This is a genomic window from Kribbella sp. CCNWLW201 (assembly GCF_037203805.1).
GTDB lineage: Bacteria > Actinomycetota > Actinomycetes > Propionibacteriales > Kribbellaceae > Kribbella.
Genome location: NZ_JBBCBQ010000003.1, coordinates 1 through 112,613 on the forward strand (window position 1 = coordinate 1; position 112,613 = coordinate 112,613).

General features: G+C 68.7%; 115 protein-coding genes and 2 pseudogenes (1 of these 117 running past the window's edge). 72 read left to right on the forward strand and 45 right to left on the reverse strand.

Features of this window, described 5'->3' with window-relative positions; translation table 11 throughout:
* Positions 1–159: 159 nt before the first annotated feature.
* Positions 160–1,581, reverse strand: coding sequence for an N-acetylglucosamine/diacetylchitobiose ABC transporter substrate-binding protein (gene ngcE / locus V9K99_RS15255; protein WP_337012143.1), 1,422 nt, complete (start codon positions 1,579–1,581; stop codon positions 160–162).
* Positions 1,582–1,662: 81 nt separating this feature from the next.
* Positions 1,663–2,844, reverse strand: coding sequence for an MFS transporter (locus V9K99_RS15260; protein WP_337012145.1), 1,182 nt, complete (start codon positions 2,842–2,844; stop codon positions 1,663–1,665).
* 117 nt (positions 2,845–2,961) lie between these two features.
* On the opposite strand from V9K99_RS15260, the gene lexA reads away from it, so the two are divergent.
* Entirely contained in the window at positions 2,962–3,615 is a 654-nt protein-coding gene (gene lexA / locus V9K99_RS15265; protein ID WP_337012147.1) for a transcriptional repressor LexA, read from the forward strand.
* Positions 3,616–3,636: 21 nt separating this feature from the next.
* A complete protein-coding gene (locus tag V9K99_RS15270; RefSeq protein WP_337012149.1) occupies positions 3,637–4,782 on the forward strand; it encodes an FAD-dependent monooxygenase in 1,146 nt (381 codons plus the stop codon).
* Between the two features lie 33 nt (positions 4,783–4,815).
* On the opposite strand, the pseudogene V9K99_RS15275 reads toward V9K99_RS15270, so the two are convergent.
* Positions 4,816–5,838: pseudogene (locus V9K99_RS15275) on the reverse strand (acyltransferase family protein); the annotation flags it as partial.
* 50 nt (positions 5,839–5,888) lie between these two features.
* Positions 5,889–6,395: a universal stress protein gene (locus tag V9K99_RS15280; RefSeq protein WP_337012151.1), complete on the reverse strand. Its 507-nt coding sequence runs from the start codon at positions 6,393–6,395 to the stop codon at positions 5,889–5,891.
* A gap of 250 nt (positions 6,396–6,645) precedes the next feature.
* Here V9K99_RS15280 and V9K99_RS15285 point away from each other — a divergent pair, with 250 nt between their 5' ends.
* The 8 genes from V9K99_RS15285 (at position 6,646) to V9K99_RS15320 (ending at position 12,755) form a co-directional block, all read left to right on the forward strand.
* On the forward strand, positions 6,646–7,401 hold the full coding sequence (locus V9K99_RS15285; RefSeq protein WP_337012153.1) for a class I SAM-dependent methyltransferase: 756 nt from the start codon (positions 6,646–6,648) through the stop codon (positions 7,399–7,401).
* A gap of 88 nt (positions 7,402–7,489) precedes the next feature.
* Positions 7,490–8,056 carry a pyridoxamine 5'-phosphate oxidase family protein gene (locus V9K99_RS15290; RefSeq protein ID WP_337012155.1) on the forward strand — a complete coding sequence of 189 codons (567 nt, stop codon included), beginning with the start codon at positions 7,490–7,492 and terminating at the stop codon, positions 8,054–8,056.
* A gap of 7 nt (positions 8,057–8,063) precedes the next feature.
* Positions 8,064–8,504, forward strand: a complete 441-nt coding sequence (locus V9K99_RS15295) for a pyridoxamine 5'-phosphate oxidase family protein (protein WP_337012157.1) — start codon at positions 8,064–8,066, stop codon at positions 8,502–8,504.
* 49 nt (positions 8,505–8,553) lie between these two features.
* Complete coding sequence (locus tag V9K99_RS15300; RefSeq protein ID WP_337012159.1) at positions 8,554–10,173, forward strand: GAF domain-containing sensor histidine kinase; 1,620 nt, start codon at positions 8,554–8,556, stop codon at positions 10,171–10,173.
* A gap of 254 nt (positions 10,174–10,427) precedes the next feature.
* A complete protein-coding gene (locus V9K99_RS15305; RefSeq protein ID WP_337012161.1) occupies positions 10,428–10,889 on the forward strand; it encodes a GyrI-like domain-containing protein in 462 nt (153 codons plus the stop codon).
* A gap of 26 nt (positions 10,890–10,915) precedes the next feature.
* Positions 10,916–11,824 (forward strand): carbamate kinase, encoded by a 909-nt coding sequence (locus V9K99_RS15310; protein ID WP_337012163.1) that lies wholly within the window; start codon positions 10,916–10,918, stop codon positions 11,822–11,824.
* A 60-nt stretch (positions 11,825–11,884) separates the two neighbouring features.
* A complete protein-coding gene (locus tag V9K99_RS15315; protein ID WP_337012165.1) occupies positions 11,885–12,097 on the forward strand; it encodes a DUF6458 family protein in 213 nt (70 codons plus the stop codon).
* Positions 12,098–12,131: 34 nt separating this feature from the next.
* Entirely contained in the window at positions 12,132–12,755 is a 624-nt protein-coding gene (locus V9K99_RS15320) for a CG0192-related protein (RefSeq protein WP_337012167.1), read from the forward strand.
* 33 nt (positions 12,756–12,788) lie between these two features.
* Here V9K99_RS15320 and V9K99_RS15325 read toward each other — a convergent pair whose 3' ends face one another.
* Together V9K99_RS15325 and V9K99_RS15330 are read right to left on the reverse strand one after the other, a co-directional pair.
* On the reverse strand, positions 12,789–13,211 hold the full coding sequence (locus V9K99_RS15325) for a rhodanese-like domain-containing protein (protein WP_337012169.1): 423 nt from the start codon (positions 13,209–13,211) through the stop codon (positions 12,789–12,791).
* A gap of 25 nt (positions 13,212–13,236) precedes the next feature.
* Positions 13,237–13,893, reverse strand: a complete 657-nt coding sequence (locus V9K99_RS15330) for an ArsR/SmtB family transcription factor (RefSeq protein WP_337012171.1) — start codon at positions 13,891–13,893, stop codon at positions 13,237–13,239.
* Between the two features lie 36 nt (positions 13,894–13,929).
* Here V9K99_RS15330 and V9K99_RS15335 point away from each other — a divergent pair, with 36 nt between their 5' ends.
* From V9K99_RS15335 to V9K99_RS15355, 5 genes are all read left to right on the forward strand, one after another.
* The gene (locus tag V9K99_RS15335) at positions 13,930–15,279 is read left to right on the forward strand and encodes an MBL fold metallo-hydrolase (RefSeq protein WP_337012173.1); all 1,350 of its coding nucleotides are present in this window, start codon (positions 13,930–13,932) and stop codon (positions 15,277–15,279) included.
* The gene (locus V9K99_RS15340; RefSeq protein WP_337012175.1) at positions 15,276–16,487 is read left to right on the forward strand and encodes an MFS transporter; all 1,212 of its coding nucleotides are present in this window, start codon (positions 15,276–15,278) and stop codon (positions 16,485–16,487) included. The genes V9K99_RS15335 and V9K99_RS15340 overlap by 4 nt, the downstream gene beginning before the upstream one ends.
* 75 nt (positions 16,488–16,562) lie before the next feature.
* The gene (locus V9K99_RS15345) at positions 16,563–16,961 is read left to right on the forward strand and encodes a VOC family protein (protein WP_337012177.1); all 399 of its coding nucleotides are present in this window, start codon (positions 16,563–16,565) and stop codon (positions 16,959–16,961) included.
* 38 nt (positions 16,962–16,999) lie between these two features.
* Positions 17,000–17,344, forward strand: coding sequence for a YciI family protein (locus V9K99_RS15350; protein ID WP_337012179.1), 345 nt, complete (start codon positions 17,000–17,002; stop codon positions 17,342–17,344).
* Positions 17,341–18,543 (forward strand): RNA polymerase sigma factor, encoded by a 1,203-nt coding sequence (locus V9K99_RS15355; RefSeq protein WP_337012181.1) that lies wholly within the window; start codon positions 17,341–17,343, stop codon positions 18,541–18,543. The genes V9K99_RS15350 and V9K99_RS15355 overlap by 4 nt, the downstream gene beginning before the upstream one ends.
* 12 nt (positions 18,544–18,555) lie before the next feature.
* Here V9K99_RS15355 and V9K99_RS15360 read toward each other — a convergent pair whose 3' ends face one another.
* On the reverse strand, positions 18,556–18,993 hold the full coding sequence (locus V9K99_RS15360; RefSeq protein ID WP_337012183.1) for a YybH family protein: 438 nt from the start codon (positions 18,991–18,993) through the stop codon (positions 18,556–18,558).
* A 108-nt stretch (positions 18,994–19,101) separates the two neighbouring features.
* Here V9K99_RS15360 and sigJ point away from each other — a divergent pair, with 108 nt between their 5' ends.
* From sigJ to V9K99_RS15380, 4 genes are all read left to right on the forward strand, one after another.
* Positions 19,102–20,019 (forward strand): RNA polymerase sigma factor SigJ, encoded by a 918-nt coding sequence (sigJ, locus tag V9K99_RS15365; protein WP_337012185.1) that lies wholly within the window; start codon positions 19,102–19,104, stop codon positions 20,017–20,019.
* Positions 20,020–20,072: 53 nt separating this feature from the next.
* Positions 20,073–20,288 (forward strand): hypothetical protein, encoded by a 216-nt coding sequence (locus V9K99_RS15370; protein ID WP_337012187.1) that lies wholly within the window; start codon positions 20,073–20,075, stop codon positions 20,286–20,288.
* A 90-nt stretch (positions 20,289–20,378) separates the two neighbouring features.
* Positions 20,379–20,597, forward strand: a complete 219-nt coding sequence (locus V9K99_RS15375; RefSeq protein ID WP_337012271.1) for a GerMN domain-containing protein — start codon at positions 20,379–20,381, stop codon at positions 20,595–20,597.
* Between the two features lie 163 nt (positions 20,598–20,760).
* Entirely contained in the window at positions 20,761–20,991 is a 231-nt protein-coding gene (locus V9K99_RS15380) for a hypothetical protein (protein WP_337012189.1), read from the forward strand.
* Here V9K99_RS15380 and V9K99_RS15385 read toward each other — a convergent pair.
* Genes V9K99_RS15385 through V9K99_RS15400 form a run of 4 tightly spaced genes read right to left on the reverse strand, consistent with a single transcriptional unit; the run spans position 20,988 to position 26,683 of the window.
* Entirely contained in the window at positions 20,988–22,421 is a 1,434-nt protein-coding gene (locus V9K99_RS15385) for a M81 family metallopeptidase (RefSeq protein WP_337012191.1), read from the reverse strand. The two genes, V9K99_RS15380 and V9K99_RS15385, sit on opposite strands and share 4 nt — an antisense overlap.
* Positions 22,418–23,068 (reverse strand): transglycosylase SLT domain-containing protein, encoded by a 651-nt coding sequence (locus tag V9K99_RS15390; RefSeq protein ID WP_337012193.1) that lies wholly within the window; start codon positions 23,066–23,068, stop codon positions 22,418–22,420. The genes V9K99_RS15385 and V9K99_RS15390 overlap by 4 nt, the downstream gene beginning before the upstream one ends.
* 17 nt (positions 23,069–23,085) lie before the next feature.
* Entirely contained in the window at positions 23,086–24,867 is a 1,782-nt protein-coding gene (locus tag V9K99_RS15395; protein WP_337012195.1) for an ABC transporter ATP-binding protein, read from the reverse strand.
* Positions 24,860–26,683, reverse strand: coding sequence for an ABC transporter ATP-binding protein (locus V9K99_RS15400; protein ID WP_337012197.1), 1,824 nt, complete (start codon positions 26,681–26,683; stop codon positions 24,860–24,862). The genes V9K99_RS15395 and V9K99_RS15400 overlap by 8 nt, the downstream gene beginning before the upstream one ends.
* A 72-nt stretch (positions 26,684–26,755) precedes the next feature.
* Between V9K99_RS15400 and V9K99_RS15405 the strand changes: the two genes are divergently transcribed.
* Entirely contained in the window at positions 26,756–26,914 is a 159-nt protein-coding gene (locus V9K99_RS15405; protein ID WP_337012199.1) for a hypothetical protein, read from the forward strand.
* Positions 26,915–26,938: 24 nt separating this feature from the next.
* On the opposite strand, the gene V9K99_RS15410 is transcribed toward V9K99_RS15405, so the two are convergent.
* The 3 genes from V9K99_RS15410 to V9K99_RS15420 form a co-directional block, all read right to left on the reverse strand.
* On the reverse strand, positions 26,939–27,982 hold the full coding sequence (locus tag V9K99_RS15410) for a hypothetical protein (protein ID WP_337012201.1): 1,044 nt from the start codon (positions 27,980–27,982) through the stop codon (positions 26,939–26,941).
* An 11-nt stretch (positions 27,983–27,993) separates the two neighbouring features.
* Positions 27,994–28,503 (reverse strand): SigE family RNA polymerase sigma factor, encoded by a 510-nt coding sequence (locus V9K99_RS15415; RefSeq protein WP_337012203.1) that lies wholly within the window; start codon positions 28,501–28,503, stop codon positions 27,994–27,996.
* Positions 28,504–28,570: 67 nt separating this feature from the next.
* The gene (locus V9K99_RS15420) at positions 28,571–30,613 is read right to left on the reverse strand and encodes a HelD family protein (protein ID WP_337012205.1); all 2,043 of its coding nucleotides are present in this window, start codon (positions 30,611–30,613) and stop codon (positions 28,571–28,573) included.
* Between the two features lie 247 nt (positions 30,614–30,860).
* On the opposite strand from V9K99_RS15420, the gene V9K99_RS15425 reads away from it, so the two are divergent.
* From V9K99_RS15425 to V9K99_RS15435, 3 genes are read left to right on the forward strand one after another with little or no spacing between them, the layout of a single operon-like run.
* The gene (locus V9K99_RS15425) at positions 30,861–32,060 is read left to right on the forward strand and encodes a macrolide family glycosyltransferase (RefSeq protein ID WP_337012207.1); all 1,200 of its coding nucleotides are present in this window, start codon (positions 30,861–30,863) and stop codon (positions 32,058–32,060) included.
* Positions 32,061–32,062: 2 nt separating this feature from the next.
* Positions 32,063–32,545: a hypothetical protein gene (locus V9K99_RS15430; RefSeq protein ID WP_337012209.1), complete on the forward strand. Its 483-nt coding sequence runs from the start codon at positions 32,063–32,065 to the stop codon at positions 32,543–32,545.
* Positions 32,542–33,471 (forward strand): hypothetical protein, encoded by a 930-nt coding sequence (locus V9K99_RS15435; protein ID WP_337012211.1) that lies wholly within the window; start codon positions 32,542–32,544, stop codon positions 33,469–33,471. The genes V9K99_RS15430 and V9K99_RS15435 overlap by 4 nt, the downstream gene beginning before the upstream one ends.
* A 7-nt stretch (positions 33,472–33,478) precedes the next feature.
* Here V9K99_RS15435 and V9K99_RS15440 read toward each other — a convergent pair whose 3' ends face one another.
* On the reverse strand, positions 33,479–33,907 hold the full coding sequence (locus tag V9K99_RS15440; protein WP_337012213.1) for a cupin domain-containing protein: 429 nt from the start codon (positions 33,905–33,907) through the stop codon (positions 33,479–33,481).
* A 384-nt stretch (positions 33,908–34,291) separates the two neighbouring features.
* Between V9K99_RS15440 and V9K99_RS15445 the strand changes: the two genes are divergently transcribed.
* The 6 genes from V9K99_RS15445 (at position 34,292) to V9K99_RS15470 (ending at position 40,444) form a co-directional block, all read left to right on the forward strand.
* Positions 34,292–36,421 carry a DEAD/DEAH box helicase gene (locus tag V9K99_RS15445; RefSeq protein WP_337012214.1) on the forward strand — a complete coding sequence of 710 codons (2,130 nt, stop codon included), beginning with the start codon at positions 34,292–34,294 and terminating at the stop codon, positions 36,419–36,421.
* Positions 36,422–36,437: 16 nt separating this feature from the next.
* Positions 36,438–37,124, forward strand: coding sequence for a VOC family protein (locus V9K99_RS15450; RefSeq protein WP_337012216.1), 687 nt, complete (start codon positions 36,438–36,440; stop codon positions 37,122–37,124).
* Between the two features lie 103 nt (positions 37,125–37,227).
* Positions 37,228–38,070: a dienelactone hydrolase family protein gene (locus V9K99_RS15455; protein ID WP_337012218.1), complete on the forward strand. Its 843-nt coding sequence runs from the start codon at positions 37,228–37,230 to the stop codon at positions 38,068–38,070.
* Between the two features lie 84 nt (positions 38,071–38,154).
* Positions 38,155–38,760 (forward strand): dihydrofolate reductase family protein, encoded by a 606-nt coding sequence (locus V9K99_RS15460; protein WP_337012220.1) that lies wholly within the window; start codon positions 38,155–38,157, stop codon positions 38,758–38,760.
* A gap of 137 nt (positions 38,761–38,897) precedes the next feature.
* A complete protein-coding gene (locus tag V9K99_RS15465) occupies positions 38,898–39,221 on the forward strand; it encodes a YciI family protein (protein ID WP_337012222.1) in 324 nt (107 codons plus the stop codon).
* Positions 39,218–40,444 (forward strand): RNA polymerase sigma factor, encoded by a 1,227-nt coding sequence (locus V9K99_RS15470; RefSeq protein ID WP_337012224.1) that lies wholly within the window; start codon positions 39,218–39,220, stop codon positions 40,442–40,444. The genes V9K99_RS15465 and V9K99_RS15470 overlap by 4 nt, the downstream gene beginning before the upstream one ends.
* Before the next feature lie 5 nt (positions 40,445–40,449).
* On the opposite strand, the gene V9K99_RS15475 is transcribed toward V9K99_RS15470, so the two are convergent.
* Together V9K99_RS15475 and V9K99_RS15480 are read right to left on the reverse strand one after the other, a co-directional pair.
* Entirely contained in the window at positions 40,450–41,433 is a 984-nt protein-coding gene (locus V9K99_RS15475) for a phosphotransferase enzyme family protein (protein ID WP_337012226.1), read from the reverse strand.
* 95 nt (positions 41,434–41,528) lie between these two features.
* Positions 41,529–42,755 carry a serine hydrolase domain-containing protein gene (locus V9K99_RS15480; protein ID WP_337012229.1) on the reverse strand — a complete coding sequence of 409 codons (1,227 nt, stop codon included), beginning with the start codon at positions 42,753–42,755 and terminating at the stop codon, positions 41,529–41,531.
* Between the two features lie 162 nt (positions 42,756–42,917).
* On the opposite strand from V9K99_RS15480, the gene V9K99_RS15485 reads away from it, so the two are divergent.
* On the forward strand, positions 42,918–43,271 hold the full coding sequence (locus tag V9K99_RS15485; RefSeq protein ID WP_337012231.1) for a hypothetical protein: 354 nt from the start codon (positions 42,918–42,920) through the stop codon (positions 43,269–43,271).
* Positions 43,272–43,276: 5 nt separating this feature from the next.
* Here V9K99_RS15485 and V9K99_RS15490 read toward each other — a convergent pair whose 3' ends face one another.
* A complete protein-coding gene (locus V9K99_RS15490; RefSeq protein ID WP_337012233.1) occupies positions 43,277–44,950 on the reverse strand; it encodes an alpha-amylase family protein in 1,674 nt (557 codons plus the stop codon).
* 158 nt (positions 44,951–45,108) lie between these two features.
* On the opposite strand from V9K99_RS15490, the gene rox reads away from it, so the two are divergent.
* Entirely contained in the window at positions 45,109–46,554 is a 1,446-nt protein-coding gene (gene rox, locus V9K99_RS15495; RefSeq protein WP_337012235.1) for a rifampin monooxygenase, read from the forward strand.
* On the opposite strand, the gene V9K99_RS15500 is transcribed toward rox, so the two are convergent.
* Positions 46,531–46,860 (reverse strand): cupin domain-containing protein, encoded by a 330-nt coding sequence (locus tag V9K99_RS15500; RefSeq protein WP_337012237.1) that lies wholly within the window; start codon positions 46,858–46,860, stop codon positions 46,531–46,533. The genes rox and V9K99_RS15500 overlap by 24 nt on opposite strands.
* A gap of 127 nt (positions 46,861–46,987) precedes the next feature.
* Here V9K99_RS15500 and V9K99_RS15505 point away from each other — a divergent pair, with 127 nt between their 5' ends.
* A complete protein-coding gene (locus V9K99_RS15505) occupies positions 46,988–47,863 on the forward strand; it encodes a universal stress protein (RefSeq protein WP_337012239.1) in 876 nt (291 codons plus the stop codon).
* Positions 47,864–47,881: 18 nt separating this feature from the next.
* The gene (locus tag V9K99_RS15510; protein WP_337012241.1) at positions 47,882–48,373 is read left to right on the forward strand and encodes a GyrI-like domain-containing protein; all 492 of its coding nucleotides are present in this window, start codon (positions 47,882–47,884) and stop codon (positions 48,371–48,373) included.
* A gap of 50 nt (positions 48,374–48,423) precedes the next feature.
* Here the strand turns inward: V9K99_RS15510 and V9K99_RS15515 are convergent, their stop codons facing one another.
* Positions 48,424–48,699, reverse strand: a complete 276-nt coding sequence (locus tag V9K99_RS15515; protein WP_337012244.1) for a DUF1876 domain-containing protein — start codon at positions 48,697–48,699, stop codon at positions 48,424–48,426.
* Positions 48,700–48,868: 169 nt separating this feature from the next.
* On the opposite strand from V9K99_RS15515, the gene V9K99_RS15520 reads away from it, so the two are divergent.
* The 5 genes from V9K99_RS15520 (at position 48,869) to V9K99_RS15540 (ending at position 55,339) form a co-directional block, all read left to right on the forward strand.
* Entirely contained in the window at positions 48,869–50,521 is a 1,653-nt protein-coding gene (locus V9K99_RS15520; RefSeq protein WP_337012246.1) for an NAD(P)H-dependent oxidoreductase subunit E, read from the forward strand.
* Complete coding sequence (fdhF, locus tag V9K99_RS15525) at positions 50,518–53,199, forward strand: formate dehydrogenase subunit alpha (protein WP_337012248.1); 2,682 nt, start codon at positions 50,518–50,520, stop codon at positions 53,197–53,199. The genes V9K99_RS15520 and fdhF overlap by 4 nt, the downstream gene beginning before the upstream one ends.
* Before the next feature lie 97 nt (positions 53,200–53,296).
* On the forward strand, positions 53,297–53,809 hold the full coding sequence (locus V9K99_RS15530; RefSeq protein ID WP_337012250.1) for a hypothetical protein: 513 nt from the start codon (positions 53,297–53,299) through the stop codon (positions 53,807–53,809).
* A 10-nt stretch (positions 53,810–53,819) separates the two neighbouring features.
* Positions 53,820–54,224, forward strand: a complete 405-nt coding sequence (locus V9K99_RS15535; RefSeq protein ID WP_337012253.1) for a hypothetical protein — start codon at positions 53,820–53,822, stop codon at positions 54,222–54,224.
* Between the two features lie 11 nt (positions 54,225–54,235).
* The gene (locus V9K99_RS15540) at positions 54,236–55,339 is read left to right on the forward strand and encodes a Glu/Leu/Phe/Val family dehydrogenase (protein ID WP_337012255.1); all 1,104 of its coding nucleotides are present in this window, start codon (positions 54,236–54,238) and stop codon (positions 55,337–55,339) included.
* Positions 55,340–55,354: 15 nt separating this feature from the next.
* Here the strand turns inward: V9K99_RS15540 and V9K99_RS15545 are convergent, their stop codons facing one another.
* Positions 55,355–55,678, reverse strand: a complete 324-nt coding sequence (locus V9K99_RS15545) for a GyrI-like domain-containing protein (RefSeq protein WP_337012273.1) — start codon at positions 55,676–55,678, stop codon at positions 55,355–55,357.
* Between the two features lie 106 nt (positions 55,679–55,784).
* Positions 55,785–56,927 carry an acyltransferase family protein gene (locus V9K99_RS15550; RefSeq protein ID WP_337012257.1) on the reverse strand — a complete coding sequence of 381 codons (1,143 nt, stop codon included), beginning with the start codon at positions 56,925–56,927 and terminating at the stop codon, positions 55,785–55,787.
* A 107-nt stretch (positions 56,928–57,034) separates the two neighbouring features.
* Here V9K99_RS15550 and V9K99_RS15555 point away from each other — a divergent pair, with 107 nt between their 5' ends.
* From V9K99_RS15555 to V9K99_RS15590, 8 genes and pseudogenes are all read left to right on the forward strand, one after another.
* Complete coding sequence (locus V9K99_RS15555) at positions 57,035–57,937, forward strand: ABC transporter ATP-binding protein (RefSeq protein WP_337012259.1); 903 nt, start codon at positions 57,035–57,037, stop codon at positions 57,935–57,937.
* Positions 57,934–58,695 carry an ABC transporter permease gene (locus V9K99_RS15560; protein WP_337012261.1) on the forward strand — a complete coding sequence of 254 codons (762 nt, stop codon included), beginning with the start codon at positions 57,934–57,936 and terminating at the stop codon, positions 58,693–58,695. The genes V9K99_RS15555 and V9K99_RS15560 overlap by 4 nt, the downstream gene beginning before the upstream one ends.
* Positions 58,696–58,783: 88 nt before the next feature.
* Positions 58,784–59,218, forward strand: a complete 435-nt coding sequence (locus V9K99_RS15565) for a pyridoxamine 5'-phosphate oxidase family protein (RefSeq protein ID WP_337012263.1) — start codon at positions 58,784–58,786, stop codon at positions 59,216–59,218.
* A gap of 211 nt (positions 59,219–59,429) precedes the next feature.
* Positions 59,430–60,212 carry an ABC transporter ATP-binding protein gene (locus V9K99_RS15570; RefSeq protein ID WP_337012265.1) on the forward strand — a complete coding sequence of 261 codons (783 nt, stop codon included), beginning with the start codon at positions 59,430–59,432 and terminating at the stop codon, positions 60,210–60,212.
* Positions 60,187–60,519: a hypothetical protein gene (locus V9K99_RS15575; RefSeq protein ID WP_337012267.1), complete on the forward strand. Its 333-nt coding sequence runs from the start codon at positions 60,187–60,189 to the stop codon at positions 60,517–60,519. The genes V9K99_RS15570 and V9K99_RS15575 overlap by 26 nt, the downstream gene beginning before the upstream one ends.
* A 13-nt stretch (positions 60,520–60,532) precedes the next feature.
* Positions 60,533–63,526, forward strand: coding sequence for an ABC transporter permease (locus V9K99_RS15580; protein ID WP_337012269.1), 2,994 nt, complete (start codon positions 60,533–60,535; stop codon positions 63,524–63,526).
* 158 nt (positions 63,527–63,684) lie between these two features.
* Positions 63,685–64,005: pseudogene (locus tag V9K99_RS15585) on the forward strand (ATP-binding cassette domain-containing protein); the annotation flags it as partial.
* A gap of 4 nt (positions 64,006–64,009) precedes the next feature.
* Positions 64,010–64,402: a pyridoxamine 5'-phosphate oxidase family protein gene (locus tag V9K99_RS15590; protein ID WP_337336396.1), complete on the forward strand. Its 393-nt coding sequence runs from the start codon at positions 64,010–64,012 to the stop codon at positions 64,400–64,402.
* A gap of 11 nt (positions 64,403–64,413) precedes the next feature.
* Here the strand turns inward: V9K99_RS15590 and V9K99_RS15595 are convergent, their stop codons facing one another.
* The 3 genes from V9K99_RS15595 to V9K99_RS15605 are packed head-to-tail and all read right to left on the reverse strand — an operon-like array spanning position 64,414 to position 67,240.
* Entirely contained in the window at positions 64,414–65,970 is a 1,557-nt protein-coding gene (locus V9K99_RS15595) for an FAD-dependent monooxygenase (protein WP_337000288.1), read from the reverse strand.
* The gene (locus V9K99_RS15600) at positions 65,946–66,512 is read right to left on the reverse strand and encodes a hypothetical protein (protein WP_337000287.1); all 567 of its coding nucleotides are present in this window, start codon (positions 66,510–66,512) and stop codon (positions 65,946–65,948) included. The genes V9K99_RS15595 and V9K99_RS15600 overlap by 25 nt, the downstream gene beginning before the upstream one ends.
* A 53-nt stretch (positions 66,513–66,565) precedes the next feature.
* A complete protein-coding gene (locus V9K99_RS15605; RefSeq protein ID WP_337000286.1) occupies positions 66,566–67,240 on the reverse strand; it encodes a CBS domain-containing protein in 675 nt (224 codons plus the stop codon).
* Between the two features lie 474 nt (positions 67,241–67,714).
* On the opposite strand from V9K99_RS15605, the gene V9K99_RS15610 reads away from it, so the two are divergent.
* Both V9K99_RS15610 and V9K99_RS15615 read left to right on the forward strand, forming a co-directional pair.
* Complete coding sequence (locus V9K99_RS15610; RefSeq protein WP_337000285.1) at positions 67,715–68,689, forward strand: Acg family FMN-binding oxidoreductase; 975 nt, start codon at positions 67,715–67,717, stop codon at positions 68,687–68,689.
* Positions 68,690–68,838: 149 nt separating this feature from the next.
* Entirely contained in the window at positions 68,839–71,238 is a 2,400-nt protein-coding gene (locus tag V9K99_RS15615; RefSeq protein ID WP_337000284.1) for a glycoside hydrolase family 65 protein, read from the forward strand.
* Between the two features lie 92 nt (positions 71,239–71,330).
* On the opposite strand, the gene V9K99_RS15620 is transcribed toward V9K99_RS15615, so the two are convergent.
* Both V9K99_RS15620 and V9K99_RS15625 read right to left on the reverse strand, forming a co-directional pair.
* Positions 71,331–72,047 (reverse strand): nitroreductase family protein, encoded by a 717-nt coding sequence (locus tag V9K99_RS15620; protein WP_337000283.1) that lies wholly within the window; start codon positions 72,045–72,047, stop codon positions 71,331–71,333.
* 246 nt (positions 72,048–72,293) lie between these two features.
* On the reverse strand, positions 72,294–72,527 hold the full coding sequence (locus V9K99_RS15625; protein ID WP_337000282.1) for a hypothetical protein: 234 nt from the start codon (positions 72,525–72,527) through the stop codon (positions 72,294–72,296).
* Between the two features lie 29 nt (positions 72,528–72,556).
* On the opposite strand from V9K99_RS15625, the gene V9K99_RS15630 reads away from it, so the two are divergent.
* Both V9K99_RS15630 and V9K99_RS15635 read left to right on the forward strand, forming a co-directional pair.
* Positions 72,557–73,198, forward strand: a complete 642-nt coding sequence (locus V9K99_RS15630) for a universal stress protein (protein ID WP_337000281.1) — start codon at positions 72,557–72,559, stop codon at positions 73,196–73,198.
* A 158-nt stretch (positions 73,199–73,356) separates the two neighbouring features.
* Positions 73,357–74,469, forward strand: coding sequence for a phosphatase PAP2 family protein (locus V9K99_RS15635; RefSeq protein WP_337000280.1), 1,113 nt, complete (start codon positions 73,357–73,359; stop codon positions 74,467–74,469).
* 6 nt (positions 74,470–74,475) lie between these two features.
* Here the strand turns inward: V9K99_RS15635 and V9K99_RS15640 are convergent, their stop codons facing one another.
* The 8 genes from V9K99_RS15640 to V9K99_RS15675 form a co-directional block, all read right to left on the reverse strand.
* Positions 74,476–75,360 (reverse strand): universal stress protein, encoded by an 885-nt coding sequence (locus V9K99_RS15640; RefSeq protein ID WP_337000279.1) that lies wholly within the window; start codon positions 75,358–75,360, stop codon positions 74,476–74,478.
* A 53-nt stretch (positions 75,361–75,413) separates the two neighbouring features.
* Positions 75,414–75,596 carry a universal stress protein gene (locus tag V9K99_RS15645; RefSeq protein WP_337000278.1) on the reverse strand — a complete coding sequence of 61 codons (183 nt, stop codon included), beginning with the start codon at positions 75,594–75,596 and terminating at the stop codon, positions 75,414–75,416.
* Positions 75,593–76,306 carry a universal stress protein gene (locus V9K99_RS15650; RefSeq protein WP_337000277.1) on the reverse strand — a complete coding sequence of 238 codons (714 nt, stop codon included), beginning with the start codon at positions 76,304–76,306 and terminating at the stop codon, positions 75,593–75,595. The genes V9K99_RS15645 and V9K99_RS15650 overlap by 4 nt, the downstream gene beginning before the upstream one ends.
* 179 nt (positions 76,307–76,485) lie before the next feature.
* Positions 76,486–76,908, reverse strand: coding sequence for an Hsp20/alpha crystallin family protein (locus V9K99_RS15655; RefSeq protein WP_337000276.1), 423 nt, complete (start codon positions 76,906–76,908; stop codon positions 76,486–76,488).
* 117 nt (positions 76,909–77,025) lie between these two features.
* Positions 77,026–77,895 carry a universal stress protein gene (locus V9K99_RS15660; protein WP_337000275.1) on the reverse strand — a complete coding sequence of 290 codons (870 nt, stop codon included), beginning with the start codon at positions 77,893–77,895 and terminating at the stop codon, positions 77,026–77,028.
* Positions 77,892–78,251, reverse strand: a complete 360-nt coding sequence (locus tag V9K99_RS15665) for a VOC family protein (RefSeq protein WP_337000274.1) — start codon at positions 78,249–78,251, stop codon at positions 77,892–77,894. Before V9K99_RS15665 ends, V9K99_RS15660 begins: the two co-directional genes overlap by 4 nt.
* A 141-nt stretch (positions 78,252–78,392) precedes the next feature.
* On the reverse strand, positions 78,393–79,031 hold the full coding sequence (locus tag V9K99_RS15670) for a hypothetical protein (protein ID WP_337000273.1): 639 nt from the start codon (positions 79,029–79,031) through the stop codon (positions 78,393–78,395).
* A 560-nt stretch (positions 79,032–79,591) separates the two neighbouring features.
* Positions 79,592–80,695, reverse strand: a complete 1,104-nt coding sequence (locus V9K99_RS15675) for a baeRF2 domain-containing protein (RefSeq protein ID WP_337000272.1) — start codon at positions 80,693–80,695, stop codon at positions 79,592–79,594.
* A gap of 174 nt (positions 80,696–80,869) precedes the next feature.
* Between V9K99_RS15675 and V9K99_RS15680 the strand changes: the two genes are divergently transcribed.
* The 5 genes from V9K99_RS15680 to V9K99_RS15700 all read left to right on the forward strand — a co-directional run bounded on the left by V9K99_RS15680 (position 80,870) and on the right by V9K99_RS15700 (position 84,335).
* The gene (locus tag V9K99_RS15680; RefSeq protein ID WP_337000271.1) at positions 80,870–81,232 is read left to right on the forward strand and encodes a proteasome activator; all 363 of its coding nucleotides are present in this window, start codon (positions 80,870–80,872) and stop codon (positions 81,230–81,232) included.
* A 236-nt stretch (positions 81,233–81,468) separates the two neighbouring features.
* A complete protein-coding gene (locus V9K99_RS15685) occupies positions 81,469–81,900 on the forward strand; it encodes an Hsp20/alpha crystallin family protein (RefSeq protein ID WP_337000270.1) in 432 nt (143 codons plus the stop codon).
* A 73-nt stretch (positions 81,901–81,973) separates the two neighbouring features.
* Positions 81,974–82,417 (forward strand): DUF2267 domain-containing protein, encoded by a 444-nt coding sequence (locus V9K99_RS15690; protein ID WP_337000269.1) that lies wholly within the window; start codon positions 81,974–81,976, stop codon positions 82,415–82,417.
* 253 nt (positions 82,418–82,670) lie between these two features.
* Entirely contained in the window at positions 82,671–82,877 is a 207-nt protein-coding gene (locus V9K99_RS15695; protein WP_337000268.1) for a hypothetical protein, read from the forward strand.
* Positions 82,878–83,003: 126 nt separating this feature from the next.
* Entirely contained in the window at positions 83,004–84,335 is a 1,332-nt protein-coding gene (locus tag V9K99_RS15700) for a nicotinate phosphoribosyltransferase (RefSeq protein WP_337000267.1), read from the forward strand.
* A gap of 100 nt (positions 84,336–84,435) precedes the next feature.
* Here the strand turns inward: V9K99_RS15700 and V9K99_RS15705 are convergent, their stop codons facing one another.
* The 3 genes from V9K99_RS15705 to V9K99_RS15715 form a co-directional block, all read right to left on the reverse strand.
* A complete protein-coding gene (locus V9K99_RS15705; RefSeq protein ID WP_337000266.1) occupies positions 84,436–86,019 on the reverse strand; it encodes an HAD hydrolase family protein in 1,584 nt (527 codons plus the stop codon).
* Between the two features lie 556 nt (positions 86,020–86,575).
* Complete coding sequence (locus V9K99_RS15710; protein WP_337000265.1) at positions 86,576–87,913, reverse strand: phosphoribosyltransferase family protein; 1,338 nt, start codon at positions 87,911–87,913, stop codon at positions 86,576–86,578.
* Between the two features lie 152 nt (positions 87,914–88,065).
* On the reverse strand, positions 88,066–89,151 hold the full coding sequence (locus V9K99_RS15715) for a DUF2157 domain-containing protein (protein WP_337000264.1): 1,086 nt from the start codon (positions 89,149–89,151) through the stop codon (positions 88,066–88,068).
* Between the two features lie 252 nt (positions 89,152–89,403).
* On the opposite strand from V9K99_RS15715, the gene V9K99_RS15720 reads away from it, so the two are divergent.
* The 11 genes from V9K99_RS15720 to V9K99_RS15770 all read left to right on the forward strand — a co-directional run bounded on the left by V9K99_RS15720 (position 89,404) and on the right by V9K99_RS15770 (position 100,937).
* Positions 89,404–90,294: a hypothetical protein gene (locus V9K99_RS15720; RefSeq protein WP_337000263.1), complete on the forward strand. Its 891-nt coding sequence runs from the start codon at positions 89,404–89,406 to the stop codon at positions 90,292–90,294.
* Positions 90,295–90,313: 19 nt separating this feature from the next.
* Positions 90,314–91,027, forward strand: a complete 714-nt coding sequence (locus tag V9K99_RS15725; protein ID WP_337000262.1) for a hypothetical protein — start codon at positions 90,314–90,316, stop codon at positions 91,025–91,027.
* 109 nt (positions 91,028–91,136) lie between these two features.
* Positions 91,137–91,964: a slipin family protein gene (locus tag V9K99_RS15730; protein ID WP_337000261.1), complete on the forward strand. Its 828-nt coding sequence runs from the start codon at positions 91,137–91,139 to the stop codon at positions 91,962–91,964.
* Positions 91,965–92,126: 162 nt separating this feature from the next.
* The gene (gene acsA, locus V9K99_RS15735; RefSeq protein ID WP_337000260.1) at positions 92,127–93,911 is read left to right on the forward strand and encodes an acetate--CoA ligase; all 1,785 of its coding nucleotides are present in this window, start codon (positions 92,127–92,129) and stop codon (positions 93,909–93,911) included.
* Complete coding sequence (pdhA, locus tag V9K99_RS15740; protein WP_337000259.1) at positions 93,908–94,900, forward strand: pyruvate dehydrogenase (acetyl-transferring) E1 component subunit alpha; 993 nt, start codon at positions 93,908–93,910, stop codon at positions 94,898–94,900. The genes acsA and pdhA overlap by 4 nt, the downstream gene beginning before the upstream one ends.
* Positions 94,897–95,904, forward strand: coding sequence for an alpha-ketoacid dehydrogenase subunit beta (locus V9K99_RS15745; RefSeq protein WP_337000258.1), 1,008 nt, complete (start codon positions 94,897–94,899; stop codon positions 95,902–95,904). The genes pdhA and V9K99_RS15745 overlap by 4 nt, the downstream gene beginning before the upstream one ends.
* Positions 95,891–97,183, forward strand: a complete 1,293-nt coding sequence (locus V9K99_RS15750) for a dihydrolipoamide acetyltransferase family protein (protein WP_337000257.1) — start codon at positions 95,891–95,893, stop codon at positions 97,181–97,183. The genes V9K99_RS15745 and V9K99_RS15750 overlap by 14 nt, the downstream gene beginning before the upstream one ends.
* Positions 97,180–97,422, forward strand: a complete 243-nt coding sequence (locus tag V9K99_RS15755) for an acyl carrier protein (RefSeq protein ID WP_337000256.1) — start codon at positions 97,180–97,182, stop codon at positions 97,420–97,422. Before V9K99_RS15750 ends, V9K99_RS15755 begins: the two co-directional genes overlap by 4 nt.
* A 68-nt stretch (positions 97,423–97,490) precedes the next feature.
* Positions 97,491–98,354 carry a universal stress protein gene (locus V9K99_RS15760; protein ID WP_337000255.1) on the forward strand — a complete coding sequence of 288 codons (864 nt, stop codon included), beginning with the start codon at positions 97,491–97,493 and terminating at the stop codon, positions 98,352–98,354.
* 106 nt (positions 98,355–98,460) lie between these two features.
* Entirely contained in the window at positions 98,461–99,354 is an 894-nt protein-coding gene (locus V9K99_RS15765) for an ABC transporter ATP-binding protein (protein WP_337000254.1), read from the forward strand.
* Positions 99,351–100,937, forward strand: a complete 1,587-nt coding sequence (locus V9K99_RS15770) for an ABC transporter permease (protein ID WP_337000253.1) — start codon at positions 99,351–99,353, stop codon at positions 100,935–100,937. The genes V9K99_RS15765 and V9K99_RS15770 overlap by 4 nt, the downstream gene beginning before the upstream one ends.
* A gap of 329 nt (positions 100,938–101,266) precedes the next feature.
* Here V9K99_RS15770 and V9K99_RS15775 read toward each other — a convergent pair whose 3' ends face one another.
* Together V9K99_RS15775 and V9K99_RS15780 are read right to left on the reverse strand one after the other, a co-directional pair.
* Complete coding sequence (locus tag V9K99_RS15775) at positions 101,267–101,416, reverse strand: hypothetical protein (RefSeq protein ID WP_337000252.1); 150 nt, start codon at positions 101,414–101,416, stop codon at positions 101,267–101,269.
* A 416-nt stretch (positions 101,417–101,832) separates the two neighbouring features.
* Entirely contained in the window at positions 101,833–102,723 is an 891-nt protein-coding gene (locus V9K99_RS15780; RefSeq protein ID WP_337000251.1) for a hypothetical protein, read from the reverse strand.
* A 185-nt stretch (positions 102,724–102,908) separates the two neighbouring features.
* On the opposite strand from V9K99_RS15780, the gene V9K99_RS15785 reads away from it, so the two are divergent.
* Complete coding sequence (locus V9K99_RS15785) at positions 102,909–103,883, forward strand: Acg family FMN-binding oxidoreductase (RefSeq protein ID WP_337000250.1); 975 nt, start codon at positions 102,909–102,911, stop codon at positions 103,881–103,883.
* A gap of 19 nt (positions 103,884–103,902) precedes the next feature.
* Here V9K99_RS15785 and V9K99_RS15790 read toward each other — a convergent pair whose 3' ends face one another.
* Complete coding sequence (locus V9K99_RS15790; RefSeq protein ID WP_337000249.1) at positions 103,903–104,583, reverse strand: dienelactone hydrolase family protein; 681 nt, start codon at positions 104,581–104,583, stop codon at positions 103,903–103,905.
* A 129-nt stretch (positions 104,584–104,712) separates the two neighbouring features.
* Here V9K99_RS15790 and V9K99_RS15795 point away from each other — a divergent pair, with 129 nt between their 5' ends.
* From V9K99_RS15795 to V9K99_RS15815, 5 genes are all read left to right on the forward strand, one after another.
* Complete coding sequence (locus V9K99_RS15795) at positions 104,713–105,876, forward strand: acyltransferase family protein (protein ID WP_337000248.1); 1,164 nt, start codon at positions 104,713–104,715, stop codon at positions 105,874–105,876.
* A gap of 153 nt (positions 105,877–106,029) precedes the next feature.
* Positions 106,030–106,689 (forward strand): hypothetical protein, encoded by a 660-nt coding sequence (locus V9K99_RS15800; RefSeq protein ID WP_337000247.1) that lies wholly within the window; start codon positions 106,030–106,032, stop codon positions 106,687–106,689.
* A complete protein-coding gene (locus V9K99_RS15805) occupies positions 106,650–107,984 on the forward strand; it encodes a heparinase II/III domain-containing protein (protein WP_337000246.1) in 1,335 nt (444 codons plus the stop codon). The genes V9K99_RS15800 and V9K99_RS15805 overlap by 40 nt, the downstream gene beginning before the upstream one ends.
* Positions 107,985–108,238: 254 nt before the next feature.
* Complete coding sequence (locus V9K99_RS15810; protein ID WP_337000245.1) at positions 108,239–108,469, forward strand: hypothetical protein; 231 nt, start codon at positions 108,239–108,241, stop codon at positions 108,467–108,469.
* Between the two features lie 17 nt (positions 108,470–108,486).
* The gene (locus V9K99_RS15815; protein WP_337000244.1) at positions 108,487–109,635 is read left to right on the forward strand and encodes a site-2 protease family protein; all 1,149 of its coding nucleotides are present in this window, start codon (positions 108,487–108,489) and stop codon (positions 109,633–109,635) included.
* A 9-nt stretch (positions 109,636–109,644) separates the two neighbouring features.
* Here the strand turns inward: V9K99_RS15815 and V9K99_RS15820 are convergent, their stop codons facing one another.
* The 4 genes in view from V9K99_RS15820 to V9K99_RS15835 are tightly spaced (each overlapping or abutting the next) and all read right to left on the reverse strand, a layout consistent with a single transcriptional unit that may run on beyond the window.
* Entirely contained in the window at positions 109,645–110,079 is a 435-nt protein-coding gene (locus V9K99_RS15820; protein ID WP_337000243.1) for a universal stress protein, read from the reverse strand.
* Entirely contained in the window at positions 110,076–110,702 is a 627-nt protein-coding gene (locus V9K99_RS15825) for a V-type ATP synthase subunit D (protein WP_337000242.1), read from the reverse strand. Before V9K99_RS15825 ends, V9K99_RS15820 begins: the two co-directional genes overlap by 4 nt.
* Complete coding sequence (locus V9K99_RS15830) at positions 110,699–112,078, reverse strand: V-type ATP synthase subunit B (protein WP_337000241.1); 1,380 nt, start codon at positions 112,076–112,078, stop codon at positions 110,699–110,701. Before V9K99_RS15830 ends, V9K99_RS15825 begins: the two co-directional genes overlap by 4 nt.
* Positions 112,075–112,613, reverse strand: the final stretch of a protein-coding gene (locus tag V9K99_RS15835) for a V-type ATP synthase subunit A (RefSeq protein ID WP_337000240.1). It continues 1,189 nt past the right edge of the window; 539 of the gene's 1,728 nt are visible here — the last part of the coding sequence; its start codon lies off the right edge, out of view; the stop codon is at positions 112,075–112,077. The genes V9K99_RS15830 and V9K99_RS15835 overlap by 4 nt, the downstream gene beginning before the upstream one ends.

The window sequence follows — 112,613 nt, forward strand, 5'->3', positions numbered from 1 at the left end:
CGTGGTGGTGTGGGTCAAGGGGCGAAGCTCCCGCAGGGACGCCGAAGGCGCCCTTGACGCACACCACCACGACTAGCACCATCACGCAGCCCGGAGCCGCGACACCACAGTCGCCCTACCGCAGCACGCCACAACCACAGTCCGTCTTACCCGGAAAACCTAGCTGCGGGTTTGCTTCTTGGTGGCTGGGTCTTTGGCGGTGTCGTCGGCCAGTTTCTGCATTTGGTTGCAGAACTCGTCGGCGGTGATGCGGGCGGCGGCGAGTTCGGCGTAGATGCTGCGGGACGGCTTGTCCATGGTCGAGTACCAGCCGGCGAAGTATTGCGTCCAGTTGTTGGCGCCGCCGGACTTGATCAGGGCGTCGGACGACGCGGCACCCGGGCTCAGCTTGATGCCCTCGGTCGCGCCCTTCACGATCGTCGGCGATCCGGTCAGCTCGGTGAACTTGCCGGCCGCCTCCTTCGACAGCATGATCCGCAGGTACTCCAGGCCGCCGGCCTTGTTCTTCGCCTTCTCCGGCACGATGAAGTTCTCACCGGCGGCGATGCGACCACAGTCGACCGGGAGCTTGGCACCGTCGAGCAGCGGCGTGTACGTCGCAGTCGTTTCGAAGTCCTTCGGCGCTACGGTCTTCTGCTCGTTCTCCAGCCACGAACCGGACGGGATGAACGCCGCCTTGCCCTGGTTCCACGCGGTCTGGGACTGGATGTGATCCAGTCCCTCGGTGCCTTGCATGATGTAGCCCTTGCCCTTGAGCTCCAGCAGCGCCTCGGCCGCCATCTTGATCGACTCGTGCTTCCAGGCATTCGGCTGCAGTTCGTCGATCGCCTTGATGACGTCGTGGCCGCCGTGCTTCACGGCCATGTCCATCACGACGCCGCCGATGTAGTTGCCGTGCTTGCCCTGGTGCGCGAGCGGCGCGATGCCGGCCTTCTTGATCTCCTCGCACAGCGCGAGGAACTCGGTCCAGGTCTTGGCCGGAGTCCAACCGTGCTTGGCGAACAAGGGCTTGTTGTACCAGATCGCGTAGACGGTCAGGACGTACTCGAGGACGAGCGGCTTGCCGTTGAGCATCGCCGCCTCGAGCGCGATCGGCTCGAGCGTGTCACGGACCTTCTTGCTCGTGTCGTCGACCGACGGCGCGTCGAACAACTGGGTCAGGTCGGTCAGCTGACCGCTGGTCGCCAGCGTCGACATCGGCAGCAGCGAGGCGCCGGAGTTGTCGATCACGTCGGGCGGGTTGCCGCCGTTGAAGCGCGGCTGCAGTTGCGGGGTGATGTCGGTGATGCCGGCGTGCTTGATCGTGGTCTCGGCGAACTTCTTCTTGTAGAGGTCCTCGTGGGCCTTGGCGTAGTCGTCGCCGTACCCGCCCTTGAAGATCACTACGTCCAGCGGGTCGGATCCCTTCACGCCGAACGGGTTCTCATTGGTCTTCTCCGCGCCACCACCGCCGCCGGAGCCTGAGTCACTGCCGCCGCTGGCGCAGGCCGACAGCAGCGTGCCGCCACCGGTGGCCAGCAGCGTGCCGACCGCCGCGCGCTGCAGGAACAGCCGCCGCGACAGGTTGTCAGGAGTGGTCATCGATCCGCCCTTCGAGGAAACATTCCTTTACCGATGGCGGAAACATTCCGTCATGACCGCCATGTTAGGGAAGAATTTTTCCTACCTGCCCTCCGAAGTCAAGGTTGCCGGGGAAACTTGCTCCTCCGTTGACCCGCCGGCCATCCGCCGGGCGTTGGCCGCCACGCCGAGCAGCAACGGCAGCAGTCCGGTGAACGTCCAGACCAATCCGACCGCGGCGGCGAACCAGCCGACGACCGCGGGTCCGATCAGGATTCCGGCGTACGTGAAGGTGGTCAGCCGCGACACCGCGGTCGCCGCCTCGACGCCGCCCACCCGGCCGACCGCGCTGAAGATGAGCGGCAGCAGGACCGATCCGCCGAGTCCGACCAGAGCGAATCCGGCGATTGCCGCAGGCCACACCGGTACGGCGATCACCACGGTCAGCCCGATCACGGCCACCAGCGCGCAGCCACGGAACAGAACGTCGGCGCCGTACCGCTCGGTCAGGCGGTCGCCGATCAGCCGGCCAAAAGTCTGGAAGGCGGTGAACGCGGTGAAGGCGAGCCCTGCGGTGGCCAGGCCGGCGCCGCGCGACTCGTGCAGGAGTACGCCGCTCCAGCTGATCACGGCCGCCTCGCCGATCATCACCACGAAACCCATCGCGCCGAAGATCAGCACCGGCCGGGTCCAACCGCCCGACGCTCGCTGCTTGCTGGCCGACTGGTCGGCTGACGGCGGAAGCAGCCCGCGGATGGCGAGCTGTCCCGCGATCAGCAGCACGGCTCCGGCCACGACGAACTGAGTACCGATCTCGACTCCCCCGCGGGTGACCCCAGCACTCACAAGTGACGCGAGTACGGCGCTCACACTCCACGCGGCGTGGCAGCCGCTCATGATCGGCCGGCCGCGGAGGCGTTCGACGGCGACGGCGTGGGCGTTCATGGCCACGCCGACCGCACCGTGCACCAGACCCATCAGTGCGACCGCGATACCCAATTGGACTACTCCGCGAGCCTGACCGACCGCGGCCAGCAGGAGCGGCAGCAGGGCCAGGCCGAGGCGGATCAGCCGACCACTGCCGGTCTTGGCGACCAGACCGCCGACGAACTGCATCGATACCAGCGCGGACGCGCCGAACAGGGTGAGGATGATGCCCAACTGGCTCTCGCTCAGCTGGTGCTCGACCTTGATCGACGGGATCCGGGCGAGGTAACTCGACACCAAACACCCATTCACGAAGAACACCGCGGTCACTGCCCACCGCGCTCTGCTGACGTCCATCACAACCTCCTGACTCGACCTGTTCTTGTGGGCGACGTCGGAGGCGATCTCGGGAAGTTGCCATTTCGGGCGCGGAGGGTCCGGAGGTTGTCGGTGCGGGATTCTAGCATTCCGCGGGTGACTGATGTGGAGCTTTTCGGGGACCTGGACACGGCGGCGCTGCCGGAGCGGCAGCAGCGGATGCTGGTGGTGATCCGCGACTGGGTGGTCAGGTACGGCTACGCTCCCAGCAGCCGGCAGATCGGGGACGCGGTCGGGCTGAAGTCCTCCTCATCGGTGTCCAAGCATCTGGCCAGCCTCGAGGACAAGGGGTTCCTGCGCCGGAGCCCGTCGGTCTCGCGGCCGATCGACGTACGGATGTTCCTGCAGGAGACGGCGACCCGGGAGTCGGGCGAGGACTCGGTGCCGGTGCCCGTGGTCGGTGACATCGCCGCCGGTACGCCGATCGCCGCGATCGAGCACGTGGACGACGTGATGCAGTTGCCGCGCGAGCTGACCGGGCGCGGGAACGTCTTCGGCCTGCGGGTCCGGGGCGAGTCGATGATCGACGCGGCCATCTGCGACGGCGACATCGTCGTGGTCCGGCAGCAGTCCGAGGCACACTCCGGTCAGATCGTCGCCGCGATGATCGACGAGGAGGCGACGGTCAAGGTGTTCCGACGCCGCAACGGGCACGTGTTCCTGGAGCCGCGGAACCCGGCGTACGACGTCATCGACGGCGACAACGCGGTCATTCTCGGCATCGTGGTGTCGGTACTGCGCAGCGTCTAGCTTCTCGCTGGGGGTGGTGGTGTGTCCGAGCGGAACGCAGTGATTGTCGGAGCCGGCATCGGCGGTCTGGCCGCCGCGATCGCCCTGCATCGCCGCGGCTGGAACACCACCGTTTTCGAGCGCGCACCGGCGCTCCGGGAGGTCGGCGCGGGCATCTCGTTGTGGCCCAACGCCGTAGGTGCGCTGGACCTGCTCGGGGTTGGTGATCAGGCCCGCGAGTACGGTGCCGTCGAGGGCGCCGGGGGGTTCCGGGACTCGCGCGGGCGGTGGCTGTTCCGATCGCAGATGCGGACGCACTACGGGGACACGCTGGTGCTCCGCCGGTCGGTGCTGCTCGACATCCTCAGCTCTGCCCTACCCGCCGACCTGATCAAGCTGAACACGGAGGCCGATCACCTGCACGCTGCAGATGTCCTGGTCGGCGCCGACGGACTCCGCAGTACCGTCCGTGCGGCCCTGTGGCCAGATGCCGCACCACCCGTCTACGCCGGGTACACCACCTGGCGGCTGATCGCTCCCGCGCCCGAGCTGGACGCGGAGGTCAGCGAGAGCTGGGGCCGAGGCGAGCGGGTCGGCATCTTCCGCCTCGCCGACGGCGCCATCTACTGCTACTTCACGGCACGTACGCCGCCCGGCATCGAGTACGCCGACGACCTCAGCGAACTCAAGCGTCGCTTCGGCCACTGGCACGACCCGATCCCGGCAGTTCTCGACAGCCTCACCGGCGCCGAGATCCTGCGCCACGACATCTACCGGCTCCCGCCACTGCCCAGCTACGTCGCCGACCGGGTCGCGCTGCTCGGAGACGCCGCCCATGCGATGACCCCGGATCTCGGTCAAGGCGGCGGGACCGCCCTCGAGGACGCGGTCGAACTCGCCGAAGCCCTTGAATCGACACCCGACATCTCGCTCGGTCTGACGCGTTACGACCAGCGACGCCGCCGCCGTACCCAGCAGATCGCGCGGCAGTCGGCCCGCTTCGGCGCCTTCGCCCAGGCGTCCGGCCGCCTCGCGGTCCCGCTCCGCAACACGGCCGCTCGGTTACTCCCCCAGTCGGTCTTCCTGCGATCTGTCCAGCCGATGCTCGACTGGCACCCGTGTCCGCTTCACGCCGACGAGGACCGAGACACCCGGGAGAACCGACAGCAGCCAGGCCAGTCCCGCTGAGACCAGGAAGGCCGCCGGCATCAGTACGGCGTATTTCGCACCGAGGCCGGCGTTCCACTCGACGACGTAGTACGCGATCACCAGGATGACCGGTTGATGGACCAGGAAGAACGGCATCGCGGCACGCGCGAGCGGGGTCGGCAGCGGTCGCTGGAACGCACGCAGGCGCATGCCGCCGCCCAGTACGGCGACCAGCCAGCCCCAGACCGCGAGGGTGATCAGCAACGAGTACCAGACGTACGGCCAGGAATACCCCGGGTCCTCCCACCAGCCCTCGAGGAAGTCGATGATCCCGGTGACCACGCCGGTGACGAACGCGCCGATTCCGAGGACGAGGCCGGGTACGGCGTCTCGTCGTACCGCTGCGATCAATCGGTCGTCCGACAGCACCAGAAAACCGACCACGAAGAAGTCGAAGAAGAACACGAACTCGCCCCAGCCGTGATCCGGACCCGGCGCGGCCAGCAGCAGAAGGTGCACCGGCGCGAGTGGCACGGCCAGCAACAGGATCGTCCCGCGACCTTCGCAGCGTACGGCGATCCAGTCGACCAGCCGCCGACCCTGCGGGCCGCGAAGCCAGAGGAAGATCGGCAGACCGAGGAAAGCGAACTGCAGCAGATAGACCAGGAACCACAGGTGGTAGGTATCGCGTAGCCACAGCGGTGCGTCACCACCAAGGTCACTGAAGAACGCCTTCAACGACGCGCCCTCCCGGCCCTTGTGGTTCTCCTCGATCAGGTACTGCGGAGGCGACAGCAGGACGTACGCGATCACGAACGGAAGCAGCAACCGGAGCAGCCGCTCCTTCACGAAGCCGCCCGCGGTCCGCCACCGCAACGCCAGATACGCGCCCGCCCCCGACAACAGGAAGAAGAACGCGAGCCCCCACAACCCGAGGAACGCGATCCCGATCGAGATGCCCTCGCTGCGCTCGGCATTCTTCACATGCCAATCGGCATCGTCGAACGGCCGCAGCGTGTGGAACACGAACACCCCGAACACAGCCAGCACCCGTAACCAGTCCAGGTACGAAAGCCGCCCCACCCCTTTGTCCATAGCCCAAGAATGAGCCCTGCGCAGGCCACCAGGCAGCGACTTCGGGGTCGTCAGAACATCGGGCTGGCGCCCTGCGGGCGGGTCAGGTGTCGACGGTGCTCGAAGCGTTTGTGTTCACGCTCAGCCCGCCGCGGATCCGGGAGCAGCACCACCGGACACGGTGCATGGCGGATGACGTGCAGGCTGGTCGAGCCCACCAACGCGTCGTGGAAGCCGCCGTGCCCGTGGCTGCCGAGCACGATCAGGTCCGCGTCGAGGGCTGCCTCGCAGATCTGCTCGCTCGGCCGGCCCTCGAGCACCTGCCGCTCGATCGCGAGCTCGAGGCTCCGCGCCACCAGGGAATTCAAGGAGTCGCTCTGGATCTCCCCGGCGCGCCGCCGGGCCTCGGCCGGGCTGCTGATCGACGACCCCGATTCCAGGCCGTCCCACGACCACACCGTCACCACTCGCAGCCGGGAACCCCGGCGCTCGGCTTCGTCGGCGGCCCATTCGACCGCTCGCTGTCCCGCCGCCGAACCGTCGATCCCACAGACGATCACACTGTCACGCACGTCCATGACGCACCTCCGAACACCGTCACTCTCAGCGTGCACCCGCACGGCCTCACCAGTCCACAGCACTGCTGACTGTGCGACGGCTGCTACACAGCGGTGACGACATCGGCAGACTGCGACGGGGGCTGCGCTGACCGTGAGGGGTAGCAGTGAAACACCTTGTTTACAAGGCGATTCGGAGTGGACTTCGGGACGAGCGGGTGCGCAGGATAGCCGGAGCGGCCGGGGGAAATTGCCGAGTGGGGGGAATCGCATGTCTGTTCTGGGTCGACTACAGGCGGGTGTCAACGGAGTACTCCGCCCGTTCGGGGTACAGCTGGTGCGCGGGTTCACGACGGACCCGCTGATCAGTCCGTTCCTGCCGGCACGTCGTACGATCAAACGCGCCGAGGAGGCGGGACTTTCGGTCGGGGACTACCTCGACCACTACAGCTCGGAGCCGGGGGCGACCGCCGAGACGGTCGATGTGATGCTCGGGGCGAGCGGTCTGAGCGAGGCCATCGACCTTGGCAGAGTCGTCGAGATCGGGCCCGGCTCCGGCCGGTACACGAACAGGGTGATCACGGCGCTGCGACCGCAGGCCTACGAGGTGTACGAAACGGCGCCGGACTGGATCCGCTATCTGCGCGACGAGTTCCCCGAGCTCACGTTCCAGCCCGCGGATGGCCACTCGCTGGCCTCGACCGGGTCGGGCACGGTAGACCTCGTGCACTCGCACAAACTGCTCTGCTACATCCCGTTCGTGACGGCCGTCTGTTACCTCGACGAGATGGCCCGAGTCGTCCGTCCGGGCGGCACGGTGGCATTCGACCTGATCACCGACGACTGCATGGACTCGCAGATGACGAAGACGTGGCTGGCCGAGCCTGCCCGTGGGGCGATCTACTCGATCGCGCCGCGCGACTGGGTGCTGCACTTCATGGCCCAGCGCGACCTCGAACTGGTCGGCCGGCACTTCGTCCCGCTCAGTGGCGGCCGTACCGAACTGCTCGTCTTCAAGCGCAGGTGACGCAGGTCCCGAATCGATGGGACTTCTGGCCCTGCGCCGACGTGGGCCTGGACAGGTGAGATGGGACCTGTCTGAAAGGAGCCCCCAGGTGACAGCGTCCGACCACTCCCAGTCGACGAACGGTGGTGATCAGCCCAAGCGGGTGAACCTCGTCGAACTCGCGCAGTCTGAGGGGCCTGCGCGAGTCGACGAGGACACGCTGACGGCTGGAGCACTGATCCGGCTGGCCGGGGCGTTGGACTCCACAGTGGCCGACCGCATTCGACGGATCCCGGTGCGCGGATCGTCCGCGCGGCACCCGGTCCTGGATCACCTGCGGGAGGACGAGTGCCTCGAGTTGCTCGCACCCGGCGGCCCCGGCCGGGTCGCGTTCGTGCTGGCGGGCCGGCTATCCGTGATGCCCGTGACTTTCAAGCTGCACGACCGGAGGATCGCGTTCCGGACCGGAGCGACCACCGCGATCGCCCGGTACGGCGATGGACCGGTGGCCTTCGAGGTGGATCGGCTCGACGCGGCCGCTGGCGAGGGCTGGAGCGTGCTGATCTCGGGAAAGTGCACGCTGCAGAAGTGGGGCGCGGACCCTTGGGAGAACGTGGACGTTCTCGTCGTCATCGAGCCGGAGCACGTCAGTGGACGCCGTATCCGCACCTGGTGACCCGCTGATGGAAACGGTACGGCGGTTCGATCGGACCGGCCTCGAGATCCTCGACCCGGACGAGTGCCTGCGGCTGCTCCAGTCCGTCCCGGTCGGCCGGTTCGTCTTCACCCAAGGTGGACTGCCCGCCGTCCGGCTGGTCAACTTCACGGTCGACGGCGACACGATCGTCTTCGCCTCCGACGGCGGGGAGAAACTCCAGGCCGCCGAGCGGGGTGACGTGGTCGCGTTCGAGGTGGACGAGGTCGACCTCGAACGCCACACCGGCTGGACCGTGACCGCGGTCGGCCACTTGTCCGTCGTACCGCCGGACGAGGCGGCCGAGCTGCGGCGGGCCATGCCGCTGCGACCGTGGGCGCCGTTGCAGGAGCAGCGGCTGATCCGCCTCGGCGCCGAGTCGCTCAGCGGCCGCCGCCTGCTCCCCTGGGGTCAGCGCCCGAGGCCCTGACTCGTCGCTTCGTTCCCAATCGGCGCCTGCATTCCGTACGGTGGACAGCGTGGGAGGGACGTCGAAGGACCGCGTGGACAAGGCTCTCCTGGACGCTGTGATCGGGATCGGCGCCGACCTGGACCTCAGCAGCACGCTGGACCGGATCGTCACCGCCGCCTGCGAACTCGTCGAGGCCCGGTACGGAGCGCTGGGGGTGGTCGGTGCCGATGGCAAGCGCATGGTCCGGTTCATCACGCACGGCCTCACCGAGGCCGAGATCGCCGCGATCGGTCCCCTGCCGGAAGGGCACGGGCTCCTCGGCCTGCTGATCGAGCAGCCGGTGCCGCTGCGCCTCCAGGACCTGACCGCCCATCCGCAGTCCTTCGGGTTCCCGCCGAACCATCCGCCGATGAAGAGCTTCCTCGGCGTACCGATCCGGACCCGGGAGCACGTCTACGGCAACCTGTACCTGACTGAGAAGGCAGCAGGCGCCGACTTCACCGCGGAAGACGAGCGTGCCGTGACCGCGCTGGCGGCGGCAGCCGGCGTCGTCATCGACAACGCCCGCCTGTACGCCGACACCGAGCGCAGACGCCGCTGGCACGAGGTCACCGCTGAGATCACCCAGCTGATGCTCGGCGAATTCGACCCGGGCGACGCGCTCCGGCTGATCGCCCGGCGGGCGCGCGAAGTGTCGGGTTCGCTGGTCGGCGTCGTCCTGTTGTCCAGTGACGACGACCTGGTGATCGAGGCGATCGACGGGCCCGAGCAGTTCCAGCAGTACGTCGGCCGGCGAGTGCCCGGCGATGTCCCGGGGATCGGTGACGTCGTGCACGGCGATCGCCAGGTGGTGATCGACGATCTCGCCCGGGCGGTGAAGGAGAGCGGCCGGCTGGTCGACGTACCGGAGATCGAGTTGCTGGGACGCAGCGTGATGGCTCCGCTGCCGGCCGGCACCCACGTGTCCGGTGGTCTGCTCTTGGTCGCGGCCGAACATGGAAGCGTGCTCGAGGGCACCGACCTGGTGCGGATGTTCGCGGGTCAGGCGACGCTCGCGCTGGACCGGGCGCAGGCCCAGCGGGACCAGTCGATGATCGCGGTGCTGGAGGATCGCGACCGGATCGCCCGTGATCTGCACGACCTGGTCATCCAGCGGTTGTTCGCGACCGGCCTACAACTGCAGAGCATGCACCGGATGGTCAAACCGGACGTCCAGGAGCGTCTCGGCCGGGCCGTTCAGGACATCGACGCCACCATCCGCGACCTGCGGGCCGCCATCTACGCGCTGCATCACCAACCCGGCCACCGATCGCTGCGGGACGACGTCGAGTCGCTGGTCGCGGAGTACGCCGAGCCGCTCGGCTTCCGGCCGCGGCTCACCTGCGAGGGTCCGCTGGACACCGCCATACCGGTGACCGTGCGGCCGCAGATCCTGGCCGCGATCCGGGAGTCGTTGTCGAACGTCGTACGGCATGCCCAGGCATCCGAGGTCACGGTCAATGTCACCGTGGCCAACGGGGAGGTCGTCTCCCGGGTCGCTGACAACGGTGTCGGCATGGACGCGGGGCATCGTCAGAGTGGCCTCCGCAATCTTCGGGAGCGCGCCCAGCTCCTCGGCGGCACCGTCCTGCTGCAGTCCAACCAGCCGCAGGGCACGGTGCTCGAGCTGCGCGCTCCGCTGAGTTGAATACAGTCCTCCGGCCCGCCGGGATGCGGTGTGGTCGGTGGCTGTCCGCCCTTCGCCACCTGTCATCCGCTTCCCGGCGAGCCGGCGAGGCCCCCCTCTGTTCCCCAAGCATGGCGTCGGCGCCATCGGCTCCGACAGGGTCTAAAGTCCCGAACTGTCCGGGCCTTTCGCAGGATGTGCAACGGCCGGTCGCGATCGTAGGCTGAACTCTGGCCCCGGTCGTAGGCTGGACTTCTGGCCCCAGGGAGGAGACCGTGCGCACCGACCACCCCGAATCCCGGATCGTGCACGAGCAACCGACCGCCGTACTGCGTGCGACCCTGCACCGTGACGAGGTGCGGGGCTGGTTCCGTACGGCGTTCGACGTCGTGGCCGAGTACTTGCGCCGGCACGGCATCGCGCCGTGCGGGTTCCCGTTCGCCCGGTCTCATGTCCGGGCCGATGGGCTCTTCGAGGTGGAGGCCGGATTCCCGGTGGCGGTGCGGATCAGCGGCGATCGCCAGATCCTGCCGTCCTGCCTGCCCGGCGGGCACGTGGTCGTCGCCTGGCACGTGGGTACGTACGAGGAGCTGGGTGCCGCCTACCAGGCGCTGGACGACTGGCTCGAGGCCGAGCACGGGGCTCGCGCGGGCGACGCGTGGGAGGTCTACCACGACCCGCCGAACCGCACCCAGCGCTGGCGCACCGAGGTCATCCAGCCGTTCAGGCTCAACTGAGCCGAGTTGTCGTGGCACTCTGAAGCATGCGGATAGTGATCGCGCTCGGGGGGAACGCACTGCTACGGCGTGGTGAGCGCCCGGATGCCGACGTACAGGTCGCACACCTGGCCGCGGCCGCCCCGGCGCTGGCCAAGGTTGCTGAGGACAACGAAGTCGTCATTGTGCACGGCAACGGTCCTCAGGTCGGGCTGCTGGCGTTGGAGAGTTTCACCGATACGAGCCTGTCGAAGCCCTACCCACTCAGCGATCTGGTCGCCGAGACGCAGGGTGTGATCGGGTACTGGGTCCAGCAGGCGCTGAGCAACGCCGGGCTCAGCCGCCGCGCCGTCACCCTGGTGACTCAGACCGTGGTCGATGCGTACGACCCCGCGTTCAACGTGCCGACGAAGTACGTCGGGACCGGCTATCCGGAGGAGCGGGCCCGCGAGCTCGCTCTCACGTCCGGCTGGTCAGTGCGGCAGGACGGCTCTGAGTGGCGGCGCGTCGTGCCTTCTCCCGCACCCCAGCGGGTGCTGGAACTCGACGCTGCCGAGCTGCTCCTGCAGAACGGGGTCACGGTCATCCTGGCCGGCGGAGGCGGCGTACCGGTCGTCGAGGGCCCGACCGGGCTGAAGGGCGTTGAGGCGGTTGTGGACAAGGACGCTACGGCCGCGCTCATCGCCATCGAGTTGCGTGCGGACCTGCTGGTCATGCTGACCGACGTACCGGCGGTGTATCTCGACTACGGGACTCCGGCTCAGCGTCCGCTCGGCCGGGTCGACACCCGAACGCTTGCCTCGCTCAACTTTCCGGCCGGCTCGATGGGTCCAAAGATCACCGCCGCTCGGCACTTCGTCGAGGCAACCGGAGCCCACGCCGCCATCGGCTCCCTGGACGACACCACCTCCGTCATCTCGGGTACCGCGGGTACTCAGATTCTGTTTGTGCGGTGACAGCCCGGGTACCGCGAGAGTGCTCGCATTTCCAACGGGGCTGAGCGTGAGGAGTTCCTCATGGGTATCGGTGTGTCTGTGTTCCTGCTTGCTTTAGGCGGGATTCTGGCGTTTGCGGTGTCAGACCGGCTGAGTGGTGTCGACCTGACCGCTGTCGGTTACATCCTGATGGGCGCCGGTGCACTCGGCCTCGTCATCGCCATGTTCTTCGTCAGCCAACGCTCCAACACCTCCCACCGGGAGGTCCGCGAAACCCGCCACATCGACGAGTGAGCCGCTTGTCGGAGGCCGGATCTACGATGCGCGCATGGCTCTTCTCCATCAGGCGACACTGCGCCCCAGCAAGCTCGAACTCCTGACCGACTGGCTGCCGACGCGCAGCTGGTACGGCGGGCCGAAGGGTGAGGTGGAGCGAGTTGCGTCGTTCCGCTTCGACGACCCGGCCGGAGCGGTCGGACTCGAGACGATGCTCGTTCGCTCCGGCGACGGGCCTGTGTACCAGGTGCCGCTCACGTATCGCGAGGCGCCGCTGACCGGCGCGGACGACCTGCTGCTGGCAACCGCCGAGCATTCAGCCCTGGGCAAGCGGTGGATCTACGACGGCACCGGCGACCCCGTGTACGTCGCGGCGCTGGCGCACGCGATCCTGGCGAACGCCGGGCAGGCCGACCTGTTTCTCAAGGTCGGCGACCGCCTCGAGCCGCGCGAACTCAGCATGAGCATCGCGAGCGACGCACCGGCCGACACAAGCCCGCGCGCCGTCGGCACGATTCAGCAGGTCGTCGACTCCGACCCAACGGTCATCACCACCGACTCGGTCGAACTGTCGATCGTCCGCCGCCTCGACCCCACCCCAGAACTCACCGGCACACTCCTCACCGGCACCTGGCCCGGCCAGGACACACCGGTCCCACTCGCGTCAGCCCGGTAGGCCCGCACCGACTGCAGTACGTCGTACCTCCTGCTAGCTACCGGCTTCGCCTGGGCCGCGGGGTGGGCGAGGGGAGGCGACCGTTTCGACCGGTAGACCCGCGGCTACCCAGGCCTGGAAGCCGCCGATGACGTCGGTACTGCGACTCAGCCCGAGGTGACGCAGGGAGTCCGCGGCGAGGCTGGACGCGTAGCCGGCCTCGCACACGACGATCCACCGGATCGTGGCGTCCACAGCCTCGGGAATGCGGCCCGGACTGGATGGATCGAGGCGCCACTCCAGGTGGTTCCGCTCGATCACGATGGCGCCCGGGAGCCCACCACCCACCCGCCGTTGGAACTCCGGACGACTGTCCACCAGGAACGTTCCGGGCTCCTGCGCCGCGGCCCAGGCCGCCGCAGGCTCGAGTCGCACCAGGTCCGCGCGAGCCGCGGCCAGCATCTCGTCGACACCCATCCCCCACCACCCCCGTTGATTGCGCTCAGACCGCGACCGGGAGGTCCGCCAGGCGCCATTCGAGCATGCCCTCGGTCAGCCGGACGGCGTCCAGACCTTCGGCGGTGAGCGCGCGGACCGCCTCGTGGGCCAGTACGCAGTACGCCCCGCGGCAGTAGGCAACGATCGTCTTCCCGGCCGGCAACGACGCGATCCGGGCCGCGAGCTCGTCCACCGGAACGGACACGGCACCCGGGATGTGGCCGGCGGCGTACTCCTCCCCCGGCCGTACGTCGATCAGCGTGACATCACCGGCTTCCAGGCGCTGCAGCAACTCATCCCTGGTCAGTTCGGCGATGTCGTCATCGCCCAGGTAGGCGACCCTGGCCCGGTCGACTCCGGCCACGTGCGTGGCGGCGACGCCCCGCAGGCGCGACCAGAGCTCGGCCACCTCGGCGCCGCTCAGTCGGTAGTACACCCTGGTCCCGGCCTTGCGGGTCGTCACCAGTCCCGCGGACCGCAGGATCTGCAGATGGTTCGACGCGGTGGTGAGGCCGAGTCCGGCCCGTCCGGCCAGCAACTCGACCGACCGCTCTCCCTGAGCGAGCAGATCCAGCAGCTCCAGCCGCTTGGCGCTGGCCAGTGCCTTCCCGACCTTCGCGAACTCGTCGAACAGCTCGGCCTTGCGGGTCGCGTCACCCATTGACAGTCCTCCAAATATTCATGGAATAGTGTAGAAGTGGCCGACAGAGGCGACAAGATCATCACTCCCGTGATCGATGACGGGCTGGGCAACTCGGCGTACCTGGTCGAGCTGGGCGGTGGTCGCGCGCTCGCGGTCGACCCGTCACTGGACCTCCGGGCATTCCAGCTGGAGGCCGAGCGCCGCAATCTCACTGTGGCGTTCGCGGCCGACACCCACCTGCATGCCGACTTCCTGTCCGGTGCCCTGCAACTCGCCGAGGTGTACGGCGCCCGCGTGCTGGCATCCGCGGCCGGCGGCCGGATGTTCGACCACGTCGGACTGAGCGACGGAGATGAGGTGGATCTCGGCGGACTGACCTTGCGGGCCCTGGCGACACCCGGCCACACCGGCGAGCACCTGGCGTTCGAGTTGCTCGACGGGCCGAACACGCTCGGAGTGTTCACCGGCGGATCGCTGATCGTCGGCGGCGCCGCCCGCACCGACCTCTCCGGCAGCGACCAGACCCAGTCACTCAGCCGCGCGCAGTACCGATCGTTGCGGCGGCTGGCCGAGCTGCCTGACACCACGCCCGTCTGGCCGACGCACGGCGCCGGATCGTTCTGTTCCGCACCCGGTGGCGCCGAGCGGACATCGACCATCGGGCGGGAGAAGGCGACGAACCCGCTGCTGACCGCGGCTGACGAGGACACGTTCATCAAGGAGCTGCTCGGCGGCCTGGGCAGCTTCCCGCCGTACTTCCTCGGCCTGCCCGCGGAGAACCGCCGCGGTCGCGCTGTCGCGGGAGAGCCGGTCGTTCCGGGTCTGGACGCGTCGAGTGTCGCCAAGCTCAGCCGGCTCGGCGCCGTGGTGATCGACGTACGACCGGTGCGCGACTTCGCCGCCGGGCATCTCCCAGGTGCGCTGTCGATCCCGCTCAGGGCTGCCTTCGCCTCGTGGCTCGGCTGGCTCCTCACTCCCACCACGCCGTATCTCATCGTCCGTAGCCCGGACCAGGATCTGACCGAGATCGTGTGGCAGGCCATCAAGATCGGGTACGACGCACCAGTCGGCGAACTGTCCGGCGGTATGGCCGCCTGGGATGGCCCCAGCACCCGGACCCCACTGCTCACCGCGAGCGAGATCGGCACCAGCCGGGTACTCGACGTCCGGCAGGACAACGAGTTCCACAGCGGCCACCTCCCGGGCGCCCTGCATGTCGAGCTGGGCGATCTCCCCGATCACGTGGCTGACCTCCCGGCCGAGCCCGTGGTGGTGATGTGCGGTCATGGCGAACGCGCGATGACGGCCGCGAGCATCCTGCGGCGGGCCGGCCACGTCGGCGTCGCAGTGCTCGAAGGCGGGGTGGACGACTGGACGGCCGCGACCGGCAGATCACTGGCGTGACCCTCCAGCTGGGCCTGCGGGCCAACCTCGCCCAGTTCATGCTGCTCGTCGCGGTCAACGCGCTGGTCGGCGGCATGCTCGGTCAGGAACGCATCGTCCTGCCGCTGCTGGCCGAGCGCACGTTCCACGTCACCGCCTACACCAGCGCGCTGACGTTCATCCTCGCCTTCGGGCTGGTCAAGGCGATCACCAACTTCTTCGCCGGCACATGGTCGGACCGCTTCGGCCGCAAGCCCGTGCTCGTGGCCGGCTGGCTCGTCGGCCTCCCCGTGCCGCTGCTGCTGATCTGGGCCCCGAGCTGGGGCTGGGTGATCGCCGCGAATGTCCTGCTCGGTGTCAACCAGGGACTCACCTGGTCGACGACCGTCATCATGAAGATCGACCTGGTCGGCCCTGCCCGGCGCGGCCTCGCCATGGGGCTCAACGAAGCAGCGGGCTACGTCGCCGTCGCCGGGACGGCAATGGCCACCGGCTATCTCGCCGACGCGTACGGGCTGCGGCCGGCGCCGTTCCTGCTCGGCGCCGCCTTCGCCGCACTAGGGCTCGGCCTTTCGACCCTCGTCGTACGCGAGACCCTGCCTCATGCCCACCATGAGGCAGGTACGACGCACCAGGGGCTGACGACTCGGGAGGTCTTCACCCGCACCAGTTTCACCGAACCCGCGCTGTCGGCAGCGTCGCAGGCCGGTCTGGTGAACAATCTCAACGACGGCCTGGCCTGGGGACTGTTTCCGATCCTGTTCGCCGGCCACGGCCTCGGCCTGGCCGAGATCGGGCTGCTCGGCGCTCTCTACCCCGCGGTGTGGGGATTCGCCCAGCTCGCGACCGGCACGCTCTCGGACCGGATCGGGCGCAAATGGCTCATCGCCGGCGGCATGATCCTGCAGGCCGCCGCCCTCGCACTGGTTGCCGCCAGCACCGATCTCACCGGCTGGATCGTCGCGCTGACAGCACTCGGCCTCGGTACGGCGGCGGTCTATCCGACCCTGCTCGCGGCCGTCGGGGACGTCGCTGAGCCGACCTGGCGTGCCCGTGCCGTCGGCGTCTACCGGTTGTGGCGCGACGGCGGGTTCGCCGTCGGTGCTTTGCTGGCCGGTGCGATCGCCGACCTCTGGGGTATCCCGGCGGCCATCTGGACAGTCGCCGCGATCACGGCCGCCTCGGGCCTCGTCGTCGCCGTACGGATGTACGAGACCCATCCCCGCTGATTCGGCCGGCTGTCGGATCCGGCGTACCGCTGATCGTCAGCTTTGTGTAGGCACATTCACCGAGGAGGAACGATCATGCAAGCGACTGTCAACGCGCTCGATATCGCCGTCACAGATCTGGGCGCCGCGATCGCGTTCTACCGCAGGCTCGGGCTGGAGTTCGAGCGGGATCAGTACATGCCGGACGACCACGCCGGCTGCGACCTGCCGAACGGGCTGCATCTGATGCTCGACACCGACGAGTCCCGCCGCAAGATCACCGCCGGCTGGCATCCACCGGCGATGGGAAGGACCTTCCTGGCGTTCCAGCTGGAGTCGCCGGCCGCCGTCGACGCCACGTACGCCGAACTCGTCGCGGACGGGGTCACCGGGCTGCAGGAGCCGTTTGATGCGCCGTGGCGGATGCGGTACGCGACCGTGGCCGACCCGTCCGGCAACGGAGTCGATCTGTACGCCGACCTCCCCGCCGACTGACCCGCGACCGGCCAGACTGACTACAGGAGGTGGTGCACGTGAAGTACGTGCTCATGTTCGTCGAGACCGAGGAGTTCGCCAAAGAGTTCGAGGCGCTGAGCCCGGCCGAGCTGGAGCAGGCCTATCAGCGGGTCACCGATTGGTTCACTGACCACGCGGCGAAGATCACCAATCGCGGCGCCAAGCTGCAGGGCGCGGAGACGGCCACGACGGTCCGGCTGAACGACGGCGGGCTGGTCACCACCGATGGCCCGTTCATGGAGGGCAAGGAGGTCATCTCCGGCTTCATGGTCATTGACGTCGCCGACCTCGACGAGGCACTGCGGATGGTCAAAACCTGGCCAGGCTGCCCGGTGGTCGAGATCCGCCCAGTGGAGTCATGACCGAAGACCACGCCGCCGACGAGTTGGCCCGCGTCGTACGTGAGCACGCGGGCCGGCTCGCAGCATCCCTGATGTCGCTGCTGGGCGATTTCTCGGCCGCCGAGGATCTGGTGCAAGACGCCGTCGAGACCGCGCTTCGGCGCTGGCCGGAGGAAGGGATCCCGGACCGGCCGGATGCCTGGCTGTTCACGGTCGCCAAGCGGCGTGGCCTCGACGTACTGAGGCGGCAGGAGAACTACCGCACCAAGCTGACCCAGCTGCAATGGCCGGTCCCGTCGGCACCCGACGACCGGCTCCGGCTGATCTTCACCTGCTGCCACCCGGCGCTGTCGCGGGAGGCCCAGATCGCCCTGACCCTCCGGGTGGTCTGCGGCCTGACCACCGCCCAGATCGCCGCCGCGTTCCTCGCGCCTGAATCAACGGTCGGTCAACGCATCACCCGGGCGAAGCGAAAGATCGCCGGCGCCGGCATCCCGTACCGCATCCCCCGCGACGACGAGTTGCCCGAGCGACTGAACGAAGTACTGACCGTCATCTACCTGCTCTTCAACGAGGGCTACCTGTCCAGCACCGGCGAGCGTGCGCACTCCCGCGACCTGGTCGACGACGCCGAGTGGCTCACCGCGCTCTTGGCCGGTCTGCTCCCCAACGAGCCCGAAGTCACCGGCCTGCTGGCGCTGATCCGTCTGCATCGCGCCCGCGTTGCCGCGAGATTCACCAGCGACGGACACCTCGTCCTCCTGCAAGACCAGGACCGGACCAGGTGGGACCAACCAGCCATCGCGGACGCGACCGCTCTGCTGACCCGTACGGCGCGCCGACACCGCTCCCCCGGCCCGTACCAACTCCAGGCCGCCATCGCCGCCTGCCACTGTGAAGCGACCACCTGGGCCGACACCGACTGGCGACAGATCCTCGTCCTCTACGACATGCTGATGCAGCTCCAGCCGACCCCCATCACCCGGCTTCACCGCGCTGTCGCCGTCCGGTACGTCGAAGACAGCAAGGCTGCCCTGGCCGAACTCGACGAGCTCGAACCCGCTCTCCGGAACTATCCGCTCTTCCATGCGATCCACGGCGAACTGCTCCGCGCCGACGGCAGACCCGAGGAGGCTCAGCATGCCGATCGGCTGGCCCTCGAACTCACCAGCAACCCCGCTCAGCTAGACCTCCTGCACGCCCGCCTCAGCCGCGCCTGACGAGCTCAGCCTTCACGGCTGGAGGTCGAGTTTCGACTGGCCGGTGGCGAAGTCGGTCGGCACCGACACCTGGTCGTGAACGATCAGCCAGGTGCCGTCGATCTTGCGGAAGCAAGCCGTCCACCGGACCCAGTAGTCGGTCTTGTCGCCGGTCTGCAGCGTGCCGCTGATGTGGTTGACGCTGTATACGACGGCCAGGTCACGGTTCACCAGGACGGTGAGGTCCCCGATCTCGTAGTCGAGATCCTGGTAGAACGTGAAGACCTTGATCCAGTTGTCCCATTTCTTCTCCGCGCCCAGGTGCCGCAGCGGCGGCTCGATGTCGAACGAGACCAGGTTCGGCGCGAACATCGTCTTGATGCCGTCCAGGTCCTTCGCCCGCACCGACTCGACCAAGGTGTCGATCCGCTGCCGGATGTCTACTTCGTCTACCGCGTGTTGTGTGGTCATGATCAATACGACGACACAGCACTCCGGATTGTGATGACCTCACACTTCGGTACGGCGTTTCGTCGTACCTGGTGAATGGGAGACCCGACGAAGGGAACTGTGGAGACCATGACCGGATCAGGGGACGAGCGGCTCGATCCGGGCCTGAGCGCGATCATGAGCGAACGGCGCCAACTGATCAACCTGGCGTACCGGCTGCTCGGCTCGCTGGCCGATGCCGAGGACGTGGTCCAGGAGACCTACACCCGGTGGTACGCGATGTCGCGGCCGGAGCAGGAGGCGATCGAATCGCCCGGCGGCTGGCTGACGAAGGTCGCCAGCCGGATCTGCCTCGACCTGCTCGGCTCCGCCCGGGCCCGGCGGGAGCGGTACGTCGGCGAATGGATCCCGGAGCCGCTCCCCGACGGGTCCGAGTGGCGATCGGCCGGCACCGCCGTCGACCCGGCCGACCGGGTCACGCTGGACGAGTCGGTGAACATGGCGTTCCTCGTCGTCCTCGAGTCGATGACCCCGGCCGAACGCGTGGCCTTCATCTTGCATGACGTCTTCCGGTACCCGTTCCCCGAAGTCGCCGAGATCGTCGGCCGCTCCCCCGCGGCCTGCCGCCAGCTCGCCACCTCGGCCCGGCGCCGCATCGCCGCCGCCCAGACCCCGCCGACTCCGACGGCCCAGACCGCCAGTCTCGTCCGGGGCTTCAAGGAGGCGTGGGAGGCCAAAGACATCCAGGCGTTGATCGGTCTGCTCGACCCCGAAGCGGTCGCGATCGGCGACGGCGGCGGCCTCGTCACCGCCCAGCTCCACCCGATCGCCGGCGGCGAGCAGGTCGCCCGATTCTTCGCCGGCCTGGTCGACCGCAGCCCGGGCATCACGCTGCTCGAGCGTACGGTCAACGGACAACCTGGCCTGGTCGCCCAGGAGGACGGAGTCACCGTCACCGTCATTGCCTTCGACGTCGCCGACGACCGCATCAAGCACATCTGGGCCATCCGCAACCCGGAGAAACTCCGCCCCTGGCTCACCGACTGACACCGTCGCTGTAACGATCAGTGGGTGCTGACCGATGTGGTGGGTAGACATCGGTGTTCCGAGAAGCAGCGCCGAAGCTCTGGTCCGGCCTGTCGGAGGGTCCGATGATGTGCGAGACGACGCAGCGACTGCTTGCGCTGCTCCAAATTCTGGAGCGCGCGCCGGCGCCCTTTGGTGCGCTCGGCGACGACGCCGTCCTCGACGCCTGGTTCGGCCCCCGCTCACCGCTGTCCCAACCACAGGAAGCCCCCGAGCCACTGCCCTTGTGAGGTCAGTCCAGCTGCCGGGTGGCGGGGTCGACGTAGTCGGGCCGGCTCGACTCGTGCTCGGACTGGTTCACCGCGGCTCGCCCCCAGGATCTGTCACGCCGCCTCGACCTCGAAGACACGGTCGAGTCTGGTCCGGCGGAGCACGTCGGTCTCGAGCTCACCGGCGAGACCGACGGCCGCTCGGCTACCGAGAACGTGCTGGCCGTCGGACAGATCGTCCTGTCCGTAACGGCGCTGCAGACCGTCGACAAGGTGACGTTCTGGCGAGACGGCGCTCCCGTCGAGCCCTGCTTGCCGACGGCGCGCTGACCACCCAGCCTTTGACCGCGGCCGACTACGAAGCCTTGCGGTCGTCGCAGTTGACGACGACGCTGAGGGATCTTTGAGATCTCGTGTCGTTCTCGACCCCCCCGCGGGTACCGGCCCGTCTGAACGCTCAACAGATCCGTACGCCGCCCTTCGAAGGAGAATCGTGGCTGAGCTCAGCAGCTGGACGGACGCCCAGTTGTACGCCGTCTGGGTCGCCACCGCCGCCGAACTCCGCCGCGCCGCCCAGTCCGACGAAGCCGCCACCGCCGCCCGGGCCCGCGAACTCCTCCTCGCCGAGATCGAACGCCGCCATCCCCGCAAGACAGCCGCCTGGCTAAGCTCCCGCGAAGCCCTCACCGGCCAACCGCCCACCTTCCTGAAGGACCACGACTAGAGGAGTTCAGGCGTAAGGGTCGGGGTGGCCATCTCGGGGTCGAAGGGGAACATAGGTCGGTCGATGTGGTGGTGGCCGAGGCGCAGGAGGTCCTGGTTGACGCCGCCGGGGGTGAGGGCGAGGAGCCAGTCGGCGGCCATCGCGTAAAGCTCGGGTTCCAAGTAGCCGATCTTGACGATGACGAGGTCGGCGTCACGCGGGGCCAGGCCGAGGTCGGTGAAGTCGGACTCCAAGTGGTACGGCTTACGGCGGGTGGTGACGATGACGCGTAATCCACCGATGCCGAGTACGGCGACTCCGCCGACCGGATCGACTGCGACTACCTCAGCAGTCAACGGAACTGGTCCACACGGACCGGAGTCGATCTTGCCGCCCACCTTCACGCTCACCGTCGTACCGACGCCTGCGTCGATCGCGGTCGCAGTCACCGCGGGGTCGACGATGGCGGCGTAGATCGTGGTCAGTCCGGACTCCGCCGTGATCGCGGGCATGCGGAGCAGCGCGTCCAAAGTCCAGGACGTGTCGCCGGCGCCGCCCGCGGTCGGGTTGTCGCCGGAGTCGCTGATGAAGAACGGCCGCGCGGTGCTCGCGAGGGCACGGTCGACGCACTCCTCGAGGGTGCCGGTCGGCGCGACGAACTCGAACTCGTCGTGCGCATCCCAGTAGGCGTCGGCGAGTCGTTTCGCCTGCTCGGTGATGATGTCGGGGTCGTCCCCGGTCACCACGACCGCGGCCTGGCAGCGCGGCTCGTCCGCCCACGCGTACCCGACCCAGATCGCCGCGTCCAGTACGCCGTCCATCGCCTCGACGTCGTCGACCATCGCATAGATCCGCTTGGCCGGGTCGATCCGCGTGCTCGTCTTCTCGCCCGGCAACAACACCGGGACCTGCACCCATGCCTTGTGCGGACGGCCGCCGGAACGCAGCCGGCTCACCAGGTTGCGCGCCGCGCGTTCCCGGGTGTCCCAGGCATCGGTGTGCGGCGCCTTGCGGTAGCAGGTGATCAGGTCGAGCGTGCTGGCCAGCTCACGCGACACGTTGCCGTGCAGATCCATCGATGCCGACAGCAACACCGACGGTCCCACGATCGCGCGGATGCCGGCGACGAACTCGGCCTCGATGTCGGTCCGGCCGAGCACGCTCATCGCCCCGTGGAAGTCGATGAACACTCCGTCCAGCGATCCCGCCGTACCGAGCAACTCGTAGATCTCCCCCGCCAGCTGCTCGTACGTCTCCTCGGTGACCGGCCCGCCGGGCACTGCCACCGCGTGCAGCAGCGGGACCCACTCCACGCCCTCGATCGCTCCCAGAAACGTGTACCGCGCCAGCAGTTCCTCGCCCCGCGTCACCCGGAAGTCGTCCAGCGTACTGCGATGCGGCGAGAACGTACTCGACTCGATTGCGATCCCGGCAATCCCGATCCGGATCATGCGCGCACCGCCTCGGCGGACTTGGTCCAGTTCTCGTGCAGGCGGTCGAGGTAGGACTGCGCCTGCGGTCCGGGCTTGGTGCCGCGGGCGAACAGGCGCATGTTGCCGCCGCCGGCGTTGTAGCCCAGGGCAAGCAACTCGTCCTTGCTGAGCCGGCTGGCTCGCTTGTCAGGTAGTCGCCTGGCCAGGTCGTGCAGGTGCCAGGCCGCGGCTTCGATGGCCAGGGTTGGATCGTCGGGCAACTCTTCCCACTTCCGTTTGGCGAACGAACGACCGCGCTTGGTGTCGTCGAACGCTGGCTTGTGCATGTTCGCGATCCCGAACGCCGGATTGGAGTCGATCTTCGCCCACGATCGCTCCAGCTCCGGGTCGTGCGGCTTGTACGACTCGTTGTACAAGATTGCCATCAGCAACTGCGGCCGGATCCCCGCCTGGCCGGCGTACTTCCGGACCTGTACGGCGAAATGGGCCGGGTCGTAGTCCTCGTACCAGGGCTTCGGAGTACTGACAGCGGAAGGCGTCGGCGTGGGCTTGACCGACGGCGTCGCGCTCGGGGCACCCGTCGTACCCGGCTCATCGCTGCATTGGGCGGCCAATCCACCCACGGCAACAGCTCCGACCGCCACCCATGCCCACTGCTTCGCCACAACCCAAACCTAAAGCATCACCGGTAAGCACGAGCCTGCAGCTCGAAGAGCTCGGCATACCGACCGCCTGACGCGAGGAGCGCCTCGTGACTGCCAACCTCCTCGACACGGCCGTCGTGCATCACCACGATGAGGTCGGCCATCCGGACAGTCGAGAAGCGATGTGAGACCAGGACGGTGATGCCGCCGGTCTCGGCCGCGGCGACTCTGGCAGCTGCGGCGTACTGCTCGTACAACCGGTGCTCGGCTTCCGGATCCAGCGCCGCGGTCGGCTCGTCCAGGAGCAACAGCAGCGGCCGTTCACGCATGAACGCCCGCGCCAGCGCGAGCCGCTGCCACTGCCCGCCGGACAGCTCGACGCCGTCGGTGAACTTCTTGCCCAACTGCGTGTCCAGCCCGCGCGGCAACCCAGCGACAACGGACTCCGCGTCGCCTCGCGCGACGGCAGCCTGCACCGCCGCCTCCTCGGACTCCCGTCGTACGTCGCCGACGCCCACGACCTCCCGGACCGTCCACTCGAACTTGACGAAATCCTGGAACCCGGCCGACAGCTGCGACCGCCACGAGTCCGGAGAGATCGTCGCCAGGTCCACGCCGTCGACCAGGATCCGTCCGCTCGTCGGGTCGTACATCCGCGCGAGCAGCTTGACCAGCGTCGTCTTCCCGGCACCGTTCTCCCCCACCAACGCGACCGCCGAACCCGCCGGCAGCGTCAGATTCACATCACTCAGTACGGCGAAATCCGTGCCGGGGTAGGAGAATCCGACGTCACGCAGCTCGATGCCGGACCGGAGCCTCGGCGGTGCCGGATCGATGCTGGTCCGCCACGAGTTGTCCTTCGCGTACTCCCGCAACCAGTCGTACCGGCTGAAGCTCCGCACGACCTCGCCCACCCAGTACACGTTGCGCGCGATACCACCGGTCATCTGATCCACTTGCGGCGCCAGCAGCAGCACGAGCACCACCTCACCCGCCGTCTGCTGCCCGTTCCACGCGCGGGCGATCACCCACACGATCGCCACGGCGTACGCGAGACCCAACGCCAGCCGCACCGACCCGTCGACCTTGCCACCCCAACGAGCTGCCTCGACCCGCCGCCGGAACCGCTGCGTCTGCAACGCGAGGATCCTGTCCAGCAGCACCTGCCCGAGCCCGAAGACTCGCACCTCGAGCCCCGTTCGCGCGTCCTTGGACACCTCGATCAGCTTGTCGACCAGCCGCTCCTGCGGTAGCGAGTCCTCATACGCCTTGTGCGACCGCACGCTGCTGACGTACGCCGACCAGATCCGTGCCACCCCCAACAACGGCAGCAGCAACAGCAGTGGATGCACGGACCCGAGCAACCCGAGCACGGTCACCGTGTTGGCCACCGTCGCGAACGCCCACAGCAGCACCTCGGCGCCGACGCCCATCCGCCAGGCGCGTTCGCGGACCAGCTCCAGCCGGTCGGCGATGTCGGGCCGCTCGTGATGCGTCAGGCCCGGAATGCCGGTCGTCACGTCCAGCAGGTCGGCGTGGACCCGGCCGGCCATCCGCTCCTGAGCCGTGTCCTGCAGCGGCCAGCCCACGACGTCGGCGACGAACGAGATGGCCAGGCCGCCCACGATGATGCCGATGCCGAGCGCGATCGTGTTCGAGCGGTTGTTGGCGAGCCCCTCGACGAGCAGGCTGATGCCGAACGTCTGCGCGGGCGCCGACACCGCGCGCGCAGCGACGAGCACGGTGGAGATCGCCATCAGCAACGGCGCGGCCCGGAACGACGTGGACAGCCACAGCCAGGCGACTCGCAGGCTACGCATCGAGCGCCTCGCTCTCCGGCTCCTCGGGGAAGGTCACATACCGCTCGGCCTGCAGGCGGAACATGGCGGCGTACGTCCCGCCCTGATCCAGCAACTGCTCGTGCGTCCCGTCCTCCACGATTCGCCCGTCGGCGAGTACACAGATCCGGTGCGCGTTGCGGACCACCGAGAACCGGTGCGAGATGATCAGCGACGCCACCCCCGAGGTCAGCTCGAGATAGCGCTCGACCAGCTCGGCCTCGGCGCGCACATCCAGCGCCGCCGCCGGCTCGTCCAGCACGAGCACACCGGCCCCTGCGTGTACGGCGAACAGCGCACGCGCCAGCGCGATCCGTTGCCATTCCCCACCGGACAGGTCGACGCCACCGTCGAACGTCTTGTCGAGCACGGTGTCCCATCCGTCCGGCAGGCCGCGCACCACGTCGTCGATACCGGACTCCCGCGCGACCTTCGCGAGCGAGATCTCGTCGTCGGCCCGTTCGACCGCGCCGAACACGACGTTGTCGGTGACCGACAACGGAAAGCGCAGAAAGTCCTGCACGATCGCGGCGATCCGCCGCTGCCAGCCGGCCAGGTCGAGCTCCGCGAGGTCCACGCCGTCGACCGTGATCCGCCCCTCGGTCGGTCTGTACACACCACCGAGCAGCTTCACCAGCGTCGACTTGCCGGCACCGTTGACGCCGACGAGAGCGAGCGCCTCGTGCGCGTTGATCGTGAGGTCGAGGTTGCGGAGCACATCGACGTCCGAGCCTGGGTAGCGGAAGCTGACGTTCTCGAACCGGACCTCGCGCGCCGGCATGGTCTCCACCCGGTGCCGCGTCGACGGCTCCGGCTCCGGGTGCCGCTCGGCGATCGTGCCCGGCAGCTCCTGCATCGCCCGGTACGCCGACAACCCCCGCTTCACCTGGACGACGCCGTACGAGTTCATCGCCACCCCGATGGACAGGATCGCCGGGACTGTCGTCGCGACCTCGGTCAGTGGGAGGTCGCCGTTCAGTGCGGCGCGGCCGACGAGCAGGATGGCGAACCCGTTCGCGGCCAGGTGCAGGGCGCCGGTGAGGATTGACCACTTCACGTTCTTGCCGCGCCGCGCCCAGACCGCGCTGAAGCCCGCGGTCCACTCCCGGACATACCGGTCGACCAGCCAGCCGTGCAATCCGAAGACACGCAACTCCTTGGGCGCGTCCCGCATGCCGAGGTCGAACACGTAGTTGGCCCGCCGCTGCTCCTCGGTGTTACCCCACCACACGTCGATCTCGCGCGCGATCATGCGGCCGCCGTACCACTCCAGCAGAAAAGCCACCGCGACCAGCATCGCGGCGACCAGCCAGGAGAACATCACCCCGACGATGACCCCCGAGCCGACCAGCGTGACCCGGCTGGCCAGCAGCCAGGGCAGATTCCCCAAGCCCTCGGCGAGGTGGAATCCGCCTTTGCCCTTCGCTCGCTCCTGCATGTCGAGCACCTCGGTGTCCTCGAGATGCGCGACTCTGCGCGGCCGCAGCAACGGCTCGGTGATGCCGTTGCCGATCTCCCGGACGAGCGCCGCATCCAGGATCTGCGAGGCCACCTGATGAATCGCCGGCGTCAAGCTCTGGAGGATGAACACGACCAGCAGCGCCGCCAGCAGCCAGCCGAACCCGCCGACCGACATCGCTCCGGGGGCAGCGTCGATCACACCTGGAACAGCTCCGACGACCTGACCGGTCAGCAACGTGACCGCCATCCCCAGCACCGAACCGAGAACAGCAAGCCCCATCGTCAAAGCAGTGCTACCAGGTGAGACACGCAACGCATACCGCAGCAGAGTCAGCACCCCACCGACCGTAACGACCCCCACCGACAAAAACACCCGAGTTTCCACAGGGCATTCAGCCGCCCGGATGGAATGCCACTCGCGTCTCCGGTGTGGCTCGACGCGGACTTTGCTTTCGACAACGGCTTCCGGGTCGTCCAGTTCACGCCGCCGGCGGACGACGAGAACTGGCCTGAGTGGTACGCGAGCTACCTGGTCGCCGAACGAGCCGGCCAGCCACTCCCCGAGTGACCGGCCGACCCGGCTGCCGGCAGGTCAGGTTTTCGCGATCACTTTGACCGCTTTGCCGGTCTTGTCGTACCCGGTGATTGTGTAGTGGGGGTCGGAACCCTTGAAGGAACGGTTCAGCCAGGCGATGGCGTACCAGCCGTCGGTGACGGTGACGTCGTGGACTTGCGGATAGCCGGTCAGCTGGATCCGGACCTTGGTGATGTTCGCCGCGACCCGGCCGTACTCCAAGGCGTACCAGCCCTTGCAGGGTGTGCCCGGGCAGTGGGCGGAACCGCTGCTGCCCGCGCGCAGCTCGGCGTATCCCGAGCCGCCGGGTACGACGGGGTCCAAAGCGTCGTCGAGCGCGTTCAACGTGAGGAACATCGAGTTCGAGCGATAGCTCATCATCGCCCCGTCCGCGGATGGGTCGAGCAGGCAGGAAACGGCCTTGCGTCCGGACGGTGACACCGCGACCAGACTGGTCGCAAAGCCCTTCACCTGATCCGACGCCGTCACGCGCCAATTGGTGAGGTCGACCCACAGTTGCACCGAGCAGTTGCGCAGCTGTCCGGCGGTCGACGTCGGCATCGGATCCCGCCTGGCCGCCGCGATCAACTCCGCCGACGGCTTGTCCCCACCGGGAATCGTGCACTCCTGGAACTTCTGGCCGACCTCGGTCTCGTACTCGACGGTGCGGCCCGACACGAACATGCCCCGGCCGAGCGGACGTGTGTACTGCGGATATCGCAGCGCGCACCGCCGCGTCGCCTCTTCCTCGGTCAGCTTCTGTCCGGCGGACTCCTCGCCTCGAGGAACCCCGGGGACCGGCCCGAACGACGAGTTGGCACCCGCATCCTGTCCTCCACCGGCCACGCGACTCCCATCGCCGGCGGTGTCGAGATTGGGCAGTACGGCGGCCGCGACAGCGACCGCGGCCACGCTGACCGCCGTCCCACCGACGGCGAGCAGCTTGCGGCGACGCCTCCCCCGCCGACCACGCTGCAACAACGTCGCCGTGTCGAACGGATCCAACTGCTCGGCATCGGCCAGTCGACGCAGTTCCTCACCGACTTCCCGTACGTCGTCCATGTTGTTCTCCTTCATGAGGCGCGGCTGATGCGCCGCGCCCGGTCGATGGCCTGCCGGAGAGTCTCGAGACCGCGTGCCGCCTGGCTCTTCACCGTGCCCTGCGAGCAGCCGAGAATCTCGGCCGTCTGCTCGACCGACAGATCCTCGTAGTACCGGAGCACCACACAGGCGCGCTGCCGGGGACCGAGCCGCCGCAGCGCCTCGAGGACCTCGTCGCGGTCGGCGTGACCGGCGGTGAAGTCGTCGGGCTGAATGCGTTCCGGCAACTCGGCGATCGCGACCTCCCGGCGCCACGGCCGCCGCCGGCCGTCCTGCGCCGCGTTCACGACCATCCGGCGGGCGTACGCGTGCGGGTTTCCCACCCCGCGCACCTTCGGCCAGGACAGGTACAACTTGTAGAGCGCGTCCTGGACGACGTCATCCGCCTTGTGCCGGTCTCCGCAGACCAGGAAGGCGGTCCGCCGTAACGACACGTTCATCGCCTCGACGAACTCAACGTACTCCCGGTCCCGATCCGCCATTCGCGCCTCCCACTCTCTCCTTGTCCCCCTCAAGACGGATGGCCCGATCAGCGAGGTTGCATGGCACTCAGGTCAAGGCGGCGGGCAACGGCTCGGCGTGGACGATCTGGAGGCGGCTGACGGCTCGGGTGAGTACGACGTACAGGCGGTGGAGGCCCCGTGGTTCGGCGGCCACGATGCGGGCCGGCTCGGCGACGACCACCGCGTCGAACTCCAGGCCCTTGGCGAGCGATGCCGGGACGCAGACCAGCCGCATCGTGTCCATTTCTTCCTCCGTCTCGCCAAGGAGGGCAGGCTCGAGCCCGGTGGCGGCGAGCGCGTCGCGGAGCTGGACGACCTGATCGTCGGCCGCGATCACTGCGACCGAACCTTCGCCGGCCAAGGCATTCCGGCAGAAGGCGACAAGCGCGTCCGACAAGGAAGCCTCGTCGGTCTGGACAATGCTCAGCGCGTCAGCGACCGTGCGGACACCACGCGGCACCCCGAGCGTGGGCGCGATCTCCGGCAGCAACTTCGCCGCGAAATCGATGATCTGGTCCGGCACCCGGAAACCCCGGTCGAGCTCGGCCACGACGCCGTCCGTCTTCTCGAGGTGATCAAGCACCCGATCCCACGAGCCCGCGGCCCACGGAGTCGTTGCCTGAGCCAGGTCACCGAGGACCGTTGCCGACCCGGTGCGACAACGCCGGCCCAGCGCGCGCAGTTGCATGGCCGAGAGGTCTTGCGCCTCGTCCAGAACGAGATGGCCGAGTGATCCGGTACGGCGCTCGATCAGGTCCTCGAGCTCGTCGAGCAACACCGCGTCCGCTTCCGACCACTTCGCCGACTTCCACGACCGCGGCGGCTTCTGCCAGAGCAGTGCGGCCCGCTCCTCCGCAGTGAAGTCGCCGCCCGCCTGCGCCAGGAAGTCGGCATCGGAGAACAGCCGCCACAACACCTGCTCGGGTACGACGCGAGGCCACACTGCATCGACGAGCTGCTTCACCGGCTTCGAGCGGGCCACGGCGTTCTGCACCCGGTCGTCCGGCGACTCACCACGCCGCTCCATCAGCACCAGTACGGCGTGTGCGATCCGTTGCGCGAGCGCATTCCGTCCCGGGGCGTATCGCGTCGACTCGCGCAGCGCCGACACGATGTCCACAAGCTCGTAGTCGTGGACGCGGTACCGCTGAGAACCCTTGCTGTAAAGGATTCCCTCGGTCGGCGTCCCGACGTACGACCACAAAGCCTGCTGCAACACGGCGGCCATCCGGGCGTCACCCTTGACCCTCGCGGCCTCCGACTCGTCCGACGCGGCGGCGGGCAGGGTGATCAACTCGTCGATGGTGATCTGCCGTACGTCGACCTCGCCGAGCGCCGGCAGGACCTTGCGGATGTACGACAGGAACGAGCGGTTCGGCCCGACGATCACGACACCGCCACGGCTGAGCCGTTCCCGTTCGGTGTAGAGCAGGTACGCAACCCGGTGCAGGCCGACTGCCGTCTTGCCGGTGCCGGGCGCGCCCTGTACACAGACGGTCGGATGCAGCGGCGCCCGGACCAGGTCGTCCTGCTCCGGCTGGATCGTGGCGACGATGTCGCGCATCGGCCCGGTGCGCGGGCGTTCGATCTCGGCGCGCAGGAACGCGTCGGCCTGATCGGCCTCACCGGCGCCGATCAGCGGCTCGTCCTCGAAACCGGTCAGCTCGGCGTGGTCCGAGAAACCGTACCGGCGCCGCAACAGCACCCGCTGCCGGTCGCTGCGGGTCGCCCGGTAGAACGGCACCGACACCGGTGCCCGCCAGTCGATGACGAGTGGCACACCGCTGCCGTCGTGAACGTGCCGGCGGCCGATGTAGATCTGGTCGAGCTGCTCGATGGCGCCGGCCTCGTAGTCGAGCCGCCCGAAGAACAGCGGTACGTCGGGCAGGTCGATCAGAGCCATCGTCCGTTGCTGGTGGGCGCGGGCGTTGGCCTCGTTGGTGAAGCGCTCGTCGTTGTCCTCACCGCCGATGACCGGGACCTCACGGCCCTCGACCGCTCGGTGCATCCGGCGCAGTGCCGCGCGGGCGTCGGTGAGGAAGGCCCGTTCGGCCTCGAGTTCGGCAGGGATCAGTGCGGATTCGACCATCGAAAGGAGCCTCGACTCGGTGTCAGGTGTACGAACGACGGACTGGCGGCAATCACAGGGTCCCGCCCCGGAGACATCCGGTTCGTTTCGATCCTTCACGCGCGTGCAAGAAGCCACCCGAAAAGACAGACCGAGCACGCTACCAGCGCCCTGATCACGCCCGCCACCGAATTAATCGCAGCCGGCGGTCACAGATCGGGCCGCTACCCGGTCTCTCCCGGTAGAACCCATCAGGAGGGTGTGCATCATGAGGGTCGCGTTCCTCAACATCGCCATGCACGGGCGGGTCAACCCGACATTGCCGGTGGTGGCCGAACTGGTCCGGCGCGGCCATTCGGTCAGCTATCACACCTCGCCGGCGTTCCGGGCCGAGATCGAGGCCGCAGGCGCGACTGTGCGCCTCTACCCCGGTGGCGATCAGCCACTCCCCGATCCGCCGACGCCGGTCGCGTTACTGGAGGGGCTCGCGCGCACCGCCGTACAGGTGCTGCCTGCTGTGATCGCGGACCTGCGTGGCCTGCAGCCAGACCTGATCGTCCACGACTCCGCCTGTCTGTGGGGTGCTGTCGCCGCGCGCGAGCTCGAGGTACCGGCGGTGTCGTCGTTCACCACGTTCGCGTTCAACCGGCAGGTGCCCAGCCCCACCCGCGCCTCGTGGGACCTGTTGGCCGCTGCCTCGACTCGACCCGGCTACCTGCGGGCGCGCTGGGACCTGCATCGCCAGTACGACGCGCGCGGGTTGCCGCTGATCGACTTGGGGAACATCCGCCAGCCGCTCAACCTGGTCTACACCTCGCCCACGTTCCAGCCTGCCGCCCAGGACTTCGACCAGTCCTATCGGTTCATCGGCCCGAGCATCGGTGCCCGCCCGGCCGACCTGTCGTTCCCGGCCGACCAACTGCAGGACCCGGTGCTGTACGTCTCGCTGGGCACGGTGTTCAAGGCCGACCCCCAGCTGCTCCGCACCTTCGCCACCGCGCTCGCCCCACTGGGCGGCACCGTCATCGTCTCCTGCGGCCAGACCGATCCCGCCGCACTCGATCCGTTGCCCGCCAACGTGCTAGTACGACGATCTGTCCCGCAACCGGACGTGTTGGCCCGAGCCGCGCTGTTCGTCACCCATGGGGGGATGAACAGCGTCAACGAGGCGATGTACGCCGGCGTTCCGATGCTGGTGGTCCCACAGGGGGCTGACCAGCCGATGGTGGCCCATCGCGTCGTCGAGCTCGGCACCGGGCTGTCGATCCGCACCCAGGACGTCTCAGAGGCTTCCGTGCGCACGCTCGCCGCGCGTCTGCTCGACGAACCCGGGTTCCGGACCTCCGCGGCCACGCTGCAGGCCGCACAGCGCGAGGCGGGTGGCTATCGACGCGCTGCCGACGAGCTTAAGCTCTACCTGCAGCGGACCGGCTCGGTTGCTTCCGTCGATCCCTCGCAGCGAGGCTGACGATGTCGCTCGTCGTCGTACTCGTGCTGATTGCCGGCCTGTCGGAGGCGGCGGGGCGCGTCCTGCCGATGGCATCGCGTCGTCCGGGTATGTCACGGACTCTGGTGGTCGGGTTGCTGCTGACCGGCACGCTCGTCGAGGCCACGGTGATCGCGCTGTGGCCGCTGACCGCGTGGACCCTGGCGGACGCCGTACTGTCCACTCCCCCGCCCGACGCCGCCGGGTTGCTGTGGACACCGGGCCTGGTCGCTCCGCTGGTGCTCGCGGCGGTGCTCGCGTTCCCGTTGCTGGGACCCATGCTGCACCTGCTCCTTCTCGTGGGAGTCGGAGCAGGTCTGGCCGGCGTGGTCGCGGATGCGACGGCGCTGGGCTGGGGTGCCGCCGCCGGTTGCGTGGCCGCGGCCGGGGCCGGATTGGCTGTCGCCGTTGAACTCGTACGGCGTCTGGTCGCGAGGATCCTCGCCATCGGGGTACCGGTCCCATGAACGGCCTCGTGCTCTGGATCGGCGGACTCGGGGTCGCCCTGATCATCGAGGCGCTGTTGGCTCGCTACGAGCTACTCGTCTACAGCGTCGGCTGGCGGGAACCGACCACGAAGCTCCCGGCGGGCGTGCCCTATGCCCGTGGTGCGGCCCCAGATCGTCCACCGGCGGCGTACCTGGTCTACCTCGACGGCATCGGGAAACGGCGTTTCCACGACAGCCGCGACGGCGGTCAGCTGGTCAAGGCCTTGATCGCCGGAGCGCCGGAATTGCGGGTGCTGGGTCAGGTACAGCCCTACTCGCCCCTGGCCGATCCGCTCGCCGATCGACCGGTCTGGGCGTGGCTGCGCCGACGTGCCGGGCTGCTGCTGTTCCTGCACAACGTCATGCAGACGTTCGTCGCCGCCGACCGGCGGTACAGACCGCTGTACAACCGTGCTGTCGGCAACCAAATCGCCACTCAGCTCCGGCTCGCGGGCTATGAGCCCGGCAGCGGTATCCCCGTTGTGCTGCTCAGCTACAGCGGCGGCGCCCAGGTCGCGACCGGCGCGGTCGACAAGCTGTACAGCCAGCTACGCGCCCCGATCCTGCTGATCCTGCTCGGTGCGTTCCACAACGGCGCGAACGACCTCACCCATGCTCAGCACTTGCACCAGCTCACCAGTACGAGCGACCGGATCGAGCGGGTCGGCAGGTGGATCTTCCCCCAGCGCTGGCGACTGTTCCGCCGTACCGGATGGAACCGGGCCGTCCGCGCCGGCAAGATCACCGTGCACCAACTCGACCCGGCCACCCACGTAGGGCCACGCAGCTACATCAGCCCGACGGCCCAACTACCCGACGGCCGCACCCACCTCAACCGCACCGCCGACACCATCATCTCGCTCATCCGCACGCACTACTCGGACAACGCCCGCCCGCCGCGCTAGCGCCGCCTCAGGACGGCCTGGGGGCGCGGCGGTCCTTGCGTTCGGCAAGTTCGTCGTCCTCGACCAGGACGAGCATCGGCAAGGCCGGGTCACACAGCATCGTCACCACGAAGCGGACGGGGACGTCGGCGCGGTTGTTGCCGTCCTGGTAGTGGATGACGTCACCACCCGGCTCCCAGAACGCCTCTCCGGCCCGAACGACCCGCGCAGGCTCACCTTCGAGTTCGAACAACATCTCCCCCTCCAGCACATACCCGAAGGCAGGCCCGCCCGGGTGGCGGTGCGGTGGCGCGCCCGGGTCGCCGGGCGGGTACTCGACGACCACGGTCATCGCGTGAGCTCCTGCGGGGATGGACGGCGGTTCGGCCTCCTGCACCACGGTCAGCGCCGTCTTCCACGCGTCTGACCTCGGCTTCTGCTCGGTAGTCTCGGGCATCGGGGATACCTCCAGCACGAATCGGGATTGGACAGTCACCAGCTAAGACCGACCACCCCCGCGCTCTGTGACTCCGGTGCCGAAATCGCCACCCGTGGGTGCTGGAATGTGCGTGCGGGGGGACTGAGGCTAAGATTGAATCAGCACCGTACGTCGGCAACGCCTCTAGCGACGCCGATCGCGTCGCGACGGCTGCGCCTCGAGCAGGAACTCACGGCCCTCCACCAGTGGGCGTCGGTCCCACCCCGGTGGCGGGTCCCGCCGGAATTCCGCATGTCGATCGCTCGCAGGTGACCCGGCAGGGGTCTCGTCGACGGCGTGCTCACGTGCGGTGTTGCGTGCCGCCGCGGCAACGATGCCGCGGCAGTTCTGAGGAGGGGTTCTTTGGCCCAGCGAGGCCGGCGTCAGTCCGACGCTTCCCGTGGTACCGATTCCCGGCGTCGGCGTCGTGTTCGCGACGTCGAGGTCGAAGGCCTGATGCCCGTGCTCGCGCGCGCCGTACGGGAGGTCGAGGGGGCCGTCGAGCGCGCGGCGGTGCGTCCTTCGATCCGGACGAAGTTCCAGGTCATCGCCCTGCTGGTGCGCGAGGAGCGGGCCCGGGTGAACGCGGACAAGTCGGCCGGCGACACCTACCGGGCCGAGCAGCTCCGGCGTCTCGACGGGATCGCCACGATCCTCGCCAAGACCGCGGCGCTCGAGCCTTCGCTGCTGGCTCTGCTCGCCGAGGACGCCGTCGTGTCCGAGGCGGCCACCTCGCTCAAGCGCGAGATGCTGGCGGCAGCCGGCGTCGAGGTTCCGGTCGAGGAGCCGACCTTCAAGGCGCCGACGACCCCGGCTCCGACCAGCGCGCGTCAGGTCGTTCCGCAGTCGGTCGTCTCGCGGCAGCTCGCCAACCCCTTCCTCGCCCCCGACTTCAGCTCCGCCCCACCCCGCGAACCACAAGCGCGGCGGCTGGCCGGCTGGGAGCTGATCGGTCCGCTGCTCAAGTCGTTCGAGTACGCCACCGCCTCGTCGACCAAGACCCTGCCCAACCCCACCACCCTGCGGATCAGGGCCGGCCAGGAGCTGATGCCACATCAGGCGCGACTGGTCGCCGCTGCCGCAGCCGGCCACCGCACCTTCCTGCTGGCCGACGAGCCCGGCCTGGGCAAGACCGCTCAGGCGCTGCTCGCCGCCCAGGCCGCCAACGCTTATCCGCTGCTGGCCGTCGTACCGAACGTCGTGAAGACCAACTGGGCCCGTGAGGCAGACCTCTGGACCCCGCGCCGTAAGGCCACCGTGATCCACGGCGATGGAGACACGATCGACGGCTTCGCCGACATCGTCGTGGTGAACTACGAGGTGCTGGATCGGCACGTCGGCTGGCTCGGCGATCTGGGCTTCCGCGGCATGGTCGTCGACGAGGCGCACTTCATCAAGAACAAGAAGTCGCAGCGATCGCAGAACGTACTGCGCCTGTCCGAGCGGATCCGGAGCCGGACCGGTCGTCCGCTGCTGATGGCGCTCACCGGAACCCCGCTGATCAACGACATCGAGGACTTCACCGCGATCTGGCAGTTCCTCGGCTGGATCGACGAGAACAAGCCGGGCGCGGTGCTGATGGAAGCACTCGAGGAGAGCGGCCTGACCCCGGCAGACCCCGGGTTCTACGCGGCCGCCCGGGCCAGCGTGATCGACCTGGGCATCGTCCGCCGCCGCAAGGTCGACGTCGCCGCCGACATCCCCGCCCGCCGGATCGCCGACCTCCCCGTCGAGCTCGACGACGCCGCCGGCCGCTCCATCCGCGACGCCGAACGCGAGCTCACCAACCGCCTCGTCTCGCGCTACCAGAGCGCCCTCGCGACGAGGGAGTCCGGCGAGGTCGTCGACGGGATCGACCACGACCTGGTACGGCGGGTGGCCGGCTGGGAGCGGGCCGACCCGGACTCCAAGTCCGGCGAGAACGTGTTCAGCCTGGTCCGCCGGATCGGCCGGGCGAAGGCCGGTCTGGCCGCCGACTACGCCGCCCAACTCGCGCACAACGTCGGCAAGGTCGTCTTCTTCGCCCGGCACATCGAGGTGATGGACGCCGCCGAGAAGCTGTTCGCCGAGCGCGGCATCGCCTACTCGTCGATCCGCGGCGACCAGACCCCGAAGGCCCGGCAGAAGAACATCGACGCGTTCGTGAACGACCCCGAGGTCTCGATCGCGGTCTGCTCACTGCTGACGGCCGGCGTGGGTATCAACCTGCAGGTCGCGTCGAACGTCGTACTCGCCGAGCTCTCCTGGACCAACGCGGAGCAGACCCAGGCCATCGACCGCGTCCACCGCATCGGCCAGGAAGAGCCGGTCACCGCGTGGCGCATCATCGCGGCCCAGACCATCGACACGCGGATCGCCGACCTGATCGACTCCAAGGCAGGCCTGGCCGCCAAAGCCCTGGACGGCTCGGACGAGGAAGTCTCCTCCTCGGCCGATCTCCAGCTCGAAGCCCTCGTCACGCTCCTCACCAACGCCTTGTCAGCCGCTGGGTAAGCGCTATCCTCGGCAGGTGATCTACGAGCTGAACCATGTCGGTGGGCGGGTCAGGGACTTGGACGCGAGCTTGGCGTTCTACGCCGGGATCGGGGCCGAGGTGGTCGATCGGTTGTTCATGACCAGCAGTCGGGTCCACCGGGTGCACGTCCAGCTTGCGACCGGGCTGGTGGAGCTGCTGCACAACGAGGTCCCCGACCCGTCGGCCGGCTACGGGCTGAACCACGTCGGATTCATGACCGACGATCTCGATGCGGACTACGCGCGACTGATCGGATTGGGGTACGCCGAGCTCTCGGCACCCAGGATCGCAAGCAGCGGCCAAGGCCGGCTGGCCTTCCTCGCCGACCCGAACGGCGTACGGATCGAGCTCCTGCAGCGCTCCGAGGATTTCCGGGTTCCACCGATCACCTCGGGTCCGGTACGGCGCCTGTCGTACATCGCACTGGCCGCGCCTGATCTCGAGGCGGCGATCGAGTTCTACGGCACGCACCTCGGCATGGAGCGCGTGCCGTCCGACGACTCCCCCTGTTTCCGCATCGGCCCGGACGCCATCAAGCTCTGCCAAGCCCCACCGCCGGCCCCGACGCCGATCAACCACCTCGGCCTCGCCACCACCGACCCCCGCCCGGACACCCACGACCCGGACAACAACCGCCTGACCTTCGACCAAAATGGTTGGGCCGGGCCCAGTTCGGATTGATAACGTGCTGGACGCCGTGACACCACCCGAGGAGGTGAGACCCATGAACGCTGTACGCACGTGGGTGCTCCCCTGCTTCGTCACGGTCGGGCGATTGACGTAGGTGTCAACGGGAGCGCGTCATCACCAGGCACTCCCGAAAGGCACAACCCATGCATTCTTTGCGTTTCACCGCGCAGACATCGTCGAACGGGTCGTCGAGCGCGACTTCCTCCTGGGCGAGATCCCCGGCGTCCTCTGGTCGCCCGAATCCGGGTCCGATCACGCACCTCTGGTCCTGATGGGCCACGGTGGCGGCCTGCACAAGAAGACGCCGGCACTCTTGGCCCGCGCCGACGACGCCGTGACCACCTGGGGATTCACCGTGGTCGCCATCGACGCACCCGGACACGGCGACCGCCCCCGCAGCGCGGAGGACGAGCAGAACCGGGCCGACCTCCGGCAGGCTCTTCAGGCGGGCGACAACGAGCGCTTCGAATCGGTCAGCGTCCGCTATGCCGGCTCCCTGGCGGAACGCGCCGTACCGGAATGGCAGGCGACTCTGGATGCTCTTCAGAAACTGCCCGAGATCGGCCCCGAAGCACCGATCGGGTACGGCGGTGGCATCACCCTCGGCACCGCGATCGGGATACCGCTGACGGCGAGCGACTCAAGGATCCGCGCGGCCATCTTCGGCGGCGGGTTCTTCGCCCACGAGGCGCTGATCGAGGCGGCGCAACGGATCACCGTCCCGATCCAGTTCCTGGTCCCGTGGGACGACGAGCACGTCAGCCGCCAATCTTCGCTCGCTTTGTTCGACGCGTTCGCCTCGGCGGAGAAGACGTTGCACGCCAACCCGGGCGACCATCGCAGCATTCGCTGGATCGGGCTCGACAATGAATTTCTTCCCCGGCATCTCAAACGCCGTACCAGAGGAGTCCGGGACGCCGTGTCGGATCGGAGCTGAGGTTTTCGTAGCAGAGGTGAGCGGCCGCCCACGACGGGCGGCCCTCATCCAACGACGACGAACTCAGCGAGAAGGGCTGCGACCATGAAACTGACGACGGTGACGAACCTCTCTGTCGACGGAGTGATGCAGGGGCTCGGCGGTTCGAACGAGGACCGCCGGGGCGGATTCGAGCGCGGCGGCTGGGCCTTGCCGCTGTTCGAGGGCGAGGCCGAGGCGTTCCTCTCCCAGGTCTATCAGCGCGCCGACGCGTTCCTGTTCGGCCGGCGGACCTACGAGATCTTCGCCGGTTCCTGGGGAGCGATGGATGATCCGAGCACCAGCCCGATCGCGGAGCCGCTGAACACGCGGCCCAAGTACGTCGCGTCGACCACCCTCACCGACCCGCAATGGGCGGACACGACCGTTCTCTCCGGTGACCTCGCGGCCGCGATCCGCGAACTGAAGGCCAAGCCGGGAGGCGAGCTGCAGGTCCACGGCAGCGGCAGCCTGATCCGCTGGCTGTTCGACAATCAGTTTGTCGACGAGATCATCCTGCTGACCTATCCCGTGGTCGTCGGCCAAGGCGTGCGGCTGTTCCCCGCCACCGGCCCGGACACCGCACTCGACCTGGTCGACTCGCGAGCCACGCCGGAGGGGATCACGATCCAGGTCTACCGGCCCAGCGGACGCCCGCAGTACGCGCCATGACATGTGGTCCCCGGGATACTGTCGCAATCGGCGTACGAGAGAAATCCGGGCGGCGGTGTCGGATCGGGGCAGTGGTGTTCGTAGCAGAGGTGAGCGGCGTCCACGGGGGCGCCTCGGACCACAGGAGATGATGCGAGATGCAGTACCTGGTTTCCGTGATCGACGACAAGAGCAATCCCGGTAGCACGGACAGGCAGCCTTACATCAGCGCGTTCAACGATCGACTGATCGCCGAGGGCTACTGGGTTTTCGCGGGCGGGCTCGCGGACACCGACGCGGCCACCGTCATCGACAACCGGGGTGAGCAGCCAGTGTTCACCGACGGGCCTTTCGTGGAGTCGAAGGAGTACCTCGCCGGCGTCTGGGTGTGGGAGGCGCCCGATCTGGATGTGGCGCTCAGGCTCGCCACCGAGGCGTCGAAGGTCTGCGATCGCAAGATCGAGGTGCGGCCGTTCCAGTGAGCGACGTCGATGAGGCGATCACACGGGCCCACCACGAGGAGTGGGCGCGGGTGGTGGCAGCCCTGACCAGGCGTTTCGGTGACCTCGACATCGCCGAGGAGGCGGCCGCCGAGGCGTTCGCGACCGCCGTCGCGCGCTGGCCGTCCGACGGCGTACCGCCCAACCCCGGCGCCTGGCTGACCACCACCGCCAACCACAAGGCCATCGACCGGCTCCGCCGCGAGAGCAAGCGCGACGACAAGCACAAGGAGGCTCAGATGGTGTACGACGAACCGCCCGAGCCGCTCGGTGCCGTCGACGACGAAAGGCTCCGGCTGATCTTCACCTGCTGTCACCCGGCGCTCGCGATGGAGACCCGCGTTGCGCTGACGCTGCGCATGGTCGGCGGGCTGACCGTGCCCGAGATCGCCCGTGCCTTCCTGGTGCAGGAGACCGCCATGGGGCAGCGGATCACCCGCGCGAAGGCCAAGATCAAGGCGGCCCGGATCCCTTATCGGGTGCCGTCCGCGGAGGACCTCCCGACTCGTGTGTCCGGCGTACTCGCCGTCCTCTTCCTGGTCTTCAACGAGGGCTACCTGGCGTCCGGCCCCGACACCGATCCCGTACGCCACGACCTGACCGCCGAGGCGATCCGGCTCACCCGCCTGATCCGAGCCCTTCTGCCGGATGACGGTGAGGTGGCCGGGTTGCTGGCGCTGATGCTCCTCACCGAGGCCCGTCGTACCGCCCGGGTCTCGGCCAGCGGCGAACTGGTTCCCCTCGACGAGCAGGACCGTGGGTCCTGGGACGCGGCATTGGTTGCCGAGGGCCACCGGCTGGTGCGCGAGCGCCTGGCGGCCGGAGTGGCACCGGGGCGCTACCAGATCCTCGCAGCGATCAACGCCGTACACACCTCTGCGCGCGACGTCCGCGACACCGACTGGTCGCAGGTCGTTGCCCTCTACAACCAACTCATCCGCGTCGACCCCTCGCCGATCGTCGCCCTCAACCGGGCCATCGCGGTCGCCGAGCTCGATGGACCGGAGGTCGCACTGGCTGCCGTCGACCAGCTCGAGGAGAAGCTGGCCGGCTACCACGCCTTCCATGCGACCCGCGCCCACCTGCTGCGCCGACTCGGCCGCAGTCAGGACTCGCGGGCGGCGTACGACAAGGCCATCGAATTGGCCGGCAACACTGCCGAGATCGCCCACCTGACCCGCCGCCGCGACCAGCTGGGGCAGTAAGGCCGTTACAGCACTCGATCGAGTGACCGCCGGAGGTAGTCCATCGTTCGGTCCAGGTCGGCCGCGAAGGCCGGATTCACCTGAGCCATCCCGGCGAACCAGAGACCGAAGGCCACGTCTCGAGTGGCGATGAAGTCGTCCAGGTGAGTGAGATCGGGCAGCTCGCGGCGTTCGGCGTAGCCCTCGAGAAGCTCCGCCCGGAACGCGGTGTAGTCGGCCCGGCTGCGGTTGTCCCACAGCGGTACCGCGAGGTCGTAGAGCCAGTAACCGAATCCGCAGTCGTCGAAGTCGATCACCCGCACCGCATCACCGTCGAACAGCGCATTGTCCAGATGCAGGTCGGCATGGATAAGGCCGAAGGCGTCCGGCTTCGATCCGAGATCCGCCATGACCGTACGCATCCGGCGCGCGACCTCGTCGAATTGCGCGCGCACCGGCGGCGGTAGCAGGTCCCAGCATCCGGCTGCGGACACACCGCCGTACTCCATCGTGTTGCCGAAGAAGGTCTCCCAGTCCCACCGCATGCGGACGAACCCGGAGGGCGGAGTCCACCCGGAAGCGTGATCGTGCAAACGGGCGAGGACGCCGCCCAATCGCCGGAAATGGACGGACCGCGGATTGGCCGCCTGCATTCGCCCACCCTGCCAGCCGAGGACCGAGCAGACCCGTTCGTCGGCGACCGTGGTCCACTCTCCACTGCGGGCCTGGATTGGCGTCGGCACGCTCACATCCGTGTCTGCCTGCAATGCGTTCAGCCAGGCCAGCTCCGATCCGACCGCGACCCGCGAATCGACTCCGGGGCCGTGCCGGTTCGGCCGGTGGACGCGGAGCAGGAATCGGTCACCGCCGGAGTCGACCCGAAACGTGGTGTTCTCGCCGTGCGCGATGAACGACAGGCGTGGCTCCTCGACCGGGTAGTCGGCAAGAGCCCGGACGGCTGTACGGCGGATGCGTGCCACCTGTGCGCGCTTCGACACCAGCTCAGCCATCCGGGCAGCGTAACGCCGACGCCTCCATCGCCGCCACGAGTTTGCCGGCCACCCGAGACGGGCCACGCCAGGGTTGGCGTGGCCCGTCGAGGGTTCTACCTGGTGTGGCCGTCGCAGAACTGCTCGTCGAGGAGAGTCTGCACCGCGTTGCGGAACGCGCCTGCCTTCGACTGCGCGGCGTCGTCGACGTAGGTCAGCGAAGCGGTCAGGGTCTTGCTGCCGTCGGGCATGCTGTACATCATCGTCGCGTAGCCCTGCACGCCGCCGTTGTGACTGATCACGGTGACACCGCAGCTTGGCGGCGGGAACGGAGACGGTGTGGTGCCGTCCTGCACCCACACCCCCAGGCCGTAGCCGAACGTCGGGTTCGCCTTGCGCATCTCGGCCAACAGCGGGGCCGGGAGGAGCTTCCCGCCCATCAGCGCGGAGATGAACGTCTGGAGATCCTTGGTGGTCGAGATCATCTCACCGCCGGCGGAGATCCAGGACGGGTTCTGGCGCGTGATGTCGACGGTCTTCGATTGTCCGGCGTCGTCGTACTGGTAATAGCCGTGAGCATGCGGCCCGGGGATCTGCGATCGGTTCACCGGTACGACGGTGCCCGTCAGCCCGAGTGGTCGGACGATCCGCCGCTGCACCTCCTCGCCGTACGTGCGTCCGGTGACCTTCTCGATCAGCAGCGCGGCCACCACGTAGTTGGTGTTGGCGTAGCTCCAGTCCGTCCCCGGCTCGAACAGCCTCGGCTTGGACAACGCCAGCCGTACCAGCTCCTCCGGCTGATAGGAGTGGAACCGGTTCTCCACCCATTCCTTGCCCTGCCAGGTGATCCCCGGCACGAATGTCCCGCCGGGGAAGTCGCCGGTGAAGTTGAACAACCCGCTCGTGTGCTGCAACAGCATCCGCACCGTGATCCGCCCATCCAGGCCGAACTCGGGCAAGTAGCCGGCCACCGGGGCGTCCAGCCCAACCTTGCCCTCGGCAACCAGTTGCAACATCACGGTCGCAACGAACGTCTTGGTCGCACTCCCCACCCGAAATCGCCCATCCGTCGCCGGCTTCGCACCCTCCCCCAACTTGCGCACCCCAGCACTGCCGGCCCACTCGCCTCGCTCATCGTGCACCCGCACCTGCACCCCAACGAATCCCGAATCAACAACCTCCTGAAGAGCCTCCTGCAACCCCGGCCGACCGCCTCCCGCCGGCACGGCCACAGCAGGCGCAGCAGCCCCAGCCAGCAGCGCAACCGCCAACGCCGCCACCCCGACGCGCCGCAAGACCCCCGCCATCCCGTTCTTCTTCTCAACACCCTCAGAACTGTTCATGCCGACGACGATCCCCAACCCCCCTGACGCCGCCCAGTCACCGCCCTGACACCACCCCTGACACGACAGCACTCAGACCGCGGCCCGGGGCCGGTGTTTGGCTCAGTGGCTGTAGGACACCGGTTTTGGTGCTGTGTAGTCGGAAGTTGGGAGGTTGTGGCGATGGGTGTGAAGTTGAACAAGGTTGCGTTTGATCATGCCAAGGAGTTGGTGCGGAAGGGGCAGACGGCGCTGGACGAGCGGGATGACTGGAGTGAGCACGCGCCGTCGGCTGATGAGGAGAACGCTTACCTCGAGAAGCACGGGTGGCGTGAGTACGGCCAGTGGTATCTCGGGGTCGACACCGAGATGGACGAGGAGACCAAGGGGCACTACAAGTTCCCGTACGGCGATTTCCGCCGGGTCCACCGGTGTGGCGTGATCAGCGCCGAGTCCCGGGCCGCCCAGAACGACTACGACGACATCACCAAGGCCGTTGCCGAGCTCCACGAGCTACTCGACGGCGATCACGCCTGACCGCGTCAGACGATGAAGCGGTCGCCGGGCCGGACGAGTCTCATCCACCGGCAGCCGTACGGCTCCAGGTCCAGCTCGAGCCGGCCGTCCTCCGCGACGTTCGCCGTACCGTCACACAACAGGTCGACAGCCCGTACGCCGACGCCCGCGCCGGCCACCGCGAGTGTCACGGACGCGGGCTCGTCGGCGAAGTTGTGCACGGCGATGATCGTGCCGCTCTCGTGGTCCGAGCGATGCGCGAACACCGACTTGGCCTCGTGCTCGAGGACGGTGCACGTGCCCCAGGAGAGCTCGGGGCTCTCGCGGTAGCGCCGGATCAACAGCTTCATCCAGTTGAGCAGCGAGTCCGGATCGCGCCGTTGCGCCGCGACGTTCACTCGATCCGGTCCGAAGTCGCCCTCGGCCACGGGAGCCGCCAAATCGTCCGGATCGGCCGTCGAGAAACCACCGTTCAGGTCGGCCGTCCACTGCATCGGCGTACGCACCGCATTCCGTCCTTCGACGGCGAGGTTCTCCCCCATCCCGATCTCCTCGCCGTAGAACAGAACCGGCGTACCAGGAAGTGAGAACAGCAGGCTGTAGACCATCTTGAGCCGGGCGTCGTCGTTGCCCAGCATCGGCGGCAGGCGGCGGCGCAGGCCGCGGCCGTAGAGCTGCATGCCCTCCTCGGGACCGAACGCGTCGAAGACTTCCTGCCGTTCCTGGTCGGACAGCTTGTCCAGCGTGAGCTCGTCGTGGTTGCGCAGGAACGTGCCCCACTGCGCCTCCTCCGGCGGATCCGGACGCTCCCGCAGCGACTTCACCAGCTCGGACGGGTCGCGCCGCGCCATCGATAGATAGAGCCGCTGCATCACGATGAAGTCGAAGGACATGGTCAGCTCGTCGCCGTCCTCGTCACCGAAGAAGCGCCGCGTGTCCTTGTACGGCAGGTTGACCTCGCCGAGCAGCATCGCCTGACCACTCCGCCGGGACAGGAAGGCCCGCAAATCCCGCAGGTAGTCGTGCGGATCCGGCAGATTGGCCGCGTCGAGCGAACCCGCCGGGTCGATCAGGAACGGTACGGCGTCCACCCGGAACCCGGACAGCCCGAGCCGCAGCCAGAAGCCGATCACCCGCATGATCTCCTCACGCACCTCCGGGTTCGCGATGTCGAGATCCGGTTGGTGCTTGTAGAACCGGTGCAGGTAGTACTGGCCGGCCTTCTCGTCGTACTGCCAGAGACTGTCCTCCTGATCCGGGAAGACGATGCCCTTGTCCGCGTCCGCCGGCGGCTCGTCCCGCCAGACGTACCAGTCCCGGTACGGCGACTGTCGCGAAGCCCGCGCGCTCTGGAACCACGGGTGCTGGTCGGAGGTGTGATTGACGACCAGATCGGCGATCACCCGCATCCCGCGGTCCTGTGCGAGCGTGACCAGCTCGACCAGGTCGCCGTGTGTGCCCAGTCGCGAGTCGACTCCGTAGAAGTCGGTGATGTCGTACCCGTCGTCGCGGTCCGGAGTCGGGTAGAACGGCATCAGCCACAGGCAGGTCACGCCCAGCTCGGCCAGGTGGTCGATCCGCTGGCTCACGCCGCGTAGATCACCACAGCCGTCGCCGTCGGTGTCGAAGAAGGTCTCGACATCCAGGCAGTAGATGACCGCGTTCTTCCACCAGACATCGGCTGTCTCAGTCAGTCTCATACATCCCCGTGCCCCGGGAACGGCGACCTAATCACACAGCAAAGGCAAGGAGTTCTGAACTCCTTGCCACACCTAACGTATAGCGCACGGTGGGGCTTGCCGCAAGCCCGGGGTCGCCCGGGAGAATCTCCAAGAAATTCAAGGAACTGGGGGTTTTCATGACTGACGTGATCATTGCCGGCGGCGGACCGACCGGCATGATGCTGGCCAGTGAGCTGCGGCTGCACGACGTAAACGTGCTCATCCTGGAGAAGCTGGCGGAGCCGACCAAGGAGGTTCGTGCGCTCGGCCTGCACGCGCGCAGCGTCGAGGTGATGGACCAGCGCGGCCTGGTGGACCGGTTCCTCGAGATCGGCGGGCAGTACCCAGTAGGCAATCACTTCGCCGGCATCGCCAAGCCGCAGCCGGTCCGGCTGGATACCGCCTATCCGTTCACCCTCGGCATCCAGCAGCCCATCGTCGAGCGGCTGCTGACCGAGCATGCCACCGCGGTCGGCGTCGAGATCCGGCGCGGCAGCGAACTGGTCGGAGTGAGCCAGGACGACGACGGGGTGACCGTCGAGCTGGCCGACGGCACCACATTGCGCTCGCGCTACCTCGTCGGGTGTGACGGCGGCCGCAGCGCCGTACGCAAGCTGCTCGATATCGGCTTCCCCGGCGAGCCGCCGAAGACCCAGTGGATCCTGGGCGAGATGGAGGTGACCGCTCCGCTGGAGGAGGTCGTCGCCGTGGTGACCGAAGTCCGCAAGACCGATCTGCGGTTCGGCGTCGGGCCGTCCGGCGATGGGCTGTACCGCGTCGTCGTACCGGCTGCGACTGTGTCCGAGGACCGCACGGTTCCGCCGACCATGGACGAGCTGAAGCAGCAACTGCAGGTGTTCGCCGGCACCGACTTCGGCGTGCACTCACCGCGCTGGCTGTCCCGCTTCGGCGACGCCACCCGGCTGGCCGACCGCTACCGGGCCGGGCGGGTGCTGCTGGCCGGCGACGCGGCGCACGTCCACCCGCCACTCGGCGGACAGGGCCTCAACCTCGGCATCCAGGACGCGTTCAACCTCGGCTGGAAACTGGCCGCCGAAGTCCGTGGCTGGGCGCCGGAGGGGCTGCTGGACAGCTATCACACGGAACGGCGCCCGGTCGCGGCCGACGTACTGGACAACACGCGCGCGCAGAGTGAGCTGATGTCCGTCGAGCCAGGGCCTCAGGCGGTACGGCGGCTGGTGTCGGAGCTGATGGACCTCGAGAACGTGCACACGTATCTGATCGAGAAGATCACCGGGCTCGGAATCCGCTACGACTTCGGCGACGGTCATGAACTCCTCGGCCGGCGCCTGCGAGATGTGAAGCTGAAGCAAGGCCGCCTTTACGACCTGATGCACACCGGCCGCGGCGTACTCCTGGACCAAACCGGTCGCCTTTCGCTCACCGGCTGGACCGACCGAATCGACCACATCACCGACGCCTCCGAGGACCTGGACCTGCCCGCGGTCCTGCTACGGCCAGACGGCCACGTGGCTTGGGTCGGCGAAGATCAGGAAGACCTGCTCGCCCACCTCCCCCGATGGTTCGGCGCTGCCACCTCAGTGCAAGGCAACCGTCAGTAGCAGGACGGACGGTTCCAGAGCTTCCACGTCGTGACGTTGTGGTGGTACGGCGACCAGATCCCCCGGACCGAGCTCGACCTCCGAGTCACCGGCATGGAGCAGGACGCGACCCTGCAGGCAGAGCAGCGAGGCGTCGCCGGGGCTCTTGTGCTCGCCCATCACCCGGCCCGCGGCCAGGGCCATCAGCGTCTGCCGAAGGCGGGCGCCGGGCCTGCTGTAAACCGTCATCGAACTGCGTCCGCTCTCGGAAGACGCAGCCTTGCCGCCCAGGTCCGCGGCCAACTCATTGATCGACGCAACGTCCATCGCCCGATGATCTCACGACGCCCGGCCGGCCCGGGATGGCTGAAGGACCCGGCGCAGTCGGGACCAAGAGCCCTGCCGTCCCCGGCTCGCCGGAGCGACAGTCGAGGTAGCAAGCCAGGGAGGATGGATGACGGTACAGTCTGCGCCGGTTGTCGTCGGCTACGACCGCTCCCCCGCGAGTCTGGCCGCGGTGCATTGGGCCGCCGCGGAGGCCGATCGGCTGCATGCCCGGCTGCGCGTCGTGGAGGTGTTCGAACTCGTCGTCGCCCAGCGCCCGGCACCCAGCAAGGTGGTCCCGCTGGCGGCGCTCCGGACAGCTCGTGAGCGAGGCCTCGATGCCCTCGCAGACGATGTGCGCGCTCACTACCCCGAACTCGAGATCGAGACCGCGCTGGCCGAGGGCACCGCAGCTGAAACGCTGATCGAAGAGACCGCACGCGCACGAATGGTGATTCTGGGGTCCCGGGGGCTCGGTGGCTGGAGTGGGCTGCTGGTCGGCTCGGTGGCGGTGCAGGTGAGCACCCACGCGCAATGCCCTGTCGTTGTCGTCCCACCCGATTTCACGCCCCGTGAGCAGAAGAAGCGGACCGTGGTCGTGGGGGTCGACGGCTCGAAGCTCTCCACCCAGGCGATCGATTTCGCCTTCGACCAGGCTGCGGCGATGGGTGCCCGGGTGGTCGCCGTACATGCCTGGACGAGCCCCTACATGACCTACCACGGCGACCGCCCGATGCCGGACTTCGACCGGCGCGAGGTGTTGGAGTCGTGCCGACTGCTCGTGGCCGAATCGGTGGCAGGTGCTGTCGCCGACCATCCCGATGTCAGGTTCGAGACCCGCTTGATCAGTGGCCAGCCGGCCCGCGCTCTGCTGCTGGCCGCCGAGTCGGCGGAGCTGGTAGTCGTCGGGTCACGCGGCCGGGGCGGCTTCACCGGCCTCCTGCTGGGGTCTGTGAGTCAGAGCGTTCTGCACCACGCTCACTGCCCCGTCGCGATCGTCCGTTGACACCATCCAGGAGGAGCCATGCGCACCGATCACGCCGAATCGCGGACCGTCCCCGAGCAGCCGACGGCCGTGCTCCGCGCGACACTGCGTCGAGGTGAGGTGGCTGGATGGTGCCGCCCCGCGATCGACACGGTCGCCGAGTACCTTCGCCGCCATGGAATCGCACCCTGCGGCTTCCCATTCGCTCGCTACCACCTCCGGCCGGACGGAGCCTTCGAGGTCGAAGCGGGCCTTCCGGTCGCTGTCCGGATCGCCGGTGACACGCACATCCAACCGTCCAGCCTGCCCGGCGGCCATGTGGTCGTGGCCTGGCACGTCGGTCCGTACGAGCAGTTGGCGGACGCGTACACCACGATCGATACGTGGCTGAAGGCGGAGCACGGAATCCGCACCGGTGACGCGTGGGAGGTCTACCACGATCTGCCGAACCGCGACCCGCGGCACTGGCGGACCGAGGTGGTGCAGCCGTTCGGCCTCGAGCGCGTCGACGCGGGGGTCAGTCCTCGCTGACGCCGATGACCGGCACCGATGTGCCGGTCAGGCCGTCGCGATCTTGCGGGTCAGCCGCGCAGGTGGACGTGCTTCTTGGTGATCTGCTCGATGTCACCCGCCGCGGCGTGGATCAACTCGTGGGACAGGTTGGACAGCGCCCTCGCCACTGCGAGCTCGTCGCCGATCTCCGCCACCTCGGGGTCGTCCGGGTGCCGGTGTGCGGTCCCCCGCCCGACCAGATGAGTCTTGTCGTTCGTGTGCAGCCGGGCCTCCGCCTGCGTCGTCCGCTCGTCCTCGTGCTCGTCGATGAAGATGTCGACGCTCCACCGCCTGCTCGCGATCATCGTCCTCGTCCCTTCCGCTCGGCAGACCTGCTTCGCTGCCATCGTCGGTCGCCGTACCCGCTCGCCACCAGGGCCATCCGGTCCACCAGCCTGGGAACTTCTGCCCTGTCGCGCGAGGGCCACTGGCGAGTCTGCTGAGAAGCGGTGCCACTATCGAAGGAGTGCGACCATGAACGACTGGCAGCCGGACGCGCTGCGCCGCTATGCGGAACGGTTCGGCCATGATCTCGGTGCTGTCCGCGCCCGGCTGATGACCGGCGAGTCGGCTGCGGGAGCGCGGATCGCGCGGGAGAACGGTCTGCCGGCGGCAGCCGGCACCGGCCCAGCCACCTTCTATGCCGACTTCGCCGCGCCGCGCGGTCGGCGGCATGTCCGCGTCTGCGGAGCTGCCGCGTGCCTGGCCGCGAGTGGCGGCACGCATGTCGACCAGGTTGCCGGCGCTCTGCGGGTGCCCGTGGACGCTTGCAGCTCAGACGGCGCGGTGTCGCTGCAGGAAGTGCACTGCCTGGGCTATTGCTATGCCGGACCGGCCGCGTTGGACGGCGACGTCGCCTGCGTCGGCGGGGATCTCATCGCACAACTCACCCGACAGCGGCCTCCGAATGATCCGCCGATCACAGTCCGGTCCGACTGCCCGGAACCTGTTGTGACAGCTGGGCTTGTCGGCGAAGAGGCCAGCTGGTCGGTGTGGCCCGAGGTGGTGAGCCGCGGCGATCCTGCCGACGTACTTGCCGAGGTGGATACGGCCCGACTGCGTGGGCGAGGCGGTGCCGGATTCCCGACCGCACGTAAGTGGGCTGCCGCCCGTACGCATCCGGGGCCACGAGTCGTGGTCGCCAATGGTGACGAGGGCGATCCAGGCTCGTTTGTGGACCGGCTGTTGATGGAACGTGATCCGGACCGGGTCCTGGAGGGCCTCGCGCTGGCCTGTCTGGCGGTGGACGCCGAGCAGGCGGTGATCTTCATCCGCGCCGAGTACCCACGGGCCCGGGCACAGGTCGAGGCGGCGATCAGTCGCGCGTACCGGGACGGCCACTTCGGCCGGAACGTGCATGGCAGCGGGCGGGCGCTCGATGTAAGGATCGAGTCTGGCGCCGGCTCGTATGTGTCCGGCGAGGAGACCGCTCTTCTCAACGCGATCGAGGGTCTGCGCGGTGTCGTCCGGCCGCGCCCGCCGTACCCGGTCGAGCATGGTCTGGCCGGCAGGCCGACCGTGGTGAACAACGTCGAGACACTTGCCGCCGTGCCCTGGATCGTCAAGCACGGCGGCAAACGCTATGCACGGGCCGGCACCGCGGACGAGAACGGCACGATCGTCGTCAGCCTGTCCGAACGGTTCGCCCGCCCGGGCGCGTACGAGGTCGAGATCGGCACGCCGGTACGTCGTCTCGTCGAAGAGCTGGGCGGCGGACTCCGGGATGGTGCGGTGCTGCGCTCGATCCAGGTCGGCGGACCGCTGGGCGGGTTCCTCGGCGTGGGCGACCTCGATCTACCACTCAGCGAGGCTGCCCTGTCCGCCCGGGGTGCGGCCCTCGGTCACGCCGGCATCGTCGCCTTCGACGACCGGTTGAGCGGTCACGACATCCTGCGGCACGTGTGGCGGTTCGCCGCCGCCGAGAGCTGTGGCGAGTGCTCCCCGTGTCGGGTCGGCACCCGCCGCGGGCTCGGCCTCGCCGAGGTGGAGGCCACGGCGGACGTGATCGAGGCACGCGCCCGGGTCATGCGCACGATGGCGGCCGGAAGCCTGTGCGCATTCGGGCGACGGGTCCCGGCCGCGGTTCGCAGTGTTGCCCGCGTCTACGGGTTGGAGGGGTGGACATGATCCGGGTCTACGTCGACGAGGTTCCGGTCGAGGTCACCGAAGGAGCGACACTGCTCGATGCCATCCAGGCCGCGGGGCAGACCGTGCCGACGCTCTGCCACGACGACCGGCTGACCCCGGCCGCATCCTGCCGGATCTGCCTGGTCGATGCCGACGGCAACGGTCCGGTCGCGGCCTGCAGTACGCCGGTGCGGGACGGACTGCGGATCGGACTGGCCGCCGGCGGAGCCTGGCGCCGGGACGCGCTCGCGGCGATCGTGGCAGGCCTCCCCGCCCGCGCACTCGAGGTGCCCGCCGATCGCAGTGAACTGGTCCGACGCTGCGAGGAACTCGGCGTCGTCGCCGAACCGATCTCGTTGCTCGGAGAGTCCCGCGGAGTCGACCACTCCCATCCCTACATTCGGCTCGATCGCGATCTCTGCATCGCCTGCGGCCGTTGCGTCCGCGCCTGCGACGAGATCCAGGGCACGTTCGCCATCACGCTCACCGGCCGCGGCCCGGACACGGTCGTCGCACCGGGCACCGGCGGACTGTGGTCCGGCTCGGACTGCGTCAGCTGCGGCGCCTGCGTCGACACCTGCCCGACCGGCGCCCTGTCCGAACCCGGCCTCCTCGATTCGCGGCCGATCGAGCAATGGACCCGAACCACCTGCGGGTACTGCGGAGTCGGCTGCACACTGGACATCGGCACCCGAGGCCACGACATCGTCACCGTCCGGCCGGCGCCCGACGACTCGGTGAACCGCGGTCACGCCTGTGTGAAGGGCAGATTCGCGCACGGCTTCGTCAGTTCGCCCGAACGGCTGAGGACCCCGCTGCTGCGGCGCGACGGCGAACTCGTCGAGGTGTCGTGGGACGAGGCACTCGACCATGTCGCCGAGCGGCTGCGCCAGATCGCCGTACCGGATCGGTTCGCGGTCATCTCGTCGGCACGCGCGACGAACGAGGAGAACTACCTGATCCAGAAGTTCGCCCGGGTTGCCATCGGCACCAACAACGTCGACAACTGTGCCCGGCTGTGCCACGCGCCGTCGGCGGCCGGACTGGCGACCACGTTCGGGCTGGGCGGCGGCACCAACACCTTCGACGACCTGGACACCTGCGACGCGATCCTGCTCGCCGGCGCCAACCCGACCGACGCACATCCCGTCGTCGGCGCTCGCATCCTGCAGCGTGTCATCGACGGCGCCCGGCTGGTCGTGATCGACCCGCGCCGAACCGAGCTCGGCAAGCATGCCGACATCCACCTGCGCCCACGGCCGGGCACGAATGTCGCCGTCTTCCACGGACTGGCCCACGTGCTGATCCGGGACGGCCTGATCCACGAGGACTTCCTCGCCGACCGAGCCACCGGGTACGACGAGCTGCGCAACCTCCTCAGCGACTACCCACCCGAGCGGGTGAGCGACATCAGCGGGGTGCCCGTGGACGACCTGGTCGCCGCCGCGCACCTGTACGGCGGGGCTGCGGCACCGGCGATCTTCTACGGCCTCGGTGTGACCGAGCACCTGCACGGCACGGACGGCGTCCGGACACTGGCGAACCTGGCGATCCTGCGCGGCGCGGTCGGTACCACCGACGGCGGCGGAGTCAACCCCTTGCGGGGGCAGAACAACGTGCAAGGCGCGTGTGACATGGGTGCGCTGCCGGACCTGCTTCCCGGCTATCAGAAAGTCACCGACGACGAAGCCCGAAGCCGATTCGAGGCAAGCTGGCAGACGGTGCTGCCGAACACTCCCGGGCTGCGCATCCCCGGCATGTTCGCTGCGGCGCGGGCCGGCCGACTGGACGCGCTCTGGGTGGTCGGTGAGGACGTGCTGTCCACGGATCCGGACACCGCCGCCGTACAGGCAGCACTGGCGGCGTGTCCGCTGGTCATCTGCAACGATCTGTTCCTGTCGGCGACCGCACGGGCCGCGGACGTCGTGTTCCCGGTTGCCTCCTGGCTCGAGAAGGACGGCACCTTCGTCAACTTCGACCGCCGCTTCCAGCGGGTCCGCCGCGCGCTCGAACCGCCGGCCGGACTACGCACCGATCTCGACGTGTTTCGCGAGGTCGCACACCGGCTCGGCGTCGATCTCGGCTGCAGCACTCCCGAGTCGGCGCTCGACGAATGCGCCTCGCTTGCGCCGCTGTTCGGCGGGATCTCGCATCGACGACTCGACGCGGTCGGCGCGCTGCAGTGGCCGTGCGTGTCCGCCGACGACCCCGGGACGCCGACTCTCCACCTCGAGCGATTCGCAACCGCGGACGGGCGAGCCCATCTCGCCGCACCGCCGTACCTCCCTCCGGGAGCGGAACCGGACACCGAGTTCCCGTTCCTCCTCGTCACCGGACGCCGGGCCGAGCACTACAACTCCGGCGAGATGACCCGGCGGACTCCCAACCTGCTGTTGCGTCCCGACGAGCCCCTCGACATGGAGCCGTCAGACGCGGCGTCGCTCGGTCTGCGCGACGGAGAACTCGTCGAGATCACCAGTCTCTTCGGCCACACCGTGCTCCCCGTCCGCTGCACCGACGAACTCTCCCCCGGCCAGGTCTTCTCCGCCTTCCACTTCCCCGCCGCCGGAGTCAACGGACTCACCTCGCCCCTGGGCGACGCGGTCACCGGCTGCCCCGAGTACAAGCTCACCGCGGTACGCCTCCGCCGGCTCACCGAGCCTGAGACCGCAAAGTGAGGTCTTTGGTCCCATCAAGACAGGACGTAGCCGCCCTGCCGGACGGACACAATCCGCAGTCTGCTGAGAGGGAGGGCTTGTCAGAGAGGGGGCCACGATGGAACTCACAAGTCGCGAATGGTGGGGGCTGATCCACGGCATGGTGCTCGGCGCCCTGTTCTTGCTCGGCTTCGCCGGAGGACTGGCCGAGTTGCACGCACTGCGGCCGGCGGTGGAGACACCGGCTGGTATCAAACGTTCGGCACGCCGCCTCGGGCTGGGCGTGACTTCGATGGCGGTGGCCGCCTGGGGCACCGTCATCACCGGCACCTGGATCGTCTACCCCTGGTACCGGGAGAAGATCCCGGCCAGCCCGCGGTCGGTGCTGCTCGCCGATCCTGACACCGAGCGATGGCACACCTTCGCGATGGAGTGGAAGGAGCACATCGCCTGGCTGAGCCCGATGTTCGCCACCGCGGTCGCGTTCCTCGTGCTCTATTACGGAGCGAGTCTGGCCCGCAACAACCGGCTTCGCCGGGTGGCGATGGGGCTGTTCATCACGGCGTTCGCCACTGCGGCAGTCGCCGGCACGTTCGGTGCGCTGATCACCAAAGTCGCGCCGGTGCAATGAGGAGCGGAACATGAGTGACTTCGATCAACTGCCGGTCAGCGAGAGCAGAGTGGAGAGGTCGGCGGAGACCTCCGTGGAGGAGACTCCGACGCCTCCCGAACGGGCCGAGGGACCGGCGGCTGCCGCGATCCTGGCCACCGGTATCGGCGCCGTCACCCTCGGCCTGGCAACAACCGTTGCGGAGATGAGTACCACTGTCAGCGGCTGGCTCGATCTGTACAGCCGGGTCGGCCCGCTGTCCGGCAAGACAATCGTGGCCGTCGTCGTATGGCTGCTGAGCTGGGCCGTGCTGCACGTGATGCTGCGTGGCCGCGCCATCATGACCCGCGCCGTTCTGCTCACCGCGGTGATTCTCATCGGCCTGGGCCTGCTCGGCACGTTCCCGACGTTCTTCGAACTCTTCGCGAGCGAGTGAGCGAGGCTGTCATGACACAAGGCTGGCCGGACTGGCCCAACGACGAACTCGGACCCCGCTCGGTGACGATTCTCCGCCTCACGGGCGGGGTGCCGGCGGTTGTGGCGGTTGACAACGTGACACTGGGCCACGCGATCGGCGGCGTCCGGATGAGGCCCGAGATCACGCCTACCGAGGTGGTCCGGCTGGCGCGCGGGATGACCCTGAAGAACGCGGCCGTAGGACTGCCGCATGGCGGCGCGAAGGCGGGAATCGCCGCACCGGTCGAGCTTCCCGCCGACCGGCGAGAGGCATTGATCCGGTCGTTCGCGGTCCGGATCGCCGATCTCACCGACTACTGGCCGGGCCCTGACATGGGCACGGACGAGACGGCGATGGCCTGGGTGTACGACGAGATCGGCCGCGCGGTCGGGCGACCGGCGGCGCTCGGAGGCGTCCCGCTGGACGAGCTCGGCGCCACCGGGTTCGGCCTGGCAGTCTGTGCCGAAGTGCTCCAGGAGAACGGCAGGCTGGTGCTCGACGGCGCCCGCATCGCGGTCCAGGGCTTTGGCGCGGTAGGGCGCAATGTCGCCCTCCAACTGCACCAGCGCGGAGCACGTGTGATCGCCGTGTCCGACTACTACGGGGCCATCGCGAACCCGGACGGACTCGACATACCGAAGCTTGCGGACTTCCGGCGCGATCGCCCGCTGGACGAGTTCCCCGGCGGCTTGCCGATCGAGCGCGACAGCCTCCTCGCCGCCGAGTGCGACGTGCTGATCCCGGCCGCGCAGCCCGACGTACTCAACCTGTCCACGGTCGGGCAGGTGCGGGCCGGAATCGTCCTGCAAGGGGCGAACATCCCGGCCACGGAGGACGCCGAACGCGAGCTGCGGCGGCGAGGAATCCTGGTCGTGCCGGATGTCATCGCGAACGCCGGCGGGGTCATCTGCGCCGCCGCGGAGGCCCGCGGGCTCACCGCCTCACACGCGTTCGCGGACATCTCCGAACGCATGCGTACGGCGACCACCGACTGGCTCGACCGAGTGACGTCCGGGACACCTCCGCGGCAAGCAGCACTGGCGATGGCCATGCAGCGGATCAAGGCCGCAACCGCCTACCGGCGCTCCTTCTGAGTCAAGGGGTGGAAGCTACTGAACGACGGTCTGATCGTGTCCGACGGGTTGGCGCAGGATTGTCCGTAGCTTCTCCGGTGCGCTGCGCCGTGGATCCCCGAGGTAGATCTCATGGTGGTGTCCGCGCGGCGAGTAACCCGCGGCAGCGATCGCCTGGTACAGGAGCACGATCGATCGAGCCTCCTCGGCGTACGGCCCGACGTGCATCACCTGCATGCACAGGCCCTCCTGCCACCGCTCGAACCGCAACCGCTCCAGCGCGGGCAGAGACCTCGGGCACGTCGACGAATCCGGCTTTGCCGCGGTGGGCCTTGTACAGCAGGCTGAGATCGTCCACAGATGTCGTCATGCCATCACCGTTGATCCGCGCGACGGAGGGCGACGACAGAGGCAAAGGCCCGACCAGGTCGCCGGGCCGACCGCCTGTTCGTATCGGCCGGAGGCTTCACAGCACCCGATGGAGGCCGGGAACCCATCTGATGAGGAGCCAGGCGAGTGCGAACGAGCCGGCGATACCGGCGCTCGCGACCACCAGGGCCTTGAGTTCCGCCGGTGCCGGCACGGGCCGCAGGGCGACGGCCAGCCCGATCAGGACCACGACCTGGACGATGAAGGCGCCGTACGCGCTGCGGGCGGCGACCGGGCCGATCCACCGCAACCGGCGATTGAGGTGACGCTGTGCCAGACCGAGCAGCCAGACCGGCCCGAACACGGTCAGTGGGCTTCCCAGCGTGGCAAACGCGAGGGCAACCCAACTCGGGCCGCCTCGCCAGTTCTCCTCACCGACTGCCCCGACCCCTGCTCCGGCCGTCATCACGACGACCAGCGCACCGGCGGATGCGAACGTCGCCATCCGGCTGTGCCGCACGATGCGCTCTGGAACAGCCACCAGCCATCCCTGCCGGGAACCGACGATGCCGACCGCGAACATCGCGGCACAGGCCGGCCACTCCCAGAAGTTCAGACCGGACACCAGGCCTTCGTCACCGATCCGGAACAGCAGACGGATCCCGTAGGTGGCCGGTGCGACCGCAGCCGCGAGCACCCACAAGCTGACGACCGTGACCTCACGCGCCGCACGCCGTCGCGGGCGCACGGCGACCCACGCGACGTAGAGAAGCGAGAAGATCAGCAGTACGCCGACGAACCACAGTGGTCCCATGTCGAGCTGAGCCGGCTCGCCGAGGAACTCCCGCACGTAGGAGCCGGACGCCACACCCAGCCGGTGTTCCAGCGCGTACACCACCGGGGGCTGCACGAGTACGACGTACACAACAAACGGCACGCCCAGTCGCAGCAGCCGGCTCCGCACGTAGGCCGCTGCTCCTCTGCGCTCCAGCGAAGGCACCGTGAGCTGACCGGCGACCAGGAACAGCAGCGGGATCACCAGCAGCCCGAACGGCCCGACCACGACGAACAAGACGGCCTCGGTCACCGCCGAGAGCGAGACCTCCCGGACTTCGGTGTACCACCACACATCGAAGCTGCCGGCGTAGCTCAGCAGGCCGTGCAAAGCGATGATCACCGCGATGGCGACGACCTTCAGGTTCTCGAGGTAGACCTCACGACGCCGAACGCCCCATGCCACAAAGCCACCGTGCGGCAGCCATCCGCCTGGGACCAGGGCAGGAGGTCCTGTCGGGGTCGGGCGTTTCGGCACTGTGGTGTGCTGGTCGTCCGCGGTGTAGTGGTGTCATGGCAGACGACGCTGGATGGATCGTCGTGTCGGGCCTGACGAAGGTGTTCGGAGCGGTGCGGGCCGTCGACGACCTGAGTTTCACCGTTGCTCCCGGCACGATCACCGGGTTCCTCGGCCCGAATGGGGCCGGTAAGACCACGACCTTGCGCTGCCTGCTCGGGCTCGTCACCCCGACCGCGGGCACAGCCACCATCGGTGGTCTGAAGTACGTCGATCTCCCGCAGCCGTCCGGCACGGTCGGCGCCGTACTCGAGGCGTCCAGCTTCCACCCGGCGCGGACGGCCAGGAACCACCTGCGGGTTCTCTGCGCGGCCAACGGATACCCGATGCAACGTGCCGATCAAGTGCTCGAGCTGGTCGGGCTGACACCGGCCGCCCGGCGCAAGGTGAGCGAGTACTCCGCCGGTATGCGGCAGCGCCTCGGCCTCGCGGCCGCGCTGCTCGGCGACCCGCAGGTACTGCTGTTGGACGAGCCTGCGAACGGCTTGGACCCGGAGGGCATCGCCTGGCTGCGGAGGTTCCTCCGCCGGCTGGCGACCGAGGGCCGGACCATCCTGGTGTCGAGTCACGTTCTCAGCGAGGTCGAGCAGACTGTCGACGACGTCGTGATCATCGACAAGGGTTCGCTCGTCCGGCAGGGCGGCTTGGCCGAACTGTCCGACGGGCAGGCGCGTCCGGTGGTCGTCCGCGGCCCCGACCTCGACCGGCTGACGGCGGCCCTGCGCGACCGGGCCGCACTGGCGCGGCGCGACGGCGCCTTGGTGGTGACCGGACTGCGACCCGAGGAGATCGGCCACATCGCGTTCACCGAGCAGGTCGAGCTGCACGAGCTGACCGCCGAACACAGCGACCTGGAGGACATCTTCCTCGCCCTCACCGGTGGAGGTGCATCACGATGACGAACCTGGTCCGCGCCGAGTTCACCAAGCTGTTCAGCACCAAGCTGTGGCTGTGGATGCTCATCGGCGCCATCGGTCTGACCGCGTTGTTCGTCGGCCTGACCATCGGGCTGGAGGGACGGGCGGACAACCCCGGTCCGCCGCTCACCTCGCCGGAAGGCCAGCGATCTCTGTTCAGCTCGGCCGGCGGCGCTTCGGTCTTCACCGTCGTCCTCGGGATCATCGCGATGACCGGTGAGTACCGGCACCAGACCATCACACCGACCTTCCTGGTCACCCCACGTCGCGGCCGCGTCGTGGTCGCCAAGGTGATCGCGTACGCGCTGGCCGGCCTCGGCATCGGAGCCGTCAACGTGATGGTGGCCGTTGCGATCGCCGTACCCTGGCTCGGCGCCAAGGACATCGACCTCTCGCTCACCGCGAATGGGATCCCCGGGACGCTACTGGGAGTCCTGCTCGGCCTCGCGATCTTCACCGTGATCGGGGTCGGCATCGGCGCGCTGGTGCGCAACCAGATCGCCGCGGTGGTCGGAACACTCGTCTACTCGCTGGTCGTCGAGTCCTTCGTCTCACTCCTGCCGACGATCCGCGACTACTTCAAGTACTTCCCCGGCGGCGCATTCAGCGGGTTGACCAACACCTACCAGCCGGACGTGACCTTCCTCGCCGCCTGGCAGTCCGGTCTGCTGCTGCTCGCGTACGGCGTCCTGTTCGCCGCTCTCGGCACCAGCCTCGCCGTCCGCCGCGACATCACCTGATCCCGGACGGCGGCGATCGCATTCCGCCTTCGGTTTTCGGGACCTTCGGCCTCTGCCGGGGCGGGACGAGCCGCCGTACATTCGAGACATGGGGAGCGACGATCGCAGCGGGTGGTTCGAACCGGGGCTGTTGCAGCACTTGCCGCCGGACGAGTGCCGCGAGCTCCTGCACGCCAAGGCGGTGGGGAGGGTGGCGTTCAGCGGCCCGGAGGGTCCGCAGGTGCTCCCGGTCAACTATGTCGTCCTGCACGGCAGCATCTACTTCCGCACCGCCTCCGGAGGCACCCTGGCCAACGCGGTGCGCGACAGCCGGGTCGCTTTCGAGATCGACGACATCGACGACTTCCTGCAGAGCGGATGGAGCGTCGTAGCGGTCGGCGATGCCGAGTTCGTCGACGACCCTGAGCTGCTTGCCGAGCTGTGGGGAGAGCACGGCCCCAAGCCCTGGGCCATCGGTCTGCGCAACCAGTTCGTCCGGATCACACCGCTCCGCCTGACCGGCCGCCGCGTCCTCCAGACGTAGCCGGCGCGCCGCACCGGTCACACAGGCGTCTGCCCCGGCCAGGGCGGTCGGCCGAATGTCGTCTGCTCCTGCCCGGCACGAACCCACCCGGACGTTCGACACCTCGTTCCCGGGACGTTCGACCCTGCCCGGTGCGCGCCCGGCCTTCAAGCCTGGAAGAAGGAAGTGTTCACTACCATCCCGCCCCGATCAACCAGTGTGGAGGATCGCGATGTTCAAGCACCGGACCGAGAAACCGTTGCGTGCCGGGCAATCCACGGGCGACGTGATCGTCCGTGCCACCGCCGTACGGAAGACCTACGACACCGGGCAGGTCCAGGTCAACGCGCTGCAGGGCATCGACCTGGAGCTGCGGCGCGGCGAGATGGTCGCCGTGATGGGCCCGAGCGGCTGCGGCAAGACCACCTTGCTGAACTGCCTGTCCGGCCTGGACGAGATCGATGCCGGCGAAGTGTTCATCGAAGGCGTCAATCTCACCGAACTGCCGGACCGGGCCCGGACGAAGTACCGGGCCGAGCGGATGGGTTTCGTCTTCCAGTTCTACAACCTGATGCCCGTGCTGTCCGCCGTCGAGAACGTCGAACTGTCGCTGCTGGTCGCCGGGCAGCCACCCAAGGAGGCCCGCCGCCGGGCGATGGAAGCGCTCGACCTGGTCGGCCTGGCGGACCGTGGTGAGCACGTTCCCGATGCGCTGTCGGGCGGTGAGCGTCAGCGGGTCACCATCGCCAGAGCGCTCGTCAACGTCCCGGCCATCGTGTGGGCCGACGAGCCGACCGGCGATCTGGACAGTGAGTCGGCCGAGGAGATCACGTCGCTGATGCGGCGGCTGAATCGTGAGCGCGGGCTGACCTTCCTGATCGTGACCCACGACATCGCGGTCGGCCGCCGGACCGACCGCATCATCAGGATGCTCGACGGCCAGGTGGTCGACGAGCAGACCGTGAACGAACCGCGCAGGGAGGCCGCTCATGTACACGCGTCTCACGTTGCTTGAGATCGACACCGTCCGGATCGACATGCCGGCGGCGGTCGAACGATTCCGCGCCGAGGTCCTGCCCGAGCTGCACCAGCAGCCGGGATACGCCGGCGTGCTGGTGATGGCCACACCCGAGGGTGCCGGTGCCATTCTCAGCTTCTGGGAGACACCCGAGGCAGCCGACGCGGCCGGATCGACAGGCTTCTACGCCGACGTCCTCGAGCGCTACACGACCATCTTCAGGTCACCACCGGGACGGGAGCGGTACCAGGTCGCGCTGGCCGAGCTGCCGTCCGCGGAGTCGACCATCGCCGCTCGGAGCTGAGGGGGCGCCTATCATGACCGAGCTCTTCGGAATCCCGGTCTCCGCGCTGTCCGTCGTACTGGGTCTGCTGGTCGTGATCACGCTGGCGGCCGTGGCCGCGCTGGCGGTGCGGAACAGAATGTTGTTCAAGCTCGGCATCCGGAACATGTCCCGGCGGCGGGGCCGGACGGCGATCATCGTCGGCGGACTGATGCTCGGCACCATGATCATCGCGTCGGCCCTCGGGTTCGGCGACATCATCTCCCACACGGTCCGGACGTCGGTGATCACCGCCTACGGTCAGACCGACGAGATCGTGTCGGCCCGTTCCACCGACGAGCCCGACATCGCCACCCTCGGCCAAGGGGCGGGTGCCCGCTACCTCACCGCGGCCGAGGCGACTCAGGTGATCGCGGCGGCTCGGCAGGTGCCGGGCGTGGACGTGGTCGCGCCGGCGATCAGCGAACCCGTCGCCGTACAGAACGCGACCAGCCGGGCGAGTGAGCCGCAGGTGACGTTGTTCGCCACCGATCCCGCGTCGGCGGCCGACCTCGGCCGGATCCGGACCCCTTCCGGTGACGTGGTGAGCCTGGGCGATCTGGCCAGCGGCCAGACGTTCCTGAACGCAGACGCGGCCGACGATCTCGCCGCCGGACCAGGCGATCAGCTGGTGGTCTTCGCTGCCGGCCGGCAGCAACGGCTCACGGTCCGCGAGGTGGTCGAGTACGACGGCACCGGCACGGACACCGGGGCCTTGCTGATGCCGCTTCGGCCGGCGCAGCAGCTGCTCGGTGTCGGCACAGGTGTCCAGCAGATCCTGGTGTCGAACACGGGCAACGAGATCAGCGGAGCCGAGCGAACCGATGAGGTCGTCACCGCGCTGCAACCCGTCACCTCCGCGCTCGGCCTGTACGTCGACCCGGTCAAGCGAGACGGTCTCGACCAGGCCGACGCGCAGGGAGCGAGCTTCCTGTCGATGTTCTCGACCATGGGCACGTTCACCATCTCGGCCGGCGTCCTGCTGATCTTCCTGGTCTTCGTCATGCTGGCCGCGGAGCGTCGTGGCGAGATGGGGACCGCTCGCGCGATCGGCACCCAACGCCGGCACCTGGTCCAGATGTTCGTGTTCGAAGGAGTCGCCTACGACATCCTGGCCGCTGTCGTGGGCGCCGTACTGGGTCTCAGCCTGTCGCTCGCCATGGTCCGCGCGATCGCGGGAGCGTTGGCCGACTCGGGCACCGTGACGATTCGCTACCGCCTGACGGTGACCAGCCTGATCGTCTCGTTCGCCCTCGGGGTACTGCTGACCCTGGCCGTGGTCCTGATCGCGTCGTGGCGGGTGAGCCGGCTCAACATCGTGAGCGCTGTGCGCAACCTTCCCCAGCCCCCGAAGCGCCGCCGGCGCCGGTCCTGGGGGATTCACATCGCGTGGACCCTGATCCTCGGCACGGCCTTCATCGCGCTCGCCTACCAGGGCAAGAGTGCGGAGCCCTTGCTCGCCGGTGGAACGCTGGTGATCCTCGCCCTGATCCCGCTGATCCGGCTCCTGGGTGGCAGTGAGCGGTTGACCTACACGGTTGCCGGTCTCGGCGTGCTGGTGTGGAACCTGTTGCCCTTCTGGATGTACGAGGAGCTGGTGCCGGGACTGAGAATGGGGTTCTCCGTCTTCGTGCTGGCCGGGCTGCTCCTGGTGGCCGGCGCGACGATGGTCGTCGTCTACAACGCGGTCGCATTGCAGACCGTGCTGATGTGGGTGTTCGGCCGGTCCCGGCACGCCGCGCCAGTGGTGCGGACTGCGATCGCGCAGCCGCTGCGGACCAGGTTCCGGACCGGCGCCACGATCGGGCTGTTCATGCTGGTCGTGTTCACCCTGGTGGTGGGGTCGGCCACCTCCGGTTCGTTCGTTGCGGCGTACAACGACGAGGAAACCTTCGGCGGCGGGTACGACGTCACCGCGCAGACCTCACCGCTGAGTCCGATCAAGGACATGGACCAGGCGCTGTCGTCCGCCGAGGGCCTCGACCGGTCGGACATCGTTTCGGCCGCCGGTCAGTCGTACCTGCCGGTGCAGGCTCGTCAGGCCGGGCAGGACGGCTTCCCCGGCTACGTCCTGCGGGGTCTGGACGATCAGTTCACGCACACGACGACGTACGGCTTCGCGACCAGAGCGGCAGGCTACAGCTCCGACCGCGAGGTCTGGGATGCGCTGGCCACCGAGCCGGGCGTGGCCATCGTCGACGCCTACTCCGTCCCACGCCTCGACAACTTCGGTGCGCCGGCGGTGTCGGACTTCCGGCTCGAGGGCTTCTATCTCGAGGACGAGAGCTTCCAGCCGGTGTCCGTGGAGGTGCGCGACATCCAGTCCGGTACGACGCTGCGGCTCAAGGTCATCGGCGTACTTTCGGACACCGTCCCGTTCGCCATGGTCGGCATCTCCACGGCGCAGCGAAACGTGGCGCCGCTGGGCGCGGCCGCGACACCGAGTGTCTGGTACTTCCAGACCGCTCCGGACGCCGATCCGGTCGTCGTCGCCAGGCAGCTCGAATCGGCCTTCCTGGACAACGGGATGCAGGCCACGGCACAGAGCGAGGCGCAGCAGGACGCGGTCGGCGCCAGCCTGACGTTCCAGTACCTGGTGCTGGGATTCCTCGGCCTCGGCCTGGTCATCGGCGTCGCCGCCCTGGGCGTGATCAGCGCCCGCTCGGTGGTCGAGCGGCGACAGCAGATCGGTGTCCTGCGGGCCATCGGGTTCCAGGCACGCATGGTGCAGATGACATTCCTGATCGAGTCACTGTTCATCACGATGATCGGAGTGGTCATCGGTACGGCGCTCGGGCTGATCGTGGCGGCCAACGTGATCACCGACGCCGCCGGCCAGCCGGGAATGGAGAACCTCCAACTGAAACCGCCGTGGACCGCCCTCGTGGTCATCCTCGTCGTCGTCGTACTGTCGACGATCGTCACCACCTGGCTGCCCAGCCTGAGGGCCTCCCGCACCTACCCCGCAACCGCCTTGCGCTACGAGTGAGGCGGACAAGCAACGACCCGGCCGGGTGCCACCGGCCGGGTCGCCTCGTGGTGGATCACTCGGTGTGCTCGATGCTCACCGTGCGCGCCGGCGCGCACTTCCCGCCGGGTGCGAAGAGGCGGAGGATGGATCGTGACCCCTGACGAAGGGAGGCGCGGATGACGTCCGCGATCTCGGTGACCGGGCTGGTCAAGACCTTCGGGTCGACGCGGGCCCTGGACGGCCTCGACCTGGAGGTGGCATCCGGTGAGGTACACGGATTCCTCGGGCCGAACGGCTCGGGCAAGACCACCACGATCCGGGTCCTGCTCGGGTTGCTGCGGGCCGACGCCGGGAACGTTCGGCTGCTCGGCGGTGATCCCTGGGCCGACGGTGTCGCCCTTCGCGCCCGGCTGGCCTACGTACCGGGTGACGTCACCTTGTGGCCGGGCATCACCGGCGGTGAGGTGATCGACCTGAAGCGGGTGGTTCGAACCGGGCCTGTTGCAGCACTTGCCGCCGGACGAGTGCCGCGAGCTCCTGCACGCCAAGGCGGTGGGGAGGGTGGCGTTCAGCGGCCCGGAGGGTCCGCAGGTGCTCCCGGTCAACTATGTCGTCCTGCACGGCAGCATCTACTTCCGCACCGCCTCCGGAGGCACCCTGGCCAACGCGGTGCGCGACAGCCGGGTCGCTTTCGAGATCGACGACATCGACGACTTCCTGCAGAGCGGATGGAGCGTCGTAGCGGTCGGCGATGCCGAGTTCGTCGACGACCCTGAGCTGCTTGCCGAGCTGTGGGGAGAGCACGGCCCCAAGCCCTGGGCCATCGGTCTGCGCAACCAGTTCGTCCGGATCACACCGCTCCGCCTGACCGGCCGCCGCGTCCTCCAGACGTAGCCGGCGCGAAGTCAGCGGGCTCCGACGAGGCGCAGCCACGCGTCGAGCTTCGCCCTGTCGGCCTGGCCGGACCGGAAACCGACATAGCCATCCGGGCGGACGGCCAGGATCTCGGATCCTGGCCCACCGGCCAGGCGATGGACGTGAACAGGTGCGCCGGGCGCGTCGAACTCGGCAGCTCCGGACAGCAGGAGATGTACGCCGGGCGTCGCGGTGAGGTCGTGCAACCGGACCGGTCTGCCGTCGCAGACGACCGTTGCATCCGGCAACCGGTCGCCCGGCTGAAGCCTCCGCCCGAGAGCTGGTGGGCCGGCTTTCGAGAGCACGCTGCCGCGGTAGTTCACCCGCAGCTGGGACAAGGTGCGGACCGCTTCGGCCAGGAGCCGCCGCTGCCGCAGCAGGAGCGGGACGGCTGGTGCCGCGAGTGGTGCCAGCGTCGTCCGCAGGAACACGGGCAGTGGCTGGGTCGACGCCTCGGCGAAGAAGATCAGATGCGTCATCGCGAGCACTCGGCGGGCGACCGGCCGGCGTTCCTGCTCGTAGGAGTCGAGCAGGTCGGTGTGCGGATGCTCGCCACCGGCCGCATAGGCGAGCTTCCAACCGAGGTTGATCCCGTCCTGGATCCCGGTGTTCATCCCCTGCGCTCCGGCCGGAGAGTGCGTGTGGGCCGCATCCCCGGCGAGAAACAGCCGCCGGTGCCGGTACGAGGCCGCGAGCCGGTGCTGCAACGCCACCCGGGCCGACCACCGCAGCTCCTGCACGGCAAGGTCCAGCCCCGACTCGTCGAGCAGGTACTGGACCTCGGACGCCGGGACAGCTGCGCTTGGCCGGCCAGAGCCTACTGTCGGCGCTTCGATGGCCGGCCGGGTGACGAGCACACGCCACGTCGCGCCCTCGCCGAGCGAGAAGACGAACAGCAATCCGTTGCGTCCAGCTGCCACATGCAGGGTGCCCGGCGTCAGATCGCCGGTCAGTTCCACGTCGGCGAGCACGACCTCCTGCCGGTAGGAAGCGCCCCGCCAGCCGATGCCCGCGAGCGATCGCACTGTGCTCCCCGAACCGTCGCAGCCGGCGACGAATCGGAAGCGTGCCTCCTCGCCCCCTGCGTTCGACCGCAGGATGGCCCGTGCGACGTCCTCGTCGATCGCGAGGTCCGCCAGTTCCACACCACGCTCGATCGTGACGCCTCGGCGGCTCAGTGCCTTCGCAAGAACGGTTTCGACGTCCATCTGCCGTATCAACGTCAGATGTGGGAACGCGGTGTCGGGCAGGTCCAGCCCGGCCAACCGAACCTCGACCCGCCTGCGCCCGAGGTGCAACTCCGCGCGCGGCGAGCTGTCGGCCCTGTCGAGCAGTTCGTCGGTCACGCCGAGCGGCCGCAGACATTCCAGCGTTCGCGGGTGCACGATCATCGCTCGCGAAGGCCGGAACGCCTCGAGCCGCCGTTCGACGACGCGGACTGTGGCGCCGTGGTCGTGAGCCTGAAGCGCCGCGGCGAGGCCGGTCGGTCCCGCACCGACCACCAGTACGTCGACCGGCTCGGTCACGCCGGGGCGACCATCCGCCACCAGGACCCCTGACCGGCCGGCTCAACCGGATCCAGCACGTGCGCGTCCGCCAGCAGGTCGTCGCACCGCAGGCCGGGAATGACCTGGTAGCGGATCGAGCCCTTCACACTCACCAGCTCGAGCACCCGCCACAGCGCGCGGGCATACGCCTCCGCAGACTCGGGCCCGTCCCACTCATACACACCCCGATAGGTGCCGAAGTCGTCGTGAGCCAGCCACAGCTTCGAGACGAACCCGTCGAAGCCGACGAACAGCGGAATGTTGAACCAGGACTCCCACCGGAACAGCGTGTGGCCCCGGCCGCGAACACGACGCAGCCGGAAGGCGACCACGAGCACGCAGGGGTCGGTGGTCGGCGGCCGGTCGACCACCGTCTCCCGGTACACCCGGCTCTGAGTTCCGTCGGCAAACCGCAACCGTCTGCCGACGTGCTCGCGCGGATGATGGATCCGGCGCCGACCCGCCAGCCGCACGGTGGCCACAGCGCAGTGCGCCACTGCCCCGAACGCCGTCGCCCGGGGCAAGGGGCCGTGCGCGGTCATCAGGACTCTTCCCGTTCGCCCGCGATCGGGGCTTGCTACGCCGCCGGCCGATGTCATACTCGCCGGCTCGCGGTCCCGGGCGCGGGCAAGGTGTCGTCGAACGCCCAGGTCAGCCCGTTCCGCACACCGACAACGCCGTCGACGTCGCGGACGAGTTGCTCGGCCCGGGCGACCGTGCTGCGGTGATCGACCTGCCCGGCCAGGGTGACGATTCCCTCGAGCACGCTGATGTCGACGGCGAAGGGGTCGTCCCAGAGGCCGCGCTCGACGACCTCACGCCTCACCCTGGCGAGCACCTCGCCGTCCGGGGACAAGAACGCCTTCAGCAGGTCCGACCGCGTGACGATGCCGACGAGCTGGTCTCCATCCACGACGACCAACCTGGTGATGTCCCGGGCAGCCATCAAGCGCGCGGCCTCGTCGAGCGTGCAGCCGCCTTCCACGGTCACCGCGGGATGGGTCATCAACTGTCCCGCGGTCACCGCTTCGGCCTTCGTCCGGCCGCGCGAACGCAACCAGGGGTAGAGATGCCGACGCTGGAACTCCTCCTTGCGCATCAGATCGGTCTCCGACACGACGCCGGCCACTCCGCCGAACGCGCTGCGCACCGGAACCGCGCTGAGATGGCGATCAGCCAGCGTTTCCACCACTGTCTTGTACGGCGTGTCCTCGGTCACCGTGATCACGTCGGTCGTCATCACATCCGAGACGGTCAGAAACTGCCTCATCACCTACTCCTTCCTTCACTCGCTCGGGTGGGCCGCGGGGATTTGGCGCAGTGCCTCGACGAAGCGCAAGGAGTCGTCGTACCCGCGTTGCCAGGCGTCCCCTCTGCGTGGACTCCTCCACTTCCATTCCACGGGCAGGACGGCCGGGTCAGCAGGGCCAAAGGTCACCGGTCGCGACACCCTTGGACCCAGCGATCGCAGATTCGGTGGTGGACCGTCCGGCGCCGATCGGTCCCTCGCTCACCATTTGGGCCCGGCGACACGGCATCACCGCAGCCAGGGGTAGCGGTGATGAGCATCAGCCGCCACCCGGATACGCCGGCAAGGGCCGTGGTCACCGCCCGAAGTGCCGAAGGACCCCTCACCTCGGGACCGATGCCCGCAGCCCCATCCGCACCGACGGACCAGGCTGAAGAGACGGCAGTGAAGCTATGGAAAGACCGATGGCCCGGCCCCGCAGCAAGGAGCACACCCATGAACACGGCCACACCGTTGACCCAGGACGAGGTGGGCATCCTGCTGGCCTCGGCGGTCCACGCACCTTCGATGCACAACACCCAACCCTGGCGGTTCGAGGTCCATGGGCCGGTGATCGACGTACATCTGGACGAGGAGCGCGTCCTGCCGGCCGAGGATCCGGCCGGGCGGATGGTCCGGATCGGACTCGGCGCGGCAGCGTTCAACCTTCGGGTGGCGGCTGCGATGCTCGGGCACGAGTCGACGTTCGCCGTCGTGCCCGACCCCGCCGAGCCGACCGTGGCGGCCAGGATCTTCCTGTCCGAAGGCCGGAGCCCGGTGCCCCAACTGGCCGCCCTCTACCGCGAGATCGGCCGTCGGCACACCTACCGCGGCCCGATGCGCGACTTGCCGATCCCACCGATGGTGATCAGTCGGCTGTCGGGCGCCGCAAACGCCGAAGGCGCGTTCCTGCATTTGCTCGATGATGACGCCATCCGGCGACTCGGCGGATTCCTTCGTCAGGCCGACGATCTGGAGCTGCGCGACGAGGACCGCTTGCACGAGCGGGCCCGGTGGATCGGCGGCCGGCGTACGGACGACGGCGTACCGGACACCGCACTCGGCCCGGTCCCGACCGAACCGGCGATGGTCAGGGACCTCGCGGCCGGGTACGACGTGAAGGGCCGCGAGCGGGCCGTCTTCGAAGCGAGGCCGGTGATCGCCGTCCTCAGTACCGACGATGAGGACGAGGCAGCCTGGGCTCGGGCCGGCCTGGCCCTGCAGCGGGTGTTGCTGACGGCAACATCATCGGTCCTGGCCGTCTCGTTCCTCAACCAGGCGCTGGAGCACCAGGAGCTGCGCCGGCAGGTGCGGGACCTGATCGGCGGCCGCGCCTGGCCGCAGATGATTCTCCGGATCGGCTACCCGGCCGAGGCGGAGGCCGGCACCGGGCGCATCCCGTGGCGGGAGACACTGGATCGCTGGTTCTGACCGAGATCGATCTCGGCGACCTGGACGTCCTTCGGCTGACGCTGGGCGTACTGTGCCGGTCCTCATCTCGCCGGGATGGTTCCAGCGGCCCCTCGACACAGGACCTTGGGCCCTGTCGCGGACCACCGCATCCAGCGGACAGTCGAAATATGAACGACTGGATCCATCGCTTCGGTGGCTACGATCCGGCGGACGAGCGGCGGCGTGAGGCTCTCTGCACCGTCGGCAACGGATACTTCGCCACCAGAGGCGCCTGGGCGGGATCGTCGGCAACGGACCACCACTATCCCGGGACCTACCTGGCCGGCTACTACAACCGGCTGACCGACAACGTCAACGACCACACGGTCGAGAACGAGAGTCTGGTGAACCTGCCCGACTGGCTGCCGCTGACGATCGCCATCGACGACGGTGACTGGATCACGCCGGACACCTGCGAGGTCCTCGAACACGATCAGGAACTGGACGTGCTCCGCGGCGTACTGACGCGGCGCTTCCGGCTCCGCGATCCGCTCGGCCGGGAGGTGAGCGGAGTCGAGCGGCGCTTCGCCAGCATGGCCGAACCGCACCTGGCCGGCCAGACGCTGGCCGTCACAGCGGTGAACTGGGCGGGCCGCCTGCGGCTCGGGACGGCCGTCGACGGATCGGTCCGCAACTGCGGCGTCGAGCGCTACCGGAAGCTGTCCAGCCGGCATCTCACCCACCTGGCTCCGATGATTGCCGACGGCAATCTCATCGTGGCGGCGAGCACGTCGCAGTCACGCCATCGGGTCGCCGTCGGCACCCGGACCGTTGCCACCCACAACGGATCGCCGGTCGCCGGCTGGTCTCCGCGGACGGACTCGACCTCCGCGTACGCCGAGATCGTCGTACCCGTCCACGCCGGTGACCTCGTCACCGCCGAGAAGGTAGCGGCGATCCATGGTTCGCGGGACCCTGAGATCTCCGAGCCATTGCTGGCCACGCGCACAGCGCTGGCCGGCGCACCCGGCTTCGACGAACTGCGCGAGGCCCACGTACTCGCCTGGTCACACCTCTGGCAGCGCTTCTCGGTCGAGCTCGAGGAGCCGTTCGACGGCACTCTGGCCGCCGTCCGGCTGAACCTCTTCCACCTGCTCCAGTCTGTCTCACCGCACAGCGGCGACGCCGATGCCGGCGTACCGGCGCGTGGTCTGCATGGCGAGGCGTACCGCGGCCACGTCTTCTGGGACGAGTTGTTCGTCTTCCCCGTGCTCACGCTGCGGATGCCTGCCCTGACCCGATCCCTGCTGCGCTACCGGCATCGACGGCTTCCAGCCGCCCGGCAGGCGGCTCGCCAGGCCGGCTACCCCGGAGCCATGTATCCGTGGCAATCGGGCAGCGACGGCCGCGAGGAAAGCCAGCGGCTGCATCTCAATCCCTTGTCCGGCCGCTGGACTGAAGATGCGACCTACCGGCAACGGCATGTCGGGCTGGCGATCGCCTACACCATGTGGCAGTACGTCGAGATGACCGGCGACCTGGAGTTCCTCGGAGATCGCGGCGCCGAGGTCATCGTCGAGGTGGCCAGGTTCTTCGCCGGGCTCGCGGAGTACGACCAGGGTCGCGACCGCTACGTGATTCGGGGTGTGGTCGGGCCGGACGAGTTCCACACGGGCTATCCCGGCCGCCCAGCCGCAGGGATCGACAACAACGCTTACACGAACGTGATGGCCGTCTGGTTGTTCGGGGTGGCCGCGAAAGCTCTGCACCGGCTGCCGGCCTGGCGGCGGGCGGAGCTGACCGAAACGCTCAGCATCCGCTCGGAGGAACTGAGCCATTGGGACGAGCTGACCCGGCGGATGTACGTGCCTTTCCACGACGGCGTGATCAGCCAGTTCGAAGGCTATGAGCAGCTGACCGAACTCGACTGGCAGCACTACCGGTCCACGTACGGCGACATCCGCCGCCTCGATCGGATCCTGGAGGCTGAGGGACGCGACGTCACGTCGTACCAGATCTCCAAGCAGGCCGACGTCCTGATGCTGCTGTATCTGCTGCCCCGCCCCGAACTGCACGACCTGATGGAACGGCTCGGCTACCCGTTCACCGCCGACACAATCCGCGACACGGTCGAGTATTACCTGGCTCGGACGTGCCACGGCTCGTCGCTCAGTGCGGTCGTGCATGCCTGGGGTCTGGCGATGCTGGATCCCGATCGGGCGCTCGGCTTCCTCGAGCAGGCCCTGCACAGTGACGCCGGCGATCCCGGCCGGACCGGCACGACCGCCGAGGGTGTCCATCTGGGCGCGATGGCGGGCAGCATCGATCTGATCCAGCGCTGCTTCACCGGCCTGGGCACCACCAACGACGTACTCCGCTTCGGACCACGCTGGCCGGCCAAGCTCGGCCCCCTCCGGATGGTGCTCCGCTATCGCGGGCACCGCATCACCGTCGAGGTGTCAACCACCGAAGTCACTCTCGCCGTCGACCCCGGCCCAGGACCCGCGATCGCGGTCCGCTGCTTCGGCCGCACCCGGCTGCTGAGGCCCGGCGAGTCCCGCACGTGGCCCAGCAGGTCCGCGAAGTGAGGAAGGCCGAGGAAGACAACGAGCAGCACCACCTCAGCTGCCACGGCCACGAGCGCATCGCCGTCACGCTCCGGTGTCGGGGAATGTCTGGGTCAGTCCAGCAGGACATCGGCGATCGGCCGACGTGGAGTCGGTGGGACGGGTGGGCCGTAGCCGACCCGGATGATGACTTGCGGGCGGTGCCAGGGGCCGAGTGGATCGTTGATCAGCCAGCGGAGCTCGTCGTGCTCCAGCGCTTGGTTGAGCAAGGACGTCGACAAGCCCTGGGCGGTCGCCTCCAGCAGCACGCGCTCCATCGCCTGACCGGCCCGGAGCCATTCGGGACGACCGTCGTGCCGGGTCGACAACACCGCCAACTGCGGTTCCGGCTCGAACGCTGCGACCGCCCGGTTCTCGTCCGCGGGAGTTGCGGCGAGATCCCGGACAGGGGCGGTTCCTCGATCGCTTCGTGGACCGAGTGCGCTGCTCGGAACACCGTCCTGAGCACGTGCGCCGCCGACCCAGCGGCGCCGTTCGGCGCTTCGTGCCGGGTCCTGATCGTCCAACGCACCGGCATCGTTGGTGGCCAACAGCAACCATCTTCGCCGGGGCACCGCTTCTGCCCATTCCAGTTCGGCGCCTTCCAGCCGGGCGGCCAACTCCAGTAGCTTCCGGTCCTCCGGGGGAACCCGACGATCACTGTAGGGCTGCCGGTTGGTCCGGCGCCGCTGCACGTACGGCGCCAGTGCCGACAGCGACTGGATCACCGGTCCGGGGATCACCAACTCGACCTCGGCGACGACATCGGGGATGAGCCCGATCCAGCACACTCCTGGTGTCGGTGCCGTCGCCGCACAGAGCAGCGGCGACGCGCAGGTTGAACACAGCGGCGCCGAGAGACAGGTACAGCATCCGCCGGTCGCGATCCTCGGCCGGTAGCTCCCGGGTGCGGTCGCGATGTACCTCGACCACCCAGCCACGGAAGCGGAACTTCCAAGGCTGGGTGTTGTGCACCGAGGGCGCCGCGACAGCTGCGCTGAGCAGCTGGTCACGGACATCCTCGGCCGGCGTGGTACTCACCGGCTGTCCTGCTCCACACCCTCAGTGCTGAAGAGAGCCACCGTGAGCGAACCCGTCCCGCCCGCGCGAGCGAAGACGTCGTACGCGTCCTGCATCTCGCCCAGACCGAAGCGGTGCGTGATGAGTTCCGGCATTTCCAGTCGGCCGGCTGCCGGCATGGCGAGCAACCGCGGCGTCTCCCGGACCGCCCCGGCGTGCCAGGTGCGGTGCTCAGGACCGCTCCACTTCACAGGTATGTACGGCGCTGACCCGGACGTCGATGGTCGTCGTACCGGACAACTGGGTTCGCAACGAAAGCGAGATCGGCATGGTCGTCGTCGGCGTCGACGGTTCGGACGCGTGCCAACCCGCGCTCGGCTTTGCCTTCGAGTTCGCCGCCGAGCGGGGCGCCGGCCTCACAATCGTCCACGTGCCTCGCGCGCCGCCCCAGGACTTTCCGCCTCCCGGCATCTGGATCGACCCTGAGGACACCCCTTGGTATCGCGACGCGCGGCAGCTGATCACCGAGTCCCTGGCCGGCTGGCCGGACAAGTATCCCAACGTGAAGTTCCGCACCCACTACCGTCCGGGACATCCCGTCCAGGTGCTGGCGCAGCACTCGAAGGCCGCCGACCTGATCGTCGTCGGTGGGGTCGGTCGCGTGAAGTTCACCCCGCTGCGACTCGGCTCGGTGTCTCGCGGCCTGCTTCACCACACGAAGTGTCCGGTCGCGATCGTGCACATCGGAGTCGCCGGGCTGACGCCGTCTCCTGACATGCTCGTCTCACTCGAAGCCCCGCGCACCGCGCGCGTCAGGACACCGATGGCTCTGGCCAGTGCGACAGTGGTCCGTCACCACGCCGCGGCCAGGGCCAGAGGTCTCGAGGTGGACCGCGGAGTCCCGCAGCGACCGGGACCTTGAGCCCGAGAAGAGTGTCGGCACAGGCCGAAGGCCTCCGGCCGGGTGACCCAAAGGTCCCTATCTCCGCACGGTTCCGGTCGGGGATGGTCGGAGGGGGTGAACTCATGTCAGCGAGGATGGCCGGAGGACCGCGATGGCGGGTCGCGTGGGACATTGTCGTGATCCTCGCCGTCATCGGCCTGTACTTCGGAATCCGCGGTCTGATCGAGACCCGGGTCGGCCTGGCCTACCGAAATGCCGAGCGGATCGTCGAACTCGAACAGTCCGCAGGCATCTTCACCGAGCCCGAGATGCAGAACGCGGTTGCCGATCACGCCTGGCTGGTCGACGCGGTCAGCTACTTCTACATCTACGGGCACTGGCCGGTGCTCGCCGTCACCCTGCTGTGGCTGATGATCCGGCACCGTCACGAATACTCCCGATTCCGCAACGCCATACTCATCTCCGGGGCGGTCGGACTGCTGATCTTCGCGCTCTTCCCCGTCGCACCACCGCGCTTCCTGACCGGCTACGGTTTCGTCGACACCGTCACCGAGCAGACCTCGGCTTATCGGGTGCTGCAGCCGCCTGCCTTCGTCAACCAGTACGCCGCGGTCCCCAGCCTGCACTTCGGTTGGAACCTGCTGATGGGCATTGCCTGGGCAAGCCTCGCCGGCCATTGGATCGCGCGTCTCTTCGGCTGGCTGATGCCACCGGCAATGCTGGCATCGATCGTCCTGACCGCGAACCACTACCTGCTCGACGGCCTGGCGGGCGGCGCCATCGCCCTTCTCGCCCTCCTGGCGGCCACCCACCTCACGGCACGGCGCACCAGGCGTCGCAAGGCTCAAACCCCCAACTCGCACCAGCCGCAGGAGTGGACAGATGGACAGGAAAAGACGGATCTACTTCACGCTGGCGATCGTCGGCCTACTGATCCTCGCCGCTTGTGCAGCCGGGCCGAACAATGTCGCCGACATCGACGCGCCGCGCATCGCGGGCTTCTGGCTCGGACTGTGGCACGGCGTGATCAGCCCGATCACCTTCATCGTGTCGCTGTTCACCGACAAGGTGAGCGTCTACGACGTGCACAACAACGGGAACTGGTACGACGCCGGTTTCATGCTCGGCGTAGCGACCGCGTTCTCGAGTGCCGGCAGGGCAGGCGGCGCCACGCCCCGGCGCCATCGCCCGAGCTGAGACGCCATCTCACCTCAGGCAGCCCGAGCAGAACCGCCGTGATTGCCTCAGCCACGGAGGACAGCTCTACCTGGCCGGTGAGCGCCGCGTAGGCGGCCTCAGGATTCGGCGACGGGCTCATGAACGACGGCGACCGGACACTTGGCGTGCTGCACCGCACCCCTGGCGACGGACCCCAGCAACGTTGCGGTCAACAGGCGCCGCCGGCGTCCGCCGACGACAAGCAGCTGCGCATCCCAGGCATCGGTCGCCCGGACGACGCAGTCGACGGGGTGCCCCCGCCATACATCGACCTCGACGACCAGCTCCGGGTACTTCATGCGCAGCCTCTCGGCGATCTCGTTGACGTGCCGGCGAACATCGGTCTCGACCTCCTCTGCCAGACCCGCCGGGTCCACGGCCTGCCAGCTGTACAACTTCGGCAGGTCCCAGACGTGAATCAGGCGCAAGGACAGTTGACGCTCGGTCGCCGCGGTGACGGCGAAGTCCATAGCTGCCTGATCCGCACCGGATTCGTCCAGCGCGAGGACGACCGGGCCGGCGTGGTCGGCCGGCTTCCACCGATCCGGGACGACGACCACCGGCACCGGCGAGTCCGACGCGACCGCCTCGGAGGTCGACCCGATCAGCAATCGCCTGAAAGCCCCCACTCCGCGCCGGCCGACCACTAGCATCCGGCTACCTGCGGCCAGCCGGTTCAAGGTCTCGGCCGGCGGTCCGACAACGAGGTCCATCTCGTGGTCGAGCGATCCGCGGTTCGCGTCGAGGTGCTGTTGCACGTCCTTGACGAGTTCCATCGCGGCGTCGTCGATCACGGTCGACTCCCAGTACGGCGATCGCCGTACCTGTTCGTCGATCACGTGCACTGCCCGCAGCGGTTCGTGCCGCAGCAGGGCTTCCTGCAATGCCCACTCCAGTGCACCATTGTCACGCCAAGAGCCGTCGACACCGACGTGAATGACCGGCTTGGTCGTCGTGCTCATGATCGGTCCTTTGTCTCGTTCGAGCTGGATCGTCGGTCTGGGGCGGTTGACACTCATCGCCGGTGCTTGGCGCCGCGGACGACCACCACCGGGCAACTGGCGTGGTGCAGCAGCCCCTGGCTGACTGACCCGAGTAGGAGCCCGCTGACACCACCCCGGCCGCGGGAACCGACCACTGCCATCGTGGCCTGCGCGGTCATTCCGGCGAGTGCCGGCACCGGGCGGTTCTCGATCACCTTCGTCCGGACGATGACGCCCGGATACTTCTGCTCGTAGGAACCGAGGCTTCGGTCAGCCAGTACCGCAGCACCGCGTGGGTGTCCGCGACCGGTTGGTCATGCCGATCGATCGGCTGCCAGCAGTACACGACGGTCAACGGCCGTCCGGATCGATTCGCCTCCTCGAAGGCGAATTCGACGGCCGCCTCGGAGTCAGCCGATCCATCTGTCCCGACCACGATCGGTCCGTCGTGTTGCTCGCCCCTCACCACGGCGACCGGGCAACTCGCCCGCGCGGTCACGGCGGTGACGACCGACCCCATGACGGCCGCCTGCCAACGGTTCGGGCTCTTGGTACCGAGAACGATCATCTCGGCACCTTCAGCGTGTTCGAGGATCGCCATCGCGGGTGACTCGTACGCGAGCCGGCCCGAGCCGGCATCGTTGCCGAGGCGGTCGCGGACGTAGTCGACCGCCTCGTCCAACTCGGCCTGGCACTGGTCGAGCGGTGGGACCGGGATGTATCCCTCCGCGCCGATGGTGGGCCAGTAGACGACAGGGGTCGAATAGACGGAGCGAACGACCCGGACGGCCGCACCTCGGGTTCGCGCGGCCTCGACAGCCCACTGCAGTGCGATCTGGCTCTCCCGTGTCTCGTCGACGCCCACGACGATGTACTTGTCCATGTCGGTCCACTCCACTCGCAAGCGGCGCCGGGCGAGTCGCATCGACTCGCCCTTCACTTCCAATCTCGCCGCCTCAGCGCCGGCGCCGACAGGGGCGTTGTACCCGGTTGCCCGGGGCAGTTGGCCTCTGCTGCACGGCACCAGAGACAGCACTCGCATCGTGACCGGGGCACAACCCTGACCCGGCCGGACGGCTCCGACCGGGTCAGTTTCGTGGAGCGTCAGTCGGTGTGCTCGATCGTGACCGAACGCGCCTCCTCGGCCTTCGCCGAGATCGGCACCGTCACCTCGAGGATGCCCGCGGTGTACTTCGCCGCGACCGAGTCCTCGTCGGCTCCGTCCGGCAGCATGACCCTGCGGGTCAGCGAGCCGTAGTGGAACTCCGAGTGACCTCCGTCGTGCTCCTCCTGTTGACGAGTGGCCGCGATGGTGAGCATGCCGTTCGCGACCTCGACCTTGATGTCCTTCTCCGGGTCCAGCCCGGGCAGCTCGGCCCGTACGACATACCGGCCTTCCTCGCTGAACTCCTCGATCCGGACACCGCGCATCGTCGCCGGCCAGGCGAACATGCTCGGCAGGCTCTCGGCCCAGTCGAACAGGTCCGCGAACTGGCGCCGGTTGTCCCGGTGTTGCAGCGTCGTCATGGGATCTCCTTTCTGCCGTCTTCCCTTCACTTCCACCACACCCTCGGCCGTCAGGCCCACGACAGGGGCCTATGGACCGTCCGACGTGGACCTTGGACCGTGAGCGAGCGGATCGGCTCAGGTCACGTGCTGGTGGACGATCGCGATCGGGCGGCCGGCGTGCTGAAGGATGCCTCGGACCGTCGAGCCGAGCATGGCCGCCATCAACCGATGATGGCTCCGCCCGCCGACAACCAGCAGTTCGGCAGCCGCCTCTTCGGACGCGTCGATCAACTCGGCGACGCGGTGGCCGCGCCTGAGCTCGGTCTCGAACGTCACGCCGGGGAACCTCTCCCGGCACTGGCGGCCCACCGCTTCGAGTTTGTCGTTGTGGTATCGGCGCGCCAGGTCGACAGCTCCCGCGGCGGACGCAGGATCTCCGGTATAGACGGTGGCGACGTCCCAGACATGAACCAACCGGATCGGTGCGCCGCGTTCCGCGGCCAGGCCGGCGGCGAAGGCCACCGCTGTCTCGCAGTACTCGATTTCGTCCAGGCCGACCACGACCGGCGCGGCCTGATCTCCCGGGCTCCACTTCGGCGGTACGACGACTACCGCCGTACCCGACTCCGAGACCACTGCCTCCGCCGTGGAACCGATCAGCAATCGGCCGACGAGACCTCGACCATGCCGCCCGACGACGAGCATCCGATCGTCTGCGGTGCACCGTCCCAGCGTCTGTGCCGGCGCCCCGGTCAGGATCACGCCCGTGTGCAGCGCAAGACTGTCATGGCGATCCAGGTACTCGCGGACCTCCTCAACCAACTGCTTGGCCTCCTGCACCGCTGCCGGCATGTTCAACGGGCCGACCGGCGGCCTGCTGTCGACCACGTGCAGCACCCGGATCGGAGCAGCACTCAGCCTCGACTCGTAGAGCGCCCAATCGACAGCACCGCTGTCAGCCCAACTGCCATCGACACCGACGGCGATGGCCAGCGCTTCTTTCATGGCTCGTCCTGATGCATCAGCCCGATGACGTTGCCGTCAGGGTCACTGAACATGGCGAACTGCCCGACTCCAGGAATGTCGGTCGGCTCGACCACGGTCTTCGCACCGAGCTCGCCGGCCCGGTCGAGCATCGCCCGCAAGTCCTCCACCGCGACATACACCGTCACGTACGGCGGCATCTCACCGCGCGTCTGCATCAGTCCACCACCGATGCCGATACCGTCCTCAGCGGCCGGAATCAACGAGTACTCCGGTCCTGCCGGCTGCAACCGCCACCCGAACAGCTCGCCGTAGAACGACGCCATCCGACCGAGCTCACGTCCACCGATCTCGAAGTGAATCACCGGACTCGTCATCACCGACACCTCCGCCTGCTGCGCTGTCTCTGTCCTTACACCTCCACCGAACGCCCGCACCGCCCACTGGCACAGAGGCCAAGTCCTCGCACCGATCCTCCAAAGGTCCTCTGCGACGCTGAGGTGAGTCTCGCCTCGTCGTCAGCGCGAACCGCCGGACTCTTCGGTGAGGGCCCGGAGTGGTGCGGCAGAGTCGATGGCGGCTGCGCTGGATCCGTCCATACCCGCCTGCCGGATCAAGCCGGACACCAACTCTTCGGCCTGAACGATCGTCTGCTCGAGAGTCCGCAGGCCTGCGTCCAGCCGGCCAGCCTCCAGGGCCCATCGCGCCGCGGCCATGCCTTGCACCAGCGAGTCATTGATCTCGATCGCCTCGCGGTACAACAGCGCCGCGGCCTCCAGTCGCCGCTTCTCGGCCTCGGCACGGCGAAGCCTGTCCGACGCGTCACCGAGCAACAACCCCAGCAGCAGCACGGCCAGGACGCGCGATCCCCATCCCGCAGGGCTGAGGGACACCTCCTCAACCACGGCCCAGACCACCATCAGGCCTACGGCGACCAAGCCCGCGGCCAAGCCGGCACGCAGGCCGAAGGTGATAGCGATCAAGGCGACCGGGAAGACGTACAACAACGAATAGGCGTCGGCTGCGCCACCAGCGAGCAGGCGGAGTGACAGCACCGTGGCGTAGAGCACGACCGCGACCCCGAGCGCGATGACGGGGCGCTGCCGAAACCACGGTTCCCGCGGTGAACTGGTCAGCTGGCTGATGGACGAGATCATACGTCGAGCCTGCGCCGCACCACTCGCCGATCACAGAGGCCAAAAGTCCTGTCGTCCCCGCCGAGAGCCCACACCGACGCTGCCCCTCGACCACCACGTCCACGTCTCCGGTTCCCGTCCAGAACACCAAGGGGGGCGGTGAAGCAGGGGGCGAAGGTCCTTTCCAGGCGGCGGGTTCGGCCTGCGGGCTGGGGACTTGTGTACCTGGCTGCGAGCAGGCCGAGACGGCAGGCTGACTGGCATCAAGCGGCTCAGGGATCGCTGAAGCCGCGAGCGCGGAGAGGGGTCGGTCATGAAACGCAGTCAGGTGAGGGTCCAGCGACCGCGGCGTCCGCGCCGCCCCATGACACTCGATCTACGGACGCCGTCGGGCCGTGTCTTGGCCTTCTGACGTCGAGAGGGTACGCGGCTGTGACCGTGCGCCATTCGGCCAGCCCGCTCGCCGCCTCGGTGCGCATCGGTGCGACTGTCTGACCGCATGGCGCGCCGCCCAGCTGCTCTGTCGACTGCTGCGCGGGGTGTGGGGCTTGCGGGGCCGGAACCGGCAACCGCCGACGTGCTCACGGAACGAATCGGCACAGCGCAGCGATGGTGAACGCTTGCGGTCCGTTCGGGACGAGCCGGATCTGTGCACCGGTCAGGAGGCCGGCCCGGATCGCCACGTCCTCGAGGAAGGCCTCGTACGCCTGCCCGCCGGCCCGGTGGAGCGGGTCTGGCTCCAGCGCGACGTCGGCCGGCCCCGAACCGAACCAGGCCCGGATCTGTTGTGCCTGCCCGGTAGGTAAGAGGAGGACGCGGACGCGCCCGGCGGCCAGCGCCGCGAGCGTCTCGTCGGGTCCTTCTACTGCCGCGCCACCTGTGCCGGCGTGAGCGGCAAACTCGGCGAGCAATTCCTCGAGCTGCTCCGCGACGATCCGGTGGGTCTGCGCGGTGACTTGTTCGTCCAGGCGTGCGGCGGAACCGTCCGCGCTGCGCCCGCCGCTGATCCTCCGCACCGCTACGTCGGCGTGGATCCATTTGGGCAGGTGATCCTGAAGGTACTGCAGCGCCCGGACGTCACCGGCCAGCAGCAGAATGCGAGCGCCGCAGCGCTGCAACAGCCGGGCGAGAACATCGGCGACCGCGGCAGCGTTGTGCTCCCAGGAGTCCTCGGCACGGTGTTGATAGCGCCCCTGCGACCAGCCGCCCGGCGCGTTGCGCTCGATCTCGTCATCCGGACCCGTCACCGCCGTGTCGACTCGTTCTGCGCTCCCGGCTGCGTACACGGAAAGGTCAGCGCCGGTCCGGTCGAGCACCGCGAGTACCCGACCCGGATGCTCCTGCTCCCAGGCCAGCAGCGGTCTCAGGTACGGCAGAACGCCGTACCGGGACAGGTCCGGCACCTCCGCACCCGGAAGGACGACGGTCGATGTCACCTCGGCGCCGCGGGCGAACGCCGCCAGCACTCCCGGCCCGGGCACCGCTGCGAGCACCCGCTCGGCCAGCGTCTCGACGGTCGCCAGGGGTGCACCCTGCTCGGTGAGCCCGGCGACGATGGTGCGCCAGCGCAGGAACGCGTCGGACTGTGCGGTCGCGCGCAAGTTGAAGTACACCGACGCGACCGGCGGGTCTCCGGCCAGCAGCTTCGTCAGTGAAACGTCGTCGATGCCAGTCAGGATCGTCATGGACATCACTCCCTGGAACTACAGCTCAGCCGGGCGGTAACGCGCGAACCAGAGGACAAATGCCCAGCCATCTGGATCGAACGGCCCTGTGGTGCCGCGGTTTTCGCCTCTGCCACTGATCGTCGGCCCGCGGAATGCTGGCAGCAGAGGTGGAGCCGGACGAGGGAGGACGCAATGACGACAGGGGCCACCCGGACGGAACGGAGGCCGGCGACGTCTGACGTCACCGATCCCGTGCTGTTCATCCGTCTGTTCGAGATGCTGACCGATGTTCGACGCGAGCTCGGTCGAAAAGACCTCGACGCAGCAGCACGCCTCCGCGCGGCAAGGCTGCTGACGCAGGCCCGATGCCGGTTTCGCGACGCTCTGTCTCCTGCTGTCGCCGCCGAGTTCGAGCGCGTGGAACCAGACCTCACCGACGAGCCGACCGTCGCCGAGCTGAGGCTCGCCTACCGCGGCACACTCGCCTGGCTCGCCGGTCTGTCTTGGCTGCCCAACGCCCAGCCACCGAGCAGTACAGGCCGACGGCAAAGATGATGACTTCCTGACCTGACCGCGCCTCTCGTGGGGTGCCCGGTGTGACGGAACGCGACCCCACGCTGGTGGACGCACGAGGCCTCGGATCCTTGCTGTACGCAGGGCTGACCGGTCGCGGTCTTGCGGTTGTGGGCTTTGGTCCCCGAGCAAGGTGGTCAATCGGCCCTGTGGGCGCATCGGTGGCTGCGGTGGGCTGGAGAGTACGACGAGATCACACAGAGAAGGAGGCGGTCGTCGTGACGACACTGGCAAGGCGTGAACGTGGCTCGTTCGCGGACCTGCTGGACTGGCTGGAGGCGGAGATCCCTGCGTTCCCGGTTCTCCCCCGTCCGTTCACCGGAGCGCAGATGATCCGTGTCGAGGAGCTCGACGACGCCGGGCAGTACGTGCTTCGGGCCGAACTGCCCGGGATCGACCCGGACAAGGACGTCGACATCGCGATCGAGGACGGCCTGCTGACCGTCAAGGCCGAACGGCGTGAGGAAAAGAAGGAAGGCGGGCGCTCGGAGTTCCGCTACGGCTCCTTCACCCGCACACTGCGCCTTCCGGCCGGTGCGGCCGAGGATGGCGTGAGGGCGACGTACCACGACGGGATCCTGGAGATCAGGGTGCCGATCGCGGCGGAGAGCAAGCCCCCGGCGAAGCACATCTCGGTCGTCAAGGGCTGAGATCCCACCAGACGGGGATGGGGCGGTCCGCTCCGGACCGCCCCGGCCGTCCACGCGGCAGAGGAGCAGACTGATGGCCGCCACCAAGGTCGAGGCGTTCGACCATGCGGTGCACACCGCCCAGATCTGGGTGTCCGAAGTGGCGAAAGAGTTCGGCACCGAGGACCTGCAGTTCGCCTACCGTGTGCTGCGGGCCTGGCTGCACACGCTCCGAGATCGTCTGACCGTGGAGGCCACCGCACAATTCGCGGCACAGTTGCCTGAGTTGCTGCGGGGCGTCTACTACGACGGCTGGGATCCGCACCGGGTCCCGGTGAAGTACGGCGTCGAGGAATACCAGCGGCGGTTCGCCACCGAGGCGATCATCTCGCTACCGGAGGTACGACGGGTCGCCGCCACAGTCACCGCGGCCATCGACAACCTCGTATCACCCGGGCAGTTGCAGCATGTGCTGGAGCAACTTCCGCACACCCTGCGTCCGGTCCTTGTCGGACGGGACTGGCCAGCGGAAGAATGACCCTGGGCTGACAACCGAGCGCCGCGCTGCGGCGGATACGCCCGACGAGTGTTCGCCATCAAACGAATGATGGCCCGTGAGTTGATTACCAGGAGCGCTCCATGATGAAAGCGCCCACACCATGGATGCCAGTGACGGGGGCTACGGCGCGCCGGGTCTGAGCAACGCCTGAGCTGGACAACACGAGGCGAGGCCGGCTGGCCGGTTGGGTGACCGAGAGGTCGACGAGAAGGGCGACTGTCAGGGGGTTGCCGTGGATGATCTGCACGGCATGACGACCGAGGAGCTGATCAAGGAGCTGAGCGACATCGAGGATGCCCTGCGCGAGCAGCGTTCCAGACCAGCGGGCGCACCACTGGATCTCAAGCTGGCTGTCCGGGAGGACCGCATCGTGCAGGAACTGGCGCGTCGCCGCGCCGGCCGTTCCCGAGCGCACCCGCCTGGCGAGGGAGAACACTGAACACCACCCCGCCGGGTGCCGAGCTACACAGTGGGAGAGCAATCCCACGCCGGGAGTCCGGCAGAGAAATGGGCAGATGGACCGGCGGCATTTTCGATGCCGCGGTCCGGTCGGGAGAGGGCCACGGTGTCCGACGTACTGATCACAGACCTGTACGAGGCCAACATGGCCCTTGCCTATCTCGGCGAGGACATGACCGATCGGGCCACCTTCAGCCTCTTCGTCCGGAACCTGCCCCCTGAGCGTGGCTTTCTGGTCGCGGCCGGCCTCGAACAGGCACTGTCGTATCTCGAACGGTTCCGTGTCGAGGAGTCGGATCTGCTGCACTTCGGGCAGGCACTGGGTCGCCCGGACGGCCTGCTCGGGCGGCTGCGCGACCTGTCCTTCACCGGCGACGTGCTGGCGGTTCCCGAAGGCCGCATCGTGTTCGCAGGCGAGCCGCTCCTGGAGGTCACCGCGCCACTGCCACAGGCGCAACTGGTGGAGTCCTATCTGCTCAACCAGGTCAGCTTCGCAACGGCGCTGGCGTCGAAGGCCGCGCGGAGCGTGATGGCAGCCGGCCCGATCCCCGTCGTCGACTTCTCGTTGCGCCGTACCCAGGGCATCGAGGCCGGCAGGCAGGCGGCCCGGTCCGGCGCGATCGTGGGGTTCAGCGGGACCAGCAACGTCGCCGCTGCCGCTGCCTACGGCTTGCCGGCGGTCGGCACCATGGCGCACTCGTTCGTGCAGGCGTTCGCAGACGAGTCGGAGGCCTTCCGTGCGTTCGCCCGGAACGCCTCCGGCCCTGTGATCCTGCTGGTCGACACCTACGACACCGTGCAGGGCGTCCGGTTGGCGGCCGAGGTGCTGCGGCAACTGCCTGGCCGTCGCGGCATCGGCGTCAGGCTGGACAGCGGCGATCTGGCCGGCCTGTCCGGCACGGCCAGGCGGATCCTCGACGACGCAGGTCTCGAGCGGGCGCGGATCGTGGTGAGCGGAGGCCTGGACGAGTACGCCGTCGAACGGCTCGTCGCCGTGCACGCACCAATCGACGTCTTCGCAGTGGGAACCAAGGTCGGCACCTCTGCGGACGCACCTTACCTGGACACGGCGTACAAGCTCGTCGAGTATGCCGGCCGGCCGATGATGAAGCTGTCCGCGGGCAAAGTCACGTTGCCCGGCCGCAAGCAGGTCTTCCGCGGACCTGCCGGGCCTGACGTGATCGCCCGCCGCGATGAGGCCTGTCCAGCGGGCGCCGAGCCACTACTCGAGCCACAAATGCTCAACGGGGTCCGGGTCGTTCCCGCGCTCGCTCCGGGCGCCGCAGTGGCTGCGGCCCGGCGCAGATTCCGCCACGACCTCGACCAACTGCCCGCCTCCGTGCGTCGCATCCAGCGACCCTCGACCGACGTACCTGTCGTGTCCGCGGAACTCCGGCGGCTGACCGAGCAGGTCCGGCACCGCCTCACGACCGGCTGAGCGCGGCGTACAGCCGGAGGCCGCCACACCGGTCAGGAACAGTGCCATCTCAGCGACTGTCCGGCCAGGTCGCCTCGTTCGCTCTGGCGGCGTCATCGGCTCAGGTGTCGTTGAGCTGGTAGCTGCCTTCGATGTAGTCGATCAGGCGGATTCGCGCGTGGTCGATGTCCAGGGCCCGGTGCCTCAAGAGATTCCGCTCGAGGGCGGCTGCGAGGTCGGCAATGCGGCGGTCCTGGATCGTGCTGGTGAACCATCGGGAGAAGTCGCCGCGGGTCAGGTGGAACTCGATCACCTTCGGGTCGGCCTCGGCGAGGCGGCGCGCAAAGTCCTCGACGTTGGCGGCCGCACCGGCCGGCCCCTTGTCGGGGTGACGGAAGTAGAACCAGCGATGGCTCGGCAAGGGCTCGGTAACGTACTTGTGCCAGTGCCGCCGGTGCGGAGTGCGCCGGGCAGCGACCACCAACGGCCGCTCCAGGTCGCCGGTCTCCCGCAGCGTCGCCGTCGCGGACTCCTGCTCATACTGGCCCGCGACGACGCGATCCGCCCCAGTGACCGCCAACGTGAAGTCCACCGCTGCCAGCACCGACGACGTCAGCTGATCGGGCCGATAGGTGACCAGGCAATAGCCGCGATCTTGCGGGCGGAACACGTCGGCTGTGGTGCCGCCCTCGGCCAGCGCCACATGGGCCTCGTCGACGACGATCCAGTGCGGTAGGCCGGACGTCGCGCGAACCTCGTCGATGACACTGGCCAGCATCCGCAGGTAGTCGAACTTCGCCGACTCGCTGACGCCCGACATGTCCACCACGACCGACAACGCCTGCTGACGCACGATGGTCAGCAACTCGGGAACACTCGGCAGCCCGCGCTCGCCGATGACCACGGTGTTGTGCAGCCGATCAAGGCCAATGTGATCACCCTCCATGTCCAAGACCAGCACGGTGTAACCGGCCGAAACCCACCGCTCGACCAGCAGCCCGGCGAGATGCGACTTGCCCGCACCGGTCGGTCCACAGACCAAGATGTTCGCCTGCGCTCCCGGCACCGTCGCCAGGTCGCCGTCGGAGAACCGGCCGATCGCGACCCGGCGCCGTGCCGGGCGCACCGGCAGTTCCCCGGTGACCAACGGACCGGTGAGCAAGGACGCGACCCCGCGGCCGTCCGGTTCATCGAGCACCAGGTCGGCATGCCGGCGCAGCGACAGCACTGCGTTCGCCACCGCGACACCGACCTCCGCAGCCTCGAGCAACGCCAGGTCGTTCTCGGCGTCCCCCACCGCGATCGCATTATGCGGCGAGATGCCGAGCTCCCCCACGGCGGCCACCAGGCCTGTCCCCTTGGAGACGCCGGCCGGCAGCACCATCAACGCCGACCGATTACGCAGCAGCTGGCAGTCCAGCCCAAGCTCGTCGACCCCGTGACGCACCGCGTCCGCATCGGCAGCCTCGCACGCCAGCAACACCCGGCCACGCCGCACCGGCACGCCTCGCCCCGCCAACCAGTCCGCCAGCAACACGTCGACCGGCCGAGCCAGCTCGCGAACCTCGTCACCAATCAGCAACACCGCACCGTTCTCAGTGACAACAGCATCGAACTCACCGGCCAGCTTGCCGAACTCGGCCTCGAGCTCGACATCGATCCGCCCCGTGCAGCACCATCGCCAGCCCACCGTCACGCCCGTCACGAACCGCGGCCACCGCCTCGGACGACAGCCCACCATCCGCAAGCGTGCCATCCAGATCCAGCGCAACCGCCTGCACAAACCCCCCATCACACCTCACCGCGCCCAACACCGCTCTGGCTCTGCGACATCGCCAAGTGCGCGATCACCGTCCGCCGTCGCCGCCACATGACTGCCCCCTCGATGCCGGCCCCCCACCTCTCCCAGCCCACCGTCGAGCGACTGAACAGGACAGGGCCAAGTGGGCGCGAGGAGGGGGACCTTCGACCTGACCGCCCAATTGACTCCCGCAGACTTTGTGCGGGCCGCAGCGACGACGCGCCCGCTGATGCCATAGGGCCTGCCAGATCAGGGACTTTGGTCCCTGTCGGCGACCGTACGGCGCGACCATCATCGTAAGTGCCTGCGGGGCGCGCGAGGGAGTCGAAAGACTGAGAGGCCGGACGGTTGAAAGATCAGACGGCGACCTCCAGCCACCTGATCCGGACAATACCGGCGAAGGGAAAACGTCTCGCAGGTTTGTCATGTCCCTGCCGATGACACCTCGTCGGCTGGTCGCTCATCCAGTCGAGCTCGACGGCGCGTTGGTCAGGTGCGACGCGAACCAGTCGCGGGCCAGCGCAGCGACCTGCTGAAGCGCACCCGGCTCCTCGAACAGGTGGGTTGCTCCCGCGACGACCGCGAGCTCGCTCTCGCACGGCATGGCCGCCTGCGCGCTGCGGTTGAGCTGGAGGACGACGTCGTCGTGACCGCCGACGATGAGCAGCGTCGGCGTCATCACCGCAGCCAGCCGATGGCCGGCAAGATCGGGCCTGCCTCCGCGCGACACCACCGACCGGACAGCGGCACGTGAATCGGTCGAAGCCCACAGCGCCGCCGCCGCACCGGTGCTCGCCCCGAAATATCCGACCGGGAGTCCGGCCGCCTCCGGCTGCGTCGCCAGCCAGACCCTCACCTCGACGAGCCGGTGGGCAAGCAACTCGATGTCGAAGACGCGGTCCCGGTCGGACTCTTCGTTCGGGGTGAGCAGGTCGAACAACAGCGTGCCAAGGCCGGCTTCGTTCAGAACCGCGGCGACATAGCGATTGCGGGGACTGTGCCGGCTGCTGCCGCTGCCGTGCGCGAACACGACCACGCCGACGGGTTCCTCCGGGATGAACAGATGTCCGGCCAGCCGGACGCGGTCCGCGACGACGGTGACGTCCTTGTCGCACGACGGCGGATCGGATCCGCCGACGGCGGGGACTGCCGGTTCCGGGCGCTGCTCCGCGGCTAGGCGCAGCAGGTCGCAGACCTCCTGGTCGGAGGTCTGGGGGAAGTGGCGATACCACTGTCCGACTGCGGCGAACCAGGCAGGAGTCTCCAGGCACACCACCTCTTCCGCGTCCTCGCGCACGGCGGCGAGAGCGTCGGCGGCACCCACCGGCACTGCGACGACAACTCTCGCCGCGCCCTGCGCCCGCGCGACCTGGCAGGCCGCACGGGCGGTGGATCCGGTGGCCACACCGTCGTCGACGATCAGCACAGTTCGGCCGGCCAGCGGGACCCGGTCGCGCCCAGCGCGGAACCTGGCAACCCGGCGACGCAACTCGGCCCGCTCGGAGCGCTCGACGGCGTCCAGCTCCGCCGAGGTCACCCGCGCCTCACGCCTGATCCGCTCGTTGACCACCCGCACGTCGCCCTCGCCGATCGCACCCACTGCGAGCTCGGGCTGGAACGGCGCGCCGAGCTTGCGCACCACAATCACGTCCAGCGGCGCCGCCAGGGCGCGGGCGACCTCGAACGCGACCGGTACACCGCCTCGCGGCAGCGCCAGAACCACCAAGTCCTCATCACTCAGCGAGTCCAGTCGCCGAGCCAGCCGACGCCCCGCTTCCCGGCGGTCGACAAATGGCATCGTGTGCCTCCTTCCGGCAGCGTGATCCGCGGTCGTGCAGGATCCCCAACTGTGAGCGTGCGACGCCGGGCACACCCGCGGATAGGGCTCCTCCGCCGCGGCTGACTCGACATGCACCCCTGCAGCGGGTTGCGCCGGCTCTGTTGTGGGCGTCAGGTCGTGCCCAGCACCACCACCACCGCGGTCACCGCGACGGCAACTCCAACACTCGCGAGGCGTGCGACCCGTGCGGGCATGACTGAGTAGTCGCGACCCGCAGCGCCGGGCGGCGGACTTACCCCACGACGCCGGGCGATCCAGATCGCGGCCGAGACCAGCACGACGCCGGCCACCATGAGCGCGACCGCGGCGGCCACCTCGCCGGGGAACCACTCGTTGATCGCTATCGGCAGGAACTGCAGAGCACCCCAGGCACCGAGCGCAAGTACGAGCAAATCGCGCGCCAGCACCGCAAGTACGATCAGCGCGGTCGTCGTGGTCAGCGCCAAGACGATCCCACCGTCGGACGGCATCGTCATGCCCGGGCCGATCATCAAGGCCAGCCCTCCGAGCAGCAGCGCAGTCCAGCGCGGCCGCACAAGGTCGCCCCAGCCGAGCAAGAACCAGATCGCGCCGACACCCCACAGTGCCAGCCCGGGCAACTGATCCTCCCTGGCGTGGAGGTGTGCTGCCGAGGCTGCCGCCGTGCCGGCCAGTCCGACGACTACGGCCGCCTGTTGCAGGCCTGTGGGCAATCGCCACCACAACAAGGCCGCGAGCGCCGCCGTGCCGGCGAAGACCAGCAGCGCGAGGTCTTCGGCGTACCAACCGAGCACCTCATCACCGAACAGGCCGAGGAAGCCGGCGGTGGAAGCCGTGGCGCCGAGCCACAGCACGGCGTGCATCCGCACCCCGGCTGGTCCGAGCCGCTCTGGTACGGCGAACCCGGCCAGCAGCAGCGTGACGGCGGCCGCGCCGATGACGATCAGGTGACCGGCGGTCGACAAGTCGTCCCAGTACTGCGAGGCCAGCAGCAGTGACGCCACGACGATCAGGACGCTGCCGAGGTAGCCGAGTGCTTCTATCGCGAGCGAAGCCTGTCGGTGTCCCCGCTCCGGAGCCGCCTGCGACACCGGAGCATTCGGCCCGAGGTCGGCTCGCATCTGCGCGGCTTGTTCGGGTGTGACCACACCCGCCGCGATCCAATGGTCGAGCAGTGCCGGTAGGTCGGCCGGACCTGGCGCCAAGTCGTGCCTCATACCATCACCATCGATCGGCTCGGCTGCCCCGCATAGGGTCCAACGTCCCCTGCGCGCCAGGCCTACTGGCCGCCAGAGGGCCCAACTTCGGCTCCGGCGACGGCCCGCGGCTCGCGACTGTCGATGGATGGGATGGACCGAGATGCCCTCGACAAGGTGACTTCGGTCCCTCCCGGCGGCGCGGTCACGGCGAAACGATGGAATCAGGGCGAACAGCCCCATCGACAGATCGCGCCCAAAAGGGAGGATCCGATGACCACACCGAGCACGGGGCCTGGCGAACAGCACCCTGGCTCTGAAGACCGACGGATGCGGCGACTGCGTACGACAGCGGCCGTTGCGATCAGTACGACGGCCGTCCTGGTGGCCGCCCTGGCAATCGTCCTGCTCCGCGGTGACGAGGCACCCGGACCGGCCGGCACGCCACCGGGCAGCGCCAGTCCTGCACCGACACTCACCACGAGCCCGACGCCAAGCACACCGAAGCCCACAACCAGTACCCCGAAGCAGTCCCCGACCCCGACGACCTCGACGCCGGTCGCGTTCAAGTATCAGCCGCTGTGGCCGTTTACCTCGATGGCCGCTGCACAGGCCTGGCAAGAGGCATACCGCGCGAGCGGTCAACAACCATGGCACCTGGACGCGGGCCGGACCGCGCTGGCCTTCACCACCGGATACCTCGGCTTCACCGAGATCGACCGGGTGGTCTCACGATCGGTGCGAGGCTCCGAGGCCTGGGTTGCGGTTGGCTACCGCGATCCCAATGGCGAGTACGGCGTCGCAGCAGTGCTGCATCTGGCTCGGATCGGGTCCGGACACGATGCGCCCTGGGAGGTCGTCGGCAGCCGCGACACCACCCTGTCCATCGATCGGCCGTCGTACGGCGCCAAGGTCTCTTCACCGGTCACCGTCGGCGGCCGGATCACCGGAGTCGACGAGTCCATCGTGGTCGAGGTCCGGCAGCCGTCGACCGAACGACCGATCGGCAGCACCCCGGGCGTCCCCGCCGGCGGCCAGAACCAGCCATGGTCCACCCGCGTCAGCATCCGCGGCGCGACCGACCCGGCCCTGACCATCGTCGCCTTCACCGGCGGCCACCTGCAGCGCGTCGAACGCTTCGCCATCACCGGCGTCCGCAACTGACCATCATCGGGGTGCTCCAATGCTCGACGAGCAGCTGACGACCGAGGCGCTCGGCATCCTGCTCGACGCCACCGCGACGGGTCCCGGCGCACTGTCCTGCCGGTCCTGGCGGCTCGAAGTGAACGGCCACCTGCTCGATGTCTACGTGGACGGATCACATCGGCTGCCGACCGTGGATCCGGCCGCACGGGCCTTGCGGATCGCCGCCGGGGCTGCGGTCTTCGACCTGCGCTGTGCGGCCTCGTCACTCAGCCTCGACAGCTGGTTCAGTCTGTGCCCTTACCGGCATGATCCCGACCTGCTGGCTCGCATCGTGGTCGAGCCGACCGGAATCCCTGATCAGGAACTGCGGAAGCTGTACGGCGCGCTCCGCTCACGGCACCTGATCCGGCCGCCCGCGGGACCACACGAAACCGTCCGGCGGGCACTCGCCCGGGCCGCTGAACTCGAGAACACCAACCTGGGCTGGCTTCCGGTCTCGTTCGCACCGGTGGCGGTCCTGTCCACCGATCGCGACGAGCCTGCGGATCAGGTCGCGGCGGGCATCGCCCTGGAACGCGTCCTGCTGACCGCTGTCAAGTACGACGTCGCGGCGTCCCACCTCCCCCAACCGATCTACCGTGACGAGCTGCGTCGCTGCGCTCAGGAACTGATCGGGACACCAGGTTTCGCCCAGACACTGGTCCGCTTCGGCCGCACCACCGACCCGATCCCGAGCACGCACCGCAGATGAACACCGCCACCGCACGATGGCGCACAAGTGGAGGCCTGCAACGGACTGCTCTGGCGAGAGACGCTCGAATGGGCCGGGTCTGCCGAACCGCGCACGAAAGGACCGCATCATGACCGTTTTCTGGATCATCGTCGCCGTACTGGTGCTCCTGGCACTGTCCTGCATCCGGATCGTCACGCAGTACGAGAAGGGCGTGCTGTTCCGCCTGGGCCGCCTGAAGGCCGTGCGTGAGCCCGGTCTGCGGCTGATCATTCCGATCGTCGACGTACTGCGGAAGGTCTCGCTGCGGGTGATCACCAGGCCGATCCAGTCCCAGGGAATCATCACCAAGGACAACGTCAGCGTCGACATCTCCGCCGTCGCCTACTACAAGGTCGTCGACGCCGCGAAGTCGGTGCTGGCGATCGAGAACGTCGCCGCCGCGATCGATCAGATCGCCCAGACCACCCTGCGCGGCGTCGTCGGGCGGCACACCCTGGACGAGACGCTGTCCGAGACCGAGATCATCAACGCCAACATCCGCGAGATCCTCGACCAGACCACCACCGAATGGGGCGTGCTGGTCACCCTGGTCCAGCTGAAGGACATCCAACTACCTGACAGCATGAAACGGGCGATGGCCCGTCAGGCCGAGGCCGAGCGCGAGAAGAGGGCCAAGATCATCGCCGCCGAAGGCGAAGCCCTGGCGGCGGCATCCCTCGGACAGGCCTCGGACACGATGATGGCCCATCCGCTGGCCCTCCAGCTGCGCAACCTCCAGACCCTGGTCGAGATCGGCGTCGACAAGAACTCGACCGTGGTCTTCCCGGCTCCGCTGATGAGCACCATCGGCGAACTGGGCACCTTCCTGAACCGTGAGTCGGCCGCGGCCGCCCGGCCGGCGGCGGGTGCCACCGACCGCACCGTCAACGGTTCGCCGGTCATCACCGGTAGCTGAGCCGGTGACACCGACCGCTCCGCACACACCGAGGCCGGAGCGGAGAGGCTCCGTCTACGACTGTCGTCCCAGCAGACCGACGGTCCCGCGGTCCTGGGACCTTCGCCCCTGTGGACCGCTCCGGAAGCGGCACATGGTGGGGAGTGAACGGGAGGTAGCGGGATGACACGCAGACCGTTGGAGGCTGGGGCCGGCGGCCGGGCAACCCAGTTGGCCCCGGCATCGAACTTGACCGACTACGACGAGGCCAGGCGGGACTTCTCCTGGGCGGCTGCGCAGGAACTTCTCAGCGGCCTGCCGGACGGGCGTGGTCTCAACATCGCCTACGAGGCCGTCGATCGGCACGTGGCGACCGGCCGCGGCGGCCACGTCGCGATCCGGTCGATCGGGCGGTCCGGCATACGGGAGCTGACCTATCGCGAACTGAGCTTGCTGAGCAACCGGTTCGCGAACCTGCTGCATTCGCTCGACGTCGGTCCACGGGCCCGTGTCTTCACCCTGCTCGGCCGGCAGCCCGAGCTGTACATCGTCGCACTGGGCTGCTGGAAGAACACCAGTGTGCTGTCACCCCTGTTCGCCGCGTTCGGCCCAGAGCCGATCCGCAACCGGTTGCTGCTCGGGGACGGCGAGGTCCTGGTGACCACGACGTCGCTGTACCGGCGCAAGATCGCGCCGCAGCGCGACCAGTTGCCCAGTCTGCGCCACGTTCTGCTCATCGACGCACCGGAGGAACCGCCGGAGGGCACCACCGATCTCACTACGGCCCTCGCGGCTCAGTCCGACGAGTGGACGATCCCGGCGACCAGCCCGGAGGCGATGGCGCTGCTGCACTTCACCAGCGGGACGACCGGAACTCCCAAGGGTGCGATCCATGTGCACGAGGCCGTCGTCGCGCACCACGTCACGGCTGCCTTCGCGCTCGACCTGCGGCCCGACGACGTGTTCTGGTGTACGGCGGATCCGGGCTGGGTGACCGGGACGTCGTACGGGATCATCGCGCCGTTGACGCACGGCGTCACGCTGCTGGCCGACGACGGTGACTTCGACGCCGCTCGCTGGTACCAGGTGCTGGCCGACCATCACGTCACCGTCTGGTACACGGCACCGACAGCGTTGCGGATGCTGATGCGGGCCGGTGCGGAGATGGCCGCACGCTACGACCTCTCGTCGCTTCGGCACATCGCCAGTGTCGGCGAGCCGCTGAACCCCGAGGTGGTCCTGTGGGCGCAGGAAGCGTACGGGCTGCCGGTGCACGACAACTGGTGGCAGACCGAGACCGGCGCGATCATGATCAGCAACTACCCCTCGATGCCGATTCGTCCGGGATCGATGGGCCGGCCGATGCCGGGCATCGAAGCCGTCGTCCTGCGCTGCGGCGACGACGGGCGGGCCGCGGTGGCGGACAAGCAGGTGGACGTCCTCGGCACCGACCAGGTCGGCGAGCTGGCATTGCGGCCGGGCTGGCCGTCGATGTTCCGCGGCTACCTGCACGACGACGCCAAGTACCTCGCCTCCTTCGCCGGCGGCTGGTACCTGACCGGAGACCTGGCCCGGATCGATGCCGACGGCTACTTCTGGTTCGTCGGCCGCGCAGACGACGTGATCAAGTCGTCCGGCCATCTGGTCGGCCCGTTCGAGGTCGAGAGCGCACTGCTGGAGCACCCGGCGGTCACCGAAGCCGGCGTGATCGGCGTACCCGACCCGATCGCGGGCGAGATCGTCAAGGCCTTCGTCACCCTGCGACCGGGCCACCGGCCCGACGAAGCCCTCCGCGCCGAACTGATCGCGTTCGGACGACGCCGGCTCGGCGCGGTTGCCCCGCGCGAGGTCGCGTTCGACCAGCATCTCCCCCACACGAGCAGCGGCAAGGTCATGCGCCGGCTGCTCAAAGCCCGCGAACTGGGCCTGCCTGAAGGCGACCTGTCCACCCTGGAGCGGCCACGATGACACCCTCACACGCCACCGCCGAATCACCGGCGACCAAGCACCACACCGAACTCCTCCGGCAGATGCTCCGGATCCGGCGGTTCGAGGAGGTGTGCGCCGAGCTCTACACCACCACCCGGATCCGCGGCTTCCTGCACCTGTACGTCGGCGAGGAGGCTGTCGCGGTGGGCGCCATCACCTGCCTCGCGCCGACCGACGCACTCGTCACCACGTACCGCGAGCACGGCCATGCGCTGGCCCGCGGTATCTCGATGGAATCGGTACTGGCCGAGATGTTCGGCCGCACCAGCGGCTGCAGCCGCGGCCGCGGCGGATCGATGCACCTGTTCGACAGCAAGCGCAGGTTCTACGGTGGCAACGCGATCGTCGCCGGCGGCCTGCCGATCGCGACCGGGGCAGCCCTGGCCGATCGCCTCCGGGACGAGCCGCACGTCACCGCGTGCTTCTTCGGCGACGGCGCCGTCGCCGAAGGCGAGTTCCACGAATGCATGAACCTCGCCGCACTGTGGAAGCTCCCGCTGTTGTTCTGCTGCGAGAACAACCTGTACGCCATGGGTACGGCACTCGCCCGGGCACAGGCCCAGACCGACCTCGCGCTGCGTGCAACGTCGTACGGGATGCCGGCCTGGGCCGTCGACGGGATGGACGTACTCGCCGTGGAGGAAGCGACCCAACGCGCGGTCGAGACCATCCGGGGCGGCGGCGGACCGTGCTTCCTCGAACTGCGCACGTACCGGTTCCGGGCGCACTCGATGTACGACTCCGACCGGTACCGGGACAAGACCGAGATCGCGCGCTGGAAAGAACGCGACCCGATCGAGGCCCTGACCCGGCGGATGCAGGCCGGCGGTGAACTGTCCGACGACGCCCTGAAGGCACTGCACCGAGAGGTCGACGACGAGATCCAGCGCGCGGTGGATGCCGCCGAGACCGGTGCACTGGAGCCGGTCGAGGACCTCACCCGGTTCGTTTACGCGGAGCGATCATGACGACCACGACCAGTCCGGCCACCACGACGACGACGTACCGCGAAGCGCTCCGGGAGGCGATCCGGGACGCGCTGCGGCGCGACGACCGGGTCTTCCTGATGGGCGAGGACGTCGGCGCGTACGGCGGTTGTTTCGGCGTCAGCCTGGGCCTGCTCGAGGAGTTCGGCCCGGACCGGATCCGGGACACACCGCTGTCGGAGTCCGCCTTCGTCGGCGCCGGCATCGGCGCGGCGATGGCCGGCCTGCGGCCCATCGTCGAGATCATGACGGTCAACTTCAGCCTGCTCGCCCTGGACCAGATCCTCAACAACGCAGCCACCTTGCGGCACATGTCCGGCGGTCAGGTCGGCGTACCGCTGGTGATCCGGATGACCACCGGCGCCGGACGCCAACTGGCCGCCCAGCACTCGCACAGCCTGGAAGGGTGGTTCGCGCACATCCCCGGCCTGCGGGTGATCGCACCCGCCACCCTCGAAGACGCCCGCGGAATGCTGTGGACCGCCCTGCTCGACCCCGACCCGGTTCTGCTGTTCGAGCACGGAGCGCTCTACAACCTGTCCGGCGAACTGCCCGTCGCCGCAGGCCCCGTTGACATCGACCGGGCCGCGATCCGCCGGCCCGGCACCGACGTGACGCTGGTGACGTACGGCGGCAGCCTCGGCAAGAGCCTGGAGGCGGCCGAGCAACTCGGCGCCGAGGGCATCTCGACGGAGGTGATCGACCTGCGCACCCTTCGCCCGCTCGACGACGCCACCTTCATCGATTCGGTACGGCGTACGCACCGGGCGATCGTGGTCGACGAAGGCTGGCGCAGCGGCAGCCTGTCGGCCGAGGTGAGTGCACGGATCACCGAGCAGGCGTTCGAGGATCTGGACGCACCGGTCGAACGGGTCTGCAGTGCCGAGGTGCCGATGCCGTACGCGAAGCACCTGGAGGAGGCCGCGCTACCCCAGCCGGCCGGCATCGTCGCGGCGGTCCGGAGGGTGGTGGGTGACGGTGGCTGAGTTCCGGATGCCGTCGCTCGGCGCGGACATGGACGAGGGCACGGTGATCGAGTGGCTGGTGAAGCCGGGCGACATCGTGCGCAAGGGCGATCCGGTCGCGGTCGTGGACACCGCGAAGGCGGCGATCGAGGTGGAGACCTTCACCGGCGGAACGATCGAGCAACTCCTCGTCCCGGTCGGTGAGCGGGTCCAGGTCGGAACACCGCTGGCAACGATCGACAGCGGCGTACCGTCCGCGATGCACCTCACCGGGGCCGAGACTCCACCGGCCAAGGCCGGATCCCCACCGCTCGAAGCCGAATCCGCGCCGCCGCACACCGAACCTTTGCGCACGGCAACTGAATCCGCGCCGCCCGCGGCTCAGCCGTCGGCCCGGGCCGAACCTCGTCCGGTCGGGGCCGACGACGGCCGGGTGAAGGCTTCGCCGTACGCCCGCAAACTCGCCCGGTCGCTCGGGCTGGACCTGAGCACCGTGCCGGCCACCGGCCAGCACGGCCTCATCACCTCCGGCGACGTCCGCCGCATCGCCGGCCGCACGACCGAGCCCGCACCGCCAACCACACAGGCCGTCACCCCACCAGCCGTCACCCCAGCGGCACCGCGGCACGCCGTGCAACAGAAGGCTCAGCGGGAAGCGATCGCACGGTTGATGACGCGATCCAAGCAGGAAATCCCGCACTACTACCTGTCCACCACGGTCGACCTCGGCAGCGCACTCGACTGGCTGGCCCGGGAGAACCGCGCCCTGCCGGTCGCCGAGCGGCTGATTCCGGCCGCCCTGTTGCTCAAGGCAATCGCATTGTCCGCCGAGCGGCACCCGGAACTGAACGGCTACTGGACCGACGGCGCGTTCCAGCCGGCCGCCCAGGTGCATCTCGGTGTCGCGATCTCCCTGCGTGGCGGTGGTCTGCTCGCTCCAGCCATCCACGAGGCCGCCGGCCTGCCGGTCCGCGAGCTGATGGCCCGGCTGCGTGACCTGGTGGAAAGGGCCCGCACCGGCCGGTTGCGCCGCACCGAACTGACCGACGCGACCATCACCGTCACCAATCTCGGCGAGCAGGGTGTGGAGAGCGTCCACGGCGTGATCTATCCCCCACAGGTCGCCCTGGTCGGCGCCGGCCGGATCGTCCAGCGTCCCTGGGCGGTCGACGGCCTGCTCGGCGTACGCCCCTGCGTGACACTGACCCTCGCCGCCGATCACCGCGCCACCGACGGCTTCATCGGAGGCCGTTTCCTGGACACCATCGACCACCTGCTGCAGACACCGGAGGAGCTATGACACTGACCATGCAGGACGCCCGCGAACTGGTCGGCGGCTCGCTGCTGCGCATCGTTCCCGATGCCGACCTGGACTCGCTGCCGGACGACGCACCGTTCCGCGACGAGCTCGAGCTGGATTCCCTGGACTTCCTCAGCTTCGTCGAACTGCTCAGCACCGGTTCCGGCCGCCGGATCGACGAGGACGACTACCCGCGCCTGCGCACCATGGCCGACTGCATCGCGTTCCTCAGCAGCTGAGGCCCTGCGCATCACCCGCCGTCACAGCCGCTCCCGGTGATACGCGAGCGACAAGAAGGTAGCCAATCATGACCACCACCATCGTCGTCGGGTACGACGGCTCTCCGGCCAGCGAGACCGCGGTCTGGTGGGCGGCGGCCGAGGCCGAGCGACGCCAAGCCGGACTCCGCCTGATCTACGCGCTGCCCACGCCGCTCGTCACGGGTCCTATGGGCACCCCAGCCGTTCCGCTGCCGACTGACCTGCTGCGGGACTCGGGCGAACGGCTGCTGGCCGAGGCCGCCGAGCAGATCCGCGAACGCTACCCGCGACTGTCCGTCGACGCCGTCGTGTCCGTTGGCGGCGCCACACAGGCTCTGTTGCAGGAGGCAACCACTGCGACGATGGTCGTGGCCGGCTCGCGCGGTCTCGGTGAATTCCGCGATCTGGCGATGGGATCGGTGTCCGCGCACGTGGCGACGCATGCGTCCTGCCCCGTCGTGGTCGTCCCGCCGCGATGGGAGCCCGGCCGGGCGACCGGCGGAGTCGTCGTCGGCGTCGACGGATCGCGGCAGTCGCTGGAGGCGATCGAGTTCGCCTTCGAACAGGCCGAGGCCAGGCAGGCGACACTGACGGCCGTGATGGCCTGGCACGACCCGATGAGCACCGGCCCGAAGGTGCCGTTCGGCTACGACCTCGATGTGCTCGAGGAGGAGAGTGCCGTGCTGCTGGCCGAGTCGATGGCCGGCCATCGCGAGAAGTACCCGGACGTGCCGGTCCGCGAGGAACTCGCCCGCGGAAGCGCGCGCGACGCGCTGATCGCCGCGGGTGCGGCCGCGGAGCTACTGGTGGTCGGGTCGCGCGGACGCGGTGCGTTCCGCGGTCTGTTGCTCGGCTCAACCAGCCGGGCACTCGTGCACCACTCGCCGTGTCCGGTCGCGGTTGTCCGCTGATCATGGCTTCGTCGGTCCGGCGCCGGCCATCGACGATGCCCCGAACTTCCCGCCGGGCGCGAAGAGGCGGAGGATGGATCGTGACCCCTGACGAAGGGAGGCGCGGATGACGTCCGCGATCTCGGTGACCGGGCTGGTCAAGACCTTCGGGTCGACGCGGGCCCTGGACGGCCTCGACCTGGAGGTGGCATCCGGTGAGGTACACGGATTCCTCGGGCCGAACGGCTCGGGCAAGACCACCACGATCCGGGTCCTGCTCGGGTTGCTGCGGGCCGACGCCGGCAGCGTTCGGCTGCTCGGCGGTGATCCCTGGGCCGACGGTGTCGCCCTTCGCGCCCGGCTGGCCTACGTACCGGGTGACGTCACCTTGTGGCCGGGCATCACCGGCGGTGAGGTGATCGATCTGATCGGCAGGCTGCGCGGCGGGCTCGACCGGAGCCGGCGGGACGCCCTGCTGGAGCGCTTCGACCTCGACCCGTCCAAGAAGGCCGGCACCTACTCCAAGGGCAATCGGCAGAAGGTGGGCCTGATCGCCGCGCTGACCTCGGACGCCGAACTGCTCCTCCTCGACGAACCGACGTCCGGCCTGGACCCCTTGATGGAGTCGGAGTTCCAGCGGTGTATCGAGGAGGTGAAGTCGGAGGGCCGCACCGTGCTGCTGTCCAGCCACATCCTCGCCGAGGTCGAGGCGCTGTGCGACCGGGTCAGCATCATCCGCCTCGGCCGGACCGTCGAGAGCGGCACCCTGACCGAGCTCCGCCATCTGACCCGTACGTCGATCTCGGTCGAGACCGCACGCCCGCTGGACGGGATCACGACCCTGGCCGGCGTGCACGACCTGGCGGTGGACGGCAACCGGGCGATGTTCGACGTGGACACCGCACATCTCGACGAGACGGTGCGACATCTGTCGACTCTCGGCGTACGCAGCCTGACCAGTACGCCGCCGACGCTCGAGGAACTGTTCCTGCGCCATTACGACCGCGAGCAGACGCCGTGAGCGCCAGAGCGGGCGTCGGAGTGCTGGTTCGGTTCGTACTGCGGCAGGAACGCCGCGGGCTGCCGTGGTGGCTGCTCGGCGCCGGGCTGCTGCTCGGCTACCAATCGGCAGGCAGCCAGAGCCTGTACGACACCCCCGAGGCACTGGCCGACCTGCGGCAGACGATGACGGGCAACGCCGCGATCATCGCCATGAGTGGACCTGAACGGTTGCTCGACACCATCGGCGGCGAGGTCGTCTTCGAGATCTTCTCGTACCTCGCGGTGCTGATCGGCCTGATGAACATGTTCCTGGTCGGCAGGCACACCCGCACCGACGAGGAGACCGGGCGGGGCGAGCTGATCAGGTCGACGCGCACCGGCCGGCACGCGCCACTGACCGCCGCGCTGTGCGTCGCCGGCCTCGCCGATCTCGCCGTCGCGCTGGTGATCTTCGCCGCCGCCGCCGGCACCGGATTACCGGTCGGTGGTTCGGTACTTCTCGGCGCCGCGTCCGCCGGGGTGGGGATCGCCTTCGCCGCCCTCACGGCGGTGGCCGTCCAGGTGTTCGAGAACCCGCGGTCCATGTACGGCGCGGTCGGCGCCGCGATCGGCGCCGCGTTCGTACTGCGTGCCGCCGGAGACATCGGCAACCCGGTCTGGTCGTGGCTGTCCCCGATCGGCTGGGGGCAGCGCACCTTCCCGTACGCCGGAGACCGGTGGTGGCCGCTGCTCGTGCCGTTGGCCGCCACCGCCGTACTCGTCGCCCTTGCCCTGGCACTCGAGGAGCGGCGTGACTTCGGCGACGGCCTGCTGCCGTACCGCAAGGGCCGACCCACTGCTTCCTGGGCGCTGGGCTCCCCGCTCGGACTGGCCTGGCGCCTGCAACGCGGATCACTCATCGGCTGGACCATCGGGCTCCTGGTGCTCGGCGCCGCCTACGGCTCGTTCACCAACTCCATCGAGGACTTCGTCGCCGACAACCCTGAGATCGCCGAGTTCCTGCCCGGTGGCGCGGCCGACGTCGTCGACTCGTACCTCGCCGTGGTCATCCTGATCAGCGCGCTGCTCGCCGCGGCGTCCGGGGTGAGCAACGCGATGCGGGCCCGGCACGAGGAGACCTCCGGGCGCGCCGAACCAGTGCTCGCCACGCCGACCAGCCGCTGGTCGTGGCTGGCCGGCCACGTCACCGTCACGCTGGCTGGCAGCGCGGTCGCGCTGGCGGCGGCGGGGTTCGGTCACGGACTGTCGTACGGCATCACGATCTCCGACCCGGGCCAGATCCCGCGATTGACCGCTGTCGCCCTGGTGCATCTGCCGGCCGTCTGGCTCGTCGTCGCGGTCGCCGTACTCGGCATCGGCTGGCTTCCGCGAGCGGCGGCGACGGCGGCCTGGATAGTCGTCGGCTACTGCGCCGTCATCGCCATGTTCGCCGACTCCTTCAAGCTCCCCGACTGGTCCCGCCAGGCCTCCCCGTTCATCCACACTCCGGAGGCCCCACTCGAGACGGTGACGGCCATCCCCTTGCTCATCGTCGGAGCACTCGCGGCCGCCTTCCTGGCAGCCGGGTTCGCCGGCCTCCACCGCCGCGACTTCGGCTACTGAGCGGCCCCGTCGCCCGGCGGTGCGTGCATCAACGCAGGTGAGCCGACGCGGGTGCAGGCGATTGTGCGCGATCCTCTGGCCGACCCGGCGGGTGAGTTCGGTCCGCGCGGTCGCCTCGGTCAGGTCGACCAGGCCGGCTCCCCGGTAGCCCGCTCGCCGCAGGCGGTGCGCGGTCACCGTGACCAGGCCGAGCACGCGACCAGGCGGAAGCGCACCGGAGTACTCGCAGGCGAGTTGTTCGCCGAGGTGGCGGATCGCCAGCTGCGTGTCCAGGATCTCCATGGCTGTCCTCCTCGGCCTCCAACGATGCGCCGCAGCCACCGGGACCATCAGGGCCTTTGGTCCCACAGCCCGGTGCCGAACGGCTCCCCCGCCGACGGCCGCTCGATCACGGCGGAGATGATGACGGCTCGACGGCCGGAGATGTTCATGCGTTCGTTGGAACCTGAGAGGCGCAGCGTCAGCTGCGGCGCTCCCACAGCACCGAGGCGATTCCTGCGCCGGGACGGGTTCTGTCGCGGTGATTCGGGGAGAGTTTTCCCTGCGGAGACGGGAGAAACCCGCCCATGTCCCGGCCACTCGGACCCGGCGACCACGTCGCCGAAGCCATCCACAGGTCGGCCACACCTCGCCGCGGAAACACACTGGCGTACCGGGAGCTCTGCAGCGGATTCAGTACGTCGCTGCCATCGCGCCACCACCCGACTGACCGCGACGGGCCAGCCCACCCAACGGTGGGTTGGCCAACCAGAATCCGGTAGGCGAACCCACACGCCGGTAGGTGAACCCACACGCCGGTAGGTGAACCCACACTCTGGTTGGCTGACCCACCAGCTCGACGCCATCCCTACGGCGATACCGGAGCCGGGACAGCGCACGGTTTCTTGATGACGGACTAGCAGGCGAAGAGGTTGATGTTCCAGGTGTCGTCAGCGTCCAGGGCTGCGCTGAAGGCGATGCCGCCGATGGTGCCGTCGACCTCTGGCGTTCCTGCGACCGGGCCCCACGTGATGGCCGGCAGGCGGGTGAAGACCGCGCCACCGCGGGAATCGCATCCTGCGTTGGCCGTCTGGACGTAGCGCACGAGCAGCAGGACCTCGGCGGTGCGCCGCGACTGCTTCGGCAGCTCGGCGATCGGAGGAGTCGCGGCTGCCAGCGCCCGCGTCGCGGCAAGATCCCGATCGAAGCGTACGGCGGCGGCGTGACCGTTGCGCAGCTCTCTCAGCAGGCCGGCGGTGGTGTCGTGCGGGGCGGCCGGCGGTGTGCTCTGGAACGACGTGAGAGCGGAACGCCGCGATGACAGATCGCTCAGGACGAGAATCACCGACTGCAGCAGATCGTGCGGCATGCCTGCCGGGATCGCGCCGGCGACCGGGTCCAGATCCGCGGCCCGCACCGCGCGCGCCACGGTGGGACTCACGTCCGTCCACGGTGGCCCCGAGGCATTGATCGCCGCGGCCGCTGCGCGCAGTTGCCGGTCGAGGGTCGCCGCGCTCGAGAGGAACGGCTCGAGCGCGGCGACGGCACTCGGCCGGGTCGGTGACGTGCTGGCCGACGGTCGCGGTGTCGGACGTGACGTGGGTTCGGCGGTCGGTGGCTTGGTTGTCGCCGTACCAGTCGTTGTCGATGACGGGACCGGGCCAGGACCGGACGGCGTCACCTGCTCGTCCTCGCGCAGAACCAGAACGGTGGTGACGCCCACCACCAGCGCGACCGCGACGGCCACCGCGAGGACGACCAGAAGTCGCCGTCCGGCCTTGTCACGGGACCGAGAAATCCTCAGCATGATCAATCCCCCTCTTCCGTCACCCTGGCGCCGTTTGTCGATCGTCCGGCTTTTCCGGCAGCCCAGGGCAGGGGCGGCGGTCAGCACCTCGCGTGCCGAAGGTCCCAGCAGGTCGGGACCGACGCCGCTGTCTCGGGCGCGCGGCATCACGAGAGGCTGAGACCGGCACCGATGGGAGGACCACGATGAGCACGACGAAGACGCTGACCCAGGACGAGGTGAGCATCCTGCTCACCGCAGCCGTCCACGCCCCGTCCATGCACAACACTCAGCCATGGCGTTTCGAGATCGACGGCCCGGTGATCGACATCCTGCTCGACCCCGAACGGACCCTGCCGGCATCCGATCCGGCCGACCGCCTCACCCGCATCGGGCTGGGTGCGGCCGCCTTCAACGTCCGCGTCGCCGCGGCCCTGCTGGGCCACGAGTCCACCTTCGCGATCGATCCCGACCCGGCGACCCCAGAGGTGATCGCGCGGATCTTCCTGGCCGACCGCGGCGCACCCGTGCCGGACCTGAGCTCCCTGTACGGCGCCATCGGCCGGCGGCACACCTATCGCGGACCGATGACCGATCAGACCGTGTCGCCCAAGGTGATCCAGAGCCTGATCGAAGCGGCCCGCTCCGAGGGAGCCGAGCTGCGGGTGCTCAACGAGGCGCAGCGATCCCGGCTGGCCGGGATTCTCCAGGCAGCCGATCTGCTGGAGCTGCGCGACGAGGATCGTCTGCACGAGCGGGCCCGATGGATCGGCGGTGACCGTTCGACCGAGGGCGTCCCCGACCAGGCACTCGGTCCACTGCCTGTCGGTCCGGCGGCGTTCCGCGACCTGTCCGCCGGATTCGACCGTCCGCACCGTGGCCGGGCGGTGTTCGAGGAGACGCCGGCCATCATGGTCCTCAGCACCGACAGCGAGGACGAACCCGCGTGGGTGCAGGCAGGACTCGCACTGCAGCGAGTGTTGCTCACGGCAACTTCCTACAAGGTGGCCGCGTCCTTCCTCAACCAGGTGGTCGAGTTCCCGGCTGTGCGTAACCAGGTCCGGAACCTGATCGCCGCGACCAGCTGGCCCCAGCTGGTCATCCGCCTCGGGTACCCCACCCAGGAATCCGGCCACACCCCTCGCCGCCCCTGGAACGACGCCCTCGACCACTGGCACTGACCCCACAACCGATCAGCGGTCAGGCCTCCGGCCGTCCTGGCGTACCACCGCTGACGTGCTCGGCGAAGAAGGCCAGGACTCGCTGCCAGGAGTCCGTTGCCGCAGCTGGGTCGTAGTTGCGCCACTGGTCGTTGAAGAACGAGTGCCTGGCGTCCGGATAGACCTTCAGATCGTGAGGAACACCGGCCGCCGTCAGTTCGCGTTCCAGCACGCCGGCGGCCTTGGTGGTGAAATCCTTGCCCGGCCATGATCCAACGACCGGGCACAGCCGGCGGATCGCCTCCTGCGGCCTCGGCGCCGCGCCGTAGAACGGCGCTATCGCGGTCAGCCGGTCGTCGGTACATGCCCAGGTCAGGACGATGGAGCCGCCCAGGCAGAACCCGATGGCGCCGATCCGGGCAGCATCCGTGTCGGGATGGCCGGCCAGTCGCCCGAGCGCGGCCTTGAGCGCCGGAACCCCGTAGTGGTCGAGATTCCCGGCCAGCGCGCCCGCGAACATGCGCGCCATGCAGACCGCGCGGTTGCGGCCTTCGAACAGGTCGACGCCGAGCGCGGCGTACCCCTCCGCCGCGAACCGCCGGCAGATGCCCCGGATGTTGTCATTGAGCCCGAATGCCTCGTGGATGACGACCACGCCCGGGTGCGGTCCCGCTCCGTCGGGAAGGGCCAGAAAGGAACTGTCGAGCGTTTCGGTCCTCATCGCTCCAGTCTGACCCTGACCGGAGGTCCCGGCCACGGGGGAACACGACCCGTTCCACTGCTGACCTCTGGCCCTGGCTGCTGTCTGGTTCGCCGGAGAAGGCTGGAGCCGGGGCAGGAGGTGGGATCGATGAGGTTGCGGGCGAGAGAGAGCGCGTCGGTGGTCGAGTGGGCGTCGACGCGCCGGCCCTACCTGGACAATCTGAAGGTCGTTCTGATCACGACTGTCATCGTGATGCACGCGGTGCTCGGCTATGCCTCGATCGTGGAGGCCTGGACCTACACCGAACTGCGCGAAGTCACGTTGGCGCCGGCCACCGAGATCGCGTTCGTCGTGCTGGCGAGCCCGTTCGGGTTCTTCCTGATGGCGCTGCTGTTCCTGGTCGCCGGGCTGCTCACACCGTCGTCACTCGAGCGCAAGGGTACGGCGCGCTTCGTCGGCGACAGGTTGTTGCGTCTCGGTGTTCCGTTCGTGCTGTATGTCCTCATCGTCCAGCCGACCCTGACCTACGCCCTGGCCCATCCCTTGGGACGCGCGCCGGGGTCCTATTGGGCGGAGTACCTCGGCACCGAGCGGCGACTCGACACCGGTCCGCTGTGGTTCGTCGGCGTCCTGCTGATCTTCTCCGTCGGATACGCCGGCTGGAACGCCGTGCGCCGCTCGACTGCCTCGAAGGGGCTGATCAGCCTGCGCACGCTGGTCCTGGCGGCGGTCGTCGTGGCTCCGGCCTCGTTCGCCATCAGGCTGATCTACCCGTATGGATCGGAGAGCGGATTCACCGACCTCAACTTCTGGGAATGGCCGGTCTGCTCGACGATGTTCGCCCTCGGCATCAGCGCGTCCCGGCAGGGCTGGCTGACAGCGGTACCTGAACCTCTCGCGCGTCAGTGCCGCGTCCTGACCCTGCTGGGGGCTCTGGCCATGGCAGCGCTGCTGGTCGTCGTCGCCTCCCGCGACCTCGTCGACGATGCGCTGGGCGGCTGGCGCTGGCCGGCCATCGCCTTCGCGGTCGTCGACGCCGTCCTGACCATCTTCGGCTCGGTCTGGTTGCTCAGTGCCGCGCAGCACCGACTGGACCGGAGATACCGATGGGGCCCTTGGCTCAGTCGCAGTGCCTATGGCGCCTTCATGCTGCAAACCCTGTTCCTGCTCGGGATCGCGATCGCCCTTCGTCCACTCGGGCTGCCCGCGGAGGTCAAGGCACTGGTCGTCGCTCTCGGCGGTGTCGCGTCTTCCTTCGCGGCCGCCTGGTTCCTGATCAGCCGGGTTCCCGGAGTGGCCAGGGTCCTGTGATGCCTGCGACAGAAGGCCTTTGGGCACCGTTCCCGAAGCCCCGATGGTCCCGCTCACGTTGGGACTTTGGGCTCTGCAGACTGTTCTATACCGGTCAGACCCTCGAAGGGATCGTCGCACACATGGCGACGCGTCCAGGGAGGGGACGAACCGATGAGATCGAGGACACTGGCCGGGGTAGTCGCAGGAATCGCCATCCTCGCATTGGGGGCCGGAGCCGCGAGGACGGCGTCGCCCGCACCGGCGGCGCCACCGGGGATCACGATACTGCCCGATCTGCCGGAACCGGGCGAGGCACAGTTCGTGCCGGGGCAGAGCAACTACGTGCCGCCGACCGCGCCACCGGCGCAGGACGTCGGGAAGAACGCGGTGCAGACACTCGCGGCGCCGTTCTATGCGTGCCCGGGCTTCAGCGGTCTCGACCGCCAGAATCCGCTGGCGAACCTGTACAAGGACGTGTTCACCTGGGCCCCGTACGCGCCGTACCAGGTCGGCAGCGGCGGCGGGAACATCAACTGGTCGCTGAACCCGTACAAGAACGCCAGCTGGTACATGTGGTTCCACTCGCTGCGCTGGCTCGGCCAGGGCATCATTGCCGCGGGCAACGGTGACCTGACCGCGCTGACCCGGGTGAACACGATCGCCTACGACTGGAGCCGGGACAACCCGTACTCCTGGAAGAGCAACGTCGGCGCGTGGGAGTCCACGATGCACCGGACCAACGTGCTGATCTGCCTGCGGCAGGCCATCCTGTCCGGCCTCCAAGTCACCACGTGCCGACCCGGTATGCCTGGCTGGATGCGGCGCTGCTGAGTCACGCGCGATTCCTCACGAACTACTGGAGCGGGGCGTGGAACCACGGCACCGACGAGAGCATCGCCCTGTTCGGCGTCGGCGTCACGCTGAACAGGACCGACTACAAGAACCTCGCCCAGCAGCGACTCGCGGCCGCGATCACCACCTCGATCGATGCCCAGGGCTCCACCAACGAACAGTCGACCGGCTACGCGGCGTTCAACTACACGCTCTGGGGCCGCGCCATCACCGCCCTGCAGAACGGCGGCGTCGACCCCGGTACGACGATGGTGACCCGACGAGCGTTGCTGGCAAAGTGGCTCGCGCTGGCGACGAACTCGCTCGGCAAACTGCACCAACTCGGTGACACCGAGGTCCAGGCGACGTACCCGTGGGCGGGAGCGCCGATGGAGTACGCCGGCTCGCTGGGCACGAAAGGGACGGCGCCGCCGTGGCGGGTCGGGATCTACTCGGCCGGCTACGTCTTCGGCCGCACCGGCTGGGGCACCGATGCCGGCCGGGGCTTCGCCGGCGAATCGACGTACAGCATCAGGTTCGGCCCGGCGCGGGCGTTCCACGGGCACCTCGACCACACCAGCATCACCTACACCGCACGAGGGCGGGATATCGTCATCGACGGCGGGTACGCGGCCTACTCGGCCGGCGTGTGGCGCACCTGGACCGTCAGCCCGAGCGCGCACAGCGTGATGACGACGCCGACGTCGACCACCCTGAACCAGGTGACGAAGCTGACCGCGTCCTCGGTGAAGGCGAACGCGGAGTCGTACCAGTTCACCGATGTGCCGGGTTCGGGGATCAGCCGGGTCCGTTCGGTGCTGGTGCTGAAGGATCCGGATCTGATGGTCACCTGGGACCGGGCGTCGGCGACGACCGCGCAGGCCTTCCAGACCCTGTGGCACCTGCCGCCGGATCAGCGGGCCTCGGTCTACTCGCGCACGACCGCGGTGGCGATGGCGCCCGGTGACACGACCCGGACGATCGTGTTCCAGGTCCCGTTCCGCCAGGTACTGCCGCCGGGCGCGATCCTGGTCAAGCAGGCACAGACCAACCCCATCCAGGGCTGGCACTACCCGAGCAGCAATGTCCGGAAGTCCGCACCGACGCTGATGCTCGCACGATCCGGCAAATCGGCCTCGATCCTGTCCTTCGTCGTCCCGGTCCGGGCGACCGGCTCGGTGACGTACACGACGCGCTGGTCCGGTACGACGTTCATCATCAACCTGAACGTCGGCGGCCGACCGGTCTCCGTCGCCATCTCCGGAGGTGGATCTCTCTACCGGGCGACGCCCTAGGCCCCAGCCCGACCGCCCAGTGGTTGTCCAGGGCAAGTTCCGCACCACGTCCGGATCGCACAAGGACCCTCGGACTGGGGACTTTCGGCCCTGATCCGGGACGCGCACCGGGCATGCAATGGAGGTGGGACGAGGGAAGCCAGGCAAAAGGGTACGGAGAAGCGGACCCCCCGCCGCGCACCGTACATCTCGGCCCGCTGCAGTAGCGGCGGTGGGCTTCCCTCGCTCCCACTGCGAGACACGGGAGGCGACAAATGACCGGCGGCCCCAACGAGTACCCCGAGCAAGACCCCGGCCCGCTTCGCCGGGCGAGCGGCACCTCGTGCTGTGTCCCGGCCGGCGGCGAGCGGCAGCCCTGGTCGGCCAAGGTCACCTTCTCCGGCGCCACCGATCCCGCCGTGACCATCGTCGCGTCGACCGGTGGTCACCTGCAGCGCGTCGAACGCTTCGCGATCACCGGCGCCCGGCCCGGCTCCACCAACTGACATCACAGGAGGACGCCGTGCGGCAGACCATCCGGTTCGGCCGGATCGCAGGTGTCGAGGTCGGCGCCAACTGGTCACTGATCCTGCTGATCGTGCTGGTCGCCAACGGGCTCGCCGCCGTCGTCCTGCCCGAGCTGACGCCGGGACATGCGGCGGCCGCGTACTGGACCGCCGGTGTCGTGTGCGCGCTCCTGATCGCCGGTTCGGTGCTCCTGCATGAGCTCGCTCATTCGATCGTCGCGCTCCGGGCCGGACTGCCCGTGCAACGGATCACGTTGTGGATGCTCGGCGGAGTGAGTCTGCTGGGCGGCGAGCCGGCCACGCCCCGGGCCGCGTTCTGGATCGCGGCATCCGGTCCACTCACCAGCCTCGCGCTCGGCGCGGGATCCGGTGCCGGCGCGCTGCTGCTGGACGCGGCCGGAACACCGCAGTTGATCGTCATGTCGGCGTGGTGGCTCGGCACGATGAATGTCTTCCTCGGCCTGTTCAACCTCCTGCCCGGGAACCCACTGGACGGCGGCCGGATCCTGCGGGCCGTGCTCTGGTGGCGGTCAGGGAATCCGGACCGGGCCGAGATTACGGCGGCCAAGGCCGGCCGGGTGCTCGGCTACCTGATCGCCGCCCTCGGCTTCGCGCAATGGCTCGACGGGCAGTTGGCCGGGCTCTGGCTGCTCCTGATCGGCTTCGTGATCATCACTTCGGTGACGGCGGAGTCCGCGGCGGCCCGGATGCGTATCGCCCTCGGTACGACGACGGTCGCGGACGTCATGTCGCCGCCCGGAGTCACCGGCTACGCCTCGATGGCGGTCGGGCGGTTCGTGACCGAGGTCGCGCCGCGTACCCGTCAGGTGGTGTTCGCGGTGGTGGATCTGGACGGGCATCCCACTGGAACGGTCTCCTTACGCAGGCTCACCCGGGTCCCGGCCGGTCTGCGCACGTCGACCCGGCTGGCCGACGTCCAGACGCCGTTGAAGGACGTCCCGGTCGCGCGGCCGGACGAATTACTCGCCGACCTCGTCAGCCGGATGACGCAGGGCAGCGACGAACTCGCACTGGTGCTCGAGGACGAGCGCCGCCTGGTCGGTGTGGTCACCGGGTACGACGTGGCACGTACGGTCCAGCTCGCAACGCTGCACCCGGTCCGGCCGGAACCGAGTCCCACCTGACCGCGGTCATCACTGCGGTGTCGGTGGTACGACCAGGACGGGGAGCTCGGAGAACTCCAGCAGGAGCTCGACGTTGACCGCCGTACGGCCGGCTGTCTGCTGGCGGGGCTCGCGCGCGACCACGATCAGGTCCGCGCCGCACCGGCCGGCGACCGCCAGTACCTGCTCGGCGCCATGGCCGGACAAGATCTCCGTGTCGGTCCGGACAGCTCGAAGAGCTGCCTGAGCGGCCACCCGCGACAGCATCGCGACCGCTCCCCTGGCGCGCCGCTCGGCCGCCTCCGGAATGTCGGCTGCCCGCAGCGTGGCGTCGAGCACGTGATCCTCGAGCACTGTGACGAGCGTCAAGCTCGCACCGATCGCCGCAGCCAGCTCGGTGGCCAGCCGCGCCGCCCGTAGCGCCGCCGCGGAGTCGTCCACCACGACCAGAAACCGGTCCATCATCGATCCTCCCCCGTCGACGCCGTGGCGGCCGCGCCACGCGCCGCCCAACGCAGCCGCAGATTCTCCTCGCGCTCGACCTCGTCGAGTCGCTGCTCCAGCTCGGCCAGCCGGCGGTCGAGCTTCGGGATCCAGCGCACTTCGAGCGCGCGCTGTTGCTGGCGGGTGAGCTCCAGTTCGTCGGCGACCAGGGTGGCCGCGCGCCGCGCCGCGGCCAAGTTCACGGCCGCGACAACAGCTGCGCGGTGCGCCTGTACGGCGTAGGACAGGGCGGAGCTCCCGGCCGGTTCGGTCCGCGGGGCGAACCTGACGTCGGTACGGGTCGGATGCCGCACGCCCATGGTCGCCTGGTAGCCGATGATCACCTCCGCGGTGCCGTCCGGGATCGCGGCGCTCAGTCCGCGCTGGCCGTCCAGGGCCGTGCTTCGCCGCAGCCACTGCGAGGCGACGCGCGCCTCCTGCTCGAACGTCTCGGCAGCCCGGGCAGCAGCCAACTGCAGGCGTTCGGATTCCACCGCGAGCGCTTGTTGTTTGCGATCCAGCAACTCGACCGCCCGGCGTGCGGTGGCCAGCCGGCCGGTCAGCGCGAGCCGGCCGGCGCGTCCGGTCATCGGGCCGCCGGTCATCGTCCATCCCCGGCAAGGTGTTCGGCGAGCGAAGCCCGCGACACCATCGTCAGCTCACGCCGGGGCAACACCGACAACGCCCGCCAGATCCGGTCCAGGGTGTCGTCGAACCCCCTGGCCTCGTTGCCTCGCTGCCGCAGCAGCGAGTCCTCCAGAGCGGTGGCGTAGGCCAGATAGCCCCGGTCGGTGTCGCTGAGTGCGGCGACACCGATCAGGTCCGCCAGCTCGGCCGCCTGGCGAGCACGCGCGAGTGCCGCGATCGCCTGTGCGGCGATCTCCAGATGGTCGTCTCTGGTCCGGCCCGGGCCGGCGCCGTTGCGCATCAGGCGGGACAGCGAACCGAGGACGTCGAGCGGTGGATAGAGACCGCGCGCGTGCAGGTCCGCCGACAGCACGATCTGCCCTTCGGTGATGTAGCCGGTCAGGTCCGGCACCGGATGAGTGATGTCCCCGGCCGGCATGGTCAGCACCGGCATGATCGTGACGGATCCAGGCCGGCCCCGGATCCGGCCGCACCGCTCGTACAGTGAGGCCAGGTCGCTGTAGAGGTAGCCGGGATAGGCACGCCGCGCCGGAATCTCCTGACGAGCGGCCGCCACCTCCCGAACCGCTTCGCAGTAGCCGGTCATGTCGGACATCACCACGAGCACGTGATTGCCCTCGACGAAGGCGAAGTGCTCCGCGACCGTCAACGCGATGCGCGGCGTCAGCAGCCGTTCGATCACCGGGTCGTCCGCGCTGTTCAGCACCATCACCAACTCCCCCGAGGCGGCGCGTTCCTCCAGCGCCGTACGGACGAAGTCGATCTCGGCGTGTGGCAGTCCCATCGCGGCGAAGATCACCAGGAACGGCTCACCGGCCGCCGAGGCCTGGGCGGCGACCTGCGTCGCGAGCTGCAGGTGTGGCAGACCGGGCGCGGAGAACACCGGCAGTTTCTGCCCGCGAACCAGCGTGGTGAGTGCGTCGATCCCCGACACTCCGGTCAGCACCGGATGCCGCGGTGGTTCGCGCTCGACCGGGTTGAGCGGCCATCCGTTCACCGCGGCGGTGATCGGCCCGAGTACCGGTGGCCCGCCGTCGAGGGGGTCGCCGCGCCCGTCGCAGATCCGGCCGAGCCAACCGCTGCCGAGCGGAACCCGGAACGGGCTGCCGCTGAACCCGACCCGGACCCCACCGGGACGCATGCCGTCCGTGCCTTCCAGCACCTGCAGTACGGCGAGGTCGTCGGCCACCTCCAGCACGACTCCATGGCGTTCGGTGCCGTCGTCGAGCCGGACCACGGCGGACTCGTCCCAGCCGACGTCACGGACTCCACGGACAACCAGCAGCGAACCGCGCAACGACTCGACAGCGCCGTACTCCAGCTCTGAACTCACGGCAGTTCCTCCAGCGCAGCGAAGATCGTCGCCCAGCAGCTGGCCAGGTCCTCGGCCGTGGGAGCTTCCTCCCGGGCCCTGACCAGGGGACCGAAATCGAACTCCTCGAGTTCCGTCGCCGCGACTCCCCGATCGACCAACGCCAGACAGCGGTCGACGACGTCGAGGACCAGCTGCAGCAACGCCGCGCCGCGTTCGACGGAGCAACTGGCATCGATCGGGTGCAGCGCGTTCTGTGCCAGCACCGCGTCCCGCAACAGCCGGCCACCGAGGATCGTCATTCGCTCCCGGCCCGGCAGGGTTCGCGTCCCGACGATCTCCGCGAGCTCGGTCAGCCGCGCGGCCTCGGCCAGCATGGTCATCGCCCGGGCTCGCCGCGCGGCCCAGCCCTGGTTGTCGTGGCCGGCGTACCAGGCACCCGCGGCGGCGACCTCGTGAGAGTACGACGCCGTCCAGCTGACCGCCGGATAGTGCCGTGCATAGGCGAGATCGCGATCCAGGGACCAGACTCCGCTGACGAACCGCTCGGTCGCGG

Excerpts from the sequence above, each read along its gene's own strand:
- acsA (WP_337000260.1), top strand. The coding sequence starts at position 92,127 with ATGACACGCAGACCGTTGGAGGCTGGGGCCGGCGGCCGGGCAACCCAG.
- V9K99_RS15415 (WP_337012203.1), bottom strand. The coding sequence starts at position 28,503 with ATGGCGGATCGGGACCGGGAGTACGTTGAGTTCGTCGAGGCGATGAAC.
- V9K99_RS15655 (WP_337000276.1), bottom strand. The coding sequence starts at position 76,908 with ATGACGACGCTGCAACACCGGGACAACCGGCGCCAGTTCGCGGACCTG.
- V9K99_RS15720 (WP_337000263.1), top strand. The coding sequence starts at position 89,404 with ATGACCACACCGAGCACGGGGCCTGGCGAACAGCACCCTGGCTCTGAA.
- V9K99_RS15615 (WP_337000284.1), top strand. The coding sequence starts at position 68,839 with ATGAACGACTGGATCCATCGCTTCGGTGGCTACGATCCGGCGGACGAG.
- V9K99_RS15280 (WP_337012151.1), bottom strand. The coding sequence starts at position 6,395 with ATGGACGTGCGTGACAGTGTGATCGTCTGTGGGATCGACGGTTCGGCG.
- V9K99_RS15690 (WP_337000269.1), top strand. The coding sequence starts at position 81,974 with ATGGCCGCCACCAAGGTCGAGGCGTTCGACCATGCGGTGCACACCGCC.
- V9K99_RS15810 (WP_337000245.1), top strand. The coding sequence starts at position 108,239 with ATGACCGGCGGCCCCAACGAGTACCCCGAGCAAGACCCCGGCCCGCTT.
- V9K99_RS15385 (WP_337012191.1), bottom strand. The coding sequence starts at position 22,421 with ATGATCCGGATCGGGATTGCCGGGATCGCAATCGAGTCGAGTACGTTC.
- V9K99_RS15610 (WP_337000285.1), top strand. The coding sequence starts at position 67,715 with ATGAACACGGCCACACCGTTGACCCAGGACGAGGTGGGCATCCTGCTG.
- V9K99_RS15725 (WP_337000262.1), top strand. The coding sequence starts at position 90,314 with ATGCTCGACGAGCAGCTGACGACCGAGGCGCTCGGCATCCTGCTCGAC.
- V9K99_RS15320 (WP_337012167.1), top strand. The coding sequence starts at position 12,132 with ATGGCTCTTCTCCATCAGGCGACACTGCGCCCCAGCAAGCTCGAACTC.
- V9K99_RS15330 (WP_337012171.1), bottom strand. The coding sequence starts at position 13,893 with ATGGGTGACGCGACCCGCAAGGCCGAGCTGTTCGACGAGTTCGCGAAG.
- V9K99_RS15670 (WP_337000273.1), bottom strand. The coding sequence starts at position 79,031 with ATGATCTCGTCCATCAGCCAGCTGACCAGTTCACCGCGGGAACCGTGG.
- V9K99_RS15555 (WP_337012259.1), top strand. The coding sequence starts at position 57,035 with ATGGCAGACGACGCTGGATGGATCGTCGTGTCGGGCCTGACGAAGGTG.
- V9K99_RS15660 (WP_337000275.1), bottom strand. The coding sequence starts at position 77,895 with ATGAAAGAAGCGCTGGCCATCGCCGTCGGTGTCGATGGCAGTTGGGCT.
- V9K99_RS15505 (WP_337012239.1), top strand. The coding sequence starts at position 46,988 with ATGACGGTACAGTCTGCGCCGGTTGTCGTCGGCTACGACCGCTCCCCC.
- rox (WP_337012235.1), top strand. The coding sequence starts at position 45,109 with ATGACTGACGTGATCATTGCCGGCGGCGGACCGACCGGCATGATGCTG.
- V9K99_RS15345 (WP_337012177.1), top strand. The coding sequence starts at position 16,563 with ATGCAAGCGACTGTCAACGCGCTCGATATCGCCGTCACAGATCTGGGC.
- V9K99_RS15795 (WP_337000248.1), top strand. The coding sequence starts at position 104,713 with ATGAGGTTGCGGGCGAGAGAGAGCGCGTCGGTGGTCGAGTGGGCGTCG.
- V9K99_RS15560 (WP_337012261.1), top strand. The coding sequence starts at position 57,934 with ATGACGAACCTGGTCCGCGCCGAGTTCACCAAGCTGTTCAGCACCAAG.
- V9K99_RS15650 (WP_337000277.1), bottom strand. The coding sequence starts at position 76,306 with ATGCGACTCGCCCGGCGCCGCTTGCGAGTGGAGTGGACCGACATGGAC.
- V9K99_RS15500 (WP_337012237.1), bottom strand. The coding sequence starts at position 46,860 with ATGGACGTTGCGTCGATCAATGAGTTGGCCGCGGACCTGGGCGGCAAG.
- V9K99_RS15420 (WP_337012205.1), bottom strand. The coding sequence starts at position 30,613 with ATGGTCGAATCCGCACTGATCCCTGCCGAACTCGAGGCCGAACGGGCC.
- V9K99_RS15460 (WP_337012220.1), top strand. The coding sequence starts at position 38,155 with ATGAAACTGACGACGGTGACGAACCTCTCTGTCGACGGAGTGATGCAG.
- V9K99_RS15665 (WP_337000274.1), bottom strand. The coding sequence starts at position 78,251 with ATGACGAGTCCGGTGATTCACTTCGAGATCGGTGGACGTGAGCTCGGT.
- sigJ (WP_337012185.1), top strand. The coding sequence starts at position 19,102 with ATGACCGGATCAGGGGACGAGCGGCTCGATCCGGGCCTGAGCGCGATC.
- V9K99_RS15405 (WP_337012199.1), top strand. The coding sequence starts at position 26,756 with ATGCCACTCGCGTCTCCGGTGTGGCTCGACGCGGACTTTGCTTTCGAC.
- V9K99_RS15580 (WP_337012269.1), top strand. The coding sequence starts at position 60,533 with ATGACCGAGCTCTTCGGAATCCCGGTCTCCGCGCTGTCCGTCGTACTG.
- V9K99_RS15790 (WP_337000249.1), bottom strand. The coding sequence starts at position 104,583 with ATGAGGACCGAAACGCTCGACAGTTCCTTTCTGGCCCTTCCCGACGGA.
- V9K99_RS15520 (WP_337012246.1), top strand. The coding sequence starts at position 48,869 with ATGAACGACTGGCAGCCGGACGCGCTGCGCCGCTATGCGGAACGGTTC.
- V9K99_RS15680 (WP_337000271.1), top strand. The coding sequence starts at position 80,870 with ATGACGACAGGGGCCACCCGGACGGAACGGAGGCCGGCGACGTCTGAC.
- V9K99_RS15570 (WP_337012265.1), top strand. The coding sequence starts at position 59,430 with ATGTTCAAGCACCGGACCGAGAAACCGTTGCGTGCCGGGCAATCCACG.
- V9K99_RS15530 (WP_337012250.1), top strand. The coding sequence starts at position 53,297 with ATGGAACTCACAAGTCGCGAATGGTGGGGGCTGATCCACGGCATGGTG.
- fdhF (WP_337012248.1), top strand. The coding sequence starts at position 50,518 with ATGATCCGGGTCTACGTCGACGAGGTTCCGGTCGAGGTCACCGAAGGA.
- V9K99_RS15260 (WP_337012145.1), bottom strand. The coding sequence starts at position 2,844 with ATGGACGTCAGCAGAGCGCGGTGGGCAGTGACCGCGGTGTTCTTCGTG.
- V9K99_RS15395 (WP_337012195.1), bottom strand. The coding sequence starts at position 24,867 with ATGCGTAGCCTGCGAGTCGCCTGGCTGTGGCTGTCCACGTCGTTCCGG.
- V9K99_RS15475 (WP_337012226.1), bottom strand. The coding sequence starts at position 41,433 with ATGGCTGAGCTGGTGTCGAAGCGCGCACAGGTGGCACGCATCCGCCGT.
- V9K99_RS15480 (WP_337012229.1), bottom strand. The coding sequence starts at position 42,755 with ATGAACAGTTCTGAGGGTGTTGAGAAGAAGAACGGGATGGCGGGGGTC.
- V9K99_RS15360 (WP_337012183.1), bottom strand. The coding sequence starts at position 18,993 with ATGACCACACAACACGCGGTAGACGAAGTAGACATCCGGCAGCGGATC.
- V9K99_RS15675 (WP_337000272.1), bottom strand. The coding sequence starts at position 80,695 with ATGACGATCCTGACTGGCATCGACGACGTTTCACTGACGAAGCTGCTG.
- V9K99_RS15565 (WP_337012263.1), top strand. The coding sequence starts at position 58,784 with ATGGGGAGCGACGATCGCAGCGGGTGGTTCGAACCGGGGCTGTTGCAG.
- V9K99_RS15490 (WP_337012233.1), bottom strand. The coding sequence starts at position 44,950 with ATGAGACTGACTGAGACAGCCGATGTCTGGTGGAAGAACGCGGTCATC.
- V9K99_RS15295 (WP_337012157.1), top strand. The coding sequence starts at position 8,064 with ATGGAAACGGTACGGCGGTTCGATCGGACCGGCCTCGAGATCCTCGAC.
- V9K99_RS15310 (WP_337012163.1), top strand. The coding sequence starts at position 10,916 with ATGCGGATAGTGATCGCGCTCGGGGGGAACGCACTGCTACGGCGTGGT.
- V9K99_RS15575 (WP_337012267.1), top strand. The coding sequence starts at position 60,187 with ATGTACACGCGTCTCACGTTGCTTGAGATCGACACCGTCCGGATCGAC.
- V9K99_RS15605 (WP_337000286.1), bottom strand. The coding sequence starts at position 67,240 with ATGAGGCAGTTTCTGACCGTCTCGGATGTGATGACGACCGACGTGATC.
- V9K99_RS15600 (WP_337000287.1), bottom strand. The coding sequence starts at position 66,512 with ATGACCGCGCACGGCCCCTTGCCCCGGGCGACGGCGTTCGGGGCAGTG.
- V9K99_RS15425 (WP_337012207.1), top strand. The coding sequence starts at position 30,861 with ATGAGGGTCGCGTTCCTCAACATCGCCATGCACGGGCGGGTCAACCCG.
- V9K99_RS15315 (WP_337012165.1), top strand. The coding sequence starts at position 11,885 with ATGGGTATCGGTGTGTCTGTGTTCCTGCTTGCTTTAGGCGGGATTCTG.
- V9K99_RS15510 (WP_337012241.1), top strand. The coding sequence starts at position 47,882 with ATGCGCACCGATCACGCCGAATCGCGGACCGTCCCCGAGCAGCCGACG.
- V9K99_RS15780 (WP_337000251.1), bottom strand. The coding sequence starts at position 102,723 with ATGCTGAGGATTTCTCGGTCCCGTGACAAGGCCGGACGGCGACTTCTG.
- V9K99_RS15430 (WP_337012209.1), top strand. The coding sequence starts at position 32,063 with ATGTCGCTCGTCGTCGTACTCGTGCTGATTGCCGGCCTGTCGGAGGCG.
- V9K99_RS15755 (WP_337000256.1), top strand. The coding sequence starts at position 97,180 with ATGACACTGACCATGCAGGACGCCCGCGAACTGGTCGGCGGCTCGCTG.
- V9K99_RS15435 (WP_337012211.1), top strand. The coding sequence starts at position 32,542 with ATGAACGGCCTCGTGCTCTGGATCGGCGGACTCGGGGTCGCCCTGATC.
- ngcE (WP_337012143.1), bottom strand. The coding sequence starts at position 1,581 with ATGACCACTCCTGACAACCTGTCGCGGCGGCTGTTCCTGCAGCGCGCG.
- V9K99_RS15440 (WP_337012213.1), bottom strand. The coding sequence starts at position 33,907 with ATGCCCGAGACTACCGAGCAGAAGCCGAGGTCAGACGCGTGGAAGACG.
- V9K99_RS15485 (WP_337012231.1), top strand. The coding sequence starts at position 42,918 with ATGGGTGTGAAGTTGAACAAGGTTGCGTTTGATCATGCCAAGGAGTTG.
- V9K99_RS15640 (WP_337000279.1), bottom strand. The coding sequence starts at position 75,360 with ATGAGCACGACGACCAAGCCGGTCATTCACGTCGGTGTCGACGGCTCT.
- V9K99_RS15820 (WP_337000243.1), bottom strand. The coding sequence starts at position 110,079 with ATGATGGACCGGTTTCTGGTCGTGGTGGACGACTCCGCGGCGGCGCTA.
- pdhA (WP_337000259.1), top strand. The coding sequence starts at position 93,908 with ATGACACCCTCACACGCCACCGCCGAATCACCGGCGACCAAGCACCAC.
- V9K99_RS15765 (WP_337000254.1), top strand. The coding sequence starts at position 98,461 with ATGACGTCCGCGATCTCGGTGACCGGGCTGGTCAAGACCTTCGGGTCG.
- V9K99_RS15800 (WP_337000247.1), top strand. The coding sequence starts at position 106,030 with ATGAGATCGAGGACACTGGCCGGGGTAGTCGCAGGAATCGCCATCCTC.
- V9K99_RS15410 (WP_337012201.1), bottom strand. The coding sequence starts at position 27,982 with ATGGACGACGTACGGGAAGTCGGTGAGGAACTGCGTCGACTGGCCGAT.
- V9K99_RS15630 (WP_337000281.1), top strand. The coding sequence starts at position 72,557 with ATGGTCGTCGTACCGGACAACTGGGTTCGCAACGAAAGCGAGATCGGC.
- V9K99_RS15355 (WP_337012181.1), top strand. The coding sequence starts at position 17,341 with ATGACCGAAGACCACGCCGCCGACGAGTTGGCCCGCGTCGTACGTGAG.
- V9K99_RS15785 (WP_337000250.1), top strand. The coding sequence starts at position 102,909 with ATGAGCACGACGAAGACGCTGACCCAGGACGAGGTGAGCATCCTGCTC.
- V9K99_RS15325 (WP_337012169.1), bottom strand. The coding sequence starts at position 13,211 with ATGGGTGTCGACGAGATGCTGGCCGCGGCTCGCGCGGACCTGGTGCGA.
- V9K99_RS15715 (WP_337000264.1), bottom strand. The coding sequence starts at position 89,151 with ATGAGGCACGACTTGGCGCCAGGTCCGGCCGACCTACCGGCACTGCTC.
- V9K99_RS15825 (WP_337000242.1), bottom strand. The coding sequence starts at position 110,702 with ATGACCGGCGGCCCGATGACCGGACGCGCCGGCCGGCTCGCGCTGACC.
- V9K99_RS15745 (WP_337000258.1), top strand. The coding sequence starts at position 94,897 with ATGACGACCACGACCAGTCCGGCCACCACGACGACGACGTACCGCGAA.
- V9K99_RS15710 (WP_337000265.1), bottom strand. The coding sequence starts at position 87,913 with ATGCCATTTGTCGACCGCCGGGAAGCGGGGCGTCGGCTGGCTCGGCGA.
- V9K99_RS15515 (WP_337012244.1), bottom strand. The coding sequence starts at position 48,699 with ATGATCGCGAGCAGGCGGTGGAGCGTCGACATCTTCATCGACGAGCAC.
- V9K99_RS15465 (WP_337012222.1), top strand. The coding sequence starts at position 38,898 with ATGCAGTACCTGGTTTCCGTGATCGACGACAAGAGCAATCCCGGTAGC.
- V9K99_RS15730 (WP_337000261.1), top strand. The coding sequence starts at position 91,137 with ATGACCGTTTTCTGGATCATCGTCGCCGTACTGGTGCTCCTGGCACTG.
- V9K99_RS15760 (WP_337000255.1), top strand. The coding sequence starts at position 97,491 with ATGACCACCACCATCGTCGTCGGGTACGACGGCTCTCCGGCCAGCGAG.
- V9K99_RS15535 (WP_337012253.1), top strand. The coding sequence starts at position 53,820 with ATGAGTGACTTCGATCAACTGCCGGTCAGCGAGAGCAGAGTGGAGAGG.
- V9K99_RS15285 (WP_337012153.1), top strand. The coding sequence starts at position 6,646 with ATGTCTGTTCTGGGTCGACTACAGGCGGGTGTCAACGGAGTACTCCGC.
- V9K99_RS15540 (WP_337012255.1), top strand. The coding sequence starts at position 54,236 with ATGACACAAGGCTGGCCGGACTGGCCCAACGACGAACTCGGACCCCGC.